Source organism: Xanthomonas arboricola pv. populi, from assembly GCF_002939945.1.
GTDB lineage: Bacteria > Pseudomonadota > Gammaproteobacteria > Xanthomonadales > Xanthomonadaceae > Xanthomonas > Xanthomonas arboricola_A.
Window position 1 is genome coordinate 1 of the sequence record NZ_MDEB01000005.1, and the last position, 115,343, is coordinate 115,343.

The 115,343-nt window shown below is 66.4% G+C and carries 89 protein-coding genes, 2 other RNA genes, 2 pseudogenes and 1 riboswitch (1 of these 94 running past the window's edge); of the genes and pseudogenes, 56 read left to right on the top strand and 37 right to left on the bottom strand.

What is annotated here, in order from left to right; genetic code table 11:
• Positions 1-270 precede the first annotated feature (270 nt).
• The 13 genes from XaplCFBP3123_RS13925 (at position 271) to XaplCFBP3123_RS13985 (ending at position 14,062) form a co-directional block, all read left to right on the top strand.
• Positions 271-2,154: a S8 family peptidase gene (locus XaplCFBP3123_RS13925; protein ID WP_104534801.1), complete on the top strand. Its 1,884-nt coding sequence runs from the start codon at positions 271-273 to the stop codon at positions 2,152-2,154.
• 129 nt (positions 2,155-2,283) lie between these two features.
• A complete protein-coding gene (gene gspE / locus XaplCFBP3123_RS13930; protein ID WP_172453272.1) occupies positions 2,284-4,011 on the top strand; it encodes a type II secretion system ATPase GspE in 1,728 nt (575 codons plus the stop codon).
• 175 nt (positions 4,012-4,186) lie between these two features.
• Entirely contained in the window at positions 4,187-5,404 is a 1,218-nt protein-coding gene (gene xpsF / locus XaplCFBP3123_RS13935) for a type II secretion system protein XpsF (RefSeq protein WP_104534596.1), read from the top strand.
• Positions 5,405-5,527: 123 nt separating this feature from the next.
• Positions 5,528-5,959 (top strand): type II secretion system major pseudopilin GspG, encoded by a 432-nt coding sequence (gspG, locus tag XaplCFBP3123_RS13940; protein WP_104534597.1) that lies wholly within the window; start codon positions 5,528-5,530, stop codon positions 5,957-5,959.
• Positions 5,960-5,969: 10 nt separating this feature from the next.
• Positions 5,970-6,479, top strand: coding sequence for a type II secretion system protein XpsH (gene xpsH, locus XaplCFBP3123_RS13945; RefSeq protein WP_039525438.1), 510 nt, complete (start codon positions 5,970-5,972; stop codon positions 6,477-6,479).
• Positions 6,476-6,889 (top strand): type II secretion system protein XpsI, encoded by a 414-nt coding sequence (gene xpsI, locus XaplCFBP3123_RS13950; protein ID WP_104534598.1) that lies wholly within the window; start codon positions 6,476-6,478, stop codon positions 6,887-6,889. The genes xpsH and xpsI overlap by 4 nt, the downstream gene beginning before the upstream one ends.
• Positions 6,886-7,521: a type II secretion system protein J gene (locus XaplCFBP3123_RS13955; RefSeq protein ID WP_104534599.1), complete on the top strand. Its 636-nt coding sequence runs from the start codon at positions 6,886-6,888 to the stop codon at positions 7,519-7,521. The genes xpsI and XaplCFBP3123_RS13955 overlap by 4 nt, the downstream gene beginning before the upstream one ends.
• Complete coding sequence (locus XaplCFBP3123_RS13960) at positions 7,518-8,369, top strand: general secretion pathway protein GspK (RefSeq protein WP_104534600.1); 852 nt, start codon at positions 7,518-7,520, stop codon at positions 8,367-8,369. Before XaplCFBP3123_RS13955 ends, XaplCFBP3123_RS13960 begins: the two co-directional genes overlap by 4 nt.
• Positions 8,366-9,487: a PilN domain-containing protein gene (locus XaplCFBP3123_RS13965; protein WP_104534601.1), complete on the top strand. Its 1,122-nt coding sequence runs from the start codon at positions 8,366-8,368 to the stop codon at positions 9,485-9,487. The genes XaplCFBP3123_RS13960 and XaplCFBP3123_RS13965 overlap by 4 nt, the downstream gene beginning before the upstream one ends.
• Positions 9,471-10,124: a type II secretion system protein GspM gene (gene gspM / locus XaplCFBP3123_RS13970; RefSeq protein ID WP_104534602.1), complete on the top strand. Its 654-nt coding sequence runs from the start codon at positions 9,471-9,473 to the stop codon at positions 10,122-10,124. The genes XaplCFBP3123_RS13965 and gspM overlap by 17 nt, the downstream gene beginning before the upstream one ends.
• Positions 10,114-10,905, top strand: coding sequence for a type II secretion system protein XpsN (xpsN, locus tag XaplCFBP3123_RS13975; RefSeq protein ID WP_104534603.1), 792 nt, complete (start codon positions 10,114-10,116; stop codon positions 10,903-10,905). The genes gspM and xpsN overlap by 11 nt, the downstream gene beginning before the upstream one ends.
• The gene (gspD, locus tag XaplCFBP3123_RS13980) at positions 10,902-13,226 is read left to right on the top strand and encodes a type II secretion system secretin GspD (RefSeq protein WP_104534604.1); all 2,325 of its coding nucleotides are present in this window, start codon (positions 10,902-10,904) and stop codon (positions 13,224-13,226) included. The genes xpsN and gspD overlap by 4 nt, the downstream gene beginning before the upstream one ends.
• The gene (locus tag XaplCFBP3123_RS13985; protein WP_104534605.1) at positions 13,223-14,062 is read left to right on the top strand and encodes a glycosyltransferase family 2 protein; all 840 of its coding nucleotides are present in this window, start codon (positions 13,223-13,225) and stop codon (positions 14,060-14,062) included. Before gspD ends, XaplCFBP3123_RS13985 begins: the two co-directional genes overlap by 4 nt.
• Before the next feature lie 513 nt (positions 14,063-14,575).
• Here the strand turns inward: XaplCFBP3123_RS13985 and XaplCFBP3123_RS13990 are convergent.
• From XaplCFBP3123_RS13990 to XaplCFBP3123_RS14005, 4 genes are all read right to left on the bottom strand, one after another.
• Positions 14,576-15,304, bottom strand: a complete 729-nt coding sequence (locus XaplCFBP3123_RS13990) for a UTRA domain-containing protein (protein ID WP_104534606.1) — start codon at positions 15,302-15,304, stop codon at positions 14,576-14,578.
• Positions 15,305-15,409: 105 nt separating this feature from the next.
• The gene (pnuC, locus tag XaplCFBP3123_RS13995) at positions 15,410-15,985 is read right to left on the bottom strand and encodes a nicotinamide riboside transporter PnuC (RefSeq protein WP_104534607.1); all 576 of its coding nucleotides are present in this window, start codon (positions 15,983-15,985) and stop codon (positions 15,410-15,412) included.
• A 250-nt stretch (positions 15,986-16,235) separates the two neighbouring features.
• Positions 16,236-18,407 (bottom strand): TonB-dependent receptor, encoded by a 2,172-nt coding sequence (locus XaplCFBP3123_RS14000; RefSeq protein ID WP_104534608.1) that lies wholly within the window; start codon positions 18,405-18,407, stop codon positions 16,236-16,238.
• A 32-nt stretch (positions 18,408-18,439) separates the two neighbouring features.
• Positions 18,440-19,600, bottom strand: a complete 1,161-nt coding sequence (locus XaplCFBP3123_RS14005; protein WP_104534609.1) for a phosphotransferase enzyme family protein — start codon at positions 19,598-19,600, stop codon at positions 18,440-18,442.
• 355 nt (positions 19,601-19,955) lie between these two features.
• On the opposite strand from XaplCFBP3123_RS14005, the gene XaplCFBP3123_RS14010 reads away from it, so the two are divergent.
• The 6 genes from XaplCFBP3123_RS14010 (at position 19,956) to pncB (ending at position 27,527) form a co-directional block, all read left to right on the top strand.
• Complete coding sequence (locus XaplCFBP3123_RS14010) at positions 19,956-20,795, top strand: glycosyltransferase family 2 protein (protein ID WP_104534802.1); 840 nt, start codon at positions 19,956-19,958, stop codon at positions 20,793-20,795.
• A 130-nt stretch (positions 20,796-20,925) separates the two neighbouring features.
• Positions 20,926-21,948, top strand: coding sequence for a hypothetical protein (locus XaplCFBP3123_RS14015; RefSeq protein ID WP_172453273.1), 1,023 nt, complete (start codon positions 20,926-20,928; stop codon positions 21,946-21,948).
• 13 nt (positions 21,949-21,961) lie between these two features.
• A complete protein-coding gene (locus tag XaplCFBP3123_RS14020) occupies positions 21,962-23,869 on the top strand; it encodes a glycosyltransferase family 2 protein (RefSeq protein ID WP_104534610.1) in 1,908 nt (635 codons plus the stop codon).
• A 49-nt stretch (positions 23,870-23,918) separates the two neighbouring features.
• Positions 23,919-25,214, top strand: a complete 1,296-nt coding sequence (locus XaplCFBP3123_RS14025) for a hypothetical protein (RefSeq protein ID WP_172453289.1) — start codon at positions 23,919-23,921, stop codon at positions 25,212-25,214.
• Positions 25,196-26,164: a glycoside hydrolase family 113 gene (locus XaplCFBP3123_RS14030; protein WP_104534612.1), complete on the top strand. Its 969-nt coding sequence runs from the start codon at positions 25,196-25,198 to the stop codon at positions 26,162-26,164. The genes XaplCFBP3123_RS14025 and XaplCFBP3123_RS14030 overlap by 19 nt, the downstream gene beginning before the upstream one ends.
• A gap of 166 nt (positions 26,165-26,330) precedes the next feature.
• Positions 26,331-27,527, top strand: a complete 1,197-nt coding sequence (gene pncB / locus XaplCFBP3123_RS14035) for a nicotinate phosphoribosyltransferase (RefSeq protein ID WP_104534613.1) — start codon at positions 26,331-26,333, stop codon at positions 27,525-27,527.
• A gap of 238 nt (positions 27,528-27,765) precedes the next feature.
• On the opposite strand, the gene XaplCFBP3123_RS14040 is transcribed toward pncB, so the two are convergent.
• Entirely contained in the window at positions 27,766-29,424 is a 1,659-nt protein-coding gene (locus tag XaplCFBP3123_RS14040) for a PA domain-containing protein (RefSeq protein ID WP_104534614.1), read from the bottom strand.
• On the bottom strand, positions 29,417-29,830 hold the full coding sequence (locus XaplCFBP3123_RS14045; protein WP_104534615.1) for a post-PEP-CTERM-1 domain-containing protein: 414 nt from the start codon (positions 29,828-29,830) through the stop codon (positions 29,417-29,419). The genes XaplCFBP3123_RS14040 and XaplCFBP3123_RS14045 overlap by 8 nt, the downstream gene beginning before the upstream one ends.
• Before the next feature lie 948 nt (positions 29,831-30,778).
• Here XaplCFBP3123_RS14045 and def point away from each other — a divergent pair.
• Positions 30,779-31,294 (top strand): peptide deformylase, encoded by a 516-nt coding sequence (def, locus tag XaplCFBP3123_RS14050; RefSeq protein WP_104534616.1) that lies wholly within the window; start codon positions 30,779-30,781, stop codon positions 31,292-31,294.
• 63 nt (positions 31,295-31,357) lie between these two features.
• Here the strand turns inward: def and ettA are convergent, their stop codons facing one another.
• On the bottom strand, positions 31,358-33,019 hold the full coding sequence (gene ettA / locus XaplCFBP3123_RS14055) for an energy-dependent translational throttle protein EttA (RefSeq protein WP_104534617.1): 1,662 nt from the start codon (positions 33,017-33,019) through the stop codon (positions 31,358-31,360).
• Positions 33,020-33,245: 226 nt separating this feature from the next.
• Here ettA and XaplCFBP3123_RS14060 point away from each other — a divergent pair, with 226 nt between their 5' ends.
• The 5 genes from XaplCFBP3123_RS14060 (at position 33,246) to ribD (ending at position 37,397) form a co-directional block, all read left to right on the top strand.
• The gene (locus XaplCFBP3123_RS14060; RefSeq protein ID WP_104534618.1) at positions 33,246-33,764 is read left to right on the top strand and encodes an RcnB family protein; all 519 of its coding nucleotides are present in this window, start codon (positions 33,246-33,248) and stop codon (positions 33,762-33,764) included.
• Between the two features lie 186 nt (positions 33,765-33,950).
• A complete protein-coding gene (glyA, locus tag XaplCFBP3123_RS14065) occupies positions 33,951-35,204 on the top strand; it encodes a serine hydroxymethyltransferase (protein ID WP_104534619.1) in 1,254 nt (417 codons plus the stop codon).
• Positions 35,205-35,305: 101 nt separating this feature from the next.
• Positions 35,306-35,830 (top strand): transcriptional regulator NrdR, encoded by a 525-nt coding sequence (gene nrdR, locus XaplCFBP3123_RS14070; protein WP_006453216.1) that lies wholly within the window; start codon positions 35,306-35,308, stop codon positions 35,828-35,830.
• Positions 35,827-36,306 carry a GNAT family N-acetyltransferase gene (locus XaplCFBP3123_RS14075; protein WP_172453274.1) on the top strand — a complete coding sequence of 160 codons (480 nt, stop codon included), beginning with the start codon at positions 35,827-35,829 and terminating at the stop codon, positions 36,304-36,306. The genes nrdR and XaplCFBP3123_RS14075 overlap by 4 nt, the downstream gene beginning before the upstream one ends.
• Complete coding sequence (ribD, locus tag XaplCFBP3123_RS14080; protein WP_104534620.1) at positions 36,303-37,397, top strand: bifunctional diaminohydroxyphosphoribosylaminopyrimidine deaminase/5-amino-6-(5-phosphoribosylamino)uracil reductase RibD; 1,095 nt, start codon at positions 36,303-36,305, stop codon at positions 37,395-37,397. The genes XaplCFBP3123_RS14075 and ribD overlap by 4 nt, the downstream gene beginning before the upstream one ends.
• A 95-nt stretch (positions 37,398-37,492) precedes the next feature.
• On the opposite strand, the gene XaplCFBP3123_RS14085 is transcribed toward ribD, so the two are convergent.
• The gene (locus XaplCFBP3123_RS14085) at positions 37,493-38,116 is read right to left on the bottom strand and encodes a hypothetical protein (protein WP_104534621.1); all 624 of its coding nucleotides are present in this window, start codon (positions 38,114-38,116) and stop codon (positions 37,493-37,495) included.
• Positions 38,117-38,333: 217 nt separating this feature from the next.
• A riboswitch (FMN riboswitch) is annotated at positions 38,334-38,511 on the top strand.
• 162 nt (positions 38,512-38,673) lie between these two features.
• Here XaplCFBP3123_RS14085 and XaplCFBP3123_RS14090 point away from each other — a divergent pair.
• The 6 genes from XaplCFBP3123_RS14090 (at position 38,674) to XaplCFBP3123_RS14120 (ending at position 44,710) form a co-directional block, all read left to right on the top strand.
• Positions 38,674-39,276 carry a riboflavin synthase gene (locus XaplCFBP3123_RS14090; RefSeq protein WP_104534805.1) on the top strand — a complete coding sequence of 201 codons (603 nt, stop codon included), beginning with the start codon at positions 38,674-38,676 and terminating at the stop codon, positions 39,274-39,276.
• Positions 39,273-40,412, top strand: coding sequence for a 3,4-dihydroxy-2-butanone-4-phosphate synthase (gene ribB / locus XaplCFBP3123_RS14095; protein ID WP_104534622.1), 1,140 nt, complete (start codon positions 39,273-39,275; stop codon positions 40,410-40,412). The genes XaplCFBP3123_RS14090 and ribB overlap by 4 nt, the downstream gene beginning before the upstream one ends.
• Before the next feature lie 247 nt (positions 40,413-40,659).
• Positions 40,660-41,124, top strand: a complete 465-nt coding sequence (gene ribH, locus XaplCFBP3123_RS14100; protein WP_104534623.1) for a 6,7-dimethyl-8-ribityllumazine synthase — start codon at positions 40,660-40,662, stop codon at positions 41,122-41,124.
• Positions 41,121-41,609 carry a transcription antitermination factor NusB gene (gene nusB / locus XaplCFBP3123_RS14105; protein WP_104534624.1) on the top strand — a complete coding sequence of 163 codons (489 nt, stop codon included), beginning with the start codon at positions 41,121-41,123 and terminating at the stop codon, positions 41,607-41,609. Before ribH ends, nusB begins: the two co-directional genes overlap by 4 nt.
• A gap of 110 nt (positions 41,610-41,719) precedes the next feature.
• Positions 41,720-42,694 (top strand): thiamine-phosphate kinase, encoded by a 975-nt coding sequence (gene thiL, locus XaplCFBP3123_RS14110; RefSeq protein WP_104534625.1) that lies wholly within the window; start codon positions 41,720-41,722, stop codon positions 42,692-42,694.
• Positions 42,695-43,129: 435 nt separating this feature from the next.
• Complete coding sequence (locus XaplCFBP3123_RS14120) at positions 43,130-44,710, top strand: CocE/NonD family hydrolase (protein WP_104534626.1); 1,581 nt, start codon at positions 43,130-43,132, stop codon at positions 44,708-44,710.
• 204 nt (positions 44,711-44,914) lie between these two features.
• Here the strand turns inward: XaplCFBP3123_RS14120 and XaplCFBP3123_RS14125 are convergent.
• Positions 44,915-45,524 (bottom strand): annotated as a pseudogene (locus tag XaplCFBP3123_RS14125) (DegV family protein); the annotation flags it as partial.
• Between the two features lie 334 nt (positions 45,525-45,858).
• Here XaplCFBP3123_RS14125 and XaplCFBP3123_RS14130 point away from each other — a divergent pair.
• Positions 45,859-46,674, top strand: coding sequence for a GH12 family glycosyl hydrolase domain-containing protein (locus XaplCFBP3123_RS14130; protein ID WP_104534627.1), 816 nt, complete (start codon positions 45,859-45,861; stop codon positions 46,672-46,674).
• 161 nt (positions 46,675-46,835) lie between these two features.
• A pseudogene (locus tag XaplCFBP3123_RS14135) lies at positions 46,836-47,132 on the top strand (hypothetical protein); the annotation flags it as partial.
• On the opposite strand, the gene XaplCFBP3123_RS14140 reads toward XaplCFBP3123_RS14135, so the two are convergent.
• The 5 genes from XaplCFBP3123_RS14140 to XaplCFBP3123_RS14160 form a co-directional block, all read right to left on the bottom strand.
• Positions 47,086-48,687: a rhamnogalacturonan lyase B N-terminal domain-containing protein gene (locus XaplCFBP3123_RS14140; RefSeq protein ID WP_104534806.1), complete on the bottom strand. Its 1,602-nt coding sequence runs from the start codon at positions 48,685-48,687 to the stop codon at positions 47,086-47,088. The pseudogene XaplCFBP3123_RS14135 and the gene XaplCFBP3123_RS14140 overlap by 47 nt on opposite strands.
• A 247-nt stretch (positions 48,688-48,934) precedes the next feature.
• Entirely contained in the window at positions 48,935-49,261 is a 327-nt protein-coding gene (locus XaplCFBP3123_RS14145) for a hypothetical protein (RefSeq protein ID WP_172453291.1), read from the bottom strand.
• Positions 49,262-49,405: 144 nt separating this feature from the next.
• Complete coding sequence (locus XaplCFBP3123_RS14150) at positions 49,406-49,822, bottom strand: DUF2809 domain-containing protein (protein ID WP_104534629.1); 417 nt, start codon at positions 49,820-49,822, stop codon at positions 49,406-49,408.
• A 32-nt stretch (positions 49,823-49,854) separates the two neighbouring features.
• Positions 49,855-51,135: an amidohydrolase family protein gene (locus tag XaplCFBP3123_RS14155; RefSeq protein WP_104534630.1), complete on the bottom strand. Its 1,281-nt coding sequence runs from the start codon at positions 51,133-51,135 to the stop codon at positions 49,855-49,857.
• Positions 51,132-52,535, bottom strand: coding sequence for an amidohydrolase (locus XaplCFBP3123_RS14160; RefSeq protein ID WP_104534631.1), 1,404 nt, complete (start codon positions 52,533-52,535; stop codon positions 51,132-51,134). The genes XaplCFBP3123_RS14155 and XaplCFBP3123_RS14160 overlap by 4 nt, the downstream gene beginning before the upstream one ends.
• 141 nt (positions 52,536-52,676) lie before the next feature.
• Here XaplCFBP3123_RS14160 and XaplCFBP3123_RS14165 point away from each other — a divergent pair, with 141 nt between their 5' ends.
• Complete coding sequence (locus tag XaplCFBP3123_RS14165) at positions 52,677-53,237, top strand: DUF924 family protein (protein WP_104534632.1); 561 nt, start codon at positions 52,677-52,679, stop codon at positions 53,235-53,237.
• A 571-nt stretch (positions 53,238-53,808) separates the two neighbouring features.
• On the opposite strand, the gene grxD is transcribed toward XaplCFBP3123_RS14165, so the two are convergent.
• On the bottom strand, positions 53,809-54,735 hold the full coding sequence (gene grxD, locus XaplCFBP3123_RS14170) for a Grx4 family monothiol glutaredoxin (protein ID WP_104534633.1): 927 nt from the start codon (positions 54,733-54,735) through the stop codon (positions 53,809-53,811).
• Between the two features lie 45 nt (positions 54,736-54,780).
• Between grxD and XaplCFBP3123_RS14175 the strand changes: the two genes are divergently transcribed.
• From XaplCFBP3123_RS14175 to XaplCFBP3123_RS14190, 4 genes are all read left to right on the top strand, one after another.
• Positions 54,781-55,572: a polysaccharide deacetylase family protein gene (locus XaplCFBP3123_RS14175; protein WP_172453275.1), complete on the top strand. Its 792-nt coding sequence runs from the start codon at positions 54,781-54,783 to the stop codon at positions 55,570-55,572.
• A 621-nt stretch (positions 55,573-56,193) separates the two neighbouring features.
• On the top strand, positions 56,194-57,867 hold the full coding sequence (locus tag XaplCFBP3123_RS14180; protein WP_343125491.1) for a TonB-dependent receptor domain-containing protein: 1,674 nt from the start codon (positions 56,194-56,196) through the stop codon (positions 57,865-57,867).
• Between the two features lie 9 nt (positions 57,868-57,876).
• The gene (locus XaplCFBP3123_RS21850; RefSeq protein ID WP_343125492.1) at positions 57,877-58,044 is read left to right on the top strand and encodes a hypothetical protein; all 168 of its coding nucleotides are present in this window, start codon (positions 57,877-57,879) and stop codon (positions 58,042-58,044) included.
• Between the two features lie 612 nt (positions 58,045-58,656).
• Positions 58,657-58,733: non-coding RNA, sX9 sRNA (locus tag XaplCFBP3123_RS14190), on the top strand.
• A gap of 34 nt (positions 58,734-58,767) precedes the next feature.
• On the opposite strand, the gene XaplCFBP3123_RS14195 is transcribed toward XaplCFBP3123_RS14190, so the two are convergent.
• From XaplCFBP3123_RS14195 to XaplCFBP3123_RS14205, 3 genes are all read right to left on the bottom strand, one after another.
• Positions 58,768-59,439 carry a methyltransferase gene (locus tag XaplCFBP3123_RS14195; RefSeq protein WP_104534635.1) on the bottom strand — a complete coding sequence of 224 codons (672 nt, stop codon included), beginning with the start codon at positions 59,437-59,439 and terminating at the stop codon, positions 58,768-58,770.
• A 62-nt stretch (positions 59,440-59,501) separates the two neighbouring features.
• On the bottom strand, positions 59,502-60,188 hold the full coding sequence (locus XaplCFBP3123_RS14200) for an SGNH/GDSL hydrolase family protein (RefSeq protein WP_104534636.1): 687 nt from the start codon (positions 60,186-60,188) through the stop codon (positions 59,502-59,504).
• Positions 60,188-61,459, bottom strand: coding sequence for a pyridoxal phosphate-dependent aminotransferase (locus XaplCFBP3123_RS14205; protein ID WP_104534637.1), 1,272 nt, complete (start codon positions 61,457-61,459; stop codon positions 60,188-60,190). Before XaplCFBP3123_RS14205 ends, XaplCFBP3123_RS14200 begins: the two co-directional genes overlap by 1 nt.
• Before the next feature lie 153 nt (positions 61,460-61,612).
• Between XaplCFBP3123_RS14205 and rsgA the strand changes: the two genes are divergently transcribed.
• The 3 genes from rsgA to XaplCFBP3123_RS14220 all read left to right on the top strand — a co-directional run bounded on the left by rsgA (position 61,613) and on the right by XaplCFBP3123_RS14220 (position 64,886).
• On the top strand, positions 61,613-62,704 hold the full coding sequence (gene rsgA / locus XaplCFBP3123_RS14210) for a ribosome small subunit-dependent GTPase A (RefSeq protein WP_104534638.1): 1,092 nt from the start codon (positions 61,613-61,615) through the stop codon (positions 62,702-62,704).
• Position 62,705: 1 nt separating this feature from the next.
• Positions 62,706-63,968: a flavohemoglobin expression-modulating QEGLA motif protein gene (locus XaplCFBP3123_RS14215; protein WP_104534639.1), complete on the top strand. Its 1,263-nt coding sequence runs from the start codon at positions 62,706-62,708 to the stop codon at positions 63,966-63,968.
• Between the two features lie 237 nt (positions 63,969-64,205).
• Complete coding sequence (locus XaplCFBP3123_RS14220; protein ID WP_104534640.1) at positions 64,206-64,886, top strand: type 1 glutamine amidotransferase domain-containing protein; 681 nt, start codon at positions 64,206-64,208, stop codon at positions 64,884-64,886.
• Between the two features lie 68 nt (positions 64,887-64,954).
• On the opposite strand, the gene XaplCFBP3123_RS14225 is transcribed toward XaplCFBP3123_RS14220, so the two are convergent.
• The 3 genes from XaplCFBP3123_RS14225 to XaplCFBP3123_RS14235 form a co-directional block, all read right to left on the bottom strand.
• A non-coding RNA gene (locus XaplCFBP3123_RS14225) (sX9 sRNA) lies at positions 64,955-65,030 on the bottom strand.
• A 310-nt stretch (positions 65,031-65,340) separates the two neighbouring features.
• Positions 65,341-67,260: an alpha-amylase family protein gene (locus XaplCFBP3123_RS14230; protein WP_104534641.1), complete on the bottom strand. Its 1,920-nt coding sequence runs from the start codon at positions 67,258-67,260 to the stop codon at positions 65,341-65,343.
• A gap of 34 nt (positions 67,261-67,294) precedes the next feature.
• Positions 67,295-69,751 (bottom strand): TonB-dependent siderophore receptor, encoded by a 2,457-nt coding sequence (locus XaplCFBP3123_RS14235; protein ID WP_172453276.1) that lies wholly within the window; start codon positions 69,749-69,751, stop codon positions 67,295-67,297.
• Between the two features lie 267 nt (positions 69,752-70,018).
• On the opposite strand from XaplCFBP3123_RS14235, the gene XaplCFBP3123_RS14240 reads away from it, so the two are divergent.
• Positions 70,019-71,338, top strand: a complete 1,320-nt coding sequence (locus XaplCFBP3123_RS14240; protein WP_104534643.1) for an MFS transporter — start codon at positions 70,019-70,021, stop codon at positions 71,336-71,338.
• Between the two features lie 137 nt (positions 71,339-71,475).
• On the opposite strand, the gene XaplCFBP3123_RS14245 is transcribed toward XaplCFBP3123_RS14240, so the two are convergent.
• From XaplCFBP3123_RS14245 to XaplCFBP3123_RS14265, 4 genes are all read right to left on the bottom strand, one after another.
• Entirely contained in the window at positions 71,476-72,507 is a 1,032-nt protein-coding gene (locus tag XaplCFBP3123_RS14245; protein WP_104534644.1) for a LacI family DNA-binding transcriptional regulator, read from the bottom strand.
• Positions 72,508-72,895: 388 nt separating this feature from the next.
• The gene (gene phbB, locus XaplCFBP3123_RS14250) at positions 72,896-73,636 is read right to left on the bottom strand and encodes an acetoacetyl-CoA reductase (RefSeq protein ID WP_024938962.1); all 741 of its coding nucleotides are present in this window, start codon (positions 73,634-73,636) and stop codon (positions 72,896-72,898) included.
• 168 nt (positions 73,637-73,804) lie between these two features.
• A complete protein-coding gene (locus XaplCFBP3123_RS14255; protein ID WP_104534645.1) occupies positions 73,805-75,133 on the bottom strand; it encodes a CitMHS family transporter in 1,329 nt (442 codons plus the stop codon).
• Positions 75,134-75,374: 241 nt separating this feature from the next.
• On the bottom strand, positions 75,375-76,568 hold the full coding sequence (locus tag XaplCFBP3123_RS14265; protein WP_104534646.1) for an OprO/OprP family phosphate-selective porin: 1,194 nt from the start codon (positions 76,566-76,568) through the stop codon (positions 75,375-75,377).
• A gap of 241 nt (positions 76,569-76,809) precedes the next feature.
• Between XaplCFBP3123_RS14265 and XaplCFBP3123_RS14270 the strand changes: the two genes are divergently transcribed.
• From XaplCFBP3123_RS14270 to XaplCFBP3123_RS14285, 4 genes are all read left to right on the top strand, one after another.
• Positions 76,810-77,511: a response regulator gene (locus tag XaplCFBP3123_RS14270; RefSeq protein ID WP_104534647.1), complete on the top strand. Its 702-nt coding sequence runs from the start codon at positions 76,810-76,812 to the stop codon at positions 77,509-77,511.
• Positions 77,504-78,889: a sensor histidine kinase gene (locus tag XaplCFBP3123_RS14275; RefSeq protein ID WP_104534648.1), complete on the top strand. Its 1,386-nt coding sequence runs from the start codon at positions 77,504-77,506 to the stop codon at positions 78,887-78,889. Before XaplCFBP3123_RS14270 ends, XaplCFBP3123_RS14275 begins: the two co-directional genes overlap by 8 nt.
• Complete coding sequence (locus XaplCFBP3123_RS14280; protein ID WP_104534649.1) at positions 78,889-79,938, top strand: ABC transporter substrate-binding protein; 1,050 nt, start codon at positions 78,889-78,891, stop codon at positions 79,936-79,938. Before XaplCFBP3123_RS14275 ends, XaplCFBP3123_RS14280 begins: the two co-directional genes overlap by 1 nt.
• A gap of 193 nt (positions 79,939-80,131) precedes the next feature.
• On the top strand, positions 80,132-80,770 hold the full coding sequence (locus XaplCFBP3123_RS14285; protein ID WP_104534650.1) for a response regulator transcription factor: 639 nt from the start codon (positions 80,132-80,134) through the stop codon (positions 80,768-80,770).
• A gap of 91 nt (positions 80,771-80,861) precedes the next feature.
• Here XaplCFBP3123_RS14285 and XaplCFBP3123_RS14290 read toward each other — a convergent pair whose 3' ends face one another.
• The 4 genes from XaplCFBP3123_RS14290 to XaplCFBP3123_RS14310 form a co-directional block, all read right to left on the bottom strand.
• The gene (locus tag XaplCFBP3123_RS14290) at positions 80,862-81,932 is read right to left on the bottom strand and encodes an aldo/keto reductase (RefSeq protein WP_104534651.1); all 1,071 of its coding nucleotides are present in this window, start codon (positions 81,930-81,932) and stop codon (positions 80,862-80,864) included.
• Between the two features lie 687 nt (positions 81,933-82,619).
• Positions 82,620-84,740 (bottom strand): TonB-dependent receptor, encoded by a 2,121-nt coding sequence (locus XaplCFBP3123_RS14300; RefSeq protein ID WP_253254211.1) that lies wholly within the window; start codon positions 84,738-84,740, stop codon positions 82,620-82,622.
• 222 nt (positions 84,741-84,962) lie between these two features.
• Positions 84,963-87,611 (bottom strand): hybrid sensor histidine kinase/response regulator, encoded by a 2,649-nt coding sequence (locus tag XaplCFBP3123_RS14305; protein ID WP_104534653.1) that lies wholly within the window; start codon positions 87,609-87,611, stop codon positions 84,963-84,965.
• 226 nt (positions 87,612-87,837) lie between these two features.
• On the bottom strand, positions 87,838-89,010 hold the full coding sequence (locus tag XaplCFBP3123_RS14310; protein WP_104534654.1) for an OprO/OprP family phosphate-selective porin: 1,173 nt from the start codon (positions 89,008-89,010) through the stop codon (positions 87,838-87,840).
• A 287-nt stretch (positions 89,011-89,297) separates the two neighbouring features.
• Here XaplCFBP3123_RS14310 and XaplCFBP3123_RS14315 point away from each other — a divergent pair, with 287 nt between their 5' ends.
• Together XaplCFBP3123_RS14315 and XaplCFBP3123_RS14320 are read left to right on the top strand one after the other, a co-directional pair.
• Positions 89,298-90,644 carry a dicarboxylate/amino acid:cation symporter gene (locus tag XaplCFBP3123_RS14315; RefSeq protein WP_104534655.1) on the top strand — a complete coding sequence of 449 codons (1,347 nt, stop codon included), beginning with the start codon at positions 89,298-89,300 and terminating at the stop codon, positions 90,642-90,644.
• A gap of 198 nt (positions 90,645-90,842) precedes the next feature.
• Positions 90,843-93,152, top strand: coding sequence for an NADP-dependent malic enzyme (locus tag XaplCFBP3123_RS14320; RefSeq protein ID WP_104534656.1), 2,310 nt, complete (start codon positions 90,843-90,845; stop codon positions 93,150-93,152).
• 251 nt (positions 93,153-93,403) lie between these two features.
• Here the strand turns inward: XaplCFBP3123_RS14320 and XaplCFBP3123_RS14325 are convergent, their stop codons facing one another.
• Positions 93,404-96,766 (bottom strand): GH92 family glycosyl hydrolase, encoded by a 3,363-nt coding sequence (locus XaplCFBP3123_RS14325; RefSeq protein ID WP_104534657.1) that lies wholly within the window; start codon positions 96,764-96,766, stop codon positions 93,404-93,406.
• Between the two features lie 319 nt (positions 96,767-97,085).
• On the opposite strand from XaplCFBP3123_RS14325, the gene XaplCFBP3123_RS14330 reads away from it, so the two are divergent.
• The 3 genes from XaplCFBP3123_RS14330 to XaplCFBP3123_RS14340 are packed head-to-tail and all read left to right on the top strand — an operon-like array spanning position 97,086 to position 99,721.
• Positions 97,086-97,283, top strand: a complete 198-nt coding sequence (locus XaplCFBP3123_RS14330; protein WP_006451050.1) for a zinc-finger domain-containing protein — start codon at positions 97,086-97,088, stop codon at positions 97,281-97,283.
• A gap of 10 nt (positions 97,284-97,293) precedes the next feature.
• Positions 97,294-98,406 (top strand): glycosyltransferase, encoded by a 1,113-nt coding sequence (locus XaplCFBP3123_RS14335; RefSeq protein ID WP_104534658.1) that lies wholly within the window; start codon positions 97,294-97,296, stop codon positions 98,404-98,406.
• On the top strand, positions 98,387-99,721 hold the full coding sequence (locus tag XaplCFBP3123_RS14340) for an O-antigen ligase family protein (RefSeq protein ID WP_104534659.1): 1,335 nt from the start codon (positions 98,387-98,389) through the stop codon (positions 99,719-99,721). The genes XaplCFBP3123_RS14335 and XaplCFBP3123_RS14340 overlap by 20 nt, the downstream gene beginning before the upstream one ends.
• Positions 99,722-99,798: 77 nt before the next feature.
• On the opposite strand, the gene XaplCFBP3123_RS14345 is transcribed toward XaplCFBP3123_RS14340, so the two are convergent.
• Positions 99,799-100,719, bottom strand: a complete 921-nt coding sequence (locus XaplCFBP3123_RS14345) for an LpxL/LpxP family Kdo(2)-lipid IV(A) lauroyl/palmitoleoyl acyltransferase (RefSeq protein WP_104534660.1) — start codon at positions 100,717-100,719, stop codon at positions 99,799-99,801.
• Between the two features lie 76 nt (positions 100,720-100,795).
• Between XaplCFBP3123_RS14345 and waaA the strand changes: the two genes are divergently transcribed.
• The gene (waaA, locus tag XaplCFBP3123_RS14350) at positions 100,796-102,112 is read left to right on the top strand and encodes a lipid IV(A) 3-deoxy-D-manno-octulosonic acid transferase (RefSeq protein WP_104534807.1); all 1,317 of its coding nucleotides are present in this window, start codon (positions 100,796-100,798) and stop codon (positions 102,110-102,112) included.
• A 581-nt stretch (positions 102,113-102,693) separates the two neighbouring features.
• Here waaA and XaplCFBP3123_RS14355 read toward each other — a convergent pair.
• The 3 genes from XaplCFBP3123_RS14355 to XaplCFBP3123_RS14365 form a co-directional block, all read right to left on the bottom strand.
• On the bottom strand, positions 102,694-104,076 hold the full coding sequence (locus XaplCFBP3123_RS14355; RefSeq protein ID WP_104534661.1) for a TolC family outer membrane protein: 1,383 nt from the start codon (positions 104,074-104,076) through the stop codon (positions 102,694-102,696).
• A gap of 20 nt (positions 104,077-104,096) precedes the next feature.
• Positions 104,097-104,753 (bottom strand): protein-L-isoaspartate O-methyltransferase family protein, encoded by a 657-nt coding sequence (locus tag XaplCFBP3123_RS14360; RefSeq protein ID WP_104534662.1) that lies wholly within the window; start codon positions 104,751-104,753, stop codon positions 104,097-104,099.
• Between the two features lie 128 nt (positions 104,754-104,881).
• Positions 104,882-105,535, bottom strand: a complete 654-nt coding sequence (locus tag XaplCFBP3123_RS14365; protein ID WP_104534663.1) for a TetR/AcrR family transcriptional regulator — start codon at positions 105,533-105,535, stop codon at positions 104,882-104,884.
• Positions 105,536-105,802: 267 nt separating this feature from the next.
• Here XaplCFBP3123_RS14365 and XaplCFBP3123_RS14370 point away from each other — a divergent pair, with 267 nt between their 5' ends.
• Complete coding sequence (locus tag XaplCFBP3123_RS14370) at positions 105,803-108,811, top strand: ligand-binding sensor domain-containing diguanylate cyclase (protein ID WP_172453292.1); 3,009 nt, start codon at positions 105,803-105,805, stop codon at positions 108,809-108,811.
• 36 nt (positions 108,812-108,847) lie between these two features.
• Here XaplCFBP3123_RS14370 and XaplCFBP3123_RS14375 read toward each other — a convergent pair whose 3' ends face one another.
• Positions 108,848-109,732, bottom strand: coding sequence for a LysR family transcriptional regulator (locus XaplCFBP3123_RS14375; RefSeq protein WP_104534664.1), 885 nt, complete (start codon positions 109,730-109,732; stop codon positions 108,848-108,850).
• A 120-nt stretch (positions 109,733-109,852) separates the two neighbouring features.
• On the opposite strand from XaplCFBP3123_RS14375, the gene leuC reads away from it, so the two are divergent.
• From leuC to leuB, 3 genes are all read left to right on the top strand, one after another.
• A complete protein-coding gene (gene leuC / locus XaplCFBP3123_RS14380; protein ID WP_104534665.1) occupies positions 109,853-111,292 on the top strand; it encodes a 3-isopropylmalate dehydratase large subunit in 1,440 nt (479 codons plus the stop codon).
• 71 nt (positions 111,293-111,363) lie between these two features.
• Positions 111,364-112,011: a 3-isopropylmalate dehydratase small subunit gene (gene leuD, locus XaplCFBP3123_RS14385; protein ID WP_104534666.1), complete on the top strand. Its 648-nt coding sequence runs from the start codon at positions 111,364-111,366 to the stop codon at positions 112,009-112,011.
• 75 nt (positions 112,012-112,086) lie between these two features.
• Positions 112,087-113,160: a 3-isopropylmalate dehydrogenase gene (leuB, locus tag XaplCFBP3123_RS14390; protein ID WP_104534667.1), complete on the top strand. Its 1,074-nt coding sequence runs from the start codon at positions 112,087-112,089 to the stop codon at positions 113,158-113,160.
• 418 nt (positions 113,161-113,578) lie between these two features.
• Here the strand turns inward: leuB and XaplCFBP3123_RS14395 are convergent, their stop codons facing one another.
• Both XaplCFBP3123_RS14395 and XaplCFBP3123_RS14400 read right to left on the bottom strand, forming a co-directional pair.
• The gene (locus XaplCFBP3123_RS14395; protein ID WP_104534668.1) at positions 113,579-115,141 is read right to left on the bottom strand and encodes a 2-isopropylmalate synthase; all 1,563 of its coding nucleotides are present in this window, start codon (positions 115,139-115,141) and stop codon (positions 113,579-113,581) included.
• Positions 115,138-115,343, bottom strand: the 3' end of a protein-coding gene (locus XaplCFBP3123_RS14400; protein WP_253254217.1) for a threonine dehydratase. The gene runs 865 nt beyond the window's last position; only the last 206 of its 1,071 coding nucleotides appear in the window; its start codon lies beyond the right edge, outside the window; it ends in the stop codon at positions 115,138-115,140. Before XaplCFBP3123_RS14400 ends, XaplCFBP3123_RS14395 begins: the two co-directional genes overlap by 4 nt.

Below are 115,343 nucleotides of genomic sequence, written 5' to 3' on the forward strand. Positions count from 1 at the left end.
GTGGCGACGACAGTTCGATCGGTGTGGGTGCCGGCTTCGGCTGGTAACGCGCTGGGTGCATGACACGCGGCGGCGCCGATGTGCGCCGCCGCGGTAGAGCAAGGCCCGAGGGGGCGGGCAAGGACCGTGGCTGGGCCGGCCAACGGATTCGATGGAGTGATGGCCTTATCAGGAGTGGCTGATCAAACGCAGCGGGCTGCACTGCGGTTGCGCAGCAGTTTCGAGAGCCGCTCCCAGCTGATCGACGAAAAACACGAAGAGGACTTCACCGTGATCGACAAGAATTTCCGTCTCTCCCCGCTGACCGGCGCCATCTTGATGATGGCGCTCGGTGCATCGGGCACGCTCGCTGCTGCCCCGCAACTGCTGGTCAAGGAACCGACCCAGGCAGCATCGGCCGGCGCTGCGTTCAGTAGCCGCCTGATCGTGCACTACAAGGACAACACCGCTGCCGCGACCGACCGCGCCAGCAAGCTGAGCGCGGTGCAGGCCGCGGTCGGCCGTGTCGGTGCGAGCACCGGCGCACGCAGCAGCGCAGCCGCCGCCAAGGCGACGTATGTGCGCAAGCTCGGCATCGGCGCGGACCTGATCAAGCTGTCCAGCACGCTGACCACCGCACAGGTGGACAAGGTGGTGGGCGAGCTCAAGAACGACCCGTCCGTGGCCGACGTGCAGATCGATCGCATGCTGCGCCCGGTCGAGATCAAGAAGAGCGTCGCCGCCACCGACGTGACCCCGCAACTGGTGCCCAACGACCCGCTGTACGCGCAGTACCAGTGGCATCTGAGCAACCCCAACGGCGGCATCAACGCGCCGGCCGCCTGGGATCTGTCGCAGGGCGCGGGCGTGGTGGTGGCAGTGCTGGATACCGGCATCCTGCCGGGCCATCCCGACTTTGCCGGCAATCTGCTGCAGGGTTACGACTTCATCACCGATGCCGAAGTCTCGCGTCGTCCCACCGATGCCCGCGTCCCGGGCGCGCTGGATTACGGCGACTGGGAAGAGGCCGACAACGTCTGCTATGACGGCTCGGTGGCGCAGGAAAGCTCCTGGCACGGCACCCATGTCTCGGGCACCGTGGCCGAAGCGACCAATAACGGCGTCGGCATGGCCGGCGTGGCACCGAAGGCGACCATTCTGCCGGTGCGCGTGCTCGGCCGTTGCGGCGGCTACACCTCCGACATCGCCGATGCGATCGTCTGGGCCTCCGGCGGTACGGTTGCTGGCGTGCCCGCCAACACCAACCCGGCCGAGGTCATCAACATGAGCCTGGGCGGCGGCGAGCCCTGCGATTCGGCCACCCAGCTGGCGATCAACGGCGCGGTCTCGCGTGGCACCACCGTGGTGGTGGCGGCCGGCAACAGCGGCGAAGATGCGGCCAACCATTCGCCGGCCAGCTGCAACAACACCATCACCGTGGGTGCCACGCGCATCACCGGCGGCATCACCTACTACTCCAACTACGGCAGCAAGGTCGACCTGTCCGGCCCGGGCGGTGGTGGCAGCGTGGACGGCAATCCGGGCGGTTACATCTGGCAGGCCGGTTACACCGGTGCGACCACGCCGACCTCGGGAAGCTACACCTATATGGGCTTGGGTGGCACGTCGATGGCGTCCCCCCACGTGGCCGGCGTCGTCGCCCTGGTGCAGAGCGCGTCGATCGGTCTGGGCGATGGCCCGCTGACCCCGGCCGCGGTGGAAGCGCTGCTCAAGCAGACCAGTCGTCGCTTCCCGGTGACGCCGCCGGCCAGTACCCCGATCGGCAGCGGCATCGTCGATGCCAAGGCCGCGCTGGAAGCGGTGCTGGTGGAGCCCTGCGATCCGGCCACCGAGAGCTGCGCGCCGACCGCCATCGCGTTGACCAACAAGGCCCCGCTGACCGGCCTGAGCGGTGCTTACGCCAGCTCCACGCTGTACAGCTTCGAAGCCAAGGCCGGCGCCGTGCTCAGCATCATGACCTATGGCGGCACCGGCGATGTGGCGGTCTATGTCAGCTTCGATGCCGAGCCCAGCGCGACCAGTTATGACGCCAAGTCGACCCGTCCCGGCAACAGCGAGACCGTGCGCTTCACTGCTCCCAAGGCAGGCACTTACTACATCAAACTGGTCGGTGCGGCGGACTACGCGAAGCTGACGCTCGTTGCGCGACAGTAAGTGACGAAATAGTGTGACCGATGCCCTCGGCCAATCGCCGGGGGCATTGTTTTTCAGGGCGATTCAGATGGGTGCGGTTGATCGTCGCGGCAAACTGTTACAGTCGGCGCCGGACCAGTGGAGACGAGTGTGAACGCGGTTGCCGTCGATCCAATTGAGTATCGCAGCGCAGAGACGCGCATCGTCGAAGCGCTGCTTGAACGCCGTCGTCTGAAAGACACCGACCTGCTGCGCGCGCGCCAGTTGCAGGCCGAATCCGGTATGGGGCTGTTGTCCCTGCTGGGGCGTCTGGGCCTGGTGTCCGAGCGCGATCATGCGGAGACCTGCGCCGACGTGCTGGGTCTGCCGTTGGTGGATGCACGCCAGCTCGGCGATACGCCACCGGAAATGCTGCCGGAAGTGCAGGGGCTGTCGCTGCGTTTCCTCAAACAGTTCCATCTGTGCCCGGTCGGCGAACGTGATGGCCGGCTGGATCTATGGATTGCCGATCCCTACGACGATTACGCCATCGATGCGGTGCGCCTTGCCACCGGCTGCCCGTTGTTTCTGCAGGTGGGTCTGCGTTCGGAAATCGACGATCTGATCGAGCGCTGGTATGGGCAGGGCCGCAGTGCGATGGGCACCATCGTGGAAACCGCCGATGGCGATGCCAACAGCAGCGACGACATCGAAGCGCTGCGCGATCTGGCCTCCGAAGCGCCGGTGATCCGGCTGGTGAATCTGGTGATCCAGCACGCGGTGGAACTACGCGCCTCGGACATCCATATCGAACCGTTCGAAAGCCGGCTCAAGGTGCGTTACCGCGTGGACGGCGTGCTGGTGGAAGGCGAAAGCCCGCCGGCCAAGCTCACCGCGGCGGTGATCAGCCGCATCAAGATCATGGCCAAGCTCAACATCGCCGAACGCCGGCTGCCGCAGGACGGCCGCATCATGTTGCGCGTGCAGGGCAAGGAGCTGGACCTGCGCGTCAGCACCGTGCCCACCGCGCACGGCGAGAGCGTGGTGATGCGTCTGCTCGATCGCGAGACGGTGGTGTTCGACTTCTACAAGCTCGGCTTCACCGAAGAGTTTCTCCCGCAGTTCCGCAAGGTGCTGGAGCAACCGCACGGCATCATGCTGGTGACCGGCCCGACCGGTTCGGGCAAGACCACCACGCTGTACACCGCGTTGAGCCAGCTCAATACCTCCGACGTGAAGATCATCACCGTCGAAGACCCGGTGGAATACCAGATCGAAGGCATCAACCAGATCCAGGCCAAACCGCAGATCGGGCTGGATTTCGCCAACGCACTGCGCAGCATCGTGCGTCAGGATCCGGACATCATCATGATCGGCGAAATGCGCGATCTGGAAACCGCACGCATCGCGATCCAGTCCGCGCTCACCGGCCATCTGGTGCTGTCCACGCTGCACACCAACAACGCGGCCGGCGGCATCACCCGTCTGCTTGATATGGGCGTGGAGGACTATCTGCTCACCTCCACCATCAACGGCATTCTGGCGCAGCGCCTGGTGCGCAAACTCGACCTGGCCAACGCCGAGCGCTACCCGGCATCGCCGGAAGAAATCGAGCGTTTCAACCTGCGCCGGCTGCAGCCGGACGGCGAGATCCACCTGTATCGCCCGCGCGCCTCGGCCGCCGCACCGACCGGTTATCTGGGCCGCACCACCATCGTCGAATTCCTGGTGATGAACGACGAATTGCGGCGCGCGGTGATGCGCCGCGCCGGCATGGGCGAGATCGAACAACTGGCCCGCAAGGCCGGGATGCGCACCATGTACGAAGACGGCCTGTCCAAGGCCTTGCGCGGCGAAACCACCATCGAAGAAGTGCTGCGCGTGACGGAGGATGCGTGAGAGTCAACGGAGCCACAGCGAGCAGCGGATGCTCGGGATCGGAAGATAGGCAGGGCAAGGTCCCGGCAACGCATCGCGCACGCGCACAGCTGCGCCCGGTGGCGCCAACGCAGCGCAGGATCCTGCTTTTCCCGATTCCCGATTCCCGATTCTCCACTCCCGGCCTTCCAGCCTGATGCCCCTGTACCGCTACAAGGCGCTCGACGCCCACGGCGAAATGCTCGATGGCCAGATGGAAGCGGCCAGCGACGCGGACGTTGCCCTGCGCCTGCAGGAGCAGGGCCACCTGCCGGTGGAGACGCGCCTGGCCACCGGCGAAAACGACTCGCCGTCGCTGCGTATGCTGTTGCGCAAGAAACCGTTCGATAACGCCGCGCTGGTGCAGTTCACCCAGCAGTTGTCCACGCTGATCGGTGCCGGCCAGCCGCTGGATCGTGCCTTGTCGATCCTGATGGATCTGCCCGAAGACGAAAAAAGCCGGCGCGTGATCGGCGATGTGCGCGACACCGTGCGTGGCGGCGCGCCGCTGTCCTCGGCACTGGAACGCCAGCACGGGCTGTTTTCCAAGCTCTACATCAACATGGTGCGCGCCGGTGAAGCCGGCGGCAGCATGCAGGACACGCTGCAACGCCTGGCCGATTACCTGGAGCGCAGCCGTGCGCTGCGCGGCAAGGTGATCAATGCATTGATCTATCCGGCGATCCTGCTGGCGGTGGTCGGTTGCGCGCTGCTGTTTCTGCTCGGCTATGTGGTGCCGCAGTTCGCGCAGATGTACGAAAGCCTGGATGTGGCCTTGCCGTGGTTCACCCAGGCCGTCTTGAGCGTGGGCCTGCTGGTGCGCGACTGGTGGCTGGTGTTGATTGTGGTGCCGGGCGTACTCGGGCTATGGCTTGATCGCAAACGGCGCAATGCCGCGTTTCGCGCCGCGCTGGACGAATGGTTGCTGCGGCAGAAAGTGGTCGGCAGCCTGATCGCGCGCCTGGAAACCGCGCGGCTGACGCGTACCCTGGGCACCTTGTTGCGCAACGGCGTGCCGCTGCTGGCGGCGATCGGTATTGCGCGCAATGTGATGTCCAATCTGGCGTTGGTCGAAGATGTCGACGCTGCGGCCGACGACGTCAAGAACGGCCATGGGCTGGCGATGTCGCTGGCACGCGGCAAGCGCTTCCCGCGGCTGGCCCTGCAGATGATTCAGGTCGGCGAAGAATCGGGCGCGCTGGACACGATGCTGCTCAAGACCGCCGACACCTTCGAGCTGGAAACCGCGCAGGCCATCGACCGCGCGCTGGCCGCCCTGGTGCCGTTGATCACCCTGGTGCTGGCCTCGGTGGTGGGGCTTGTCATCATTTCGGTGCTGGTACCGCTGTATGACCTGACCAATGCCATCGGATAACGTGGCAGTGGATTCACAACAACTTTCCGGTGACCGCGCGACACCCATGCGGGAACCATTGCAACGCCCGCCGTGTCAGCTTCTGGCGGCAGCATCTTTCATCGACGTGCAAGGAAATCGTTCATGATCAAGCGCTCCATCACCCGTAGTCCATCGCGTGCAGGCCAGGCCGGCATGAGCCTGCTGGAAATCATCATCGTCATCGTCCTGATCGGCGCGGTGCTGACCCTGGTCGGCAGCCGTGTGCTCGGTGGTGCCGATCGCGGCAAGGCCAATCTGGCCAAGTCGCAGATCCAGACCCTGGCCGGCAAGATCGAGAATTTTCAGCTCGACACCGGCAAGTTGCCGAGCAAGCTCGATGATCTGGTGACCCAGCCGGGCGGCAGCAGCGGCTGGCTCGGCCCGTACGCCAAGCCGGTCGAACTCAACGACCCATGGGGCCACACCATCGAATACCGCGCCCCCGGCGATGGCCAGCCGTTCGATCTGATCAGTCTGGGCAAGGACGGCCGCCCCGGTGGCAGCAGTTACGATTCGGACATCAAGTACCAATAAGCCGTTCGCCATGCGCGTTGCGTGTCAGCCGTTGCGTCATCCGCATGGAGTGGTCGGCCCTGGTCGTCCCCGCACGCGTGGCAGTTCGTTGCTGGAGATGTTGCTGGTCATCGCCTTGATCGCCATGGCCGGCGTGCTGGCCGCCGCGGCGCTCAACGGCGGGATCGACGGCATGCGCCTGCGCACCGCCGGCAAGGCGATCGCCTCGCAGCTGCGCTATACGCGCACGCAGGCGATTGCCACCGGCACGCCGCAGCGCTTTCTGATCGATCCGCAGCAGCGGCGCTGGGAAGCGCCCGGCGGCCATCACGGCGACCTGCCGTCGTCGCTGGAAGTGCGTTTCACCGGCGCGCGGCAGGTGCAGTCGCGGCAGGATCAGGGCGCCATCCAGTTCTTCCCCGATGGCGCCTCCACCGGCGGGCGCATCGATCTGCGCGTCAAGGACGCCACCTGGCGCGTGGACGTGGGCTGGATCACCGGCGAAGTACGTTCCGGGCAGTTGCGGACGCCAGCGCCATGAAGCGTCAGCGCGGTTACACGCTGATCGAGGTGATCGTCGCCTTTGCATTGCTGGCGCTGGCGTTGAGCCTGTTGCTGGGATCGCTGTCCGGCGCCGCACGTCAGGTGCGCGCGGCCGACGACAGCACGCGCGCCACCTTGCATGCGCAATCGTTGCTGGCGGCGCAGGGCATGGACAAACCGCTGCTGCCCGAACAGCAACAAGGCACGTTCGAAGACGGGCATTTCCGCTGGTCGATGGATGTGCGCCCATACGAGGAGCCGCGACGCAATCCGCAGGCGCCGGTGTCCCCCGGCGCGCACACGCTGCTGCAGCTGACCCTGGTGGTGCGCTGGGGCGAGCAGCCCAATCAGGTCCTGCAGTGGCGCACCTTGCGGCTGGTCGCTGCAACGCAGGGTGGCGTCCCATGAGTCGGTCGCGCAGCGCCGGTTTCACCTTGATCGAAGTGTTGCTGGCGACGATGTTGTTGGTCGGCGGGCTGGTATTGGCGTTTGCCACCTTGCGCTCGGCCAGTGCGGTGAGCCAGCGCGGCGAGGCGATCGCCCAGCGCAGCGAGCGGGTGCGTGCGGTGGAAGAATTTCTGCGCCGGCGTCTATCGGCCGCATTGCCGATCGCCATGGGTATCGACCCGCAAAGCCAGCAACCGATGTTGTTCATCGGCGAGCCGCAGCGCATGCGTTTTGCCGCCGATGTGCCGGATTATCTGGGCCGTGGCGGGCCATACCTGCATGATCTGTCGGTGGCCGGCGATGGCGAGCAGCGCAACCTGCTGATCGCATTGACCATGCTGCAATCGGGCAAGCCGATCGAAGAGCGCGCCGCGCTGCCGCCGGAGATACTCGCCGAAGGCGTGCAACAGGTGAGCTTTCGGTATCGCGGCATGGATCCGCAGAACGGACGCCTGGGCGCGTGGCTGCCGCAGTGGGAATGGCACGACCGCCTGCCGCTGCTGGTGCGGATCGATATTCGCAGCGGCGGCGCTCCGTGGCCGCCGCTGGTGGTGGCGCTGCCGCAATCGAGCAACCCCGGAGCAGGGCAATGAGCCGGATGCGTGGCGCGGCGCTGGTGCTGGTGTTGTGGTTGATCGCCCTGCTCACCGCGATGATCGGTGCATTCGCGCTGACCGCGCGGGTGGAAGCCCTGCAGGGCAACATGCTGCGCAATGGCGCGCAGGCGCAGGAATATGCGCGTGCTGGCCTGGAATACGCACTCTCGCGCTTGCAAAGCACCGATACGCAGGCACGCTGGCGCGCAGACGGCCGGCGCTATCGTTGGCAGATGGACGATGCCACGGTGGAGATCCGCATTACCGACGAAAGCGGCAAGGTGGACTTGAACATGGCCGAGCCCGCGCTGCTGGCCGGCCTGGTGCGCGCGGTCGGTGCCGAACAGGGCCGCGATACGCGCATTGCCGGCGCGATCGTCGACTGGCGCGATGGCGACTCGCTGAGCCAGCCCGGCGGCGGCGCAGAAGATCGCGATTATGCCGATGCCGGATTGCCGTACGGCGCCAAGGATGGTCCGTTCGAAACGCTGGGCGAGTTGCGCCTGGTGCTGGGCATGGATGGCGAGCTGTATCGCAAGCTGTTGCCCAACCTCACCCTGTACAGCGGACGCTCGCGCCCCGAAGCGCGCTTTGCGCCGGGCCCGGTGCTGACCGCGATGGGTCTGGATGCGCGGCAACTGCTGGCCCAGCGTGACGCGCCGCCGGGTTTGCCGGGCAGCGAGGCGACGGTCGGTGGGTCGGACACTTATAGTATCGAGAGCCGGGCGCGACTGAGTCAGGGACGCGAGGCTGTGTTGCGGGCGGTCGTCTCCACCAGTGCGTCCGCATTACCTGGGTCGGCGTATACCGTGTTGCGTTGGGAAGAGGGAGCAGCAGTGCAATGACCGCATGGCGGGACACCTTGGGTCGTATCGGCGTACGCGCCATGCCGGGAGCCGGAGGCTTCTGGCGTTGGTGGCAACAATCGCTGCTGGCCTGGCTGCCGCAGCGCTGGCAATGGCAGTTGGGCCTGTCGCCGTCGCGGCTGTTGTTGCAGCCCGATGGGTCTGCGCTGCAGTTGCTGCGTCAGCGCGATCACAGCAGCGAGGCCATCGCCAGCCTGCCGTGGCCGGTGCAGCCGCAGGAAGTGCAGGCCTTGCTGCCCACCGTGCTGGAGGGCCTGCCGCGGCATTGGCTGTTGCCGGCCGCGCATGCCTTGCGTCGCCCGTTGCGCCTGCCTGCTGCGGCAGCCGCGCGCTTGCAGGATGTGGCGCGCTTCGAGATCGATCGGCAAACCCCGTTCACCGCCGACCAGGTGTACTTCGATGCGCGCGTGCTGGACGTGCGCGAAGACGGCCAGCTCGATGCCGAACTGGTGGTCGTGCCGCGGCGCATGATCGATGGCCCCGACGGCGTGCCCGACGCATGGGCCAGCGCCTTGTCCGGCATCGATGTCGCCGACGCGCAGGGCCTGCCATTGGGCGTGAACCTGCTGCCACCGGCGCGCCGGCTGCGGCGCAGCGACCCGATGCAGCGCTGGAATCTGTTGCTCGCTGCCGCCGCACTGGTGTTGTTGGCCGTGGCCGGTTGGCTGCTGCTGGACAACCGCCGCCAGGCCGCCGACGACTTGCGTGCCAAGGTGCAGGCCAACGCCGCGCGTGCGCGCCAGGTCGCCGCCGAACGCCAGCAATTGCTGGATCTGGTCGAAGGTGCAAACTTCTTCCAGCAGCAGCGCGCCACCCGCCCCACCTCGGTGGAAATCTGGGACGAACTGAGCCGGCGTCTGCCGGGCGGCACCTATCTCGAAAAATTCTCGGTCGAGGGCGGGCAATTGCAGTTGATCGGTCTGAGCAACGAAGCCTCCTCGCTGGTGCGGCGTCTGGAAGGCTCGCCGCTGTGGCGCACGCCCTCGCTGACCGGCGTGCTGCAGAGCGATGCCGGTCGTAATGTGGACCGCTTCACCATCACCGCCGAACTGGCCGGCCCCGATGCCAAGGAGGCGGCCGATGCCACGCAGCGTTAAGCGCGATCGCTGGATCGCTTTGGGCCTGCTGTTGCTGGTGATCAGCGTGGCCTATCTGGTGCTGGTGCACCCCTGGTTCACCCAGCCGATGATCGCCGTGCAGGACGACCTGCAGGCGCTGCGCGAGCGCGAGTTGCGCGTGCGCGTGCAGCTGCAGCAGGCCCCGGAAGTCAGCAAACGGCTACGGCAGGCGCGCCAGACCCTGGAAAGCCGCCCGGGCTTCCTGCCGGAAACCTCGGCCGAGCTGGCATCGGCCGGCCTGGTGCAGCGGCTGGAACGTGCCGTGGTGGAAGCCAGCCCCGGCAACCGCAGCTGCGCGATCAGCAACCGCTCGCCGCTGCAGCCGGAAAGCAAGGACCGCTTCACCCGCGTCGCGGTGCAGGTGCGCCTGCGCTGCGGCACCCCGGAGCTGGCCTCGGTGCTGTACAGCCTGGAAAACGGCACGCCGCGCCTGTTCGTGGACAACCTCAACGTGATGGCGCAGCGCTACCAACTCTCGCCCAACGAAAGCGGCAACGGCCTGGACATCGCCTTCGAACTGGCCGGCTACTTGCGCCCGGGCGCCAGCGCCGCGCCGCTGAACACCGACGCGGCGCCCGCCGCCCCCAGCGCCGCGGAGGCCAGCAATGCGCCTTGACATGATCGGTCTGCGCACCTGGCTGCTGGCCACCGTGGTCGGCTGGGCGCTGCTGGTATGCATACTGGCCGTGGCCGGGCTGGGCAAGCGCGTGGAGTTGCTGCCGGACGACCCCGCACTGGTGCAGCGCCTGCCCACGCTGCCGGCACCGGCACCGGAACGGCTGGGCGCGTTCGAAAAATATTCGGAGATCGCCGCGCATCCGGCCTTCGCCGAAGACCGCCTGCCGCACCCGTTTTTCCTGTCCGGCAACGACGGCAGCAGCGCCGCCTCGACCGTACGCCTGACCGGCGTGCTGCTGACGGACAACTTCAAGATGGCCACGCTGACGCTGGACCCGCAGGATTCGGTGCGTGTGCAGCTGGGCGGCGAAGCGGTCAAGGGCTGGCGCCTGCTCGCCCTGCAGCCGCGCAGCGCAACCATCGAAGGCCCCGGCGGCACCCAGACACTGGAGTTGCACGTGTTCAACGGCCTGGGCGGGCAACCGCCCACCGCCAATGCGGGCGCGCGCGGCGCGGCCGGCGCCATCCCGCCGTTACCGTCGCCCGATGCCGCCGCGGCCGCGCCGGCGCAGCCGCCGCAGACCCAGCCCGCCGCGCCGCCACAGCAGCCCGGTGGGCAGACACCGCCGACGGCGCCGCCGCAGCGCAGCGATGGCGCCCAGGAAGCCCCACGCCCCTCCGACGATCAGATGCGCGCCATCCGAGAACGTATCGAAGCCCGACGCCGCCAGCTGCAACAGCAGCGCCAGAGCGGCTCTACCCCCGGTCAGACCCAATGAGTAAACGCATGACGCAGCGCCTGTTTCCCGTGTCCCTGCTGATCGGCCTGCTGGCCGGTTGCGCCTCCACTCCGCCGCCGGACGTGCGCCGCGACGCGCGCCTGGACCCGCAAGTCGGCGCTGCCGGCGCCACCCAGACCAGCGCCGAGCAACGCGCCGACGGCAATGCCAGCGCCAAGCCCACCCCGGTGATCCGGCGTGGCAGCGGCACCATGATCAACCAGAGCGCGGCGGGCGCGCCGGCACCGACGCTGGGCATGGTCAGCAGCGGCAGCGCCACCTTCAATTTCGAGGGCGAATCGGTGCAGGCGGTGGTCAAGGCGATCCTGGGCGACATGCTCGGGCAGAACTACGTCATCGCCCCCGGCGTGCAGGGCACCGTGACCCTGGCCACGCCCAATCCGGTCTCGCCCGCGCAGGCCTTGAACCTGCTGGAAATGGTGCTGGGCTGGAACAACGCGCGCATGGTGTTCAGCGGCGGCCGCTACAACATCGTGCCCGCCGACCAGGCGCTGGCCGGCACCGTCGCGCCCAGCACCGCATCGCCGTCGGCCGCGCGCGGTTTCGAAGTGCGCGTGGTGCCGTTGAAGTTCATCTCCGCCAGCGAAATGAAGAAGGTGCTGGAGCCGTACGCACGCCCGAACGCCATCGTCGGCACCGATCCCTCGCGCAACGTGATCACCCTGGGCGGTACCCGCGCCGAGCTGGAGAACTACCTGCGCACCGTGCAGATCTTCGACGTGGACTGGCTGTCGGGCATGTCGGTGGGCGTGTTCCCGATCCAGTCCGGCAAGGCCGAAAAGGTCTCCGCCGATCTGGAGAAGGTGTTCGGCGAACAGAGCAAGACGCCCAGCGCCGGCATGTTCCGTTTCATGCCGCTGGAAAACGCCAACGCGGTGCTGGTGATCACCCCGCAGCCGCGCTACCTGGACCAGATCCAGCAGTGGCTGGACCGCATCGACAGCGCCGGTGGCGGCGTGCGGCTGTTCTCGTATGAGTTGAAGTACATCAAGGCCAAGGACCTGGCCGACCGCCTGTCGGAAGTGTTCGGTGGGCGCGGCAACAACAACGACTCCAACGCGTCGCTGGCCCCGGGCTCGGAAACCAGCGTGCTCGGCGGCGCCCTGGGCAACCGCGACAGCAGCATGGGCGGCAGCTCGGGCACCACCGGCGGCAGCATCGGCGAGAGCAGCGATGGCAGCTCCTCCGGCAGCAGCTTCGGGGGCAGCAGTGGCAGTGGCAGCAGCAGCGGTGGACTGGGCAACGGCAGCCTGCAGCTGTCGCCGCGCAGCAACGGCAATGGCGCGGTGACGCTGGAAGTGGAAGGCGACAAGGTCGGCGTGTCGGCGGTGGCCGAAACCAATACCTTGCTGGTGCGCTCCACCCCGCAGGCATGGACCTCCATCCGCGACGTCATCGAGAAGCTCGACGTCATGCCGATGCAGGTGCATATCGAAGCGCAGGTGGCCGAGGTGAATTTGACCGGTGCGCTGAGTTACGGCGTTAACTGGTATTTTGAAAATGCAGTAAATGCACCGGCAACCGCGACCGATGGCGGTCTGACCAATGGAACGGGCATCGGTCTCGGTGCTGGTCTTGCGAATGCAGCGGGACGTAACATCTGGGGTGACATCGCCGGGAAAGTTGGTAGTGGAGGAGTTGCTTGGAGTTTTCTAGGGAAGAATGCTGCTGCGATTATCACTGCGCTCGATAAAGTGACTAATGTTCGCCTGCTGCAGACGCCTTCTGTTTTTGTGCGCAACAATGCCGAGGCAACGCTCAATGTCGGCTCGCGTATTGCCATCAATTCGACGTCCATCAATACCGGGCTTGGCAGTGACAGTACGCTTTCATCGGTGCAATACATCGACACCGGCGTGATCCTGAAAGTGCGTCCACGCGTAACGAAGGACGGCATGGTGTTCTTGGATATCGTGCAAGAAGTCAGTAGTCCCGATAACCGTCCGGCCGCTTGCCTTTCAGCAACAGCCACGGTCAATGCGGCTGCATGTAACGTTGATATCAATACACGCCGGGTCAAGACCGAAGCTGCAGTGCAAAGCGGCGACACCATCATGTTGGCTGGCTTGATTGACGACAGGACGACCGATGGTAGCGAGGGTGTGCCATTTCTCAGCAAACTGCCGGTAGTTGGTGCCCTGTTCGGTCAGAAGACCAAGGACAGCAACCGCCGTGAAGTCATCGTGCTGATCACCCCGTCGATCGTGCGCAACCCGCAGGAAGCGCGCAATCTCACCGACGAGTACGGCCAGAAGTTCAAGGCCATGGAGCCGCTGAAACCCAGCCAGAAGCCGCAATGAGTGCGGCACTGCCCGTCGTGCTGGTGCCGGTCGGCACCGACGACGAGGCGCTGGACGCCTGTCTGGGCGCACTAGATGCCGCCACGCCCGCCGGCACGCGGGTGTGGCTGGCCGACGATGCGCAGGCCGGCCCGCGCGGCCGCGCGGTGATCGCGCACTGGCTGGCGCGCACGCATCTGCAGGCGCATCACACCCGTCGCCAGCGCATGCTCGGCGAAGTGGCGCATCTGGACGAAATGCTCAGCGCCTGCGGCGATGCCGATGTGGTGGTGCTGGGGGTGGACGCCTGCCCGCTGCCGGGCTGGTTGAATCAGCTCGACGCCTGCTTTGCGCGCGATGCGGCGATCGCCACTGCTACCCCGTGGAGCAATGTGGGCGAAGCCTGCAGCTGGCCACGCCTGGGCGAACTCAATCCGATGCCTGCCGCGCCGGAGCGGCTTGCCGCTGCGTGTGCGGCGATGCCGCCGCTGCATCCGGAACTGCCATCGGCGATCGGCCATGCGGTGCTGCTGCGCGGCAGCGCACGGCGCAAGGCCGGCGGCCTGGATGCCAGCAGCTATGGCTCCTGGTATGCCGCCTTGGTGGACCTGAGCCTGCGCATGGCTGGCCTGGGCTGGCGCAACGTGCTGTGCGACACTGCTTTCGTCGCCTCGCCGCACGAAGGTCGCCCCGCCGATGGCGACATGGATGCACTGGCCACACGCTGGCCGGCCTGGCACACACGCCTGGCCAACTTCCTGATGCACGACCCGCTACGTGCGCAACGCGATCAACTCTCGCAGTTGCTAGCCGATTTACCGCCGCCGGATCCACAACGCAGGCTGTTTGACGCGTAGAACAGCTGCCAAAGCGGCCTGCTCACCGTCAGGCGGGCGCAGCCGCTGTTCGGTGGACTCGTACAGTGCAGTTCTTGAGCGCCGTCCTATGCAACCTGGCGACTGCTCGCCGTGCGGTGAGTGCAGTGGCTTTGTCGGCCGTATGTTGGTGGATGCCATCGGAAGTCCAGGTCAAACGCCGAGTGGGTCGAGGGCGCGGTGCCCGCACCGCTCGCGGGACACGCCGTGGACCCGTCCCCGGGGCGCGGTGGCGGCATCCATGCCGCCACACGGTCCCGCAATCGGCGAGGCCACCGCACCAGACAGGTTGCCAGCTGTCTTATTGAAAGCCATGCGCACCGACCCTCTCCACTGGCCCTTGCCCGCCCACCGTCGCGGGACCTTACGCGGCATGGATGCCGCGTAAGAGCTTACAAGGACGTACTTGCAGCGTGTCCCGCGATGGTGGGCGGGCAAGGGCCCTGCAGCCAGGCCGCAGTGCGGTGACTGACGTGATGTAGTCTTCTTAGCCGCTCAAGAAGCCGACCGCATCGGTGCCTCGGTCCGTACCACCACATCTAGTGCATCGTGGCGCCAGGATTCGATGTCCAGTTCCACCGCGCGGCCGTCTTCGGCGAAGCTGATCCGCTGCAGCCGGAAGCAGGGTGTGCCGGTGGTGGACTGCAGCAACAGGGCTTGCGCGGCGTCCAGCCCGGCCGGATGCATCGACAATTGCGCGCGGCTCAGGAACAGCCCGAGTTTCTGGTTGAACACGCTCGACAGCGAGCCGGCCAGGTCATGCTCCAGCAGGCCCGGCGCCCAGGCGGCCAGCACCACGTTGGTTTCCAGCAGTACCGCGCGGCGGTCGATCCAGCGCCGGCGCTGCAGCACGAAGACCTCCTCGTACGGCGTCTCCAGCCGTAGCGCCGCGGCGTAGGCAGCGCCCGCCGCCTGGCGGGTGGCACGCAACAGCTCGGTGCGCGGTTTGCGCCCTTGCGCCGCCACGTACTGCATGAAACCGGCGATGCTGGTGGGGTCGTAGCGCACGCGCGGTGCGCTGACGAACCAGCCGCGCCGGTTCTCGCGGTAGATGCGTCCCTGCGCTTCCAGTTGCTGCAAGGCCTCACGCAAGGTGATGCGGGTGCAGCCGAACCGTTCGGCAAGTGCGCGCTCCACTGGCAGGCGCTGATCCGGGCCCCATTCGCCGGCGGCGATCTGCGCGGAGACGATTTCGGTGATGGCGTGCTGGCGCGGTGCGCTCATGCGGCGATTCGCCGATGGTGGCTGCGGTGCCTGTGCGAGGCAGTCGGGTGTGAGAGGTACATGCGGCGATGGTAAAGAAGAACGCGCCCGCAAACCGCAGGTGGCTCAGGCAACGCCTGCCGGGTTCTGCTGCTGTTGGGCTTTCCAGCTACGCCATCCATACACCGCAAGCCCCACGAAACCGGCATAGAGCAGGGCGGTGGGATACAGCCCCTTGCTGACGAACACGCTCACGTAGATGCAATCGAGCACGATCCACAGGACCCAGTGGGCGATGCGTTTGCGCGCGGCCCACACGCTGGCGACCAGGCTGAAGCTGGCCAACGCTGCGTCCAGCCACGGCAGCGTGGCATCGGTGCGGTGATGCATGTAGGCGCCGAGCGCGGCAGCGAACAGGGCACCAACGCATAGTGAGAACCACAGCTCCGCCCGCGGCATCGGCAGCGGGCGAATCCGCGTTTCTGCAGCGGCACCGCGTTGCCAGTGCCACCATCCGTAGAGCTGGGTCAGCACGTAGACCCCTTGCAGCAGCATGTCCGAATACAGCTTCCACTGATAGAACAGCCATGCATACAGCGCCACCGCCACGATGCCGACCGGCCAGCACCAGCGAATGCGCCGCGCGGTCAGCCAGACGCCGAGCAGGTTGATGACGACGGCGATGGATTCGAGCAACGACATGCAATGCCTGATGGAAAGTTGACAGCGGTGGGAGAGGTGCAGTCCGTGCAAAACAGCGGTGCGGTCGAAGTGGATGCTGCGCGGTGCCCCGAATCTGCGCGCAATGCAGGCGCGGCAGCGCCCTCAGCGCTGACCCCTGCTTCCCTTCAGCCAGTGCCTGAAACACGCACAGGCACAGGGGCCTTCGCCTCGCTATCCTTCCCCCGCCTGCGGGGGAAGCTGCCCGAAGGGCGGATGGGGGCAGCAGACCTCAAAAATCCACCTGCACCGTCAGGCGCGCCGTCCGCGGCGCGCCCGGGAACAGATACGCATCGCCCTGATATTCGCCCGCATCGCGCCAGTAGCGTTTGTCGAACACGTTGTCCACGTTCAAGCGCCAGGTGGTCGCCACCCCACCCAGCGCAGTGGCATAACGCGCGCCCAGGTTGGCCACGGTGTAGGCCGGGACGCTGGCATTGCCGAGCCGGTCGGCGAACTTGCGCCCGCTGTATTGCACGCCTGCCAGCAGCGCCAGGCCATCGATGCCGGGCACGCTGTAGTCGGCCTGCAGGCTGGCGCGCAGCTTGGGCACGTTGATGGCCTGGTGGCCTTCGTACTCGGCGATCCCGGTGTCTTCGGCGCGCGCGCGGATCGCCGCGACGCTGGCGAAGATGCGCAGCTGCGCGGTGGCCGCGCCATCGGCCGACACCTCCAGGCCGCGGTTGTGCAGACGGCCCTGTTGCACATAGCGCAGGCCACCATCGGCCTGCGGCTGGGTGAACTGGTAGGCCTGGCGGATGTCGAACAGCGCCGCACCCAGGCGCAGGCCGTCGAGATCGAATTTTGCGCCGGTCTCCAGCTGGTACGCATTGGTCGGCGGCAGGATCTCATCGGCGTTGTCGGCAAACCACGGGGCGGTGCCGCCGGCGGCCAGGCTCTTGGCGTAGCTGGCGTACAGCGACACCTGCTGCTGCGGCTTGAACAGCAGCGCGGCCTGCGGCAGCAGCGTGTCCTTGCGCGTGCGGCGCTCCAGGACGCCATCGCGATCGAAGCTGCGCTCGTCCAGGCGCACATACCGCGCGCCCAGCGACAGCTCCCATTGCGAACCCAGCCCGATCCGGTCGGCGACCACCAGGGCGCGTTGGCGGCTATCCAGACGGCGTTGCTTCGGGTCCAGGGCGACGTCGGTTTGTGTAAACACCTCCGGGTCGCGGTCGATGCTACCGCTGCCGACGAATTCGTTGACCGAACCGAAACGATCGATGGTGCGGCGTAGCCAGTCGCCGCCGATGCTCAGGCGGTGATCCAGCGCGCCGGTAAGTACATGGCCCTCCAGCGTGGCGCGCAGTTGATCGTGTACACGTGTGTCGTCGGGGTTGCGGTAGTCGTAGACGTCGTACTCGCCTTGCGCGCTGAAAAAGTTCGGTGTGGCGATATCGGCGCAACTGGCCGCGCCGTAACAGCCCCAGGCGAACGCGGAGAAATCGTTGATCACCGAGCGGCTGCGCGCCGCCTCGACAGTGGCGCGCCAGTCGTCGTTGAACTGGTAGGCATACCGCAGCTGCGCATTGAGCGCATCCATCTCCACCGGCCGCGACCACGGCTGGTAGCCGAGCAGGCGATGCACATCGATGGCGCGCGGCACCTGGGTGCCACCGAGCAATTGGTAGCCGGGCACCGAGCGTTGCTGCCGATGCTGATACTCCACATCCAGCTGCAGCAGCGACTGCGGGGTGAGCTTCCAGTCGCCGGCTAGCGAGAGGAAATTGCGGTAGCCGTCGGCGTGGTCGACATAGCTGTCGATGTCTTCGCGTGCGGCATTGACGCGCAGGCCCAGGCTGCGCTCGGCGCCGAACCAGTCGCCCAGGTCGGCGGCGACATAGCGCGAGCCTTGTTCGTCGGTGCCCAGGGTCACGCTGCGCACGTGTTCGGGCCGCTTGGTGCGGTAGTCGATCAGCCCGGCCGGTTCGTTGACACCCGATTGCAGGCCGGCCAGACCCTTGAGGAGTTGCACCTGCTGCTTGTTTTCCAGCGCGATGGATTGCTCGCCCACCGCGCTCAGGCCGTTGATGCGGTAGCTGTTGGCGGCGTTGAGCGAATAGCCGCGCACGACGAAATTTTCGTAATAGCCGATCGGTGCATAAGCCTCGCCGGTAGAGGCATCGGCGCGCAATACCTCGCTGAGCACGCGTGCCTGACGGTCGAGCAATTGCTGGCGATCGATCACCGCGATCGAGGCCGGCGCATCCAGCAGCCGCGTGGCGCCGAAGCCGGTCAATGCCGTGCTGGCGTCGGCGCGTTCGCCACGCACGTTGACCGCATCCAGCTCGACTGCCTCGGCACCGGGTTGTTGCTGTGCGAGTGCAGGCGTGGCGACGCATAGCGCAAGTGCAAGTGCAAGCGCAAGCGGGCGGCGGTGGGGCAGGGGGGCGGACACGTGCATGCGCAGGGCTCGAAAAGAAGAAGGAAAACCGCTCATGGCAACCGGCGCGCACGCGCGTGCAGGTGGTCGAGCAGACGCTGGCCATCGGCGCTGGCAAACCAGTCCGCATGACCGAGCAGATAACGGTGATAGGCGATATCGGCGTTGTCGGCCGAGCGGGTGATGCCGGCGAAGTAGTCGATCTCGCTCAGGGCGAAGTCGGCATGCACGATCGGCAGCAGGGCGGCCAGCTGCCGCAGCTGCGCGGCGTCCAGCGCGCAGTGCCGGGTGTAGCCGTCCAGCAAGGCGTCGAGTTGCTCCAGCTGCGGCTGCGCACGCTGCCCCGCATCCAGGTTCAACCATGGAATCAGATTGCGTTCGATCGCCGTGGCCAGGTCGAACATCGCAAAGCTGCGGTCGCACAGGCCGAAGTCGAATACCGCGCTGACCTCGATGTCGCCATCGTCGTGCGTGCGCCACAGCAGGTTGGAGGCATGCCAGTCGCCGTGCGTCCACAGCGGCGGCAGGGCGCCGGGCGCCGACAACACCGGCCATGCCCGTGCGTGCCAGGGCAGCAGGTGGTCGGTCAGGTCGCGGCGCCAGGGCCGCTCCTGAAAGTCGGCGGCCAGGCCGGGACGCGACAGCAATGCCTGTTCCACCGCCCGGATCGGGTCGGCCTGCGCGAACAGGGCGAAGTTGGCCACCAGGACGCTGCTTCGGCGCGGCGGCGCATCGAATCCCTTAGCTGCCAGATGCAGGCGTGCCAGCGCGGCGCCTGCGGCCAACGCATGCGCGGTGCTGGTAAAGGGCGTCCACGACAAGGCGTCCCGATACAGGTCCTGGCCGAGGCCTGCGCGCTGTACTTCATAGACCCAGTGCGCATCGGCCAGGGCGGTGTGGCCCGCGGCATCGTGCAGCACCTCGACCACCGGTGCGCCAGCCCAGCGCAGATGCGCCATGAAGCCGTGTTCTTCGCGCACCGCAGCGACACTGCGCACGCTGCGGTGATGCCGCTTGACGATGAGCGCGCCGCTGGCGGTGTCCACGCCGGCGGCGGCGGAAAACGGGCGAGCGCTATGCCAGCGAATCAGTTCGCCACCGACAGGAGCGGAGAAGTGCTGCAGCACGCGACGGATTTCGTCGGCGGTCAACACCGGCCAGTCCGGCAACGTCAATTCCAGGCTCATGCCGTGCACCTGATGCGAGGTGCTCATGCGCCCGGCTCCGCCAATGGTGAGCGGGTCAGTGGTATAGACCAGCCAATCGATGCCGAAGGAGCGGACCCGGCGCGTGCGCCAGCAACGACACAGACGGCGCTGCCAGGCCGTCGTTGCGGCGCGCGCGCCATCAGGCGGTTGCGCTGCAGGGAAATGAAAAGGCAGCGCAACACCGAAAGGTCGCTGGCCGTCATCTCGATACTGAATGTGGGAATGCGCCGTGGGCGGCGCCTGCGCAAAACCGCTGGGCGGCTCCGGGCGCGCAGTATGCCTGCTGCTGCTGCCAGCCGCCATGTCGGCGCTGGCGGACGCACGATGGCGTTGCGCTGCCCCGGCACCGGATAATGGCCGGATGAGTCCTGTCCAGATCGCCGCCGTCGTCGTCACCTATCAGAGCAGCAGCACCATCGATGCATGCCTGTCGCGGCTGCGCATGGCCGAGGGCATCAGCGAGATCCGGGTGGTCGACAACGCCTCCAGCGACGACACCCTGGAGGTCGTGCAGCGGCATGCGTTGGCCGATGCGCGGCTGCACTTCATCGCCAATCCGGACAATCCGGGCTTTGCGACCGCCTGCAATCAGGGCGCGCGCGACTCGCAGGCGCCCTGGCTGGTCTTCATCAACCCGGACCTGATGGTCGAACGCGACACATTGGCGCAGCTGTGCGCACGCGCGGCCGGGCTCGCGGCGGTGCTGTTGGGCGTGGAGCAAGTGGACGAGCACGGGCAGCCGGATGCCGCCGTGCGCCGTCGCGATCCGGATTTTGCCGCGATGCTGCGCGCACCGCGTGCTGCCGCCCAGCTGGCGGTGCCGGCCGATCCGTCTGCGCCCCTGCAGGTGGTGGACGCCATCTCCGGTGCCTTGATGCTGATGCAACGCAGCCTGTTCGACCGGATCGACGGCTGGGATGGCGCCTACCGCCTGCATGCCGAAGACCTGGACCTGTGCCGGCGTGCGCGTCAGGCCGGCGCGCTGGTGGCGGTGGCCAACGATCTGCAGGTCGTACATGTGCGCGGCGTGTCCAGTCGGTCGCGGCCGTTCTTTGTCGAATGGCATAAACACCGTGGCCTGTGGCGCTATTTCCGCAAGTTCGAGGCCGGCCAGCGCGGGCTGGTCATCCGGCTTGGCGTCTGGTTGGCGATCTGGACCCATGCCGCCGCCCAGGTGCCGAGATTGATGCGGAAGAGATGAGTCCTCCTGCGTTAAATTTGTGATAAAGCGGTGATGGGTGTCAGAATGTAACTGTGATACGTTTCGCATCGAAGTGTGATCGATCACTAGCTTCCTGTCCCTTCCGGGTCCCCCATCAGGAATCGTGCAAATGTCCTTACAGAACGACCCGCAATTGCGGGCGCGTCAGCCGTGCGCCGTCGCGCTGCAGTCCGGCCCGGTTGTCCCGCCCACTTTTCTTGCTTCCATCACTCGCCGCTTGCCGGTGGCCGCGCTGTCGGCGCTCGCGCTGGGCTGCCTGATGGCTGCGTTGCCGGACACGGCCGTGGCAGGCGCCTGGACCCAGCCGCAGGGCGACACCCTGGTGATCGTCAAGGCGCTGCATAGCGATGGCACCGGCTGGTTCGACGATGCCCATCACCGTGGCGATTTCGGCAACAACGGACGCAGCCGCCAAGACCAGCTCAACGTGTATGTCGAGCATGGTCTGAGCGATGCGCTGAGCGTGATCGGCAATTTCTATTTCACCGAAGTCGGTTTCAACAACGACGAACCGGTGAACGGTATGCCCGGGCGGGCACGCCGCAGCACGACCGGCTTTGCCGATCAGGAAATCGGCCTGCGCTACGCACTGCCAAGCGCCGCCGACGACGTCTGGCGCAGTTCGGTGCAGGCCCTGGTCAGCATCCCGGCCTATGGTCGTAGCAAGACCTATCACCCGAACAATCCTGGACGCGACCCGGCGCTCGGTCTCGGCGACTATGGCCTGGAGCTGCGTTACAGCCGCGGACGTGGTTACACGCTTGGCGGGCGCAACGGCTATGTCGATCTGGGTGGCGCGGTGCGCCTGCGCGGCAGTGCGGCCTCCGACGAACTGCGGGTGGATGCGTCCAGCGGTCTGAGCCTGACCCCGAGCTGGTTGCTGCTCGGCGAAGTCAACGTGATCCAGGGGCTGGGTAACGGGCGTAACGACGCGTTTGTCGTCGGCTCGACACCTGGCGATTCCGGCTTCGTCGCCACCGGCACCAATTACGACCTCACCAAGCTGCAGCTGTCCACGCTGTACACCGCGCCGGGTGGCAGCCAGTGGCAGGTGGGGTATCAGCAGCCAGTGATGGGCCGTAACACCGGCGCCGCAGGCGGGCCATTCGTGGCTGCCTGGTGGCGGTTCTAAGGACGCCACGACAATGACGGTCACCTGCGAAATGGAAGCGCTGGGACGGGCACCGGACATCGGCCGCGAACGCGGTCTGTTGGGTCGGGCGCTGGTCACGGCAGGCGTCATCACCGACGAACAGCTGCGCTCGGCGCTGGCGTTGCAGCAACGCTGGAACTCGCGTCTGGGCGATGTGATCCTGGCCCAGCGCGGCGTACCGGCACAGCGGTTCTACGCCATCGTCGCCGCGCACTTCGGCCTTGAGTTCATCGATCTGGTGCAGCAGCCGCCGGATCCGGAACTGCTCACCCCCGGCGATCTGGAAAGTTACGCGCAGCGTCTGTTGCTGCCGTGGCGTCGCGAAGACGGCGTGCTGGTGCTGGCCGTGGCCGATCCCGACCCGGCGGTGTTCGCCTGGGCGCGTGCGCACTACGGCGAAGACGTGCGGTTTGTCGGCACCGCCAAGTTCGACATCATCTGGAGCCTGCAGCGCTACGCCGACGAGCAGCTCACCGACAACGCGCTGAACCTGCTCGCCTCGCATACGCCGACCTATTCGGCACGCCAGGTGGTGACGCGCGGACAGAAGTTCACGCTGTGGGCGATCGCCGCGGTGCTGGTGATCGCGATGGTGCTGTTCCCGGTGCCGGCCTTGATCACCGTCAACGTGCTGGTGGCGCTGGGCTTTCTGGCGACCTTCGGACTGAAGCTGTTGCTGGTGTGGTTCGGCTCGCGCCACCGCATCGACATCAAGGTCACCGAGGACGAAGTGGCCGCGCTGCGCGATGACGACCTGCCGGTCTATACCGTACTGGTGCCGATGTACAAGGAGCCGGAAGTCCTGCCGATCCTGGCCAACGCGCTGCGCAAGCTGGATTACCCGATCAGCAAGCTCGACGTGAAGCTGGTGCTGGAAGCGGACGATTTCGACACCATCGAGGCCGCCAAGAAGCTCGGCCTGGAAGCGTTCTTCGAAATCATCCGGGTGCCGCCGTCGCAGCCCAAGACCAAGCCCAAGGCCTGCAACTACGCGCTGCATTTTGCACGCGGCGAATTGCTCACCATCTACGACGCCGAAGACAAGCCCGAGCCGGATCAGCTCAAGCGCGTGGTGGCGGCGTTCCGCAAGGCCGAAAAGGATGTGGTGTGCATCCAGGCGCGGTTGAACTACTACAACGCCGACGAAAACTGGCTGACGCGGATGTTCACGCTGGAGTACACGCTCTGGTTCGACTTCTACCTGCCGGCGCTGGAATACCTGCGCATCCCGATTCCGTTGGGCGGCACCTCCAACCATTTCCGTCTGGATGTGTTGCGCCAGGTGCGCGCGTGGGACCCGTACAACGTCACCGAAGACGCCGACCTGGGCGTGCGGCTGATCCAGAACGGCTACCGCGTCAACGTGGTCAATTCCACCACGTTCGAAGAAGCCAACGTCAGCATTCCCAACTGGATCCGGCAGCGCTCGCGCTGGCTCAAGGGCTATATGCAGACCTGGCTGGTGCACATGCGCGATCCGGTGCATCTGTATCGCAGCACCGGGTTCAAGGGCTTCTGGGGCTTTCAGTTCTTCATCGGCGGCGGTTTCTTCACCGCGTTGGGCGTGCCGGTGCTGTGGGCGCTGTATGTGGTCTGGGCAGTGACAGGGACAAGCGCGTTCGAGCGTTTCTTCCCGCCGTGGCTGGCCACCATTTCGCTGGTCAATCTGTTGTTGGCCAATGCGTTCTTCATCTACATCACGCTGGTGGCTGCGTTCAAACGCGACTACTTCAAGCTGGCGCCCTACGCGCTGACGGTGCCGTTCTATTGGGCGCTGCAGTCGATCGCCGCTTACAAGGGCCTCTGGCAGCTGATCCACAATCCGTTCTATTGGGAGAAGACCACTCATGGCATCAGCAAGCATTCGGAAAACGAGCGCCGCGCCGCACTCGAAGAGTGAGTCGGCGGTTTCGCGTCGTCACAGCGGGCTGCCGGCGTTTCTGGTTGCCGTGGTGGCCCTGTCGCTGCTGAGCCAGCCGTTGCTGCTGCAGTCGGTCGGCTTCGCCGTACCGGCAATCGCACCAGCAGCCGGCTTGCCGGCAACCGGCCTATTGTCGTGGGCGATCAATCTGGGGCTGGACAGCTGGAATCTGCCATTCCAGGTCTGGCCGTTCCTGGCGGTCGCCGCCAACGCGCTGTTCCTGTCGCTGCTGTGGCGCGATCTGGCCGGCGTGTTCGGACGCGGCTGGGCCAGTGGATTGACGGTGCTGGTGGGCTGCAACCCGCTGTTCCTGCTGCCGATCGCCGCAGGCGGAAGCCAGGCGGTGGGCCTGTTGGCGTTCTACGGCTTGTGCCGTACCTTGCGCCGCCTGCAGACGCCGGTGGAAGCCTTCACCTATCTGCGCATCGCAGGCTGGTTGTGCATCCTGTTGTGCCTGGATCTGCAGACCCTGGCGCTGTCGACGATGGTGGCGCCGTGGCTGCTGCTGGTGATGCCGCCGCAGATGCTGCGCAAGGCGCCGGGCTCGTTCTACCTGGTGTGCTATCTGCCATTCGCGTTTCTGGTCGGCATGTGGGCCTACGTCAATCTGACCGTGTTCAACGCACCGTGGCCGACGCTGTCCAGCATCGGGCAGGGAGCGCATCCGTTGCCGTTGCCGCTGGCCGAGCATGCGCAAGGCTGGTCGTCGGCCGTGCGTTGGGGCGTGGCGGCGGTGGTCTGCTTCCCGGTCCTGGCGTTGCTGGCCCGCAGCCGCAGCAGCGCGCTCACGCGCGGCGTGGTGGCCAGTGCCGGCACCGTGATCTGCGCGGCGGCGTTGTCGTTCGCCTTCGGCTGGGCGGGGTTCGACGCCCTGCTGCTGCTGTGGGTGCCGGCAGCGTTGCTGCTGCGCGCACTGCATGCCGATCAGCGCAGTCAGGCCGCCGGCCTGCTGCTGCTGGGCCTGATTGGTGCGGCCTGGGTACAGCCGCAGGGTTGGGGCAGCTGGATGCGTGCGGCGCCTGCCGATGCGCAATCCCTGCTGCAGGGCGATGCGGTGGTCATGACCGCGCCGGTGTCGTTGCCGACCAGTGGCACGGCGACGCCGGCAGCGGACGCTGTGCAGTTACAGCCCACCGCAGCGACTGCCGCGGACGTGGCCGCGCCAACGCAGGGCGCTGCCGGTGCCACCACGCCCGCTGAGGCTGCCACTGCTGCAATGGTGCAGCCGGGCAAGAACACTGCTGCCATCGGTGCAATGGACTGCGCGCGCACCACGACGGCGTCCACCAGCGAGGCATCCGCCGCATGTTCAAACGCGTTCTGAGCACCGCGTTGCTGGTCGGGGCGTGCATGCTGGCCAACGGCTGCAACGCGGATGCATCGACGTGGATGGGCGCCAACGTCAAGGTCTCGGCCAATGCGCCGTGGCAAAGCGAGGCGGCGGGGCAGTCGCTGGACGCGCTGGCCAAGACCGGTGCCAGCAAGGCGCTGCTGGTGGCGTTTGTGTGGCAGGACAACCCGCAGTCGAACGACCCGGTATTGGGCAGCGACAGCAGCGTGGAGGCCATGCGCGCCGCGTTGCGGCAGAGCCACCACGCCGGCCTGCAGGCCACGCTCAAGGTGCACGTGTGGATTCCCGGCCATTGGGCCGGCGACACCGCGCCCACCGACCAGGCAGCCTGGTTTGCCGCCTATCAGAACGCGTTGCTGCCGTTGGCCAGACTGGCCGAAGACGAGCACGCCGAAGCGCTGGTGATCGGCACCGAACTGCGCAAGCTGCAGGACGCGCCGCAGTGGCCCGGCCTGGTGGCGGAAGTGCGCAAGGTCTATCGCGGCAAGCTGCTGTACGTGGCCGACGGCATGGAGCACGCCGAGAGCTTCCGCTACTGGTCGTTGTTCGATGCGGTGGGCACCAGCCTGTATCCGCGTCTGTCCGAAGCGGCCGCAATGCGCACGGCCGAGATGAACGCCGCTGCGCAGCGCCTGCAGCAACTGGGCCAGCGCGTGGGCAAGCCGGTGTGGGTGGCGGAGCTGGGCCTGCGTTCTGCGCGCGGCAGTCTTGCCGCGCCTTGGGAGAGCCCGGAGCAACGCGCTGCCGCCGTCGACACCCGCCTGCAACTGCAGGTGTTGCAGCAGTGGCGCAAGGTGTTGCAGGCACACGGCGTGGAAGGCATCGCGCTGTGGTGCTGGTACACCGACCCCAAGGCCGGTGGCCCGGGCGACAGCGACTTCACCGTGCAGGGCAAACCGGCGCAGCAGGTGCTGGCGCGCTGAGCGATCGCGCTTGGCAAACTCCAAGAGCAACTGCCGAGCGCAATTGCTGGGGTGAATCGCCAAGGGAAATCGCCAAGCGCACTGTCGTTGTGCAGCGCGCCGCCTCCCGGGGCGTCGGAACGGTTTGCACGCAGCGCGACCGCCGCTGCGGGCATAATCCGGCAGCATGATCATCCATTCGCTGCTCGACACCGACCTGTACAAATTCACCATGATGCAGGCGGTGCTGCATCAGCATCCGGCCGCGCAGGTCGAGTACCGCTTCAAATGCCGCACGCCCGGCGTGGATCTGGCCCAGTTCATCGACGAGATCTCGCGCGAGATCGATGCGCTGTGCCGGCTGCGGCTGCACGAGGACGAGGTGGCCTATCTGCGTGGCCTGCGCTTCATCAAGCCGGATTTCGCCGACTTCCTGGCGCTGTTCCATATGGACCGCAAATACCTGCAGCTGTCGGCATCGACCACCCACCCGGGTGAGATCGAGCTGACCATCCGCGGCCCGTGGCTGCATACCATCCTGTTCGAAGTGCCGTTGCTGGCGATCGTCAACGAGGTGTGGTTCCGCAACACCTCCAAGCCGGATTACGAAGAAGGCCGCAGCCGCCTGCGCGAGAAGGTGAGCAGCCTGCGCAGCATGCCGGCCGGCTGCAAGATCGCCGACTACGGCACCCGGCGGCGCTATTCGCGGCACTGGCAGGGCGAGTTGCTGCCGTTGCTGCGCGATGGCCTGGGCGCGCAGTTCGTCGGCACCAGCAATGTGTACTTCGCCAAGCATTACGGCCTGACCCCGCTGGGCACGATGGCGCACGAGTACCTGCAGGCGTTCCAGGCACTGGGGCCGCGGTTGCGCGATTCGCAGGTGGCCGCGCTGGAGTCGTGGGCGCGCGAGTACCGCGGCGATCTGGGCATCGCCCTGTCCGATGTGGTCGGGCTGGACGCGTTCCTGCGCGACTTCGACCTGTATTTCTGCAAGCTGTTCGACGGCATGCGCCATGATTCGGGCGACCCGTTCGAATGGGGCGAGCGTGTCATCGCCCACCTGCAGGCACACCGCATCGACCCCGCGACCAAGGTGCTTGTGTTCAGCGATGGCCTCAACATCGACAAGGTGATGCGGCTGTACGCGCACTTCCACACGCGCTGCCGGCTGGCGTTCGGCGTAGGCACCAGCCTCACCAACGACCTGGGGCCGACACCGCTGCAGATCGTGATCAAGATGGTCCGCTGCAATGGGCAGCCGGTGGCCAAGCTCAGCGACTCGCCGGGCAAGAGCATGTGCGAGGACGCCGGTTACCTGCGCTATTTGCGCGATGTGTTCGGCCTGCCGCCGGTGCCGGAAGCGGTGGATCTCGCGCGGCAGTGACTGACGCGGCGCGGCGCATCGAGAAATCGTTGCCGCTCTCAGCAGACAGCAGCAACAGTGCGGTGCATCGCTCAATCGCAGGTGGAGCGGGCTCCGTGCGGGAATGGCAGACGCTGAAGCGCAATCGCGACGCCTGCATTGGCAGGCAGCCGCTCCGTTTGCGTTGAACAGGGTGATTGCAGATAAACGAACGGCGCCTGTCGGCGCCGCTCGCATCACACGCAGTGAATCTAGCGGCCTACGGGCGCACCTTGGTGGCGCAGACGAACACCGCTGCCTGTTGAATGCGGCTGATCGCTCCCTGGTTCTGCAACTCGCGCGCGTGCTCGTCCATGCAGGTCAGGTAGCCCAGACGGTTACCGGCGTTCTGCGTCTTGCACAGGCTGTTTTCGGCCGAGATGTTCGCGCCGGGAATCAGACCGCCGGTCTCCAGCGTCGGCACCAGCGTATTGCAGTTGCCCAACTTGGCCAGCCCGCGATTGAGCGTCCAGCCGATATCGGCAAACAGCGCCGGGGTCAGGTCGACGTTCAGATGCGCCTGCACTTCGGGCGTATCGAACGGTTCCATCAACGCGTTGGGCTGCAGGTCGGTATCGAAGTGCGAGAACGTCGAACCGCCGGCCACCACGCTTGGCGCGTACAGCCGCGTACGGCCCGCGGTGTCGGTGCCCTGCAACAGATCGGGGTCTTCGTACAACGCCGCGACCACTCCGGTGCCGCCCTTCAGTCGCGCGCCATCGGTCTGCGACACCATGATCGCCGGGATGGTGATGTCGGTGATCGGCGGTGCGGCATTGCCCATCGTCTGCACGCCGGCCGCGTTATTGGCCACGATCACGCCCACCGCACCATTGAGCTGCGCGTTCTTGACCTTGATCGCGAACGCGCAGGTGCCGCGGTCGATCAGCGCCACCTTGCCGGCCACCTCGGCCGCATTGACGAATGGCGTTTCGCAGCCATCGCTGGCCGATGCGGCCGCCACCCCGTCATCGACCGTCACGACCGCGCGCGCCGGGAAATTGGCCGCCGTGGCCAGCGGTCCGAAGCTGGCAAAGCCCACCTCGAACTTGCCCGCCGCGCTGGCCGGTGCGCTTACCTGCAACAAGGTGCGCGGATCCAGGATCAGCGCCGCCTCGCGGTTGACGCGCGTGCCGGCCCACACCGTACGGCCCGGCGTGCGCATCGCTTCGGCACGCAGCGCGTTGGTCATGGCCGGATCGTCGAAGCGCTTGTTCTGCACGTTGTCGAAGGCCTGCGCGGTGTAGACGTCGGTCAGGCCGCTGCCCGAGCCGAGCACGCCGGTGGTCTTGTTGAGGAAGCCCGCCGCGCCCAGGCCGTGGCCGATCTCATGCATCACCACGTTGAGGAAATTGATCTGGCCTTCGGGCGTCTTGCCGTCCAGACCCAGGTACCAGCCCGAGCCGGCCAGGCAGTCGGCCTTGCCCAGATCGCCGTTGAATTGCGAGAACACGTCGGCCGGATCGCTGGGATCGGGGACCAGATCCTGCCCGGCGATCGCATCGCCCAGCGCGGACGGATACAGCGTATTGGGCTTGGAACCGGGAAAGTCGTTGACGATCCAGTTCGGGCCGGCCTGGCCCAGCGTGCCGCCGGTGGCGGTACAGGTCAGCCGCGCGAACGAGGCATACACCTTGATCTCGACGTTGCTCTGCAGCACCGCGCCCCACAGGTCCATTGCGTACTGGTAGGCGATGCGACGCTGCTCGCCGACCGAGCGCCCCGGGTTGCCGCCCAATGGCGCAGCAGTGGTGGGGTCGTTCAAGCCGACGCTGGTGCCGGCATCGCCATTGATCAGCGTAACGTTGGCGGCGCTGGCATGCAGCGGCGCGATGGCGGCAGCCACGGCCAGGGACAACAGCAACAAGGGCTTATTCATGCGGCAGCGCTCCCTGCTCGGCGTGGGCGGGTTGTGTAGCGGCGTCGTCGGTGTGCTCGATGACGATGCGGCCATCGGCCTGGCGGGTCGCCATCAGCGAGCTCATCTGCGTGGCCGGCAACTTGCGCGCCACGGTGCCGTTGGGCAGGCGTCGCTCGGTCGCGCGTGCGGCAGATTCGGTCTGCGGCACCGCGGTGCCGGCAGCGCTGCTGCGGGCGGCCGACGCCGCCTGCTGATCCAGCGCTGCGCTCTCGGCGTCGGTCAGCGGGCGCAGCTTGCCGGTAACGGGATCGATACCGACCTTGGAACTGCTGCTTGCAGTCTCCTGCGCCACGGCCAAGGCCGGCAGGCAGACGACACACAACACACCGGACAGCATCCATCCGGGCTTCAGAAAGCTCATCATCGTTGGGGTTTCCTTGAGTCCAGCAGGGAAAAGGGACGCCGTGCAGACATCGGCATCGGGGGAATCCTTCCGTTTCGGTCTGTTTATGACTGAATCATGAATCCGTAACGTGTGTCAATCTTCTGACGGATAGGCCGCCGAGTGCGAAGCGAGGGCCTGAAGCAGTTGCCGGTGAACTTGCGTCGGGTAGTTTCGGGGAAGTACAGCGGCGGTCGGCACCGGGGTCGGCCAGTTTTTCAGCGCGAGCCAGCTGGGCCGGAAGCCTCCCTTCTCCCTGCGGGAGAAGGGGCCCGCAGGGGCGGATGAGGGTACGTGCGAAGTCTGGTGGGGTTTGAGCGCAGGGTTCGGGTACACCTGGCTTCGCTCCGTACCCTCACCCCAACCCCTCTCCCGAGGGGAGAGGGGCCTCATCCCGCGTCGGCCAAGGTGCGTACGGACATTTCCCCTCTCCCCTCGGGAGAAGTTGCCTGCAGGGGCGGATGAGGGTACGTGCGAAGTCTGGTGGGGTTTGAGCGCAGGGTTCGGGTACACCTGGCTTCGCTCCGTACCCTCACTCCAACCCCTCTCCCGAGGGGAGAGGGGCTTCATCCCGCGTCGGCCAAGGTGCGTACGGACATTTCCCTTCTCCCTTCGGGAGAAGGTGCCCCGCAGGGGCGGATGAGGGTCCGTGCGAAGTCTGGTGGAGGTTGAGTGCAGGACTCGGGTAGACCTACTGATAGACAGATACCCGAAACACGCAGTCAACCCACATCAAGCGCAGTCATCTCAGATCAAGATGCGAAACGCCAAGCAGCGCCACCTGACGCCCCAGCTACCAATCCCTGATCCCTAATCCTCGTTCCCGACTCCCAATTCCCAATTCCCAATTCCCAATTCCCAATCCCGAACCTCACCTACACCTACCGCACAGGTCCTAAAATCGCCGCAACGTTTCCCGGGAGCAGCTAGATGATTCGCGAGATTATCCGCATGGGCGACAAGCGTCTGCTGCGCGTGGCGCCACCGGTGAGCAACCTGGGCAGCGCCGAGCTGCGCGCGCTGGTGGCCGACATGTTCGAGACGATGGACGATGCGCACGGCGTCGGTCTGGCCGCACCGCAGATCGCGGTGGATCTGCAGCTGATGGTGTTCGGCTTCGAAGCCAGCGAACGCTATCCCGACGCGCCGGCGGTGCCGCGCACCGCGTTGGCGAATGCACAGATCGAACCGCTGTCGGAGGAGATGGAAAACGGCTGGGAAGGGTGTCTGTCCATTCCCGGCCTGCGCGCCGTCATTCCGCGCTATCGCTTCATTCGCTACCGCGGCGTTGCGCCGGACGGCAGCCCCATCGAGCGCGAGGCCGAAGGCTTCCACGCACGCGTGGTGCAGCACGAATACGACCATCTGGTCGGCCGTCTGTATCCCTCGCGGATCGAGAACTTCGACACCTTCGGCTTCGAAGACGTGCTGTCCTACGACCTGTAATCCATCGGGTGCCGCAGCTGCACCCGCATGTCACAAGGGCGCCTTGCGGCGCCCTTGTCGTGCTTACTTCAGCGCCTTGAAGCGCAGACGTTTGGGACCTGCGTCATCGCCCATGCGGCGGCGCTTGTCTTCTTCGTACTCGCGGTAGTTGCCCTGAAAGAACTCCACGTGCGAGTCGCCTTCGAACGACAGGATGTGCGTGGCGATGCGATCCAGGAACCAGCGATCATGCGAGATCACGAAGGTGTTGCCCGGGAATTCCAGCAACGCATCTTCCAGCGCACGCAGGGTCTCGATGTCCAGGTCGTTGGACGGTTCGTCGAGCAGCAGCACGTTGCCGCCCTGCAGCAGGGTCTTGGCCATGTGCAGACGGCCACGCTCACCACCGGACAGCGAGCCGACCATCTTCTGCTGGTCCTGGCCCTTGAAGTTGAAGCGGCCGATGTAGGCGCGCGACTGGATCTCCACGCCGTTGATGTTGAGGATGTCCAGGCCGCCCGCGATTTCCTGGAACACGTTGTGGTTGCCTTCCAGCTTGTCGCGGCTCTGGTCCACGTACGACAGCTGCACGGTCGGGCCGACCACGATCTCGCCGGAATCGGGCTTCTCCGCGCCGGTGATCATCTTGAACAGGGTCGACTTGCCGGCACCGTTGGGGCCGATGATGCCGACGATGGCGCCGGGCGGCACGATCATCGACAGATTGTCGATCAGCAGGCGGTCGCCGAACTTCTTGGAGACGTTCTTGAACTCCATCACCGCATTGCCCAGGCGCTCGCCCGGCGGGATGAAGATTTCATTGGTCTCGTTGCGGCGCTGGTAGTCCACCGACTGCAGTTCTTCCAGACGGGCCAGACGCGCCTTGCCCTTGGTACGGCCGCCCTTGGCATTCTGGCGCGACCATTCCAGTTCCTTCTGGATCGCCTTCTGACGCGACTTTTCCTGGTTGTCTTCCTGCTTGAGGCGCTCGTCCTTCTGGGTCAGCCAGTCGGTGTAGTTGCCCTTCCACGGAATGCCGCGGCCGCGATCCAGTTCCAGGATCCACTCGGCGGCGTTGTCGAGGAAGTAGCGATCATGCGTGACCGCCACCACGGTGCCGGTGTAGCGCGCCAGGAACTGCTCCAGCCATTCCACCGACTCGGCGTCCAGATGGTTGGTCGGTTCGTCGAGCAGCAGCATGTCCGGCTTCTGCAGCAGCAGGCGGCATAGCGCCACGCGGCGCTTTTCGCCACCGGACAGCTTGCCGACCACCGCGTCCCACGGCGGCAGACGCAGCGCATCGGCGGCCACGTCCAGCTGGTTTTCCAGGGTGTGCGCATCGCCGGCGGCCAGGATCGCTTCCAGGCGTTCCTGTTCCTTGGCCAGGGCGTCGAAATCGGCGCCTTCCTCGGCATAGGCCAGGTAGACCGCATCCAGCGCGGCCTGCGCCTGCAGCACGTCGCCCACGCCCTCCTCGACCGCCTCACGCACGCTGTGCTCGGGGTTGAGCTGCGGTTCCTGCGCCAGGTAGCCGACCTTGATGCCGGCCTGCGGACGGGCTTCGCCCTCGAAATCGGTATCCACGCCGGCCATGATCTTCAGCACCGTGGACTTGCCGGCGCCGTTCAGGCCCAGCAGGCCGATCTTGGCGCCCGGGAAAAAGCTCAGCGAGATGTCCTTGATGATCTGCCGCTTGGGCGGGACCACCTTGCTGACGCGGTTCATGGTGTAGATGTATTGCGACATGGGTGCTCCGTGGACGCAGGCAGCCCGCCGGCCGAGGCCGGAGGCAGCGGAAAAGGGATTGCGCCGATTATACGGGCAACCGGCTTGACCCGCGGCGGCGCGGCAGTAGCTAAACGGCAGCCTACCTTCCACCTGAATGGGCGTTTTCGTAATCGATTCCAGCAAGAATGCGTTAAGGCGGCCAGCGCCTTAATGAAATTGCGACATCGCAGACAGGAGCAATCCCATGAACCGCAAACGCATCGTGACTGTTGTGCTCTCCTCCATCTTGGCGCTGGGCTTCGCCGCACCGGCCGCATTTGCCGGGGACTGGGACCGCGACGACCGCCGTGGGCATGACCGCGATCATCGCGATCATCGCGACCATCACAACAACTGGCGCAACGATCGCCACGATGATCGCCGCGACTGGCGTGACGACCGCCGGGCCGACCGCCACGACTGGCGACAGGACCGCCGCTACTACGGCAATGGCTACCGGGAGGGCTATCGCGACGCGCGCTACCGGGATCGCGATTACGACCGTCGCGGCTACACCTACGTCCCGGCCCCGGCGTATTACGGCCGTCCGGCCTATGTGCGCGGTCACCGCTATCAGGGCCCGGTCTACGTGGTCAACGATTATGACCGCTACAACCTGCGCTATCCGCCGCGCGGCTATCGCTGGCAGCGCGACAACACCGGCAACTTCCTGCTGGTGGCTATTGCGACCGGTGTGATCGCCGATCTGGTGCTCAACAACTAGGCCTCAGCATTGGCCGGGCCCGGGTCGGCAAGCGGGTAGGGCATCCCACAAAGGCGCACTCCGGTGCGCCTTTGTCGTTCAAGGGCCGAGCGCGCCATGGCGCGCGCCAGCGTCGCAATTGGTCACCTGTCCACGTGGGGCTTACAATCTGCGCCCCTACTGGCAACAGCTGCCCCGGAGCTCTGCATGTTCTCGCGCGACGTCCGACTGGAAACCTACGACCCCGAACTGGCCAAGGCCATCGCTGCCGAAGCAGGCCGCCAGGAGGATCACGTCGAGCTGATCGCCAGCGAAAACTACTGCAGCCCGCTGGTGATGGAAGCCCAGGGCAGCCAGCTGACCAACAAGTACGCCGAAGGCTATCCGGGCAAGCGCTACTACGGTGGTTGCGAGTTCGTCGACATTGCCGAGCAGCTGGCGATCGAGCGCATCAAGCAGGTGTTCGGCGCCGATTATGCGAACGTGCAGCCGCATAGCGGCTCGCAGGCCAACCAGGCGGTGTATCTGGCGCTGCTGCAGCCGGGCGACACCATCCTGGGCATGAGCCTGGCCCACGGCGGTCACCTGACCCACGGCGCCAAGGTCAACGTCTCCGGCAAACTGTTCAACGCCGTGCAGTACGGCGTCGACGAGCAAGGCCTGATCGATTACGACGAGGTCCAGCGTCTGGCCACCGAGCACACGCCGAAGATGGTCGTGGCCGGGTTCTCGGCGTATTCGCAAAAGATCGACTGGGCGCGTTTCCGCGCCATCGCCGACAGCGTCGGTGCGTATCTGTTCGTGGACATGGCGCACGTGGCCGGCCTGGTCGCCGCCGGTGTGTATCCGAGCCCGCTGGAGCATGCGCACGTGGTCACCTCGACCACCCACAAGACCCTGCGCGGCCCGCGTGGTGGCATCATCGTGGCCAAGGGCGCGAGCGAAGAGCTGCAGAAGAAGCTGCAGTCGATCGTGTTCCCCGGCATCCAGGGCGGCCCGCTGATGCATGTCATCGCGGCCAAGGCGGTGGCCTTCAAGGAAGCGCTGGAACCGGCGTTCAAGGCCTACCAGCAGCAAGTGGTCAAGAACGCGCAGGCGATGGCCAACACGTTGATCGCGCGTGGCTACAAGATCGTGTCCGGCGGCACCGAAAATCATCTGATGCTGGTAGACATGATCGGCCGCGACGTCTCCGGCAAGGACGCCGAAGCTGCGCTCGGCAAGGCGCATATCACCGTCAACAAGAATGCAGTGCCCAACGACCCACGCTCGCCGTTCGTCACCTCCGGCCTGCGCCTGGGCACCCCGGCGATCACCACCCGCGGTTACCTGGAGCAGGACAGCATCGACCTGGCCAACTGGATCGCCGACGTGCTCGACGCCCCCAGCGACGAAGCGGTGCTGGCGAAGGTCCGCGACGCGGTGACTGCGCAGTGCAAGAAGTATCCGGTGTATGGCTGATACGGGAATGGGGAATAGGGAGACGAGAATGGTAAAAGCAACGCTGCGATAGTTCTGCTGTTCCGATTCCCTATTCCCCTCTCCCTATTCCCGGACGCCTGATGCACTGCCCCTTCTGCCAGCACAACGACACCCGCGTGATCGATTCGCGCGTGTCCGAAGACGGCACGACGATTCGTCGGCGTCGCGAGTGCGAGGCGTGCGGCGAGCGTTTCAGCACCCTGGAAACGATCGAACTCAAGCTGCCGACCGTGGTCAAGAGCGATGGCGGGCGCGAGGCGTTCGACGCGCGCAAGCTGCGCACCAGTTTCGACCGCGCGTTGCAGAAACGCCCGGTGTCCGAAGAACAGATCGAAGCGGCGGTGCGCGCGGTGGTGCATCAATTGCGCATGTCCGGCGAGCGCGAGGTCGGCTCGCTGCGGGTGGGCGAATACGTCATGGTCGAGCTGCGCAAGCTCGATCATGTGGGCTATGTGCGCTTCGCTTCGGTGTACCGCAGTTTTCAGGACGTTGCCGATTTCCGCGAGGAAATCGAAAAGCTCGAACGCGAGCTCCCGGTCGGCATCGAGCAATTGCCGTTGCTGGAAGCGGCCTTGGAACGTGCCGGCAAGCCCGGCAAGCGGTGAGCGCGATGCGCATCGCTTGCGTGGCCGACACGCCGGAGCTGTTGCCGGCCATCGCGCGGGCGCATCTGCAGGCTTTTGGCAGTCTGTTGCCGGACTGGAATTTCGATGAGGCATTGAGCGAGTTGCGCAGCCACACCCGCGACGGGGTGATCCCGACGACGTGGGTGGCGCTCGACCAGGCGCAGTGGCTCGGGTCGGTCAGCCTGCTGGAAAACGACGATGCGCGCATTTGGCAATGGTCGCCATGGCTGGCGTCGCTGTACGTGCATCGTCAGGCGCGCGGGCAGGGCATCGGCGGGGCGCTGGTGACGCACTGCGTCCAGGCCGCCGCGCGCATGGGCGTGCCGGCGTTGTATCTGTATTGCCAGCCCGCACTGGCGCCGTACTACCAGCGCCTGGGCTGGCACCCGCATGCCGACTTGTTGTTGGGGCCGATGCAGATTGTGGTGATGCAGATCGAACCGGTAGCGCAGTGAGCGCGACAGCCGACGACCACCGCTGGATGGCGCAGGCATTGCGTCTGGCCGAGCGCGGCGCCTACACCACCCGCCCCAATCCGATGGTTGGCTGCGTGATCGTGCGCGATGGCGTGTGCGTGGGCGAAGGCTTTCATCAACGTGCCGGCGGCCCGCATGCGGAAGTGTTCGCCCTGCGCGCGGCCGGCGCGCTGGCGCGCGGGTCCACCGCTTACGTCACGCTGGAGCCGTGTGCGCACTACGGACGCACGCCGCCCTGTGCCCTGGCCTTGATCGATGCCGGCGTGGCGCGTGTGGTCGCGGCGATGGCCGACCCGTTTCCGCAGGTCAACGGCGGCGGGTTTGCGTTGCTGCGCGAGGCCGGGATCGAGGTGCTCAGCGGCGTCCTGCAGGCACAGGCGCGCGCGCTCAACCAGGGGTTTCTGTCGCGGGTGGAGCGTGGGCGTCCGCGGGTGCGGGTCAAGCTCGGCGCCAGCCTGGATGGACGTACTGCGCTCGCCAGCGGTGAGTCCAAGTGGATCACCGGCGCCGATGCGCGCGCGGATGTGCAGCGCTGGCGTGCGCGTGCGGGTGCGATCCTGACCGGTGCAGGCACGGTCATGGCCGACGACCCATCCATGACGGTACGGCTGGGCGACGACACGCCGTTCGTGCCGCCGCTGCGCGTAGTGCTCGATGCCGGGTTGCGGACGTTGGCGTGCAGCAACATGCGTCAGGGCGATGCGCCGACGCTGTATCTGCATGGCGAGGATGTGGCAGCGCCGTCGCTGGACGATGCGCAATTCACTGCGATGCCGTTGCACGCCGGCCGTTTCGATCTGGCTGCGGTGTTGGCGTTGCTTGCCGAGCGCGGCATCAACGAGGTGCATGTGGAAGCCGGCGCAACGCTGAGCGGTGCGTTGCTGCAAGCCGGGCTGGTCGACGAATTGCTGGTCTACATGGCGCCGGTGCTGCTGGGCGATACCGCCAGGCCTCTGCTGGCCGGGCTAGGCATCGAGACGATGGCGCAGCAGTCTGCGTTGCAGCTGCTGGATGTGCGCCAGCTGGGGCAGGATCTGCGTCTGCGGTATGCGCCGGTCGTTGCCGGGTGAGCACTGCATGGCTCGCCCGATGCCGCGCGGCTGTGCTGTTGCGCGTATAAAAAAGGCCCCGCATGCGGGGCCTTTGTGCATCTGCGCCGCGCCGATCAGAAGCTCGCGCGCACGCCGACCTTGTACTGGTTGGCGTTGTCGACGAACTGCGCTTCGGCAACCAGGCCCCAGGTGCGGGTGAAGTTGACCTGACCACCCAGGGTGCCGACAAACTCGCCTTCGTCCACGTCGCTACCGTCGATGTAGCCGGCCTTGAGCCAGGCTTCGGTCCGCGGCGAGGGCTTGCCGCGCAGGCCCAGGTTGGCGAAGCCCAGGTTGCTCGAGTCGGACGCGTTGTCAATCGAACGGCCGCGCAGGCGCAGATCGGATTCGACCTTGGTGCGCAGCACGCTGATGTCGGCGGTGAACTCGACGCGCTCGGTCATTTCCTGGCGGTAGCCGATACCCGCCGTGGCCTGCTGCAGGGTGCCGTCGATCACGAAGCCGCTGCCGAGGTTGTAATCCTTGGTGGCACGCTCGTAGCTGGCCAGCAGGTAGACCGGCTGGGCAATCTGCCAGGAGCCGCGGATGTAGCCGCCGTCGATATCGTCCGACGCGTCGTTGACGTTGATTTCGGTACGGTTCCAGCCGCCTTCGACGTAGGAATAGCTCAGGCCTTCGGCCGATGCGGCAAACGGCGCGGCGGCCAGCAGGGCAGCCAGAATCAGGGTGTTACGCATTGGATGTCTCTCTCCGAATTGATGTCCGTGTCTCCGTCCCGTTGCGGGATGGAAAAGCGACGTCTCCCGTCGCGGCGCGTAAATTAACAGATCCTTCACAGCCCTGGCTATGGGGGATTTCCCGACGTGACGCAGTGTCCTGCCAGCCTCAGCCCGCACTCAGCCATCGCGCCGATGTGCCCTGTTAGACTTTGCGCACCGGTTCGCCGGTACTCACGAACGTCTTCAGGGCGGGGTGCGATTCCCCACCGGCGGTAGGCATGCGCAAGCGTGCGAGCCCGCGAGCGCTTGCGCATCAGGGTCGAGCGGAATCACGCGAAACTCTGAAGTGCAAGGTCAGCAGATCCGGTGCGATGCCGGGGCCGACGGTATAGTCCGGATGAAAGAAGACGGCCAACGCGCAGCCTTGCGGTTGTGCGTGCGCCTGTTTGCCTTGTGGCGTTTTTCGCTCAACTCCTGCGAGAAACGACTATGTCCATGCGTCATCCGTCGCGCTGCGTCGCGATCTTCCACCGCACCCGGTCTGCTCCGTTGTCGTCAAAGATGGGGGCGTGCTGATGTTTACCGGAATCATCGAAGGCGTCGGCCATCTGGCGGCGCGCCAGCCGCAAGGCGGCGATGTGCGTTTCACCTTCGCCACCGGCAGCCTGCCGTTCGAAGCGGTGCAACTGGGCGAGAGCATCGCGGTCAACGGCGTGTGCCTGACCGTGATCGCCTTCGATGCCGGCAGCTTCCAGGCCGATGCCTCGACCGAAACCTTGTCGCTGACCACACTGGGCGCCTTGCCGGAAGGCGCGCTGCTGAATCTGGAGCGTGCGATGCGCCCGACCGACCGGCTCGGCGGGCATCTGGTCAGCGGACATGTCGATGGCCTGGGCCAGGTGCAGTCGGTGCATGGCGATGCGCGTGCGCAGCGCTGGCGGTTCGCCGCCCCGCCGGCGGTGTTGCGCTATGTCGCCAAGAAGGGCTCGATCTGCGTGGACGGGGTCAGCCTCACCGTCAACGACGTGGACGAGGACGGCTTCGAAGTCGCATTGATTCCGCACACGGTGGCCAATACCGCGTTTGCGCAGACGGCGGTCGGTGCGGCGGTGAATCTGGAAATCGATCTGGTGGCACGTTATGTCGAACGCCTGCTCGGCACGCGGGGTGCAGCATGAATTTCGCACCTGTTCCGGAATTGATCGAGGAACTGCGCGCCGGCCGCATGGTGGTGATCGTCGATGACGAAGACCGCGAGAACGAAGGCGACCTGATCATGGCCGCCGAGCTGGTCAAGCCGTCGGACATCAATTTCATGGTGACCCACGCGCGCGGGCTGGTGTGTCTGTCGCTGACCCGCGAGCGCTGCGCGCAGCTGGGCCTGGCGCCGATGGTGCGCAACAACACCGCGCAGTTCCAGACCAACTTCACCGTCAGCATCGAGGCGGCCGAAGGCGTGACCACCGGCATCTCCGCCTACGACCGTGCGCACACGGTACGCACCGCGGTGCGGCCGGATGCCAAGCCGCAGGATCTGAGCCAGCCGGGGCATATCTTCCCGTTGATCTCGCAGCCCGGCGGCGTGCTCACCCGCGCCGGTCATACCGAGGCGGCCAGCGACCTGCCGATGCTGGCCGGGCTGGAACCGGCCGGCGTGCTGGTGGAGGTACTCAACCCGGATGGCAGCATGGCGCGGCGCCCGCAGCTGGAAGTGTTCGCGCGCGAGCACGGGCTGAAGATGGGCTCGATCGCCGATCTGATCGCCTATCGCCTGGCCAACGAGCACACCGTCGAACGTGTGGACGAGCGCGAGATCAGCACCGAGTTCGGCCCGTTCATGCTGGTGACCTATCGCGACCGCATCGCGCACGACCTGCACTTTGCGCTGGTGCGCGGCAGCGCCGATCCGGCCACGCCGACGCTGGTGCGCGTGCAGGTGGAAAACCCGCTGGCCGATCTGCTGCACTGGCAGCGCGATGACTTCGGCGTGGCCGCCACCGATGCCTTGCGTGCGATCGCCGCCGAAGGGCAGGGCGTGATGGTGGTGCTGTCGGCACCGCGCGACAGCGAATCCTTGCTGGCGCGGCTGCGCCAGCAACCGGAAGCGGCCACCAACGCCAAGGACGTCAGCCAGTGGCGGCGCAATGGCGCCGGCGCGCAGATCCTGGCCGAGCTGGGCCTGGGCAAGCTGCGCGTGCTGGGCACGCCGCGGCGTCAGGTGGGCCTGGCCGGATTCGGGCTGGAGGTGGTGGAATATCTGGAATGCCACGCCGGCGAAGGCATGCGCTCGGTGCCGGCTACCGCGCTGCCCTGACGGCATGGCGTCGCCGCTGTCCGGTGGTTGAGGGTGCCCTGCAGGAACCGCGTGGGCCGAGCGGTTCCTGCTGTTGTTGCGCATCGACCACGCCAGTCGCCCGCTGCGCCAGCCTGTGCTGCGTGCTCCCAAATCGTTTCCTACCTACATGGCCGGGTCTGCTTTGGCGCCCCCCGGCCGGCACGCATCGGCCGGGCCAGGCCCCGTCAGCTGTTAAACTTGCCGCCCCCTCGAGTTGCCGACCCGCATGACCCACTACGAAGGCGATCTCCGCCCCACCAACGCGCGCTTTGCGATCATCGCCAGCCGCTGGAATGCCCGCATCACCGACGCACTGGTCACCGGTGCGCGTCAGAGCCTGGCCGGCAACGGCATCGGTGAGGACGCCATCGACGTGGTCCGCGTGCCGGGCGCCTGGGAAATTCCGATCGCCGCCAACCGTCTGGGTCAATCCGGACAGCATGCGGCGATCATCGCGCTGGGTTGCGTGATCCGCGGCGATACCCGCCACTACGAACACGTCGCCGACCTGTGTGCCGAAGGCCTGATGAGCGTGCAGTTGCAGACCGGCGTGCCGGTCCTCAACGGCGTGCTGGCGGTCGAGCGCGTGGAAGATGCCGAGGCGCGTGCCGGTGGCAGCCATGGCAACAAGGGCGAAGAATGTGCGCTTGCGGCGCTGGAACTGGTCAATTTGATGGAGTTGTTGCCATGAGCAAGTCCGGTGGACATGCCCGCCACGTCCGTCGCGACGGCATCGACCCGGTGCTGCGTTCGCGCGCGCGTCGGCGTGCCCTGCAGGCGGTGTATGCCTGGCAGATTTCCGGCGGGTTCGCCAAGCAGGTGATCTCCCAGTTTGCGCACGAGCAGGCGCACGAAGTGGCCGATCTGGCCTATTTCGAAAATCTGGTCGAAGGCGTGCTGACCAACCGCGCCGAGCTCGACACCGCGCTGACCCCGTATCTGGATCGTGGCGTGGAAGAGGTCGACGCGATCGAACGCGCGGTGCTGCGCCTGGCTGCCTATGAACTGCTGTATCGCCAGGACGTGCCGTACCGCGTGGTGATCAACGAAGCGATCGAAACCGTCAAACGGTTCGGCTCCGAACACGGCCACACCTACATCAACGGCGTGCTGGATCGCGCCTCGGTGGAGTGGCGCAAGGTGGAGTCGGGCGCCAGCGGCGCCAGCGGCGCCTGAGGCGCCGCGGGATTGGGGAGTCGGGAATGGGGAATCGTAAGAGCACCATCTCCGATATCTCCTGACGCGCTTTTGCGATTCCCGATTCCCTTCTCCCGATTCCCGCCCACATGCCCGAATTCGATCTAATTGCCCGTTTGCGCGCGCGCATCGCGGCGCGTGCGGATGTGCCGTTGGGGATTGGCGACGATGCGGCATTGCTGCAGCCGCCGCCGGGCGAGCAGCTGGCGATCACCGCCGATACGCTCAATGCGGGCGTGCATTTTCCGCATGAGACGCGCGCCGAGGATCTGGGCTGGAAGACGCTGGCGGTCAATCTGTCGGATCTGGCTGCGATGGGCGCGCAACCGCGCTGGTGCACCTTGTCGCTGTCGTTGCCGCACGACGATGTCGACTGGGTCGACGCGTTCGCCGATGGCTTCTTTGCACTGGCCGATGCGCATGACATTGCACTGGTCGGTGGCGACACCACGCGCGGGCCGTTGTCGTGTGCGGTGACGGCGATCGGCAGCCTGCCGCCGGGTGCGGCGCTGCGTCGCGATGGCGCGCGTGTGGGCGACGACGTCTGGGTGACCGGCGCGCCGGGCGAGGCGGCCGCGGCGTTGTCGCTATGGCAAGCCGGCCGTCTGGACGTGACCTGCGCGGCGGCCGATCCGTTGCACGAACAGTGGCGCGGCCGCCTGCTGCGCCCGCAGCCACGCGTGCAGGCCGGGCTGCGCTTGCGTGGGCTTGCGCATGCCTGTGTGGACATCTCCGACGGCCTGCTGGCCGATCTGGGGCATCTGTGCGAACGCAGCGGCGTGGGCGCGCAGCTTGCGCTTGCGGCACTGCCGGCGATGCCACGCAGCACCGGGATCAGCGCGCTGCAATGCATCGGCTGGCAACTCGGTGGCGGCGACGACTACGAGCTGTGCTTCACCGCCGCCGTGCCACACCGCGACGCGGTGGTGCAGGCGATGGACTTCGCCGGCGTCGCGGTGACGCGCATCGGGCAGATCGTCGCCACGCCGGGGGTGGCGGTCCACGACGCCCACGGCAACCCGTGGCAGCCGCCGCAACGCGGATATCAGCACTTCGTGGGCTGAGCTGAGCGCGCGGGAGGTGTTGCGCGGGCGTGCTGCGTTGCAGCCAACGTCTGCGGGTCGGGATCGGCCATGTGGTGGCGCCGGCCGGATGCACTCCAGGACGGGCCCGCGATTGCGGCGCGCACGCACCACGAGTAGGGGAGGCGGCACAACAATCACGCAGCGATGCCGACACTGCTTCTCGTCCAATTTTTCGCCGCCGCCGCCGCCTGCCGACCCCCGACCCCCGACCCCCGACCCCCGACCCCCGAATCCCGAATCCCGAATCCCGAATCCCGAATCCCGATTCCCGATTCCCGATTCCCGATTCCCGATTCCCGGCCCTTGAGCCATACCGTACCGTCTGGTACGTTCGCGACGGTCTCCCCCGAACCACGGATGCATGGCAGTTGCCGCTGGGCCATCCCGGCCCGGCCTTGCGTGGGAGAGATCCGGATGAACAAGCGTTGGCTCGGAGGCATCGCCGCACTGGCGTTGCTGGTGGCATCGGCGTCGGCGGTGGCGGGCGCTTTCAGCAAGACCTACGAACGGATTCCCGGCTGGGATGGTGCGCCGATGGGCGCGCTGGTCGTGGTGCCGCAGGGGCAGGGCAGCGGGCCGTTTCCGCTGATCGTGATGCCGGCCAGCTGGTCGCTGCCGAATCTGGAATACCTCGGCCGCGCGACCCAACTGGCCAGCGATGGCTACGTGGTCGTCAGCTACACCTCGCGTGGGTTCTGGGATTCGGCCGGGCAGATCGACATCGCCGGCGCCGACACGGTGGAAGACGTCAGCGCGGTGATCGATTGGGCGCTGGCGCATACGCCGGCCAACCCGGATGCGGTCGGTGCATCGGGCATCTCCTACGGGGCGGGCATCAGCCTGTTGGCGGCAGCGCGCGATCCGCGCATCAAGGCCGTGGCTGCGCTCAGCGGCTGGGCGGATCTGGAAGCGTCGCTGTATTCCAATCGCACCGTCAGCCAGCAAGGGGTTGGGCTACTGGTCGGTGCCGGTGCGTTGACCGGACGTCCCGGCCCGGATCTGGCGCAGATCAGCGCAAAGGTTGCCGTTGGCGATTACGACGGCGCAGTGCAGGGCTTCCTGCCGCAGGCCGCGTCGCGCAGCCCGGCAAGCGATGTGGCCGCGCTCAATGCGCGTGGCACAGCAGTCCTACTGGGCAATGCCTTCAACGACGGCCTGTTTCCGCCGAACCAGACCATCGCGTTCTTCAACCAGCTGCGCGGACCCAAGCAGTTGCTGCTCAGCCAGGGCGATCACGCCACGGCAGAACTGCCGGGCGCGCTAGGCCTGCCCAACGAGGTCTACACGGCGACCACGCGCTGGTTCGATCGTCATCTCAAGCAAGTGCGTAACGGCGTGGACAGCGAAGCGCCGGTGCGGTTGTCGCCCCGCGCGGGGCAATGGCTGGAATACACGGACTGGGCGTCGGTGCAGCAGGGCAGTACGCGCCTGGGGCTATCCGCACCGGCGGGGTTGCTCAGCCCCACCGGCGGCTTGATCGGCGGCACCGCCAGCGGATGGCAATCGCGCATCGCCACCGATGTGCCGACGTTGGCCGACTCGGGCGTGTTACTGGTCAGTGGTGTGTTGCAAGGCATCGGTGTGCCGGTCACCACGTCGATTCCGTTGGTCAATCGCATCGGCGCGGCAGTGTGGGTGGGTGCGCCGTCGGGCACGGTACGGCGGCTGGCCGGCAGTCCATCGCTACGCGTGACCGTGGTGCCCAGTCAACCGAAAGTGAGCCTGTTCGCGTATCTGTATCGCATGGACGCATTGGGCGTGGCACAGTTGATCACGCATGCGCCGTATTCGCTGCGCGGGGCCACGCCGGGCCGCGCAGTAACGCTGGATTGGCCGCTGCAAGCGGCCGCTGCGGAGATTCCGGCAGGGCAGCGCCTGGTGCTGGTGATCGACACGCAAGATGTGCGCTACACCGATGCCGGCGATGGCGGCGGCACAGTGACCTTTACGTCGCCGGTCGCAACGCCATCGGTATTGAACGTGCCGCTGCGGTAACGCTGCGCTGGTCTAACTCGGACAGCGCAGCGTTCGGTCATCTTCCCAATGCAAGACGAGCAACGCGCAAGCTTTGGAAAGGATCGATTAACTCTCTGGTGCGGTGTCCTCGCCGGTTGCGGGACCCTTGGCGGCATGGATGCCACCGAGGAGCCTCCAGGGACGGATTCGCGGCGTGTCACGCAAGTGGTGAGGGCACCGCGCGAGGGCGGCGCCGATCCGGCCCACGCTGCGATCGCCCTTGCTGCGTGCACGCGCACGCAGGTCGTAGAGACCGCGCGGAATCATGTAGCCGTAGGGGTGTTCGGCCAGTTGTTCGAGCCGGCTGCGGATCGCCGCCACGCCCTGACCCTGCGCGCGCAGGCGTAGCGCTTTCACTGCAATGATGCCCTGGCCGGCGAACCGGTTGAGTGTATCGATCACGCGCAGCGCGACCGGCGAGAGGAGTGGCCGGCGGCTTGCCGGATCGGTTTGTAATCGTTGAGGATCGCGCACTGACCTGCATCGCGTCGTCGAAGATCTGGCTGCGCAGCTTGGAGATGGTCAGACAGAACACATGGTCGTGGTCGATGAGCAGCCGTTGCAGGAAAGGATCGCGGATCTGATTGACCGACAACGGCGTGCTCTCCGCTTCGTGTCCGCGCTCGGCCACATGCGCCTGCAGAAAGCTCAGCGTCGCTTCCTCATTGCGGTGATCTGCCAGCACCGCTTCGCCGATGCGCAGGCTGATCGGCAATACGATGACGTTGTTGCGTTGTGGGTACCCATACGCAAAGGCCGCGCGATGAGCGCCTGGCGCCCGGCGATCAGGCAAGCTCGACACGTGCGAATGCGCCTGGAACAAGCAGCCGCAGGCGCGGCCGAAACGCACACCACACCGATGTGGCTCTGCACCATTCGTGTGCACCGCGCCTTCATGCAGATGACCGATACATCCTGTCACGCCGCGATTTGCGTGACGAACTGAGGATCGGCGCACGCTTCGGCTGCCGGGTAGCGCCCGCTATCGCAGATGACGGGCGAGGCCTGCTGCAATTGCTATAGCTCCCGGAACAAAGCCGCTGCTAGGGTCCGACGCGACCGCTGCAAGGCGGCTCTCGACGCTGCCGCACCGGCATCGCCGCGCTGAACCCACACGGAGAGTCAACATGCAAAACAGCCAATCCAGCATCCCCACTCAGACCGGCGCACAGGCGCCGACCACACGGCGACGCGCATCTCACTGGTGGAAGGCTGCACTGGCCGTGGGTCTGGTGGCCCTGGCGCCGGCAGCGCTGGCCGGTCCCTACAAGATCTTCGGCAACCACTATGCGTGGGTCAATAATTTCAACGACCCCAACAACGTCATCCAGGGCACGTTCGGCACCGGCAGCACGCCCGAACTGACCGTCACCTTCAACTTCGCCGACTACAACCTCTATGGCTACCCGGCGATCGTGCGCGGCTGGCATTACGACTGGAATCCGACCAGCGACACGCTGTTTCCGCGGCAGATTTCTTCGTTGAGCAAGATCCCGCTCAAGTTCACCTACAGCGCGGGCGGCAGCAATCTTGCGGGCGACTTTGCCTACGACATCTTCTTCCGTTGGGATACCGCCAAGGGCAACCCGCAGCTGGAAGTGATGATCTGGGGCGACCACAACTCCTGGCCGATCGGCACACTGACTGCCAGCAATGTGATCACCGCAGGCGGGCGTACCTTCGACCTGTGGGAGGGCTTCAACTCCGGTGCCGGCTATTACGTCTACACCTTCATCCCGACCGGCACCGCCGGGCAGGCCACGCTCAAGACCAGCGGCAGCCTCAACGTGGACGCCAAGCCCTTCCTCAACTGGCTGCAGACCAACCGGTCCAAGGATGGGCGCTACAACAACAGCATGTATCTGCACGCCGCCGAAGCCGGTTTCGAAGTGGTCCGCGGCAATGGCTGGGCCAAGGTGAGCGCGACGATGGATGCGCAGTAGGCACTGCGCCAATCCGTGGCATGGCGAAGGTCGCACAGTGAGCGTTGGAGACCGGCGTGCAGCACAACGCACACGCCGGTTCCCGCATCGCTTGCGACGGTCCGCAACTTTCGAAGGTTGCCGACCGCTTGAGAGTCAATGAGGTGGCGTGTGGGCGGCGTCACGCCCTGTGGGAAGGCAACAATGATGCCGCCGGCTATTACGTCTGCACCTTCATTCCACATGGCACGGCCGGCAACAGCAATGCCTTGCCGGACAAAGGCGATGTCAATGTCGACGTCAAGGCATTCCTGACCAGGTTGCAGGATTTGCGTGCCGGCGATGGCCGCTACAGCAATGCGCTGTATCTGCAGGTGGTGGAGGGCGGCTTCGATGTCACCGGCCACCCGGTCACCGGATTCGCAGGGCTGCTTACAGCGCCACCAGCTGAAGACTATCGAACACCACGGCCGGGCTGAGAAAGCCGTTGTCCGGCGATCCCGAGGCGATGCCGATTTCGATCCGGTTGCTGCCGGATTGCAGCGCGGATGCCGGGATATCCACCTCGTACAGCGTATTGTTGCCGCGCCATGTGCCGCGGGTGATGCCGCGGGTCTTGGGTTGCGTGGGCGCGGCGGGTACCGGGCCATTCCAACGCGCATTGACGCTGATCTGCGGACGCGCGCTGACCTGGGTCAGCGGCACGAAGATGCGCAGACGGTAGCCGCGCACTTCGCTGGAGCCCAGGGTGAAGTCGATGCGGGTCGGGGTGTTGATGCCGCGCCATTGCACCGCCGGAAAGCTGCCCGCACTACTCGATCCAACCGTGTAGGTCACCGGTGTCCAGCGCATGCGCGTGTCGGACGGATGCGCGCGTGGCAGTAACTCCGCATGGCGGAAACCGGCCGGTGTGCCATCGGCCGTGCCGATCTGCCACTTGACCGTTCCCGGCAGGACAGTGGCTTGCAGTGCCGCCTGCGCGGTCGCGTTGGCGTGGATTTCCACATCGCGTTGCGCGACCTCCAGTTCGTTCTGGTAGAGCGTCATGCGGTAGCGTCCCGGGCGCACGCCGGCCATCTGGTAATCGCCGCTGCCATTGGCAGTGGCCCAGTATTCGGCCTGGTCGTTGCGCAGGCCGATCACCGCAGGCTGGCCGGACAGCACGCCACTCACCCGGCCGGCCAGCGCGCCGCGCCCGTCGCTGGCGAGATAACCACTCAAGCCCAGCGTTGTATCGACGAAAGCGGTGTCGAGCTGTGCGCTGGAGGGCGTTGCTCCATCGGTGAACAGCAGCCCGTAAACCCCATGCAGGCCACTGCGGAATGCTTCGGTCTGGGTATGATCGGAATACATGTAGTTGTAGAGCTCATGCGTCACACGGGTTTTCTGTGTGGCGATGTCCTTGAAGAACGGCCCGCCGGAACTGCGCTCGCGGTTGCCCATCAGCATGAACACCGCCATGCCCGAGCCGCTGACGCCATGCACCTGATCGTCCATCATGCGGCGCGCCGAATAGAACTTGGAGCTGGTGCGTCCGTCCGGCAGCAGGAACACGTCCTCGCCTTCCACCGGGCTGCCGACATTGGAATCGGGTTCCTGCTGCGCATTGGGCAGCTTGGCAACGTTCAAGCGGGTGACAAAGCGCAGCTCGCCGATCGGCAGCAACGTCGGTGCATAGGTGGCCATGTAGATCGCGTTGCGGCCCTTGCGCGCGATGTAGTACTGGGTCAGGTCGCCGGCCTTGGCCGAAACCACGATCGCCCCGCCCACCACGCGCGCCTCCACGCTGGCGCTGCCCAGGCCGGAGGCGATATGCGAGCCCTTCGACTCGGTGGTCTGCAGCTCGTTGTCGCGGTAGCGCATCGACACGATGTCGCCGTTGTTGACGTTGACCGAAAACACCAGCTCGGCGCCGGTATCGACTACGACGCTGTCGCCGCTGCGGGTGACGCCAAATGCGGCGATGGCCGGCGCGCTGACGCCGCCGTACAGGAACAATGCGCACGCCAGGATGCGCAGTACATTGCGGGTCATATCGATCTCCATGCCGAGCTAGGGGCGTCGCTACGGTGCCGACGCGCGATGCTAGGCGGGCTGAGCGACGGCGGTGATGGTCGGACCTGCAGAGCGTGCGCCGCGTACAGGATTCAGTGCTGAAACGCAGCGCAGGTCACGCTCCGTCTGCGATACGGATGCATGCGGGAAGATGCCAGGGCATTGCGATGCGCCAGTCGGGCACTGCGCTCTTGTGGATCAGCGCGACGCGATTGTCGGAGCAGCGTCAGCGCAGGGCATCGCGCGCCGAGGCGATGGCGGCCATCCACTGGTCGCGTTTGCCGATCACGAAACGGTGCTCGCCGCCCTGATGCAGCTGCACCGCCAGCGATGTCGGCGCCACCGGCAGCAGGCCGAACAAGCGCGTCCAGCGGAGTTGCATTGTTGCGATCTGGGTCAGGTGCACGCTCAGCGACCGGGTCTGTATGTTGTAGGGATGCGGCTGGAAGTGCAGTGCATCGGCGGTCAGGATCAGCTGCCCGCCGACCGCTTCCAGGCCGCGTTGCAGATTGGCCGGCGCCTGGCGCAACACGACGCGATCGATCGGGCGCAGGTCGCTTCCTTGAAACAGCGGGGTCACTGGAACGCGGCGGCGGCGCAGGCATGCCGTTGCCGCCGCTGCCGAGACAGGACGCCAACGCTGTCGATCAGTGCCGGTGATGAGATGGAAAACATGCGGTAGGTCCGAAGAAGTGCATCAATGCGGTGGTTGCCGCCGGGAAAACGCAGCGACGCGGCACCATGCCACATCGCCGATGTACGCCATGCCGCCGCCGACCAGATACATCAGCAGATCGTGCAGGCTGGCGGTATTGCCGAGCGCGATGTAGCCCGCGCTGCCTGGGCGCAGCCCGAGCCGGTCGGCCAGATGCATCGCCTGCAGACCTTCGATCAGGCATCCGATCGCGACCGCCAGCACGCACGCCCAGCGTGGCGATGACGCAAACGCACCGCGCACCCCGCAATACACCAGGATCACCGCCAGCACATCGCCCAGGCTGCCGCGCACCCAGGACCCGCCAAGTGTGCCGGCGCCGATCGCCACTTCGATGACAAACACGGCCAGCGCGATCAGCAGGTAGACGCAGCGCACGCCCAACGCCATGCGTGTCATTGCGCTGGCACACGTGCGCTCGCCGCTCCCGATCACTTCAGATAGGCGCGCGGCAACGCGCCGGCCGGTTGCATGTAACGCTCGCGCAGCTCGGTCTGGCGCGAGCGCATCGGCATGTCGCGACCGCCCAGCCACACCTGCTCGGCGTAGTGGGCGACATCCAGCGGGTCGCCTTCCCACAGCACCAGGTCGGCCTGCTTGCCGACCGCGATGCTGCCGATGCGATCTGCCACGCCGAAGATCTCTGCCGGCACCCGGGTCAGGCCGGCCAGGCCGGCTTCCCACGGCAAGCCGTTGGCCACCGCATTGCCGGCCAGCTGGCGCTGTTTGCGCGCGTTGTGCGAGGCATCGCCGCTCTGGGCAAAGCTGACCTCCACGCCGGCCGCGCGCAGGCGTGCGGCGTTTTCCAGCGTCGCACCGATCTGGTCGAAGGTGGACGGCAGGTCCGCCAGCGCGTCCACCAGCACCGGCACCCTGGCCTGCGCCAGTTGCGGCGCGAGCTTCCAGGCCTCGGTGCCGCCGGCAATGGCGATGCGTACCTTTTCGCGCTGTGCCCAACGCAGCAGCTGGCGGATGTCTGCGGCGCGCTCCACCTGCACCACGATGCGGCCTTGCCCGGCCAGGTATTTGGCCAGCACGCTGCGGCCGACCGGGGTCAGCAGCGCGTGCGGCGAGTCGGCCGGCACGCGTCCGCGCGCCTCGGCCACCAGTTGGTCGAGCAGCATCCATTGCGCGGCACGCGAGCTGCCGGTGAGGTCGGACGCCGCCGCACCGATGCGGATGAACAAGGCCTGCGGGCCGAGCGGGTCCGGGCTGCCGTCCAGCCGCACCACGCCGCCTTGCCCGGCGATGAAGGCACCGCTGGTGGTCGCGCCCAACGCGGTGAAGCCGATGCCTTCCACGCGCGCCACCGGCACCAGTACCGACTCGGGGTTGTAGGCCAGGGTGACGTCGAATTCCGGGCGCATCGGCTGGTCGCTGAGTTTGACGCCGCTGTCCACGGTGCTGTCTTCGCCGGAGACTTCTTCGATGCCGATCTCGGTGATGCCGCCGAACAAGGCCGGCGTCAGCGGGCGGCCCTTGGCCTCGACCACGCGGCCATCGGTGGGCACGGCCAGATTGCTGCCGATCGCGCGGATCACGCCGCCCTGCACCAGCACATCGGTATTGCGCAGCGTGCCTTGCGCGGTGGCGGTATGCACGGTCGCGCCACGGATCAGCACCTGCTGGCCGAATGCGGGCAATGCGAGCAGCGCCATGATCACTGCAGAGATCGCGCGTAGACGCGGGCGAACGAAGGTTGCGCGGCTCATCGCGCCACCTCCTGGCCGAGCATGAAGTCCGACACCGGCTGCAAGCGGCGATCGTGGCGGTCGTAAACCTGTGCGCCGTCGATGTAGACCTGCTCGGCCAGCGCGTAGGAGCTGAAGGGATTGCCGTTCCACACCACCATATCGCCCATCTTGCCCGGCTCCAGTGCGCCGGTCTGCTGCTCGATGCCGAGCGCCTTGGCTGCATTGCTGGTGAGCCAGCGGATCGCGCGCTCGGGCGGAATCTCCATCCCGCTGCGGCGCGCGTTGGCGAGCACCTTGGCCGCTTCCTGATTCAGGCGCTGGATGCCTTCTTCCGAATCCGAATGCACGATGGCGCAGCTGTTGGCCGGGCGATCGACCAGCGCGATGTTTTCCTGGATGCCATCGAAGGCTTCCATCTTGAAGCCCCACCAGTCCGCCCACAGCGCGCCGCAGACGTTGTCCTGCGCCAGCCGGTCGGCCAGCTTGTAGGCTTCCACGCCGTGGTGGAAGGCGGCGATGTGGAAGCCGAATTCCTTAGACAGGTCCAGCATGGTCGCCATCTCGTCGGCGCGGTAGCAGTGGATATGCACGCGGATGTCGCCGTTGATCGCGCCGGCCAGCGTATCGAGCTTGAGATCGCGCTTGCCGCCGGCATCGCCGCTGCTGTCGTTGTCGCCGCCGCGGCTCCACCAATGGCGCTTCTTTTCGGCCTTCTTCTTCTTCGGTGCGTTCTTCTGCAGATACTCGGCCGCATCGATGAAGGCGGCGCGGTAGCCGGCCACGTTGCCCATGCGGGTGGCGGGGCCACCTTTTTCGCCGTACACGCGCTTGGGGTTCTCGCCGCAGGCCATTTTCAGGCCCCAGGGCGCCCCGGGGAATTTCATGCCCTGGTAGGTCGTGGAGGCCACGTTCTTGAGGGTGACGCCGCGCCCGCCGATCAGATTGGCCGAGCCCGGCAGGATCTGCAGCGAGGTGACGCCGCCGGCCAGGGCGGTGCCGAAGCCGGGATCCTGCGGCCAGATCGAATGCTCGGCCCACACGTTCGGCGTTACCGGGGCGGTCATCTCGTTGCCATCGCTATGGGCGCTGACGCCGGGGCTGGGATACACGCCCAGATGCGAGTGCACGTCGATGATGCCGGGGGTGACCCACTTGCCGGTGCCGTCGATGCGGCGCACATCGGCCGGCGCCTCCAGCCCGCGCCCGACCGCAGCCACCTTGCCGTCGCGCAGCAGTACGTCGGCGTCGTCCAGCCGCTGGCCGGTGCCGGTGAGCACGGTGGCGTGCTGGATCAGCACCGGACCGGACGCAAGCGCGTGGTAGGTGCTGGGATAGGGGTCTTGCACAAAACGCGATGCCGCAGACGCAGGCCCGCACAGCAGCGCCGCGCCAAGGGCGGCGAACAGGATGGAACGCATGGATTTCCCCGGTGCAACGAAAACGTCAGCCGCAAACCTAACGGGCGGCGGCATGCTTGCCAAGTGCTGCACCGCCGGCGGCGGCGGGCTCATCACATGCGCCCGTGCATGCTGTGCGGTATTCGTCAGGGAAATACGTCGATGATCGTCAAATCAGAACGCAACAAACAGGCCGATGTGGTGCTGGCTTTCTGGGAGCTGGCCGGCTCGGCACGCTGGTTCACCCACAACGATGCGTTCGATGCCAACTTCCGCCAGCATTTCAGCGAGCAGCACTTTGCAGCGGCGCGTGGCGAGTATGCGCACTGGATGGAACGTGCCGAAGATGCCCTGGCCTTGCTGATCCTGCTCGACCAGTTTCCGCGCAACGCGTTCCGCGGCAGCGCGCATGCCTATGCCACCGACGGCCTGGCGCTGTCGAGCGCCAGGCAGGCGCTCGCAAGCGGTTTCGATCAACAGGTGTCCGCGCAGTTGCGGCTGTTTTTTTATCTGCCGTTCGAGCATGCCGAAGATCTGCAGGAGCAGGCGCGTTCGGTGCAGCTGATCGCCGCATTGGACGATGCAGAAACCACGCGTTGGGCAGTGGAGCATCAGCAGATCATCCAGCGCTTCGGTCGCTTCCCGCATCGCAATGCGGTGCTGGGGCGTGAAACCACCGCCGAAGAGCAGCAGTTTCTCGATGACGGCGGATTTGCCGGCTGAGGGATGGCGGCGGTTGTGGCCCGTCGCGATTGCACGCCGCTACGGCTTTTCCGCACTGCGCACTTGCGTCCGGGCACGCGGAGCGGGTGGGCAATCGATGCGATCGGTTGATGGCGCACATACGCGCGATGTCGAGCGTTGATCGACATAGTGCAGGTGTGCAACTACATCAATGGCTTCGCACCGACGATGTGCAACTGACTTGCGCGGCGACGAGCCGCGCTCATCTGGGTCCAGCGGGTCATGCAACGCGGGCGCCGATACCGATGCGGGCATCGGCCATCGCGCTGCGATCGATCAACAGCCGCCCATCAAGCCTTCCGAACGCCAGTGCGCGCCTTCGCCGAGCAGCAGATAGAAGCCGTAGCTCGCGTAGCCGCTTTCCGACAGACGTCCCGGGAGCGTCCGTTTCGGGTGTGCACCGTAGCAAACGCGGCTTAAGAACCTGGCGGGCGATTTCGGCGGGCCACCATCGGGTGTGGATGGCGCGCTGGAACTGCGGTGTCTGCGCGCTGCATGCAGATGACGGACACCGGTTGCACCCTCCTGGCGGTCACGCCGTCTGTCCTGCTCAGTACTTGGCCACGCCGTTGTCCACTTCGTCCGACCAGGCGTCGATGCCGCCGGTGACGTTGTAGACGTTGCTGAAACCCAGGCCGCGGAAGTGCTCTGCCGCCTGCAGGCTGCGCCCGCCGCGGTGGCACAGGAACGCCAGCGGGGTGTCCTTGGGCAACTGCTCGATGGCGGCGCGCTCGTGCGCGTCCAGCGTGCGGAACGGCGCGGCAACGCTGGCCAGGGCACGCTCGTCGGCCGGGCGCACGTCCACCAGGGTCAACGTACCGGCCTTGAGGCGGTCGTCGGCATCGCGCACCGACAGCTCCTGCACCGGCTTGGGCGCATTGGGGTTGTCGATGGCCAGGCCGCGGCCGCGGATGTCGTCCACCCAGTCGATGGTGATGCCGTCGGCGCGGCGGGCGCTGGCCAGGTCGAACTGCACGCGCAGGCCGTTGGAGTCGGCGGCGATGGCGTTCGGGTTGGTCGGCGCCAGCTGGAAGTTGGGCTGGAAGTTGGCATCGATGGCCAGCGTCAGCGAGGCATCCGGCGCATCGGCCAGCGCGCCCTTGAGCATCTCGACCGCGGCCGGGGTGATGGTGATCCTGGGCGGAGTCCGGTCTGGCGCCTGCAAGCCGAGCATGCTGCTCAACTCGCCGCTGTCGGCCATCTGCAGAATGATGTCGCTGCCGCCGATCAACTCGCCGTCCACATACAGCTGCGGAATGGTCGGCCAGTCGCCGTAGGCCTTGATGCCTTCGCGGATCTCCTGGTCGGCCAGCACGTTGACATGGGCATAGTCGATGCCCAGACCGTCCAGCACGCCGACCGCCTTGGCCGAAAAACCGCACTGCGGCATGCCGGGCTGGCCTTTCATGAAGAGCACCACGCGGCTGGATTGCAGCAGCGTATCGATGCGGGAACGCAGGGCGGGATCGAGGGACATGGCAGCACTTCGGTCAGATCGTGGAGTCCGGGCATTCTACGCCGCATGGCATCATGCGGCATGACCACGCTTCAAACGCTGTATCGCATCCCTTCGCACCCGTACCGCTGGGTGGGCCTGCTGGTTCTGTCGCAGGCAGCGGTGGCGCTGCTGTGGTGGCATCTGGGCTGGGCCTGGGGCGTGCCGGCGCTGCTGGTGTCGCACGCCTTGTTCGTGGTGCCGGTGTTCCTGCCGCGCGCGCGCCTGTACGCGCCGGTGCTGGCGCGCCTGCCGGGCTGCGCTCCGCAGGTGTGGCTGACCATCGACGATGGCCCCTCCGACGACACCCCGGCGATGCTGGAACTGCTGGACGCCTTCGATGCCAAGGCCACGTTCTTCGTGGTCGGCGCACGCGCCGAGCAGCGGCCTGAACTGGTGCGCGAGATCGTGCGCCGCGGGCATGGCATCGGCAATCACAGCCATACCCATCCGCAGGCCTGGTTCTGGGCGCTGGGCCCGCACCGCATGGCGCAGGAAATCGGCCAGGCACAGCGCGTGCTGGCCGCCATCACTGGGCAGGCGCCGCGGCTGTACCGCTCGGTGGTAGGCATGACCAATCCCTTCGTCGCCTCGCCGCTGCGTGCGCACGGGCTGACCCGCGTGGCCTGGAGCGCGCGCGGTTTCGACGGGGTGCGTTGCGAGCCGGAGGCCACCGTGGCCCGCATCGTGCGCGACCTGCGCCCCGGCGCCATCGTGCTGCTGCACGAAGGCGCCGCGCACGGCCACAACCTCACCATCCTGCGCGGCGTGCTGGAGGCGATGCGCGCGCGCGGCCTGGCGGGCCGGCGTCCGCTCTGAGGTCCTGCGCACAGCGTGGTCGATGGCGCGGAACCAGATCGTGCGTTGCTGGATCCATCGTCCTTGTCGGCAGGCATGCTGCGGTGCGACGCATCTTTTTTGTTCGCCGGACTGCCCGGAGCTAGCGGCCCTGAGCCGCAGCATCGATCCGCACCTGTATTGACAGCGATTTAACGCGGATCGAACCTGCGCCCCCAGCCAGCAAACGGTGCGCGCTTTCCGATGGCGTTGCCGACGCCAGCCTCAATAGCCGTCATCGACGGCCATACGCGCTCTTGAGGCTGACCCCATGTCCCATCGCATCGTCACTGCGCGCGTGCCCATGCGTGCGGATCTCCATTCGCCGCAGCTACCGCTGGCGTACTCCCTGCAGGCGCTGGCCTGTGCATGGCCATTGGCGGCTGCGGCGCAATCGAGCACGCGCGATCCGGTCGATCTGGACCGCCTGCAGATCGAGGCACACCGCGGCGCCGCGACAGAAGACACCGACTCCTACACCGCCGATGTCGCGCGCAGTTCGACCAAGCCGGAGCTGTCGCTGCGCGAGACGCCGCAGTCGGTGGTGGTGGTGACCCGCCAGCAGATCGTCGACCGCAATCGCTGCAGGACGTCACAGATACCGTGGCCGGCTTCAACTCGCCGACCTGGGACACCGAGCGCACCTACATCAATACGCGCGGCTTCGAAGTGGACTACTACCGTATCGACGGCATCCCCATCGACTACAGCGGCGATGTGCAGCAGAACATGGCGATCTACGACCGGGTGGAAATCATCTGCGGCGCCAACGGCCTGACCACCGGCGCGGGCAGCCCGGCGGCGTCGATCGATCTGGTGCGCAAGCATGCCGACAGCGATGTGGCTACCGGTCGTATCGATCTGTCGGCAGGGCGTTGGGATCGCTATCGCGGCACCGCCGACCTGCAATCGCCCTTGAACGCCGCCGGCAACGTGCGCGGACGGGTGGTTGCCAGCTATGAAAACAAGCAGTCGTTCCGCGATTACTACAGCAAGCAATCGTCGCTGTTCTACGGCATCGTCGATGCCGATTTCAGCGATGCCACCCGCGGCTACATCGGCGTCAACAAGCAGCGCGACGACGGCCGCGGCACCACCTGGGGCGGGGTGCCGGCGTACTTCAGCGACGGCAGCCGCACCGATTTTGCACGCTCGGATTCGTTCACGCCGCGCTGGGCGCGCGGCGCGGCCGACACCACCAATGCGTTTGCCGGCCTGACCCATCGTTTCGACAACGGTGCGCAGCTGCACGTGGAATACTCGCATCAGCGTTTCGAAACCGATCGGAAGTCGGTGCTGCTCGGCTACTTCGATTACCCGGACCGCGAGAGCGGCCTGGGCCTTGCCGGCAATTTCGGTGGGCGCTATCCCGCACTCACTGCGCAAAACAGCCTGGATGCCTACCTCAGCGTGCCGTTGACCTGGTGGGGCCGCAACCACGAGCTGGTCGCCGGCGCCACCTGGATGAACCGCAACATGCGCAGCTGGTCCAACGGGCTGCAGCCGCTGCAGCTGCTGACGGCCGAAAGCGCCTATGCCTGGACCGGCACCATGGCGCAGCCGCAATGGACGCCGCTGGTGAAGGGCGCCGACCATGACGTGCGCCAGGTGGCCGCCTACGCTGCCGGCCGTTTCAGCCTGACCGACGCGCTCACGGCCATCGTCGGTGCACGCGTCACCGACTGGAAGAACACCGATCAGCTGGTCCCGGACAATACCTACGAGCGCCGTGGCCGCACCATGCCGTACGCCGGCCTGATCCTGGACGTGGACGACCACCATTCGCTCTACGCCAGCTACACCGGCATCTTCAAACCGCAAAACAACCGCGATCGCGGCGGGCGCTATCTCGCCCCGCTGGAAGGCAACAGCTACGAGGTCGGTGCCAAGGGCGAATACCTCGGCGGCCAGCTCAATGCGGCGCTGGCGTTGTTCCGGATCGAGCAGGACAACCTGGCGGTGAACGATCCCGGGCAACTGGTGCCGGGCACCACCACTCAGGCCTTCCTCGCGGCGAAGGGCACGGTCAGCCAGGGCGTGGAGTTCCAGCTCGATGGTCAGCTGTCCGAGCAATGGCGGATCGCGTTCGGCTTTGCCCAGTTCGATGCCAACGATGCCAGCGGTGTCGACGTCAACCCGACCAGCCCGCGTCGCGAGGCCACCCTGTTCACCAGCTGGCAGACCGGCCCGTGGCGCGTGGGCGGTGGCCTGAGCTGGCAGTCGGCCATCCACGACTTGATGTCCGGGCCACAGGGCAGCACGCAGCGGCTGACCTAGGGCAGCGTGGTGCTGGCCAACGCAATGGCGCGCTACGACATCAACCAGGCATGGTCGGCGCAGCTCAACGTGCGCAATCTGTTCGACCGCACGTACTACGCCAACATCGTCTACCAGAGCCAGTTGATCTACGGCGACCCGCGCGATGTGGAGCTGACGCTGTCCTGGAAGTTCTGACTTTGCTCAAGACGACAAGCTTTGGCGGCATCCATGCCGCCAAAGGCCCCGCGACGGTGGGCGGGCAGAGGGTCGAGATGGTCGTTGGGTGCATGGCCTTCAACAAAGCGACCTACAAATTCTCTGGCGCGGTGCCCTTACCGCTTGCGGGACCGTGTGGTGGCAAGGATGCCGCCACCGACGGATGTACGGTATGCCACGCGAGCGGTGAGGGCGCCGCGCACTCGGCGAACCAAGCCTTTGCCTGCGTCTAAACTGCGCGGCGACTCAATGACTTGGTTGTCCCGAAGTGACTGGTCGGCGCGGATAGATCAGGTGTAGAGCGGCTGCTCTGCGACTTCGCTGCAGGGCCCTTGCCCGCCCACCATCACGGGACACGCCGTACATCCGTCCATGGAGGCTCTTACGCGGCATCCATGCCGCGTAAGGTCCCGTGACGGTGGGCGGGCAAGGACCTGTCGGGATGGTCGGTGTGCATGGTTTTTCAACAAGGCAACCAGCGGATTCTCTGGTGCGGTGAGGATACTGCCCTGGGACAACGTGGCCTGGGATCATCCGCATGACGTCAACAGCGGCTGTCAAAACGACTGCGCGGCCGGTGCTCGGTGCGGCATGTGCTACGCGTCCAACACGGTCTCTGCGTGCTGTCCACATCCGTCCGGCGGACCGCGCGCTACGTTTTGTCAGCCGTTTTAAAGCGAGCCAGGCACGTTGTGCACGGCCTCAGCGCGGCTCGGCCACGATCAACCAGTTGTTGAATGGCGTGTTGCCGTACAACGGCGCAAACGTCGCACGCAGACCGGCGGCATCCAGCTGCACCTGCAGGCTGCCGCGGGTGGGATAGCTGCGCGGCATGCGCTGCATCCAGCCGCTCAGATGCGCCAGCACGTCGGTCACGCGGCTGGTGCGGCCACGGCTGCTGGCATCGCCCAACGCGCTGCGGATCACCAGCTTCGCACCGGGTGTGAGCATCTGCGCCACGCTGCGCAGCAGGCTGGCCTGCATGTCGGCCTGCAGATACTGCAGCACATCCAGAATGGTCACGCTGCCGCGGTGTTGCGGCCAGGCCACGCTCAGATCGACCACCGCGAACTGCGTATTGCCCAATGCCGAGCGCTGCGCGATGTGTTGCGCGCGGCGGATCTTGGACGCATCCACATCCACCCCGTGATAGACCAGTGTTTGGCCATCGGCGCGCAATGCGTGCGCGAGCAGCCCCAGCCCGCAGCCCAGATCCAGCACAGGCGCGGTGGTGCTGCGCAGTTCGGCCAGCACGCCCGGATACAGCGGGTCGGTGCGCAGCTTGGTCTGGGTGTAGTAATAGTCGTAGCGATTGCCCAGCGGATGCGGCGGCAAAAACGCGCGCGCGATCGCCAGCGCCTGCGCGCGGCTCATGGGTTGGGGGGCGGTGCTGTGCAATGTCGTTCCTTGGCAATGAGGCTTGGTGCGCGGCTAGCTTAGGGCCTGCTAGCGCGATTGGGGTGCCCACGCGTGGCGTGGTCCATCCCGATCGCATTGGCAGCCGCTATCGCATCGCGCGCCGCTGGCAGTGCCAATGCGGTCCAGCGCGCATACATGGCGCCGGAGGGATGCAGGCCATCGTCGACCAGCATGTCGGCAGCGTCGCCGCCATCGCGGCTGGTGGCGGTGATGTCGACAAAGCGCACCGCGCGTGCGGCGCAGCGTTCGGCGGCCACGCTGTTGAAGGCGTCGATCTGTGCGCCGATCAGCGCCGCATCGCCGCCTTGCGCATGCGCAAACGCGGTCAACCCCCAATCGGGAATCGACAGCACGACCACGCGTGCCGCAAGGCCACCGGCGAACCCGATTGCACGCTGCAACAACGCATCGAACTGGCTGCGGTACTCGTCCAGCGGGCGCCCGCGGTATTGATTGTTGACACCGATCAGCAGGCTCACCAGCCCGAACGGCCCCTGCGGCGCAGCGGCATCGAGACCGGCCTGCAGCTCGTCGGTGGTCCAGCCGGTGGTGGCGATGATCTGCGGCGGCGCGACGTTCCAGCCGTAGGCACGTAAACCGTCGACCAGTTGCACCGGCCAGCGCTGCGCAACCGCAACGCCTTCGCCGATGGTGTAGGAATCGCCGAGCGCCAGATAGCGCAGCGGCGTGCCGGCCGCCGCCATCACGCCACGCTGCGCGACTTGAGCGGCACGACCTTGGTCAGCGCCTCGGCGCGGCGTGCCAGGGCACGGTCGATGCGTGCGAACACATCGCGCATCACCGCCGCTTCCGGCAGCAAGGTCACGCGGAAGTGGTGGCGGTACGGCACGTTGAAACTGGAACCCGGCACCACCAGCACGCCTTCCTCGTTCATCAGGTCGAGCGCGAAGTCGTGATCGTCGAAGTTGCGCGCGGCCGGGCCGACCACCGCCGGGAAGGCGTACAGCGCACCGGCCGGCGCCACCAGCGACAGGTGCTCGCTGGCCGCACAGGCCTCGATCACCGCGCGGCGGGTTTCGTACAGGCGGCCGCCCGGCGCGCACAGCGCCGAGATGGTGTCCGGCCCGTTGACTGCCGCATCGATGGCGTACTGGCCCGGCACGTTGGCACACAGGCGCAAGGCGCCGAGCAGGTCCATTGCATTGCGCAGGTCGTTGATGCGCGACTGCTCGCCCGACAGCAACGCCCAGCCCACGCGCCAGCCGCAGGCGCGGTGCACCTTGCTCAGCCCGCCGAAGGTGATGCACGGATGCGCACCGGCCAGCGGCGCCACCGGCACGAAGGCGGCGTCGTCGTAAAGCACCTGGTCGTAGATCTCATCGACCATCAGCAGCAGATTGTGCTTGCTGGCGATGGCCACGATGCGCTCCAGCAACTCGCGCGAATAACTGGCGCCGCTGGGATTGTTCGGATTGATCAGCACGATGGCGCGGGTACGCGAGGACACCAGCGTCTCGATCTCCACCGGGTCCGGCTGGAAGCCGTTTTCCGGCGCGCAGCGGTAGTACACCGGCCGGCCGTCGTTGAGGATGGTGGCCGCCGACCACAGCGGATAGTCGGGCGAGGGCACCAGTACTTCGTCGCCGGGATTGAGCAGCGCACGCAGCGACAGGTCGATCAGCTCGCTTACGCCGTTGCCGACGAAGATGCGGTCCGGATGCGCATCCGGATGCTGGCGCCGCGCATACGCGGTGGCGATTGCCTCGCGCGCCTCCGGCAGGCCTTGCTGATGGGTGTACGGATCGGTGCGGCCCATGTCGTCGGCGATCGCGCGCTGCAGATGCTCCGGCGCACGGAACCCGAACGCCCCCGGGTTACCGATATTGAGCTTGATCAGCTTGCGGCCCTGCGCCTCCAGCTCCCGCGCTCGTCGCGCCAGCTCGCCCCGGATTTCGTAGCGGACTTCGGACAGACGCTCGCGGATGGCGAGCGGCTTTTGCGGGGCAGTGGACATGCGACGGGCCGGTTGTAGGCGTGAGGCTTGGCATGGTAGCGGAAATAAGACAGGTGGACATGCTTGCATCGGCAACGATGTCAAGGGGCGCTTCAGCCCAGGCGCAGGGCCCGATTGCACAGGCCGCTGCGGCCAGCCAGCTAGAATCGCCCCATGAGCAACGCACCCCCCAATTACCCCACCCTCCAATCCATTGGCTGGCCCTGGCCCGGCCCTGCCGAGGATCCGGCCTGGCAGGCGCTCTTCGCCGCGCATCCGCAGGCGTTGCCGGCGCGGGTGGTGGAGCAGCACCGCACCGGTTATGTGGTGGCCGATACGCCGGAGGCCGGTCTCAAGGCCGAGTCGTTGCCGGAGTGGCAGCGGCCGCGGTTTCCCAGCCATGAGCGGGCGTCGGTGGGCGATTGGGTGCTGATGGAGGGCAAGCGCATCGTGGCGCTGCTGCCGCGGCGCACCTCGATCAAGCGCGGTGCGGCCGGCGAGCATTACCATCAGCAGGTGATCGCGGCCAACATCGATACGGTGTTCATCGTCTGCGGGCTGGATGCGGACTTCAATCCGCGCCGCATCGAGCGCTATCTGCTGCTGGTCGGCGGCGGCGGTGCCGAGCCGGTGGTGGTGCTGACCAAGGCCGATCAGACCGAATACGCCGAGGACGCATTGGCGGTGCTGGAGGAACTGGAAGCGCAGAACATCCCGTTGCGCGCGGTCAATGCCAAGGACCCGGACAGCGTGGCGGCGCTGCGGCCGTGGCTGGGCGATGGCCGTACCGCTGTGCTGGTGGGCTCGTCCGGTGCGGGCAAGTCGACGCTGACCAACACCTTGCTCGGCACACAGAAGATGAAGACCAATGCGGTACGCGAGAACGACTCGCGCGGCCGGCATACCACCACCCATCGCGCGTTGATTCCGCTGCCGTCCGGTGCGTGCCTGATCGATACGCCCGGCATGCGCGAGCTCAAGCCCACCGGCGAAGAGGATCTTGCCGAGGGCGGCTTCTCCGATGTGGAAGCGCTGGCGGCGCAGTGCCGCTTCAACGACTGCGCGCATATCGCCGAGCCCGGCTGCGCGGTGCGTGCGGCGATCGAGGCCGATACGCTGGATCCGGAGCGGGTGGCCAACTACATGAAGCTGCGTGTGGAAGTGGCCGCGGCGGCCGAAAAACTCGCCACGCGCCTGGCGCAGAACAACCGGGGTAAGGGCTCGGGTAGGCGGCCCGCCAGCGTCGACCGCACCGGACGGCGCTGATATGCCGCTGCGCAAGGCGCCGCCGGACATCGTCCATCACGCGGCGCTGGATGTGCGCCTGGTCAAGGCGGTGCGCGGCGTGCGCCTGCTGGCACTGGCGAGCTGGCCGCGCTCGCTGCAGGAGCCATTCCTGCAGGGTGTGGCGCGCGGGCAGCCGGAGCTGCCGCAGGTGGAGTATCCGGCGCTGGATTTCGGCGATACCCGGCGCGAACTGGCGGCCATCGCCAAGGCGGCCGATCCGCATCATCCGCTGGGCGCGTATCTGATCGATTCGGCGCATAGCTGGGGCCTGGCTGCCGGCCTGCTGGAGTCACTGGGCACCTCCGCAGTCAGCGACTACTCGGCGCAGCTGTTCGGCGTGCCCGACGACCCGATGCCGGGCAACGGCCCGAGCACGCGCGAGGCGGCGCGGCACTTCATCCAGATCGCGCGGGAGCTGGACCGCGAATTGCTGGCGCCGGAAGAGCAGGTGCCGGTGTCGGCGACGGCATTACGCATGCAATTGCAGAACGATCTGGATGCGTTCTTCGAAGGCCGCGTCATCACGGTCACGCTGGATCCGGATCTGCTGGCCAAGGCGGCGGCCGGCGCGCATCGCATCCGCCTGCGTAGCGGCGCCACCTTCAGCGATTACGACCGCGCGCAGTTGTTCCATCACGAAGCGCTGGTGCATTCGCTGACCGCGCTCAACGGGCGCGCGCAAGTGCACCTGCCCAGTCTCGGCATTTCCTCGCCGCGTACCACCGCAACGCAGGAAGGCCTGGCGACCTTTGCCGAGCAGATCACCGGCAGCATCGATATCGAACGCATGAAGCGTATCAGCCTGCGCATCGAGGCAATTGCGATGGCGCGCTCGGGCGCGGATTTCATCGAGGTGTTCCGCTATTTCACCGCAGGCGGGCAGAGCGCGGCGGAAAGTTTTTCCTTGGCGCAGCGTGTGTTCCGCGGCGTGCCGACCTCCGGCGGCGGCGCCTTCACCAAGGACACGGTGTATCTGCGCGGGCTGGTGGCTGTGCACACCTTCTTCCGGCATGCCTTGCAGCGCGACCAGCTGCAGCTGTGCCGGTATCTGTTCGCGGGCAAGATGGCGTTGGGCGATGTGGCGCGCTTTGCGCCGTTGTTCGACAGCGGCGTGCTGGTCGCACCGCGCTGGTTGCCGCCGTGGGTGAGCCGAGTCAGCGGGCTGGCCGGCATGCTGGCGTTTTCGTTGTTCGCCAATCGCATCCGCATGGATCAGCTGCAGCCGCCGGCAATGAACGTCTGACGCTTGCTGAGCGGCCTGTGTGCAGTTGCCGCGTCAGCGCGGTGGCGCAGCGAACCTGCCGCAGGCGCGGGTCGGGCCACACCGTGCGATGCATGACGCATGCCTGGCATTACGTTGCCGCCAGTGCAAGGCGCTGAACCGTAAGCATCGTGCCGACGCGTTCTACACGATGTTGCAACGGGCTGAACTGGACACTGGTCGCCTCGCCCGAGATGGGCAATGACACGAGGCAATGCAATGAAAATCCTGATGGTGCTCACTTCCCACGACCAACTTGGCGATACCGGCAAGAAAACCGGCTTCTGGCTGGAGGAATTCGCCGCGCCGTACTACGTGTTCAAGGATGCCGGCGCAGACATCACCCTGGTCTCGCCCAAGGGCGGCCAGCCGCCGCTGGATCCCAAGAGCGACGAGCCCGACGCACAGACCGACGCCACCAAGCGCTTCAAGCAGGACGCCGACGCGCAGAAGGCGTTGGCCAGCACGCAGCGCCTGGCGGACGTCAAGGCCGACGACTTCGACGCGGTGTTCTATCCGGGTGGCCATGGTCCGTTGTGGGACCTGGCCGAAGACGCGGATTCGATCGCGCTGATCGAAGCGTTCGCCGCAGCCAACAAGCCGCACGCCCTGGTGTGTCACGCCCCGGGCGCCCTGCGCCGTGTCAAGGGTAGCGATGGCAAGCCGCTGGTCAACGGCCGTCGCGTCACCGGCTTTACCAACGGCGAAGAAGAGGGCGTGGGTCTGACCAAGATCGTGCCGTTCCTGGTCGAAGATGTGTTGACCGAACTTGGTGGCCGTTACGAGAAGGGCGCCGACTGGGGCGTGCACGTGGTCACCGACGGCACGCTGATCACCGGCCAGAATCCGGCCTCGTCCGAAAAGGCGGCCGAGGCGTTGCTCGAGTTGTCGAAGCGCTGATTCTGCGGTTGTCCCATGGTGATGCAAGGACGGCCATCGGAAAGACAGCGCGGCGTTTGATCTGGAGCGGCGAACAGAGCGTAGCGATCATTCGTCAGCGGGGTGCGAATGGTGCGGAGCAACCGGAGTGTACGCGTGGTACATCCCAGTGCCGACCGGCGGCCGCATCCATCCGACAGTGAGCGCAGCAGTTTTAGCGACTTTCGTGGTGCACTTTCGGAATACCGCAGCATTCGACACCCCGACGCAATCAAGTGCTTGCAACCAAGCACACCGACCATCCAGATTGGCTCTTGCCCGCCTACCGTCGCGGGACCTTATGCGGCATGGATGCCGCGTAAGAGCCTACAAGGACGTACTTGCGGCGTGTCCCGCGATGGTGGGCGGGCAAGGGCCCTGCAGCGAGGTCAAAGATCGTCCGCTCTGCACGCACTGCAGAACTGCACGTCCTGTTTCAGGCAATACGCTCCAGCCAGCGCACCGCATAAGCCGGCAGCACCAGCCGCATGGCATCGCTCAGCGATTCGGTAGCCGCCTCGCTGCCATCCGCAAACATCTTCCACCGGCCGTCCCCAAGTGCGGCAAGCTCCACCGTCAGCGGTTGCTCGCCGAAGTTGTGCACGGCCAGAAAGTCATCGCCACGGGTCAACGCAAACAGACGTGAATCGCCCAGCGCAACGCTGCCCAGCGCCTGAGTGGCAGCCAGTGCGGGAAGCGCGGCACGTTGCCGGATCAATCCACGCAACCGGCGATACACCGTGCCGCTCAGGCCGCCGGAATCTTCGCGCTGTGCTGCGAGCTGCCAATCCATTGCCGGGCGATGCAACCAGCGACCTTCGTGCCGACGCTGCGGATCGTCGCGGTAGTCGATATCGTTGGGCAAGGCGAGTTCGTCGCCCATATAGATCAACGGCACGCCCGGCATCGCCAGTGCGATGGCATAGAGCAGCACCAATCGATCCACCGCCAGGGTCAGCGCCACTGCATCGCCCGACTCTTGCGCGGCTTGAATCCCAGCAAGCGCGGCGGCCATGCCGTTGGTGCCGTGCACGCCGTCGCCACTGCTCTGGAAGCTCTCGCCGCGCGCGTAACTGCCTGGCACCTGGTTGGCATAGAAGCGCGCGACATCGCGCAACGCGAACGGCGGCTGCGCGGCGTTGCCTGCGGCTTCGTGCTGCAGCACATTCCAGCCGATGTCGTCGTGGCAGCGCACATAGCTCAGCCACGCGCAGTTGGCAGGCAATGGTGGACTATGCGCGATGACGTTGTGCAGGATGTCGCCGCGTTGCAGCGCCAATGCCGACCAACCGGCCGCCATCAGCGTGCTGTGATAGGCCAGATGGCATTCGTGACCCTGGTCCTCGCCACTGCCGAAGTAGGGCGGCAACTGCGTCATCGGCACGATGGCTTCGGCCTTCATCACCACCGACGGCGCAACGATGTCGGCGACCGCGCGCAGCGCCACCAGCAAGGTGTGCGCCTCGGGTTGATTCATGCAGTCGGTGCCGGTGCGCTTCCACAGATACGCGGTGGAATCCAGACGGAAGGCCTCCACACCCAGATTGGCCAGCTGCAGCATCGCCAGCGCCATCTCGCCGAACACCGCCGGGTTGCTCCAGTTCAGATCCCACTGATAGGGATAGAACGTGGTCCACATCCACTGGCCGGTGTCGTCCACCCAGGTGAAGTTGCCGGGTGCGGTGTGCGGGAACACTTGCCCCAGCGTGGTTTCGTACTGGTCGGGCAGGGTGCGGTCGGCAAAGTGATGGTAGTAATCGAGATAACGCGCATCGCCGGCACGCGCCGCCTGCGCCCAGGCGTGGTCGTCGGCGGTATGGTTGAGCACGAAATCCGCGCACAGGCTGATGCCGGCCTCGCGCAGGCGTGTGGTCAGCGCGACGAGATCGTCGTTGCTGCCCAGGCTCGGCTCCACCTGGCCGTAATCGCTGACCGCAAAGCCGCCATCGTTATCGCCGGCGCGTGCACGCAGGAACGGCAGCAGGTGCAGATAGCGTACGCCCAGCTCCTGCAGATACGGCACGCGTGCGGCCACGCCCTGCAGCGTGCCGGCGAAGCGGTCCACGTACGCGCTGTAGCCCAGCATGTGTTGCTCGCCGAACCAGCCGGGCTGGCGCGCGACGTCCAGTTGTTGCAGCGGCTGCGGGCGCTGCTGCGCCTGGGTGCCCAACGCAGCCAGCCACTGCGTCAACCAGGACGCAGTGTCGGGGCGTGCGCCGTACAGGGCGTGCAGCGCATCCAGTAGACGCGGCGCATGCCGATCGAAACGCGGCAGCAGCGCGCTCGCACGCTGCGCATCCAGTGGCGCGGCAAAGGCCGCGCGCAATGCAGTGAAATCGGTGGGGGAGGTGCTCATTGGCAAGCGCCGGGACGAACCCGGCGAGGGGTCCTTAGAAGTCGTAACGCAGGCTGATGCTGGTGGTGCGGCCGGCAATCGAGCGCGCGCGGATGATGCCGTTGGCCGGGATGCTGGCGTCCTCGGCCTCGGTCAGGCCGAAGGTGTTGAACAGGTTGTTGACGTTGAGCGCGACGGTGAGTGCGTCGGTCACGCGGTAGTCGCCGAACAGGTTCACCTGCGTATAGCCCGGCATCTTCAGCTGATTGGAGTCCTGGGTGTAGGCATCGGTGGTGCCGATCAGGTTGACGCCGAACTGGTAGCCGTCGCCGCGATAGCTGGGCGTCAACTGCCACACCACATCGGCCTGGCGACGCGGCACGTTGCCGGTGTTTTCCGGAGTGATCTGGTCCTTGGAAATCTCCGCATCGGTCCAGGTCAGGCCGCCGTTGACGGTGAAGCCTTCGTGGCGGTAGCTGGCTTCCAGCTCCACGCCGTTCGCCTGGTAGCTGCGGTTAAAGAAGCGCTGGCTGGTGACTTCGAAGTTCTGTTCCTCGGTGCGCGCCGAGAACGCGGTGGCGAACAGGCTCAGGCCGTCGCGGCGCCACTTCAGGCCGGCTTCGGCCTGGCGGACCACGTTGACGCCTTCATCGGAGGAGACCGAGCCGTCGTCGCGGATCACGCCGAACAACAGGCGGTCGGCATTGGCGCGTGCGCCGCGGCTGATGCGCGCGAACGCGCCCAGGTCGTCGTTGATCAGGTAATTGCTGCCCAGCGAATACGACAGGTAATTCCAGTCGTAATCCACCGGCCGTGCATTGGCGGTATCGACCGTGGCCACGCGCTGTTCCACCGGCTGGATCACGCCATCGCCGTTGACGTCCAGGTTCTGCGCGATCGCGGTGCCGTTGTAGTTGCCGCGTGCATCGCCCATGTCGTAACGCAGGCTGCCGTCGATGCTGAACTTGCCGCTGTCGAAGGTCAGTGCGACGTACGGCGCGTTGACGTCGTAGCGCACGTCGTAGCTGCGGGTGATGCAGCAATCGCCCCAGAACGGGGTGCCGTACGCGTACAGGCCGTTTTGCGAGCGCGACACGCCGCTGGCATCGACCACGTTGAGCAGGCGCGAATCGCGGCCCAGGCTCTGCACGTAGGAGTTCCAGGTCCAGTCCATGTCGATGGTCTGGCGCGAGCTGTAGTAGCCCATGCGCAGGGTGAGCGTGCGGCCGTCGCCGTCGAACGCGCGCGAGACGCTGAGGTCGTTGGTGACGTTGCCCAGGTCGTTGATCGCCACGTTGAACAGATGCGTGCGGATCGCGTTGCCGGTGTAGGCCTGGCCGGCGTCCGGGCCGCTGGCCTGCACCAGTTGCGCGCCGGCGCCACCGATGGACGCGGCGAGCGTGGCGGCATCGGTGACCTCGGCCGGGAACGGGCTGACGAAGCGGCCGCTGTTGTCGGCGATGCGGAACTTCTCGCTCAGGTTCCAGCCGCTGCCCAGGTCGAACCAGGCCTCCGCGCCGATGGTGCGCGAGATCGGGTGCATGCCGTCGCCCAGATCGGTGCGGCGCGGCTGGTTGTTGCCGTCCAGGCCCACATCGGTGCGGAAATTGCGGCTGTACAAGGTGTCGTTGCCCGGATCGAAACCGGCAAAGCCACCCAGGTCCGGCGAGCCGTCGCGGCCACGCACGGAGGTCGGCACCGGCAGATAACCGGCGGCGCGATCGTTGAGGTATTTGCCGTAGACGCGCACGTAGCCGTTCTCGAACAGCCGGGTCAGGTTGGCCTTGAGCTGGCCGCCCTTGTCGGTGGTGTAACCGGCATCGCGCACGCCATCGCCCTGGCGGAAGAAGCCGCCGATGTTGAACTGCCAGTTTTCCGCGAACGGCGCGCCGTAGTCGAAGTCCACGCGGGTGTTGTCGTAATCCAGGCCGCGGCTCACGCCGACGCTGCCGCCTGCGGTGTCGCCGGTCTTGCTGATGAAGTTGATGATGCCGCCGGGCGCATTGCTGGTGAACGTCGATGCCGAGCCGCCGCGGATGGCTTCGATGCGGTCCAGGGTGAAATCCGAGCGCAGGAAGATGTCCGAGTTGCCGAAGGCGATATCGCCGAATTCCATCACCGGCAGGCCGTCCTCCTGCAGCTGCAGGAACTTGGCGCCGCCGGAGGCGACCGGCAGACCGCGCACGGCGATGTTGGCGTTGCCTTCGCCACCGCTGGATTCGGAACGGATGCCGGGGATGTTGCGGAAGATTTCGGCGGTGCTGCGTGGCGCCGACTGTTCGATCGCCTCGGCGCCGACGGTGCTGACCGAGACGCTGGACTTCAGCTTGGTGGTGGCGGTGGAGGTGCCGGTGACGAACACCGAATCCAGATTGACCGCGGCGCTGTCGGCGGCCGGCGGCGTGACGGGTGCGGCCGTGGTCGCGTCCTGCGCCAGCGCGGCGGGCGCGCACAGGCAGGAGGCGACCGCGCAGGCCAGGGCATGCAGGCGCAGGGTGTGCAAGGTGGACATTGCGGTTCTCTCTCTCACGGATGGTGGTGTGCCGACGCCTGCATCGTCCCCTCCCAGGGAGCGGCCGTGTGGCCTGCAGTGCGAGCGCAGTAATACGCCCGAGTACAATCGATTGCAATCGTGCGCTGCAGCATTGTTCCTGGTCACGCGCGCTCATGTATCGACAAGCGAAAACGTGTTGCGGCGCAGCGTTACAATCGATTGCAACGACGGCAGGGTACAGTGCGCTGCGGCCACTGGGAGCCGCACCGATGCCCAGGGCTCTGCATGTCGTCGACCGCTACTCCGTTCTCCTTCGCGCGCATCCTGGCGCTCAACGCCGGCTTCTTCGGCGTGCAATACAGCTTCGGCCTGCAGCAGAGCAACATGAGCCCGATCTACAACTATCTGGGCGCCGATCACGCGAGCCTGCCGTACCTGTGGCTGGCCGGGCCGATCACCGGGCTGGTGCTGCAGCCGTTCGTCGGTGCGTGGAGCGACCGCTCGGTGACCCGCTGGGGCCGGCGCATGCCGTACATGGTGCTGGGCGCGCTGGTGTGCAGCCTGTGCCTGCTGGCGATGCCGTTCAGCACTGCGCTGTGGATGGCGGTGTGCCTGCTGTGGATCCTGGATGCGGCCAACAACGTGGCGATGGAGCCATACCGTGCGCTGGTCAGCGATGTGCTGGCGCCACCGCAGCGGCCGCTGGGCTATCTCACCCAAAGCGCGTTCACCGGGCTTGCGCAGACGCTGGCCTATCTCACCCCGCCGTTGCTGGTGTGGATGGGCATGAACCAGGACGCCGCCAATGCGCACCACATTCCCTACGTCACCATCGCCGCCTTCGTGATCGGAGCGGGGTTTTCCGCGGCCTCGATCCTGCTCACCGCGCGCAGCGTGCGCGAGCCGGTGCTTGCACCGGCAGAGATCGCGCGGATGCGCCAGACCGGTGCCGGCCTGGGCGCCACCGTGCGCGAAATCTACGGCGCCCTGCGCGCGATGCCGTCGACCATGCGCCAGCTAGCGCCGGTGATGCTGTTCCAGTGGTACGCGATCTTCTGCTACTGGCAGTACATCGTGCTGTCGCTATCGACCAGCTTGTTCGGCACCACCGAAGCCGACTCGCATGGCTTCCGCCAGGCCGGCCTGGTCAATGGGCAGATCGGCGGGTTCTACAATTTCGTCGCGTTTCTGGCCGCGTTTGCGATGGTGCCGGTGGTGCGCCGCATCGGCCCCAAGTACACGCATGCGGCCTGTCTGGTCGCGGCCGGTGTGGGCATGTGGGTATTGCCGGGCATCCAGGACCGCTGGCTGATGCTGCTGCCGATGATCGGCATCGGGCTCGCCTGGGCCAGCATGATGGGCAACCCGTATCTGATGCTGGCCGACAGCATTCCGCCCGAACGCACCGGCGTGTACATGGGCCTGTTCAACCTGTTCATCGTGCTGCCGATGCTGATCCAGATCGTCACCTTGCCGCTGTACTACGCGTGGCTGCTGCACGGCGACCCGCGCAACGTGATCCGCCTGGCCGGCGCGCTGATGCTGGCCGCCGCAGTGGCGATGCTGTGCGTACGCGTCCGCAAGCCCAGGGCCGTGGCGGCCTAGCCGCGACGCTTTACGTCTGTGTTGCTGAGTACTGAAGCAGCCGACTGCGATCGCGCCGGCAGCAACGCGTAGTTGCGCACCGCACGCCAGCACGCACGCTCTTACGATTCCCGATTCCCGATTCCCGATTCCCGGCCTCAAGCCGACTCACGCACCACCAGCTTCACCGGCATCTCCACCGACTCCACCGCTTCGCCGCCGATCAGCGCAAGCAGCCGGTCCACCAGCAGGCGCGCGGCCAGCCCCAGATCCTGCCGTACCGTGGTCAACGGCGGTTGGCTGTAAGCGGCCATCGGAATATCGTCGAAGCCCACCAGCGAGATGTCCTGCGGCACGCGATGCCCGGCTTCGACCAGCGCGCGGATCGCACCGACCGCGATCACGTCGGAGGCGGCGAACAGCCCGTCCGGCGGATCGGTCTTCTTGAGCATGGCGCGGGTGAGGCGGTAGGCGTCTTCGCTGAGGAAGTGGCTGCGCGCATGCAGCCGCGTATCGAATTCCAGCCCGTGCCGCTGCAGCGCATGGCGATAGCCGGCAAAGCGCGGTGCAACCTCCGGCAACTGGTCGTCGCCGAGAAAGGCGATGCGGCGACGGCCGCTGGCGATCAGATGGTCGGTGGCCAGCGCGCCACCCTGGAAATTGTCGCTGCCCACGCTGATGTACGACTGCCCGTCGATGCGGCTGCCCCACACCGCCATCGGCAGGCCATCGCGGGCGGCTTCGTCCAGCGCGGCATGTTCGGAACTTTGTCCCAGCACGATCACGCCATCGGAGCGGCTGCCGCGTGCGAGTTGTTCCACCCATCCGTCCTGATGCCGGTCGAGCTTGGACAGCAGCATGCTGTAGCCGCGCCCGGTCAGTTCTTCGGCCAGCAGCGCCAGCATCGTCATCATGAAAGGATCCGACAGCGGCTGATCCAGCGCGTGCATCATCGGCACCGCCACGCTGACCGTGTTGGAGCGTTTGGCGCGCAGGCTGCGCGCGATCGGATCGACCTGGTAGCCGGCATCGGCGGCAATCTGCTTGATGTAGGCACGCGTCCGCTCGGCCACCACCGGGCTGCCGGCCAGGGCGCGCGACACGGTGGATTCGGACACCCCCGCCATGCGGGCGATGTCGGCCATCTGCGGGCGGACACCCGGCGTGGCGCGTTCTGAAGGTTTGGCCATGTCAGCGCAGTGCGGAAAAACCCGAGTGTAATCAGTTCGCGCTGGAGGCGGGTTGATCGATGCAGTGGCGGTCGCTTGCGCGTGCTGGTCAGGCGCCATCACGCACCTGCATGCACGCGCAGGGTAGGCGCGGCGTGCCTGATAGCGGCAACGACTATCGTGAGGTTGTAGAGCAGTTGAGGCTTCGGAGTGGCGAAGCTTCAGAACGGTGAGGCTTAAAAACAATGAGGCTTCATAGCGGTGAAGCTTCACCGCTATGATCAAAGTCTGCGCTTACTGCCCGGCTAGCGCAGTCGGTGTTCGGAACCGGCATGTCGCGTTCGCACAGTCCGGCTCGGATGCGTCGTCCATACTCACATGACGACCGCGCTACGTTGCGTAGCGGCTCTCAGCCCATGTACAGACCGCCATTGACTGCATAGTCGGCGCCGGTCACGTAGGCCGCTTCATCGGAGGCGAGCCAGGCGCAAAGACCGGCGACTTCGGCCGGCTTGCCGAGCCGGCGGATCGGTACCGAGGTGGCCAGGCGGTCGAGCACGTCGGGCGGGAAACTGCTGATCGAGGCACTGGCGATGTAGCCCGGCGAAATGGTGTTGACGGTGACCCCGCGCGAGGCGACCTCCTGCGCCAGGGCGCGGCTAAAACCATGCATCGCCGCCTTGGCGGTGGCGAAATTGATCTGCCCGATCTGGCCCTTGTGCGCACTGACCGAGCCGATGTTGACGATGCGTCCCCAACCGCGCGCGGTCATGCCGTCGACCACCTGCTTGGTGATGTTGAACAGCGAATGCAGATTGCTGGCGATCACCGCGTTCCAGTCGTCGCGGCTCATCTGCCGGAACAGGGTGTCGCGGCTGCCGCCGGCATTGTTGACCAGCACATCGATCTCGCCGACCTCGGCCTTGACCTTGGCGAAGGCGGCCACGGTGGAATCCCAATCGGCGGCATTGCCTTCGGAGGCGACGAACTCGAAGCCCTGCTCGCGCTGCTCGCGCAACCAGGAGGTCTTGCGCGGCGAATTGGGCCCGCAACCGGCGACCACGGTATGCCCGCTGCGTGCCAGCTTCTGGCAGATCGCGGTACCCACGCTGCCCATGCCGCTGGTGACGTATGCGATGCGAAGTGTCATTGCTTGAACTCCTTCGGAGTTGGGAATGGGGAATCGGGAGTGGGGAATCGATCGAGCAGGAGCCGCCTTTGCGGTGTCTGGTCTTCCATGTGGAAGTCAGTAATCGACACGACAGCACAGCGCCGCCCTTACGATTCCCCACTCCCGATTCCCCATTCCCGGCGGGCGTCAGCGCGCCAACGGAAACAGGCCAAACACCAACCCGCCCGCCAGCATCAGCAGCGAAATCAGCACCGCCCACTTCAGCGTGAAGCGTTGATGGTCGGCGAAGTCGACCTTGGCCAGGCCGACCAGCAGATAGGTCGATGGCACCAGCGGGCTGAGCAGATGCACCGGTTGCCCGGCCAGCGAGGCGCGGGCCATTTCCACCGGGGTGATGCCGTAGTGGCCGGCGGCTTCGGACAGGATCGGCAACACGCCGAAGTAGAACGCGTCGTTGGACATGAAGAACGTAAACGGCATGCTGACGATCGCGGTGATCACCGCCAGATACGGGCCCCAGCTGTCCGGGATCACCGCCAGGAAGCTGCGCGACATCGCTTCGACCATGCCGGTGTCGGACAGGATGCCGGTGAAGATGCCGGCGGCGAAGATCAGCGACACCACCGACAGCACGTTGCCGGCGTGATTGACCAGACGACGGCGCTGCTCGGCCAGGTTGGGGTAGTTGATCATCAGCGCCAGCGCGAAGCCGATCATGAACAGCACCGGCATCGGCAGCACGCCGACCACCAGGGCGGCCATCAGCGCCAGGGTCAGGGTCAGGTTCACCCACAGCAGCTTGGGCCGCTTCATGTCCTCGGTGTCTTCCACGCGCGGCAGCGCATCGCTTTCTTCGGGGATGCCGTTGTCCAGCCAGTTGCCGTCGGCGGGCAGGCGCACCACGCCCAGGCGGCGCCGTTCGCGCATGCCCAGATACCAGGCCAGCGTGAGGATGCCGGCGATCGCCAACGCCATCGCCGGCACCAGCGGCACGAACACATCGGCCGGATCCACATGCAGGGCGGTGGCGGCGCGCGCCGTGGGGCCGCCCCACGGGGTCAGGTTCATCACGCCGCTGGCCAGGATGGTCACGCAGGTGAGGTTGAGCGCGTTCATGCCCAGGCGCTGATACAGCGGCAGCATCGCCGACACGGTGATCATGTAGGTGGTGGAGCCATCGCCGTCGAGCGAGATCAGCATCGCCAGGATCGCCGTGCCCATGACGATCTTCAGCGGATCGCTCTTGACCAGGCGCAGGATACGGCCGACCAACGGATCGAACAGGCCGGCATCGATCATCACCCCGAAGTAGAGGATGGCGAACATCAGCATCACGCCGGTGGGCGCGATCTTCTTGATGCCGTCGAGCATCATCTCGTTGATGCCGGTGCCGAAGCCGCCCAGCAGCGCGAACACGATCGGTACCGTGATCAGAGCCACCAGCGGCGACAGCCGCTTGCTCATGATCAGGTACATGAAGGTGATCACCATTCCGAAACCGAGCGCGGTCAGCATGCGGGCACATCCTTTGAGGCGTACAGCAGGGGGAGAGTGGAGCGCGCCGCTGCGCAGGGCATGCAACGGCGATGACGTGGGCGCAGATCGTGCGCGGCGGCTGCGCGCATCGTCGTGTCTCGAACAGGCCGCTGGTCCCGCGGCGCCGGATCAGCAGCGACGACAACAGCGCCACGCTTGCGCAGCGCAGCGCGCCCGGTGCTTGCAATCGCCTTGACTCCTGGTGCGCGCATGCACGTCATCAGAAGTCGTACTGGAACCGGCCGGTCACCGCCAGCGTGTGATCGACCACCGCATCGGCCATGCGGTCGCGGTTGCGGCTATCGATCACATTGAGCATCACGCGCAGATTCGGCTTGAAATACCAGTTGCCGCCCAGCGTCCACGATTGCGTGCTGGCATCGATGAAATCGGGTTGGCCATCCAGATGCTGATCGCCGCGCATGTAGTCGTAGCGCAAGGCCAGCTCGAACGCGCCGGAGGGACGATTGGGCGTCTTGATCCGGCTGAAACGTCCGGTCTTGCGGTCGTAGCCGCGCGACTCGCCGGTGACGAACCAGCTGACCAGGCCATAGCTGGCCAACACCTTGGCATGCTGGGAGCCGTCGTCGAGCAGGCCGCCGCTGAATTCGCTCTGCCACGACCATGGGCCCAGCACTTCGGCGTATTCCAGCGACCATTTGTCGAAATCGGTATCGCGGCCATCGGCAAAGCGCGCCAGGGTGATGCGGCTGTTGTTGGCCAGATCGTTTTCCGGGCGTGGACGGATCAGCAGGGGCGCCGCACCGCCGCTGCCCGGATGCGAATAGCGCTCGTGCGCCAGCGACACGCCCAGGTGGCGCAGCCGCGCCTCGCCCATCTCCGGTGCGAAGGTCAGCCGGGTGCCGAGCGCGCCGCCCTTGGTGGACGAGTTGTCGATGCTTTCCAGGCTGTAGGCCGCGGTGGACCAGGTTGCATCGGGACGATTGGCCTGCCAGGAGATCGCCTTGCGGTAGATCGGCGCCAGCGTGGTGGCTGCATAGCCGCGTTCCAGGAACGGGCCGTAGTTGGAGCCGGTGCGATCGTCCAGCGAGAAGTACTGCTTGAACTGGCCCACGGTCAGCGTACCGGCGGAAAACTTCCTGGCGATATACACATCGCGTGCCAGGATGCCGCGGCTGCCGGACTCGTATTGCAGGCCGGCAAATTCCGCTTCGGCCTTGTAGGTGAAGCCGTAGAACGTGCCCGCCACGTCCAGCCACACGCGGCGGAACTGGGTGTCGTTGCGCTCGGGCGTGCCGCGTTCGTCGTTGTCGAACATGGTGAAGTCCCAATGCACGCGCCCACCCACCTCGGCGGTGACCGGGCCGTCGCCCTCGGCCGCCTGCGCCGCCGGGGCCAGGCACAGCGCAGCGCAGGCGGTGAAGACGCGCAGACGCAAGGTGTCGTTGCTCACAGACCCTCCCAGGTACATGTGTGAATCAGGTTCAGCGATGCACCGCACAGGCACACTGCGGCGCGTTGGCAGCAGCCTAGTCCGGCGAAGCTGTCATGGACCTGTCGTTGGCGCGGGAATGGGGAGTCGGGAATGGGGAATCGCAAGAGCGTTAAGAGCTTTTGTCCGCGAGGGCTGTTACCTTCCGGCCGCGGCCAACCGCCGTTCCGATTCCCCATTCCCCACTCTCGATTCCCGCCCAATGCGCCTGCTGCTAGTCGAAGACAACGCCGACCTCGCCGATGCCATCGTGCGGCGCATGCGCCGTAGCGGGCATGCGGTGGATTGGCAGTCCGATGGGTTGGCGGCGGCGAGTGTGCTGCGCTATCAGAGCTTCGATCTGGTGGTGCTGGATATCGGCCTGCCCAAGCTGGATGGGTTGCGTGTGCTGGCCGGGATGCGCGAGCGTGGCGATACCACGCCGGTGCTGATGCTGACCGCGCGCGACGGCATCGAGGACCGCGTGCAGGCGCTGGATGTCGGGGCCGACGACTACCTGGGCAAGCCGTTCGATTTCCGCGAGTTCGAGGCGCGTTGCCGCGTGCTGCTGCGGCGCAATCGCGGGCAGGCCAGCGAGGTGGTGCAGATCGGCGGGTTCGTGTTCGACAACGCCGCGCACACGCTACTGCTGGACGGCGTGCCGATCGAGTTGCCCAATCGCGAATACCGCTTGTTCGAGATCCTGATCGGACGCCTGGGCCAGGTGGTGGGCAAGGACGAGATCGGCAACGGCTTGTTCGGCTTCGACGACGATGCCGGGCCGAACGCGATCGAGCTGTATGTCGGCCGCCTGCGTCGCAAGCTGGCGGGCGCGCCGCTGCGCATCGTCACCGTGCGCGGCGCCGGCTACAAGCTCGAAGACGCCGATCCGCATGCGCCGGTGGAGCCGGGCGTCGATGGCTGAGCCGCGGATGGTGGCACCGTCGATCCGGCGCACCTTGCTGCTGTATCTGGGCAGCCTGTCGTTGCTGGGCGCGGTGGTGCTGTTCTTTGCCGCACGCGATTACGGTGAGCGGGCGGCCAACCGCTCCTACGATCATCTGCTGGTGTCCTCGGCCCTGTCCATCGTCGACAGCGTGGCGCTGGTCGGCGGCGACTGGCAGGTGGATCTGCCGTACGCCTCGCTGGACCTGCTCGGCATGGCACCGGAAGACCGCGTGTTCTATCGCGTGTTCGATGCGCAAGGCCGCACCATCACCGGCGAAGAACGTTTGCCGTTGCCAGCGCGCGCGCCCGGCGACGAGCGCCCGGTCCTGTTCGATGCCGACTACAGCGGCGAGCCGGTGCGCTTTGCGGTGGTGATGCATCGGGTGGCATCGGCCTCCGGGCAGGGCGAGGTGCGCGTGCAGGTCGGTCAGACCCGGCGGGCGCGCGATGCGGTGGCGCGCGATGTGGTGCTCAACGCGCTGGTGGCGATCGGCGTACTGTCGCTGCTCGCCCTGGGCCTGGTGTGGCTGGGTGTGTATCGCGCCCTGCGCCCGTTGCAGCGTATCGAGCGCGACCTGTCGCGGCGCGAGCCCTCCGATCTGAAACCGCTGAGCGTGCCGGCACCGCAGGAGATGCAGTTGATGGTGACCGCGCTCAATCGCTTCATGGCGCGGCTGTCGTCCAGCAACGAAACCCTGCGCGCCTTCATGGCCGAAGCCGCGCACCAGATGCGCACGCCCCTGGCCGCCTTGCGCGCGCAGGCGCAACTGGCGATGGACGACGACGACCCGCGCGAGATGCAACGCAGCCTGGTAGCGATCGAGCGCAATGCCAGCCATATGAGCCGGCTGCTCAACCAATTGCTCAGCGACGCCAGCGTGATCCACCGCGCCAACCTGCAGCGCTTTGCCACCGTGGATCTGGCCGAGGTGCTGCATCAGGCCTTGCACGAGGCCTTGCCGCGCAGCGACGGCGCCCCGCGTGTGCACCTGGCGATCGACCCGCAACCGGCACTGCTGCGCGGCGATGCATTGCTGCTGCGCGAGGCGCTCAAGAACCTGATCGACAACGCCTGCAAATACGGTGCCGGGGCGCCATTGCAGGTGGCGCTCACCAGCGACGGCAGCCACCACGTGCTGACCATCGCCGACCACGGCCCCGGCATTCCCGCCGCCGAGGCCGAGCGCGTGTTCGAGCGTTTCGTCCGTGGGCCGGATGCACCGTCCGGCGGCGCGGGGCTGGGGCTGGCCATCGTCAAGCGCGTGGTCGAAGCGCACGGCGGGCGCATCGATCTGAGCAACCGCGTCGGCGGCGGGCTGATCGCCTCGTTGCATTTTCCTGGAGGGACGCGGTGATGCGCATGTTGTTGCTGATGGTGGTGTTGCTGGCACATGGCATCGCATGCGCGGCGCCCGGCGATGTACGGGTGTTTCCCGCGCACGGCCCGATGCAGGCGCAATTGCGCGTGCAAGGCTCCACCGATCTGGAGGTGTTCGGTGCGGTCATCCAGGACTACCAGCGCCTGCATCCGGGTACCGAGGTGATCTACGAAGACGTGATCGCCTGGAACATCTACGAGCGCTATCTGCATCCAGGCAAGGCCACGGCTGCCGCCGACATGCTGATCAGCGCCAGCATGGATCTGCAGACCAAGCTGGTGAACGACGGTCACGCGCTCGCGCATCGCTCCGCGCAGACCGAAGCGTTGCCGGCGTGGGCGCAGTGGCGGCACGAAGTGTTCGGCATCAGCTACGAGCCGGTGGCGATCGTCTACAACACGCGCAAGCTGGCGGCCGCGCGGGTGCCGCGCACGCGCCGGCAGCTGCTGGCTTTGTTGCGCGCGCCCGACGCGCCGCTGCGCGGCCGGGTCGGCACCTACGATGTCGAGCGCAGCGGCGTGGGCTATCTGTTCGCCACCCAGGACGGGCAGGTCGGCAGCATCGCCGGCGCGTTGCTGGCCGCGCTGGGGGCAAACCAGGTCAGGCTGGAAGAACGCACCGGCAGCTTGCTCGACCGCGTCAGCCGGGGCGAGCTGCTGCTGGCCTACAACGTGCTGGGTTCCTACGCGCAGACGCGCATCGACGCCGGCGCGCCGCTGGGCATCGTGCAGCCGCAGGACTACACGCTGGTAGCCTTGCGCACGGCGGTGATCCCCAGGACCGCACAGCATGCGCCGGAGGCGCGCAGGTTCCTCGACTACCTGCTCTCGCCACGCGGCCAGCAGGTGCTCTCGCGCGAGGCGCGGTTGATGCCGATCCTGCCGGCCGCAGGCGGGCGTGGCGGCTCGGCGCAACCGCCATTCCGTCCGATCCCGCTGGGCCCGGGCCTGCTGGTGTATCTGGACAAGCTCAAGCGCCGGCAGTTTCTGGACGCCTGGCGGGCCAGCACCCAGCCCCCGCGCTAGGGCGAGCGCTGAGGACCTTTGCGAACGGCTGCGCGCCAGCGCGGCGTGCGCTGCGGGCCTTGCGTGTGCGGGCGTGGAGGCGGCAGCCTCCACGCACGTGCTGGCTGCCCGACGGGCCTGACGCCGGCGCAGCGGGTTGGAGGTGGACGCCCGGGCGCGGGAAACCGGCGCAGCCATGTGCCAGACTTGGCGCATGGCCGATCTCACCATCCTCGTCGCCGACGACCACCCGCTGTTCCGTGCCGCCGTGATCCATGTGCTGCAGCAGACCCTGCCGCAGGCCGATGTGGTGGAGGCCTCCAGCGCCGCCACGCTGAGCGCGATGCTGCGCTCGCATCCACAGGCCGAGCTGGTGCTGCTGGACCTGGCGATGCCGGGCGCACACGGCTTCTCGGCGCTGTTGCACGTGCGTGGCGAGCATCCGGACATCCCGGTGGTGGTGATCTCCTCCAACGGTCACCCGCGCGTGATCCGGCGCGCGCAGCAGTTCGGCGCGGCCGGCTTCATTCCCAAATCCACCCCGGCCGAATCGATCGGCACTGCGGTGGCCAGCGTGCTGGAGGGCGGCACCTGGTTCCCGCCGATGACCGCCGAGCGCTCGGAGGCCGACGCGCAACTGGCCTCCAAACTGGCCCAACTCACCCCGCAACAATTCCGTGTGCTGCTGAGCCTGGCCGACGGCCTGCTCAACAAGCAGATCGCACACGAACTGGGGCTGGCCGAAAATACCGTCAAGGTGCACGTCACCGCGATCCTGAAGAAGCTGGACTGCTACAGCCGCACGCAGGCGGCAGTGCTGGTCAAGGCGCTGGAGCCGGAAGGCGAGGGCTGATCGCTGCGGGCCAGCGGCGCCGCGGATCGCAGTCGGCGCGGGTTTTCAGCGACCAGACGCATTGGAGCGTTGACTGTGCGCATGCGCTTGCTCAGTTGCGCAACTGCAGCTTATGCGCCCCGTAGATGAGCTGCTGCGCCATGGGCCGGCCGATGAAACGCTCCGGGAAGATCGGCGCCAGCGCGCTGATCTGGTTCAGCCGCTCCAGTTGGTCGTCGCTCAGGTCGATGGCGAGCGCACCGAAGTTGTCCTCGGCCTGCTGCAGCGTGCGCGCGCCCATCACCGGCGAGACCACGGCCGGATTGCGCAAGGTCCAGGCCAGCGCCACCTGCGCGCGCGAGGCGCCCAGTTCGTCGGCGACTGCACCGACCACATCGGCGATGTCCAGCGAGCGTGCATTGAGATGCCCGGTCGAGGCGATCACGCCCTTGCGGCTGTTCGAGACCTCTGCCGCGTTGTCGTCGGAGAGATCGGCGCGGCTGTATTTGCCGGTCAGGATGCCACCGCCCAGCGGCGACCACGGCAACACGCCCAGGCCCAGCTCGCGTGCCATCGGCAGCAACTCGTGTTCGACGCTGCGCTCGACCAGGCTGTATTCGATCTGCAGCGCCACCAGCGGCGACCAGCCACGCAGATCGGCCAGTGTCTGCAACTGCGCCACCCGCCAGGCCGGGGTGTTGCAGATGCCGAGGTAGAGCACCTTGCCCGACTGCACCAGATGCTCCAGCCCGCGCATCACTTCCTCCGGCGAGGTGGTGAAATCCCAGGCGTGCAGATACAGCAGGTCGATGCGGTCGGTGTCGAGCTGGCGCAGGCTGGTCTCGACCGAGCGGATCAGGTTGAGGCGATGATTGCCGCCGGAATTGATGTTGTCCGCATCGCGCGCCATGGTGAACTTGGTGGCCAGCACGAAGCGCTCGCGGCGGTCCTTGAGCAGCGTGCCGAGGATGCGCTCGGCGCCGCCGTTGGTGTAGTTGACCGAGGTGTCGATGAAGTTGCCGCCGCGGTCTGCATACGCATCGAAGATGCGCCTGGCTTCGCCCGCATCCGCGCCCCAGCCCCAGGCTTCGCCGAAGGTCATGGTGCCCAGCGACAGCGGCGAGACGCGCAGCCCTGAGCGGCCGAGCAGGCGATAGTGGTCCAGCGACAGTGTCTGACTCATGCGGTGTGTCTCCCGATAGTGGCGTGATGCGTCTTGCGATGCACTGTGCCGCGGGCCGTCGGGTCGGCGTGAGCCCGGTGATCCGGCATCCTTGCCCGATCCTCCGGATCGTCAACGCAGCATCGTCACGCAGCCGCAGCCGCAGCCGCAGGCATGCATTGCAGCGTTCGATTCGATGTGCGTGGGGCGCTGCGGCGTCGATTGCAGGGCGCCAACGAACACGCACGTAGCGGGCGCAGATGCGCCCTTCTGGGGTGGCGATTGAGCGACCAAGATGCTGATATCCGCGACTGCGCTGGAGGGCCCTTGCCCGCCCACCATCGCGTGACACGCTGCAAGTACGTCCTTGTAAGCCCTTACGCGGCATCCATGCCGCGTAAGGTCCCGCGACGGTGGGCGGGCAAGGACCAGTCGAGATGGTCGGTGCGTATGGTTTTCAGCAAAGCAACCGACTAGCTCTCTGGTGCGGTGTCCTTGCCGCTTGCGGGACCGTGTGGCGGCATGGATGCCGCCACTGAGCCTCCACAGATGGATTCACGGCGTGTCCCGTGAGCGGCGAGGGCGCCGCGCATTCGACCGACTTGGCAGTTGACTGCCTCTAAACGACGCGACGAATCGGCATCCATGCGCAGCAGCACGCGTGCGCGGGCGTATCGTGCGCGCGCTGCCGACAATCACGCCACGCCATCAGAAATCCAGCGAATACCCCAGCGTAATGGTGCGGCCACGCCCGGCAAAGTAGCGCAGCGGTTCGACCAGGGCCGATTGCGAGTAGTAGGTGATGTACTGCTTGTCGAACAGGTTGGACACGCCCATGCGCACCGCACCACGCGGCAACGCATAGTTGAACGTCGCATCCACCAGCGTGTAGCCGCTGAAGCGCTTGTCGGCCTCGTCGAAGGATTGGCTGAAGGCGTGCTGGGCCTGCACGAACGAGGAGAACGTCGGCGTCCACTGCGCCGACCACGAGGCGATCACCCGATTGGGCGCCACGTTGAGCCCATCCAGGCGTGCGTCCAGCTGTCCATCGTTGTCGCTGTCGTAGCGGCCACGGGTGTAGGCGTAGGACAGGCGCAGGCGATGTGTGGCATCCAGGCGATAGCCCAGGCTGGCATCCACGCCCTGCACGCGGGTCTTTTCGCGGCTCATCATGAAGGCGCCGTTGATCGGTATCACGCGCGTGCCCAGGTCCGAGTTGGACTGGAAGTAGCTCAGGTCCGCATCGAAGGCGCCGCGCGTGAGGCGGGTGCCCGCTTCCACGCTCTTGGTCAGGATCGGCTCCAGCGTGCTCAGGTTGGCCACACGCGTGCCTGGCGTGTTGATCGCGCGCAGCACGCGGCCCACGTCCGGCATGCCGAAGCCTTCGGAATAGCTGGTGAAAAAGCTCACACCCTCGAACGGCGTGTAGACCAGGCCGGTGTTGTAGAGGGTCTGGTTGAAGTCGAGCGTGCCGCCTTCGACAGCGACGCGGTTGTAGCGCCACAGCGTCTGGTAGCTGTCGATCTTCAACTCGGCTTCTTCGCGGCGCACGCCGGCGTGCAAGGTCAGCTCGGGCAGCAGCTTGTATTCGCCCTGCACGAACAGCGACAGGTTGCGGTAGTCCGACTCGGGCACATAGGTGCGCCCGGTGCCGTAGAGATCCTGCTTGCCGGTGTCGGCCAGCAGGTCGACGCCGCCGGTGAGCTTGAGCCGGCTGTCGAGCAGGTCGTCCCTGGTCAGGCTGATCTTGCTGCCCCACTTGGAGGCGACCGAACGCGATTGGTCGTACAAGCTGCCGACCGGTGCGATGCGCGGATCCTGGAACGTGGACGAGTTGTCGGCACCGAACAGCCCTTCGAATTCCTGGTTGAACACCATCGCGCTCAGCTGCATGCCGGCCAGATCGTCATGGGTGTACGACAGGCTGGAAGTCAGCACATCGTTCCAGGGCGCGGTGCCTTGCGGGGTGCCGCGCACCGAGGTGGTGGGCAGGCCTTGCGCACGGTTGCCGGGGATGCCGATGTAGTCGTTGTCGTTCCTGATGCGGTAGCGGTTGACGCTCACGCTCAGGCGCTGCGCGTCGGTGAGCGCGTAGCCGAGCTTGGCCAGCACGTCGTAGCTCTTGGACGTCATCAGGTCGCCCTGGGTGTTGTCGGCGCCGATCGGCCGGCCTTGTCCATCCACAGACAGGCCTTGGTCGCTATAGCTGGCCGAGAACAGGTAATCGAGCTTGTCCGAGCGGCCGTCCACGCGGTAGCGGGTCTCGACGCTGGTGGTTTCCGCACGCGTTTCGGACGTGGGCGCGGTGGCCTGCACGTCGATGTGCTGGTTCAGCGAGCCGTCCTGCGGGCGCCGAGTGATGATGTTGATGGTGCCGCCGGTGGCGCCCAGCCCGTTGATGGCATTGGCGCCCTGGATGACTTCGATGCGCTCGACCATCGCATAGTCGATGGTGTGCGCTTCGCGCCCGGTGGGGCGGATCGGATTGGACTGCGGCACGCCGTCGATCAGGATTAACGGCGTGCGCCCGCGCAGGGTCTCGCCGCTGCCGTTCATCTTGCCGCGGCTGGGCGTGTACGAGGGAATCAGGTTGGCGAGCACGTCGGAGGAGTTGCTGGAAATCGTCAACTGCTGCCGGATCTGCGCCTTGTCGATGATCAGCACCGTCTGCGGCGACTCGGCCACGGTCATGTTGGAGCGCGAGGCGGCGACCACCACGGTGTCCAGTGTGTCGGTGACGTCCGATTGGGCGGAAGCGGTGGCAGAGGCGAACAGGCAGAGGGTGGCAACGAACGGCATGCCGGCCGATCCGGACACAGGAGATTTCATCGGGCAAGGAACTCCAAGGCGCAGCCGGCAGAGAGGCGAGACATGCACGGCACCGCGAAAGCAACGGTTAAATGGGAATCATTATCGCTATTCTAGCAGGCGCGAGCGCCCGACGTTGGGCGTGCCGCTCCGTGCCGAGTTGCGAATGCGCAGGTCGGTCCTGAGCGGCGCGCGCGTTACCGCTCTCGATCAATTGCCATGCAGCGCTGGCAGCCGGGCAAACTACCCGCGCCGCAACAACATCTGGGTGACCAGCGCGCGCAGCGCGGGCGGGCGCACCGGCTTGGTCAGGAATCCCCAGCCCAGGTCGAGCGCATGTTCGCGCAGCGCCGGGTCGGGTTCGGCGGTGACCAGGATGACGCGCGGTTCGCGTTGCCAGCGTTGCACCAACTGCGGCAGCAACATGGGGCCGTAGTGCTCGCCCATGCGCACGTCCAGCAACAGCAGCTCCGGCACCTCGTCGGCGTTGGCGGCGGCCAATGCCGCGTCGGGGCCGCCGGCAAAGTCCACGCGGCATTCCCAGCGTTCCAGCAGGGCGCGGCTGGCTTCGCACACGCGCGGGTCGTCGTCCACGCACCACACGCGGCAGCCGTGCAGGATCGGGTCGTTGGCGTTTTCTGCGGTGGTGGTGGTGGGCGGCGGCAATTGCCTGGCGATGGCCGCGCGCTCGCCCAGCGGCACGGTCACCGAAAACACGCTGCCGTTGCCCAGTGTGGAACGCAGGCCGATGCGGTGGCCAAGCAGCCGGCCGATGCGCTCGACGATGGCCAGGCCCAGACCGGCGCCACGATCGTTGGCCACGCCGTCGTCCAGGCGCCGGAATTCCTCGAAGATCTCTTCCTGCAAGGCCTCGGGAATGCCGGGCCCCTGGTCGTGCACTTCGATGCGCAGCCAGCCGCCGCGACGACGGCAGCCGATCAGCACGCGCCCACGCGGGGTGTAGCGGATGGCGTTGGATAAAAAGTTCTGCAGGATGCGCCGTAACAGGTTCTCGTCGCTCAACACCACCGCGGAAGTTGGCACCGAATCCAGCAGCAGGCCGCGGTCTTCGGCAAGGATGCCGAACTCGCGGGCCAGGGTTTCCAGCAGCGGGGCGATGGCGAAATCGCGCACCTGGGTCTTCAGGCTGCCGGCCTCCAGCCGCGAGATGTCCAGCAGGCTGTTGAGAATGGCGTCCTGCGCGGCGAGCGCGCCTTCGATGTTGTCGACCACGCGCGCGCTGCCGGCCTCGCGCACCTGCCCGCGCAGGACCGAGACGAACATGCGCGCGGCGTTGAGCGGTTGCAGCAGGTCGTGCACGGCCGAGGCGACGAAGCGGGTCTTGTAACGGTTGGCGCTCTCGGCCTCGCGCTTGGCGGCGGCCAGGTCGCGGGTGCGTTCGGCCACGCGGTGTTCCAGCGCATCGGCCAGCGAACGCAGTTCGCGCGCGGCGTTCTTGTAGCTGGTGATGTCGGCATAGCTGGTGACGAACCCGCCATCGGGCAGCGGATTGCCGCGGATTTCCAGCACGGTGCCGTCTTCCTTCTCGCTCTCGCGCATATGCGGTTTGCCGCTGCGCAAATGGTTCAAGCGGCGTTCGATCGCCGCCTCGATCGGCCCCGGTCCGAGCAGGCCACGGCGTGCGTTGAAGCGGAACAGGTCTTCGATCGGGCGGCCGATCTTGAGCAGTTCGGGCGGGAAGCGGAACAGTTCCACATAGCGCGAATTCCACGCCACCAGCTTGAGCGCCTCGTCGATCACCACCACGCCTTGCGGCAGATGTTCCAGGCTGCGGCTCAAGCCGGCATTGGCCTGTTGCGCGGCGGTGACCACCCCATCCTGCGCGGTGCGCAGTTCTTCGGCATGTTGTTGCAGCAGCGTTTCCAGTTCGTGCCGGCTGCGCTGACGCAGGGCGGACAGGCGCCGCCGCTGCTGCACGAACAACCACAGCAAGGCCAGCGCCAACCACGCACCGGCCGCGGCGATCGCAGCGGCGCGGCCGGCCGCCGCGCTGGCGCGGGTGTCGTGCAGCAGGTGCAGGCGCCAGCCGCTTTCGGGCACCTCCAGGGTCTGCCACAGCACCGGGCCGGCGAGCGGTGGATCGCTGACCTCGGCCAGCACGCCACCGTTGCCGGTCTGCTCGATCAACCGGCGCCGCAGCGGCAGCAAGCCCTGGTCGGCGTATTGGCGGGTGCTGCGCAATTCGCTGCGGTCGCGCAGGCTCAGCGGTACCAGCATGCGGTAGCGCCACTGCGGGCGGCTGGCCAGAAAGACCACCGCGTGCGCGTCGGAGGCCAGCACGATGTCCGGGGTCTGCAGCCACTCGCGTTCCAGCGCGGCCAGTGCGATCTTGATCACCACCACGCCCTGCACCTGGCCGCCGGCATCGACGATGGCCTGCGACAGGAAATAGCCCGGCTCGCTGGTGGTCATGCCGATGCCGTAGAAACTGCCGCTGCCGTTGGACAATGCCTGCTGGTAATACGGGCGGAAGGCGTAGTCCACGCCCACGTTGCTGCGCGCCCCGCGCCAGTTGCTGGCAGCCAGTGCAATGCCGTCGCGGTTGATGAGCGTCAGCGTGGAGGACTGGGTGACGTTGTTGGCGCGCTCGAGTTTGCGATTGAGCTGCTCCACCTGCACGGCCGACAACGGGCCGGACACGGCCGCGCGCAGTTCCGGGTCCAGCGCCAGAATCTGCGGCAGCGTGCGATAGCGATCGATGCGTTGCTGCAGGGCCTGCGCGTACAGGCGCAGCTGGCGCCGCACGGTGGCGCTTTCTTCGTGCAGGGCGTTCTGTTCGACAAAGTGGCCGGCCGCCACCATGGCCACCAGCATGCCGCCCAACACGATGGTCAGGGTGAGCAGCAGACGGCGGCGTTGCGAGGCGTACATGCCGACAAGTATGGCGGTGCGCCGCTGCATCGTGCAGTTATCGGCACAGGGCCTGCGTCAGGCGCCGACACGGCAGCGCCCGCAAACGACTGCGGCCGCATCCCCAAAAGGATGCGGCCGCAGGGGCGCTTGCGCTGGTTTGGGTTACCGCCTTTACCGCGTTGAAGCGGTCAAGCGAAAGCAACCTGCGGCCGACAAGGCCCGCGTCACCTCTGCGCGATAACGCTTAGAACTGCACCTGCGCGCGCAGTTCCATCACGTGCGGGGTTTCATGCACGCCGTTGCGCGAGGAATCCACCCAGCTGTAGTTGGCCTGGAACTTGAAGTGGCTGGTGAGGTACCAGTTGGCGCCGATGGTGGTGTCGTGCTGACGGCCGCCGCTGACGCGGTTGTCTTCCAGGTCCAGGCGGCTGTAGCGGGCGGTCAGCTCGACCGCGCCGTAGTCGTGCGCCGGCTTGATGTTGCCCGGTACGCCGCCGGCATAGCTGCGCGACTCGCCGGTCAGCGTCCAGGTGCCGTAGAGGTATTGGCCCTGCGCGATGTAATGCGGCAGGTTGTCGTTACGCGCCACCTCGGCGCGCAGCGCTTCGCTCTGCAGCGAGAACGGGCCGTGGATCCACACCGCTTCCACGCCGGCGCGGATCACGTGGTCCACATCGAGAATGGTGCCGGTGTCGATCAGGCGCACGTCGGTCAGACCGGCTTCCGGGCGGGCACGCAGGCGCACGCGCGGGCTGAACGACACGCCGCGGCCGTCGCTGAAGCCGCGCGGGTTTTCCACCGAACCGGCCACGCCCAGGTGCAGCACGTTGCCTTCGGCCTTGAACGGGGTCCAGGCCGCATGCACGGCCTGGGTGGTGCCCGGGTTGTCGCCCTGCAGATCCTTGCCGCCGTAGGCGCCGGCCTGCAGCAGGTACTGCTGGCGCTCCAGCGTCCATTCCACGCCGGTGCGACGGCCCTGGAACACCGCCTGGATCGGCAGGCCCAGTTCCATGAAGCTGCCCGCACGCGAGCTCTGCACCGCTTCCAGACCCACCGGCACCTTCATGTAGCCCAGCCGCACGCGACCGTAGTCCTGGCCGAACAGGGCCTTGGTCTCGACACGGAAGAACACGTCCAGCCACAGCTTGGATTCGAAGTCGAAATACACCATGGCGTCGTAGACGCCCTTCTTCTTGAGGGTGGCGCCGAATTCCTTGCGGCGGAAGTCGGTGCGGTCTTCCAGGCGGTCGTCGCCGGAGAAGTTGTTGTCGTCGTAGGCGTAGTTGCCGGTCAGGCCGAGCTCGGTGCCATCACCGAAGGTGTACTTGGTGGGCCAGTTTTCCAGCGAGGTGGCCGCATTGGCGGCAACGGGCGCGGCGGCGATGGCCAGCGCGAGAACGAACGGATTGAGGCGCATAGGTGTGGTCTTCGGCAATGAAAAGGGGCCGGGCGTCCTGCCATGGCGGTCGCACTGAACAGCTTCAGCAAGCGCGCAGGTTCCGGACGGCCAACAACACAGGAATCGGTGTCTGCGTTAAACGGAATTAACGGCCGGTGGTGGCGCGGCTGAAGTGTAAGGCGACGTTCAGCCCGGGGACAGTGCGTAGTACCAATGGGCTATCGGCTCGGGCTGTGACGTACGGCCAGAATGCCCGCACCGGGTGCCTGCCTCAGGCACCCTCTATGTTCCCTCGGAGTGGCGTCATGCACATCAGCAAGCCTGCCGGCCCCTTGCCGGCGCCCGTCCCGTTTTACCGTCAGCTGTATTTCCAGGTGGTGGTGGCGATCGTCCTGGGTGCCCTGCTGGGCCACTTCGAGCCGGCTTTTGCCGAAAGTCTCAAGCCGCTGGGCGATGCCTTCATCAAGCTGGTGAAGATGATCATCGCCCCGGTGATCTTCCTGACCATCGTCACTGGCATCGCCGGCATGACCCACCTCAAGACGGTGGGCCGGGTCTTTGCCAAGTCGATGGCCTACTTCCTGTTCTTCTCCACGCTGGCGTTGATCGTGGGCATGATCGTGGCGCACGTGGTGCAGCCCGGCGCCGGCATGAACATCAACCCGGCCGAGCTGGATCAGGCCGCGGTGCACAGCTACGTGGAGAAGTCGCACGAGCTGACGCTGACCGGCTTCCTGATGGACATCATCCCGGCCACGCTGGTCAGCGCCTTCGTCGATGGCAACATCCTGCAGGTGCTGTTCGTGGCGGTGCTGTTCGGAATCGCGCTGGCGCTGGTCGGCGAGCGTGGCCGCCCGGTGCTGAGCTTCCTGGAAGCGCTGACCGCGCCGGTGTTCCGCCTGGTGCACATGCTGATGAAGGCCGCGCCGATCGGCGCGTTCGGTGCGATCGCCTTCACCATCGGCAAGTACGGGGTGGAATCGCTGGTCAATCTGGCCTGGCTGGTGGGCTCGTTTTACCTGACCTCGCTGTTCTTCGTGCTGGTGATCCTGGGCATTGTCTGCCGTCTGTGCGGCTTTTCGGTGCTCAAGCTGATCCGCTATCTCAAGGCCGAACTGCTGCTGGTGCTGGGTACTTCCTCGTCGGAATCGGCGCTGCCCTCGCTGATGGAGAAGCTGGAAAAGGCCGGCTGCGAGAAGTCGGTGGTGGGCCTGGTGGTGCCGACCGGCTATTCGTTCAATCTGGATGGCACCAACATCTACATGACCCTGGCCGCGTTGTTCATCGCCCAGGCCACCAACGTGGACCTGAGCCTGGGCCAGCAGATCACCCTGCTGGCGGTGGCGATGCTCAGCTCCAAGGGCGCGGCCGGCGTGACCGGCGCCGGTTTCATCACCCTGGCCGCCACGCTGTCGGTGGTGCCGGACGTGCCGGTGGCCGGCATGGCGCTGATCCTGGGCGTGGACCGCTTCATGAGCGAGTGCCGCTCGCTGACCAACTTCATCGGCAACGCGGTCGCCACGGTGGTGGTGTCGCGCTGGGAAAATGCGCTGGACCGCGATCAGCTCAAGCTGGTGCTGGATGGCGGCTCGCCGCCGCTGCAGGCACCGGTGGCCTCGACCGACGCCGTCGCCCCGATCAGCGCGCGCTGATGCTTCCTACGGCCCTGTATTCCGTCGGCGCTGCCGGCGGGATGCAGGGCCGTTTCCGCTTCCAGCCAACACCGGCCGCAACGCACGACGCGTTGCAGCATGCGATCTTCCTGCTGCGGCGACAGCTGCGCGACAGGCCCTTGTTCAGGCAGGAGGGTAGAATTCAGCCCTCCTGCGCCTTCGAGACCCACACAGCCGATGTCCAACGACGACTTCAAACAGGCCGCCCTCGACTACCACCGCCAGCAGCCGGCCGGCAAGATCAAGGTCACCGCGACCAAGCCGATGCTGACCCAGCGCGATCTGTCGCTGGCGTATTCGCCGGGCGTGGCCTTCGCCTGCGAGGCGATCGTCGAGGAACCCACCCAGGCCAGCGAGCTCACCGCACGCGGCAATCTGGTGGCGGTGATCACCAACGGCACCGCGGTGCTGGGCCTGGGCAACATCGGCCCGCTGGCGTCCAAGCCGGTGATGGAAGGCAAGGGCGTGCTGTTCCAGAAGTTCGCCGGCATCGACGTGTTCGACATCGAGATCAACGAGAACGACCCGGACAAGCTGGTCGACATCATCGCCAGCCTGGAGCCGACCTTCGGCGGCATCAATCTGGAAGACATCAAGGCGCCGGAGTGCTTCATCGTCGAGCGCAAGCTGCGCGAGCGCATGAACATCCCGGTGTTCCATGACGACCAGCACGGCACCGCAATCATCGTCGGCGCCGCCGTGCTCAACGCGCTGGTGGTCACCGGCAAGAAGATCGAAGAGGTCAAGCTGGCCACCACCGGCATGGGCGCGGCCGGCATCTCCTGCGTCAACATGCTGGTCTCGCTGGGCCTGAAGCCGGAGAACATCCTGGCGCTGGACCGCGACGGCGTGATCCATACCGGCCGCACCGACCTGGACCCGGACAAGCAGCGCTACGCGCGCGACACCGACAAGCGCACCCTGGCCGAGATCGTCGAGGGTGCGGACATCTTCCTGGGTCTGTCGGCGGCTGGCATCCTCAAGCCGGAAATGGTCGCCAGCATGGCGCGCCAGCCGGTGATCTTCGCGCTGGCCAATCCCAACCCGGAAATCACCCCGGAAGTGGCCAAGGCGGTGCGTCCGGACTGCATCATCGGCACCGGCCGTTCGGACTACCCGAACCAGATCAACAACGTGCTGTGCTTCCCGTATCTGTTCCGCGGCGCGCTGGACGTGGGCGCCACCGGCATCAACGAGGAAATGAAGATCGCCTGCGTCAAGGCGATCGCGGCGATGGCGCGGCGCGAGGCCTCCGACCTGGGCGCGGCCTACGGCGGCGAGACCCCGAGTTTCGGCCCGGAATACCTGATTCCGCGTCCGCTGGACCCGCGTCTGCTGGTGGAGCTGTCGTCCGCCGTTGCGCAGGCGGCGATGGATTCGGGCGTGGCCACACGCCCGATCACCGACATGGAGGCCTATCGCGACAAGCTCGGCCAGTTCGTCTACCGCACCAGCCTGATGATGAAGCCGGTCTACGACCGCGCGCGCGCCGACAAGCAGCGCGTGGTGTATGCCGAAGGCGAAGAGGAAGTGGTGCTGCGCGCGGTGCAGAGCGTGGTCGACGAAGGCCTGGCGTTGCCGATCCTGATCGGCCGCCCGGACGTGATCGAGGCGCGCATCGAGCGCATGGGGCTGCGCCTGACCGCCGGGGTGGATTTCGAGATCACCAATATCCTCGACGATCCGCGCTTCAACGAATACTGGCAGTACTACCACGCGCTCACCGAGCGTCGCGGCGTGACCGTCACCGCCGCCAAGGAACTGATGCGCTCGCGTCCGACCCTGATCGCGGCGGTCATGGTGGCGCGTGGCGAAGCCGATGCGATGCTGTCGGGTGTGGTCGGCCGCTTCCACAAGAAGCTGGGCTACGCCCGCAGCGTGATTCCGCTGGAGCCGCGGGTGAGTTCCACCTCGGCGATGACCGGCGTGATCAATCAGCTGGGCGTGTTCTTCTTCCTGGACACGCATGTGCAGGAAGACCCGACCGTGGAGCAGGTGGTCGAAGCGACGCTGCAGGCCGCGTACCGCCTCAAGCTGTTCGGCATCGAGCCCAACATCGCGCTGCTGTCGCACTCCAACTTCGGCAGCCACGACTCGCGCGATGCGCTGAAGATGCGCCAGGTGCGCGAGGCACTGCTCAAGCGCAAGCCCGAGCTCAACATCGACGGCGAAATGCAGGGCGACACCGCCTGGGACGAGGCGCTGCGCAAGCAGATCATGCCCAACAGCACGCTCAAGGGCCGCGCCAACCTGTTCGTGCTGCCGAACCTGGAGGCGGCCAACATCGCCTACAACCTGGTGCGCGTGTTCACCGACGGCGTGGCGATCGGCCCGATCCTGATGGGCATCTCCAAGCCGGTGCACATCCTCACCACCAGCGCGACCTCGCGCCGGGTGATGAACATGACCGCGATCGCGGCGGTGGATGCGCAGATCCGCCGGCAGCGCGATGCCGAGAAGAGCGCTGCCGAAAAGAGCGGTAGCTGAGATCCACTCCCGCCCCCGGGAAAACACCGAAAACCTGCCCGCTAGCGGCACCAGACGCACCGCTTCAAAGCCCCTCTCCCGTCGGGAGAGGGGTTGGGGTGAGGGTACGGTTCACCAGAGTTGCTGACGTTGCAGCGGAGCCTTGCTCCCGCAGCACGCGTGCGAATCCGCCGATTGCGTGAGCGAGTGCCTGCGTCCTGCAGCAACCTGTCTGCAAGAAGCAGCGCAACCAGCGATGCGAGACCTGCGCCTCAACGCGCCGCAGGTTCAGCCCCCAACAACTCGATCTCCGCCAACTGCACGCTCGCGGGCGCGCTGAATCGCAGCCGATATTCGGCATATGCGCCAGGCGTGGCAATACGAAACGGCCGCGTCTGCAACCGCCATTCGAACGTCTCGTCACGGCGCTGATCGACGACCTTCCACGCACCATCTGCCGTACGCGCTTCCAACGTCCATCCACTCGCCGCAATCGCCGCGTTGCCGCTGGTCAAGGTGTAGAGCGTCGGCGTGCCGCGCGCCATGCCGCTGAACGTCAGCGTCGATGTCGATGCAACTGCGGCGACCGTCCCCGCATCGTCGTCATGCAGTGCCGCGACATCGTCACCATCGGCCAGCGCGATGCGCGCCGTGTCTCCGAGCACATCCCGCAACGGGGCAGGGCGCTTTCCCGCCGGGGTCAGCGACGGCGGCGCATCGTCCGGCCCGGTGCCCCAGCGCGAGGGCATCGGCCCCATGACGAAGTCCAGCGTCGCGCCCTTGGCGATGTCCGCATGCGGCAACCAGGTCTTGCGCCAGGGCGTGCCGTTGACCTTGAGCGATTGTACGTACACGTTTTGCGGCGAATTCTGCGGTGCATTCACGGTCAGCGTCCGGCCATTGGGCAGACGCACGCTGGCCTGCGTGAATAGCGGTGAGCCGATCGCATAGTCCGGTGCGCCCATGCGCAACGGATACAGGCCCAGCGCCGCGAACAGATACCACGCCGACATTTCGCCGTTGTCCTCATCGCCGGGATAGCCCTGGCCGATCTCGCTGCCCAGGTACAGGCGCGCCAGGATCTCGCGGGTGATGCGTTGCGTCTTCCATGGCTGCCCGGCGTACAGATACATCCACGGGATATGGTGCGCGGTCTGGTTGCTGTGCGCATACATGCCCATACGCACATCGCGCGCTTCGGTCATCTCGTGAATGGTGCTGCCGTAAGAGCCGGCGAACCTGGCCTCGGCGGTCTCGGGGGTGGCGAAGAACGTATCCAGCTTCGCTGCCAGGCCTGCGCGTCCTCCATACAACGCGGCCAGGCCTTGCCCATCGTGCGGTGCGGTGAACGCAAACGTCCAGCCGCTGGACTCGGTGTAATCGTGGCCCCAGACGCGCGGGTCGTACTGCGCCGCGTCCACGCGCCAGTTGCCGTCCGGTGTACGGCCCTGGAAGAACCCGATCGCCGGATCGAACAATGCCGAATAGCCCGCCGCGCGGTGACGAAAATACACTGCCTCGGTCGCGTAACGCTCGCGCGCCGTGGCCGTTTTCGCCTGCCTGGCCAGCGCCTCGGCCATGTTGGCGATACCGAAGTCATTGAGCGCGCCTTCCATCGACCACGACATGCCTTCGTGCGTGTCGGTATCGGCGTAACCGCGAAAGGTCGAACGCGCCATGCCCTTGCGGCCGACGTGTCTGTCGGGAGCCACCACGGTCGCGTTCTTGCGTGCGGCAACGTATGCCTCGGCCGGGTCGAAGCCCTGCACGCCCTTGAGCCAGGCATCGGCAAACGCGACATCGGAACTGGTGCCGACCATCAGATCGGCATAGCCGGGCGACGACCAGCGCGCCACCCAGCCGCCCGCGCGCGACTGCTCCAGAAAGCCTTGCACCAGCGCACCGGCATCGTCGGGTGCGAACAACGCGTACGCCGGCCACGCGGTGCGAAAGGTGTCCCATAACCCGTTGTTGACATAGACCCGGCCGTCGCGGATCGGCGCAAAGCTGCGCACCGCACTGCCATCGATGTTGTCGTCCGACCAGCTGCTCTGGCTGGCGTAACGCCAGTCCGGTGCGCTGGCGCTGCCGACATTCTCATGGCCGGAGTTGGGATACAGGTGCAGTCGGTACAGATTGGAATACAGCGTGGTCTTCTGGTCGGCGGTGGCGTCGGGCACGTCCAGGCGTCCCAGCAACGCATCCCAGGCCTGCTGCGCACGACCGGCGACCTGCTCGAGCGTTGCCTGCGGTGCGATCTCCAGGGCCAGGTTGTGCCTGGCCTGATCGAGCGAGATCAGCGAGGTGGCAATGCGCATCTGCACCTGCCGCGCGCTGCCCGCATCGAACTTGATCCAGCCGGTGGGCCGGCCGGTGTCGCTCAGGCCGCTGGTCTTCCACGGCGTGTCGAAGCTGGCATGGACATACATCCGCGTGGCGCCGGTCGACAGTCCGCTGCGCACATCGGTGTAGCCGGAGAGCGTCTGTGTCGCCGCATCCAGGCGCAGCGCGCCACGCGCGTCCACATTGTCGAACAGCAGATTGGCATCGCCCTGCGCCGGGAAGCGAAAGCGGAACAACGCGGCATGATCGGTCGGCGCGATCTCGGCGTGGATCCCGTTGTCCAACTGCACCGCGTAGCGATAGGGACGCGCAGTTTCATTGGCATGCGAAAACGCCAGTGCACGTTGTTTGCGATCGGCTGGTGGCACGCCGGTCGCCAGCGACGGCATCACCTGAAAGGTCTGGCGGTCGCCCATCCACGGGCTGGGCTGATGGCTGAGCGACAACGCCTGCAGGCGAGGGCGATTGTCAGTGTCGTTATGTTCGTTCCAGCGATACAGCCAGGTCAGCGTGCCCGCATCGGTCACCGGCGTCCAGAAGTTGAAGCCATGTGGCACTGCGGTTGCCGGAAAATTATTGCCGCGCGAGAACGTGCCATTGGACTGCGTGCCGCGGGTGGTCAGCACCCAATCCGAAGGATGCGTTGCCTGCGTCAGCGGCACCTCGGCAAGGGCGATATCGTCGATCCAACCCATACTGGTCGCGCCTGCGGGCGGCGCAACGTCCAGCTCGATCGCACGCACACGTCGCCCACGCAGGCCGGGCACCTCGCCCAGCCGCACCGCCTTGCGCGCCCATTGCTGCGGATACAGCGTCTTCGACTCGCCTTGCGCCTGCGCACCGAGCGCGATGCCATGTTGATCCCGCGCGGCGCTGGCAGACACGCGCGTGCCGTCGTCCAGCAGCAGATCCAGGGACACATAGGTCGATGCCGCATGCTCGTTGCCCACACTCTCCGGCAATACCAGCCACGACAGCGTCGTATCGGCGCCGATCGGGGCATCGCCGGTAAACAGGGTGCGCCGCCCACCTGCAGCATGACTTCGATACCGCACCGCATGTGCACCGCTGTAGCCGGCGTTGGACTTGGCCGCATACGGCGCGGCCGGGCCGGTGCCGATGGCAATCTGTACATCGCCAGCCGCCGCGCTCACCGGCAACGGTTGCCCGGGCTCGAACGAACTCGACAACCCGGTCGCCGCACTCACCGACAGCGGCGCAGCGCAGCCCAGGGCAACAGCCAGCCGGAGCCACAGGTCACGTGGATGCAGCAGCACAGCAGACGAGGTCACGTGGCGATATCTCCTTGGGTGCGATGCCGCAGGGCAGGTCCGGCCGAGTGCTGCGGGCGATCCGGACACGGGGCGCAGGCGCGGGGTGGTGCGCCATGGTCAGGCGATGATAAGCGCGATGTCCGGGTGTGGTGGTCTGGCGCTGCCGGACCGGCAAGGTCGCAGCCCTGCCGGACCTGCCGCATCTCTCAAGGTTGCCGGCGCCCGCGCTGGCGCCGAGACCATCCCCACCCGAAACGGCGTCGCCCGCTCAATGGGCCGATCACCACGCAGGCTGCTAGAATCCGCGCTCTGCCTTTGCCTCTACGATCGTGCCGCCATGAGCCAGACCGCCACCGCGCCCGCCAATGCCGAATCGCGCTACACCGTGCATCGCGGCGATCTGCCGCTGAGCTGCCCGACGCCGCAGATGGCGTTGTGGAACTCGCATCCGCGCGTGTACCTGCCGATCGAAGACGAGCCCAACTGCGAAGCCAAGTGCCCGTACTGCGGCGCGCTGTTCGTGCTCGCCGACTGATCCTGGCCGGATGCACCGCCTGACCGTGGTGCAACTGCTGCCGGCGCTGCAGTCCGGCGGCGTCGAGCGCTCCACCCTGGAAATCGCCGCTGCGCTGGTGCGCGCCGGCCACCGCGCGGTGGTGGTGTCGGCCGGCGGTCGCCTGGTCCAGCCGCTGCTGGAGGCGGGCGGCGAACATCTCACCCTGGAGATCGGGCGCAAGTCGCTGCTGACCTTGCGCCATGTGGTCGGCCTGCGCCGGCTGTTCGCCGAACTGGGCGCCGACATCGTGCATGCGCGTTCGCGGCTGCCGGCCTGGCTGGGCTGGTACGCGTTGCGCGGCATGCCGCAGGCCACACGGCCGCGCTTTGTCACCACCGTGCACGGGCTCAATTCGCCCAGCCGCTACAGCGCGGTCATGACCTACGGCGAGCGGGTGATCTGCGTTTCGCAGACGGTGCGCGAGTACGTCTGCACGCACTATCCGCAGACCGACACCGCGCGCTTGCGCACGATACCGCGCGGTGTCGATATCGCGCAGTTTCCGCGTCGCCCGCATCCGGATCGCCGCGCGCGCACCTGGGCACAGAGCATGCTGCCCGGTTTGCCGGCCGATGCGCCGCTGCTGCTGCTGCCCGGGCGCGGCACGCGCCTGAAGGGGCACGCCGACGGTCTGCAACTGCTCGCCGACGTGCGCGCTGCCGGTGTGCCGGCGTGGTTGTGGCTGCCCGGCGCGCGCGAGCCGGGCCGCGAAGCCTATCTGCGCGAGCTGGAAGCCGAGGCCGCCAGACTGGGCGTGGCCGAGGCGGTCGCCTTCACCGAACCCACCGCACGCATCGCCGAGGCCTATGCCGCCAGCGATCTGGTGCTGCAGCTGTCGCGCAAACCCGAGGCCTTCGGCCGCACCGTGGTGGAGGCCTTGTCGGTGGGCCGGCCGGTGCTGGGTTGGGCGCATGGCGGCGTCGGCGAGCTGCTGGCCGAGTTGCAACCCGGCGGCGCGGTGCCGGCCTTCGACACCAAGGCCTTGCGCACCCAGGCGCTGCAGTTGCTGCAGCAGGCGCCGACACCGCCCGCCGTGCTTCCCTATACGTTGCAGGCCATGCAAGCGGCCACCCTGAAGGTCTATGACGAACTCCGCCGCTGAGGCCATCCCTCCCGCGTCCGTGCTGACGCCCGATGCAGGTCGCTGGGCGCCGCTGTGGGTGATCCTGTTCGTGGCGCTATGGCCCACGCCCGGGCTGGCCGAGACGGTGTTGTCGCTGGGCGCGCTGTTCGCCGCGTATCGCCTGTTGCATGCGCGGTTCCGAGGCGGCACCCGGCTGCTCAGCGGTGCGGCCTGGGCGCTGACCAGTGTGTTGTTCTTCGCGTACTGGTTGCCGCAGATGCTGTCGGCGTTCGATGCGGTGGACGTGGGCCGCGCGCTGCGCAAGTCGGCCACCGATCTGCGCTACCTGCCTTTCATGTGGTTGTGCGCGATCGCGGTGGCCAATGCGCAGCGGCGTCGGCGCACCTTCACCGGCCTGGCGGTGATCGGCGGGGTGTGGACGCTGGATGCGCTGTTGCAGGCCGCGTTCGGCAACAGTCCGTTGTTCTTCGGCCTGGATCAGATCAAGCAGCTGATCAGCGGGCACGGCCTGTGCACGCCGCAGGAGCTGGCCCTGGTCGACCGCCTCAGCGGCGTGCTGGGGCCATGCAACCTCAAGTTCGGTCAGACCCTGGCCAGCCTGTCGCCCTTCCTGTTGCTGGCGTTGGGCCGGCGCCACGCCTGGGCCTGGGCAGGCGCTGCGGCGGCGGTCGGCGTGGTGCTGGTGCTGGCGGGGTCGCGGGCGTCGTGGATCACCTACGGCGTGATCGTGCTGCTGTCCGGCTGGCAGTTGCTGGGTGGCCGCCGCCTGCTTGCGGTGGCGGTGGTCGGCGCGCTGCTGGCAGCCGGCGTGGTGGCGGTGGCGCCGCAGGCGCGCGAGCGGATCCAGCGCACCGCGCTGGCCTTCAGCGATGACCAGCAGGGCGTCGACCAGGCCTTGTCCGGGCGTGCGCAGATCTGGGGCGCAGCGCTGTGCATGATCCACGCGCATCCACTCAATGGGGTGGGCGCCCGCGGCTTCCGGCAGGCGTATCCGGCCTGCAATCCGGCACCCGCGCAGGCGCCGGCCTGGGGCGATGGGCCGGCCTTCCATGCGCACCAGATCGTGCTGGAAATCCTGGCCGAAACCGGGGTGATCGGGTTGCTGCTGTGGCTGGCCGGTGCGGCGCAGGCCTGGCGCGCGTGGCGCTATTCCAGCCTGGCGGCGCGCGCGCAGGCGCGCCCGGCGATGATCGCGCTGGTGGCAACCGTGTTCCCGCTCAATACGCATCTGGCGTTCTATTCCAGCTTCTGGGGCGGGCTGAGCCTGATGCTGGCCGGCCTGTATGCCGGTGCCTTGCTCAACGACGACGCAGATCAGTCGCCGCCGCGCTGACTCTTGTTGCAACGTTGCGGTTTACATCTCTGCGGGTGCTGCGGATGCACACACCGCATGCATCCAAACACGCGACATCATCGGTAGAAATCGCTGCGCCCACCCGGCTGGCGTTTGAAGCGCCGATGGATCCACAGGTACTGGTCCGGCGCCTCGCGCACCATGTCCTCGATCGCCGCATTGACCTGCGCGGTATCGGCGATCACATCGTCGGAGGGGATGTCTGCCAGCGGCGGTGCGATCTTGAGGATGTAGCGGCCACCTTCGCGCCGATGGAAATACGGCACCACCGCGCAACCGGTCAGCCGCGCCAACTGATGGGTGGCGGTGATGGTGGAAGCCGGATGCCCGAAAAACGGCACGAATACGGTGTCCTTGCCGCGCATGTCCTGATCCGGCGCGTACCACAGGAAACCGCCGCGCTTGAGGTGCTTGATGGTGGCGCGCAGGTCCTCGTTGGCGAACATGTGCGTGGCATAGCGCAACCGCCCGCGCTTGACCGCCCACTCGAACACCGGGTTGCGATGCCTGCGGTACATGCCGGCCAGCGGCACGTAATCGCATAGCAGCCGCCCGCACATCTCCAGCGTCATGAAGTGGCCGGACACCAGCAACACGCCGCGTTGTTGTTCCTGCAGGCGCTGCAGATGTTCCAGGCCTTCGACCTGCACGCCAGGCCGGATCGCATCGATGCTGCCCAACCAGGCGCGCGCGAATTCGAACAGGCCCACGCCCAGCGCATCGAAACTGTCGCGCAACAGCCGCGCCCGCCAGGCATCGTCCTGTTCGGGAAAACACAGCTTGAGGTTGACCTCGGCAGCGCGCCGACGCGTGCCGGCCAGGCGCATCGCGATCCAGCCCACGCCACGCCCCAGCGCACGCTGCAGCATCCAGGGCAGGCGTCCGGCGATCACCATGACGGCAAGGGCCAGATACATCGGCCAGTGCCTGGGGTTGCGCAGGGAAGGGCGGACAGCGACGTTGGCGGGCTCGGACATGCGCCAATTCTAAGGGATCATGCGCGCGCGGCAGCGTGCACATGCGCACGCCGCAACGCTCCCGTATCCTGCACCGATGCGGAAAGACCCGATCGAATGGCTGTTGCGCGCACTGTACTCAGCGCTGCTGTACCTGTTGCTGCCGGTGACGGTGTACCACCTGGTGTGGCGCGGTTTTCGCGTGCGCGAATACTTCAACCGCTGGAACGAGCGCTATGCCTCCTACACGCATGCCTGCGGGCGCCCGCGCGTGTGGGTGCATGCGGTGTCGGTGGGCGAGGTCAATGCCGCTGCGCCGCTGGTCAACGCCTTGCGTGCGCAGCGTCCGGATATCCGTTGGGTCATCACCACCATCACCCCAACCGGCTCCGAGCGCGTGCGCGCGGTCTGGGGCGATGCGGTGGACCACGTGTATCTGCCCTACGACGTGCCCGGCAGCGTCGGCCGATTCCTGGAGCATTTCCGCCCGCGCCTGGCGTTGATCCTGGAAACCGAACTGTGGCCGAACATGTTGTTCGGCTGCCGCGACCGCAGGATTCCGGTGTACATCCTCAATGCGCGGCTGTCGGCACGCTCGCTGCGTGGCTATCGCCTGCTGGCGCCGTTGATCAGCCGCGCGCTGCGCAGCGTCACCTGCGTGGCGGCGCAGTCGCACGACGATGCCGAACGTTTCATCACGCTGGGTGCGCGGCCCGACCAGGTGATCGCACTGGGCAATCTCAAATTCGATATCGCCGCGCCAGCGCAGTTGCAGGCGCTGGTCGCGCAGTTCCATACGCATGTGCCGGCAACGCGGCCGGTGTGGATCGCCGCCAGCACGCACGAAGGCGAGGAAGCGGCCGTGGCCGACATCCATGCGCGCCTGCTGCTGCAGTTTCCTGATCTGCTGATGTTATGGGCGCCGCGCCATCCGGAGCGCTTTCCCAAGGTCGAGGCCGTGGCGCGCGAGCGTGGCTGGGCCGTGTCCACGCGCAAGACCCAGCAATGGCCGCAGGCGCGCGACAAGGTGTTTGTGATCGATACCCTGGGCGAGCTGATGAGTTTCTACGCCTGCGCGCAGGTCGCCTTCGTCGGCGGCAGTCTGCAACCGATCGGCGGGCACAATCTGCTCGAACCGGCAGCGGTCGGCACGCCGGCAGTCACCGGCCCGCATCTGCACAATTTCTCGGAGATTTCGCGGCGCATGCGCGAGGCCGATGCGGTGGCCATCTGCGACGATGCCGACAGCGTGTATCACGATCTTGCGCGCCTGCTCGGCGACCCGGCCCAGCGTGAAGCAATGGCCGCCGCAGGGCTGGCCTTGGTCGCCAATGGCAAGGGCGCGGTGGCGAGGACGCTGGTGCAGATCGCACCGGACCTGCCGCCTGTGGTCAGCGACGGTGTGGCGTCTTGAAAGATATAACTAAGTGCATGCTGCATCGTTGCAGTGAATCTGTTGCAGTCATGCCAAGTCACGTCATCAAGCGGTCTTGGAGCGACCAACAAAACGTGGCGATCGCGACGTGGTTTCGTTAGCCGCTGTTTGGCGTCATCTGGAAAGTCTCAAGCCGCATTGGTTGAGCGTGCGGTGCCCTCACCGCTCGCGGGACACGCCGTGAATCCGTCCATGGAGGCTCGGTGGCGGCATCCATGCCGCCACACGGTCCCGCAAGCGGCGAGGACACCGCACCAAAGAGTTAGCCGGTTGCTTTGTAGAAATTGCTTGCAAACCTGCACATCGACCATCTCCACTGGTCCTTGCCCGCCCACCGTCGCGGGACCTTACGCGGCATGGATGCCGCGTAAGCGCTTACAAGGACGTACTTGCAGTGTGTCCCGCGATGGTGGGCGGGCAAGAGGGCCCTGCAGCCAAGTCGCAGATCAGCTGCTAATGCCGCAGTCATCGCAGGTATCGCACGCAGCCAGGTACGCGCGTGCATCGGACATAAAAAAGGCGGGCCTGCGCCCGCCTTTTTAGTTACCTATCCGCCCGCATTACTGCAGCGAGCCACTACCCTGCAGCTTGGACTCGGCATCCTGCGACAGCAGGCGGTTCACGTCCTGCAGGTCGGTGATGTCGAGCTTGCCGATCGCCTGGCCCAGCAGCAGACGGTTCTGCAGGAAGTTGTAGCGCGACTGCGCATAGTTCAACTGTGCCTGGAACAAGGTGCGCTGGTTCTGCACCACGTCCAGCACGGTGCGCGTACCGACTTCCAGACCCACCTGCGAGGCATCGTATGCGGCCTGTGCGGAGACCACGGCCAGGCGGCGTGCTTCAACTTCGCTGATGCCGGCGACCACGGTCTGGTAGGCATTGCGCGTGTTGCGATCCAGCGCGCGCTTCTGCTGCTCGTAGGTGTCCTGCTGGATATCGCGCTGCGACAGCGCCTGACGTACTGCGGACTGCGTTGCGCCGCCGGCGAAGATCGGAATCGACAGCGTGATGCCGATCGAATCGGTATCGATGTCGCGGCCGCTGGTGGTGAAGTTGCCGGCCGCCTGATCGACGGTGCCTGCGCCTCCCCAGCTATTGGTGCGGCCGATGTTGGCGCCAAGGTTCAAGGTGGGGTAGTGGCCCGCACGCGCGGCATTGACCTGCGCCTCGGCAGCGCTGACCTGCAACTGCTGCGCCTTCAACGCCGGATTGTCGGCGATGGCGGTGGCCACCAGTTGATCGACGTTGGCATAGGCGGCCGGCACTTCCGGACGGAACTCTTCCGGCAGTGCACGCAGGCTGACCACCGGCTGGCCGGTGAGCTCGGTCAATGCCTGGTAGTAATCCTTCAGCGTGTTGCGTGCGTTGATCGTATCGGCACGCGCCTGGTCGTACTGGGCACGCGCTTCGTGCACGTCGGTGATCGGTGCCAGGCCCACTTCCAGGCGTTTGTCGGCGTAGTCGAACTGTTTCTTGGCAGCCGCTTCGTTGGTCTCTGCCGCCGCCAGCGATTCGATGCCGACCAGTACCTGGAAATACGCCGCCGAGGTGCGGGTGATCAGGTCGTTGTTGGCCGATTCCAGCGTAAAGTCCGCCGCCTTGGCCACTTCGCGCTGTGCACGCAGATTGGCGAACTGCGCCCAGTTGAAGATGGTCTGGTTGCCCTGGATCGCGTACTGACGCTGCTTGGTGGTCGAGCGGCCATCCACGCCTTCCAGCTCGCGGTGCGACTGGGTGTACCCGGCGGTGCCGTCCAACTGCGGCAACAACGCCGCACGCGCCTGCACCTGACCTTCCCGGTTGACCAGGCGGGTGGACTCGGCCACTGCCAGCTGCGGATCGCCGTTGCGGGCCATTTCGTAGACCTGCAGCAGATCGGTGGCGTTCGCAGCCATCGGAGACAGGGCGGCGGCCAGCGCCAGGACGAGGGATCGGCGGATCATCGGGGAAGCTTCCTTGGGAATCAGAATTGGAATCGGGGCGTCGGTGCGGCGCCCTGCAGATAGGCGAGGTCGGTTTCGAACAACGATTCGATGCGCGGCGCGTTGACGTCGCCACGGACCAGGACCGCTTCCATCACCGGTTCGTGACCGCGCACCACGAACAGCCGGCCGTTCGGGCGCAGCCACTGCAGCCATTGCGTCGGCAGCGACTCAACCGCGCCGGTCACACAGATGGCGTCGAAGCGGCGCTCGCTCTGCCAGCCGAACACGTCCGCGGTTTCGATACGCACGTTGCTGCCCAGGCCGCTGCTGTCCAGATTGGCGCGTGCAGCGGCGGCCAGTGCCGGGTCGATCTCCAGGCTCAGCACTTCGCGGGCCAGCGCGGCCAGGCAGGCGGTGGAAAACCCGCTGCCGGTGCCGATTTCCAGAACGTCTTCGCCCGGCTGCAGATCCAGCGCCTGCAGCATGCGGCCTTCCACCACCGGCTTCATCATCTTGTGGCCGGCCGACAGCGGGATTTCCACATCGACATAGGCCAGGGTCTTGTAGGCCTCGGGCACGAAGGCTTCGCGCGGCAGGCGCGCCAGCACCTCGAGCACGCGCAGGTCCAGCACGTCCCACGGCCGGATCTGCTGTTCGACCATCTTTTCGCGGGCCTGGGAGAAATCGATCGTCATGGTGCGGTTATCCAACGCGGTGGGGCAGGCATTTTACCGGTGCACGGGGCAACTGGCGCATCTAGCATCGCTGCGCGCCGCCAAACGGCGCAGTGCCGGAAGTCATCGCCACCAAAGGCCGGGGGCGGTCAGCGCGGCGCATACGCCCTCAAAAAGAAATCCACGCTGGCCTGCAGGTGCTCGTCCACCTGCGCGCGGGTGGGTTGCCCATGCAGGCCGCACATCATCAACGCATACAGCTCGCCCTTGAGCAGGCAGAAGAATTGCGAGGCGGCACGTGCCACATCGTCGATCTTCAGCTGGCCATCGGCCACGCGCGCGGACAGGAAGTCCGCCAGCGCCTGCTGGGTCCGCTTGGGGCCGGCGTCCCAGAACATCTCGCGCACATGCACATCGCCCGTGCCGGGCGCCATCATCATGCGGTGGGTGGCGATGGCCGAGTCGGTGCTGACCATGGCGAAGAAGGCGTCGGCGATTTCGATCAGCTGATCGCGCAGCGCGCCCTGGGGGGCGTGATCGAACAGGTCGTCCGGCATCATGTGCTGGCATTGCGCACGGATCGCCTCGGAAAACAGGCTTTCCTTGTCGCCAAAATGACTGTAGACGGTGAGCTTGGATACGCCCGCCTGCGCGGCGATGCCATCCATGCTGACCCCGGCGTACCCCTGCTCCATGAACATGGTGCGGGCAGCGCCAAGAATGGCGGCGCGTTTCCCAAGATCCTTGGGCCGTCCGGGGCCGTTGCTCCTGGCCTTGGACTTGAGGGGGGGCGAGCTGGACATGCCGTCAATACTAGACCATCGGGTTCTATATTTATACTCGCCGCTCGCGCAGCGCCTTGAAGCGCTCAGGAGCGGTCGCACCCAGGCGTTAGCTGCGCACCGGCTTGGTTATGGCCTGTAATTGTTTCAGTTGAATGCCTCCCGGTGTCATGGTGCGTCCCATCCTTGTGGGGAATCCACCTAGGGCGTTGAAAAACCCCCGGTGATAGATTGACTAACGGTCTGCAGACGCACGTCGGCAGCACCTTTCGCCAGCACAACGAGGGGATGGAGAGCGTGGACAGGGTCGGGGCGCATGCGCATACAGGCTGCGTCCGCAGCACATGCGTGCGGCGGGCCGGGCTGCTGTGGCGATGGGTATTGCTGGCCTGCGTGCTGCTCGGCGTGCGGCCGGCCGGCGCCCAGCCGCCGACCCATCCCGCGTATCACACCGTCACGCGCTGGAGCATGGACGACGGCCTGCCGCACAATCTGGTGCATGCGGTGGCGCAGGGCGCCGATGGCCTGATCTGGCTGGGCACCTGGGAAGGCGTGGCGCGCTTCAACGGCCGCGACTTCACCGTGTATGACCGTCAGAACACGCCGGGCGTCGAGCTGGGGGGCGTGTTCGTGGTGGTGCGCGACAGCACCGGCGGGATGCTGTTCGGCACCGCATTCGATGGCGTCTATCACTACCAGGACGGCCACTGGCAGCAACTGGGCGACGCTTCGGCGCGTCACCTGGCGGTCAGTGCATTGCTGCGCCGCGCCGACGGCGCGTTATGGGTCGGCACGCCGCAGACGCTGTACCGTATCGAACCGGACGGGCGGGTGGTGGACGTCGGCCGCCAGGCCGGCCTGCCGCGCGCGCGCATCACCGCACTGGCGGCCGAGGGCGACGGCGCTTTGTGGGTGGGTACCGAAGTCGGGCTCTATCGTCTGCCCCGCGATGGCAGTGCGGCCGAGGCCTGGGGCAAGGCACATGGCATGCGCGGCGCACCGGTGCGGCGGCTGGCCAGCGATCGTCGGGGCGGCCTGCTGGTCGCTGGCGACGACGGCGTGTGGTGGTGGAGCCGCGGTGGCCTGCAGCGTTTCCGCCAAGGCCAGCGGGTGGATGCATTGCTGCTGGATCGGCGCGGGCATCTATGGATGAGCCTGCCGTCGGGCACGCTGGTGGTCCACAGCGGAGCGGATGCGCCAGACGAACAGATCGCCATTTCCGGAGTGGCCAGCCCGGCGCTGCTGGAAGACGCCGAGGGCCTGATCTGGGTCGGCAGCACGCACGGCCTGTTCCGCATTGCCGAAGGCGCCGCGCACGGCGTCACCCACGAAGACGGCCTGGCCTCGGACTACGTGCGCACGGTGTTGCAGACCGGCGACGGCACCGTGTGGGTGGGCAGCGCGGTGGGCCTGGACCGCTGGCGCAACAATCAGATCAGCCGCGTGTCGGTGGTGCCTAACGAGGGCGGACGCGTGCTGGGGCAATCGGTGCTGGCTCTGGCCGATGCCGGCGATGGCGGCGTCTGGGCCGGCACGTACAGCCAGGGCGTGCTGCGCCTGGACGCGCGAGGTCGCGTGCTGGCGCGCATCGGTGCGGCCGAGGGCCTGCCGTCGCTGTCGGTGCGCGCGGTGTTGCCAGATGGCGGGACGCTATGGATCGGCACCACGGCCGGGCTGGTGCGCTGGCGCGATGGCAAGGCACGCCGCTACACCGCCGCCGACGGCGTACCCGATGGCTCGGTGCAGGTGCTGTATCGCGACACGCTGGGCACTGTGTGGATCGGCACCGACCGCGGCATGACCGCACTGTCGGCAAATGGCAGCACGCGCACATGGCTGGGCGAGCAGGATTTTCCCGGGCAGAACGCGTTCGACTTCCTGCGCGACGCCAAAGGCGATCTGTGGATCGCCAGCGATCGCGGCCTGCTGCGCCTGAGTGGAGAGACCTTCCGCGTCTACGACCATCGGGTCGGGCTGCCACGCGACAAGGTGTTCCGGGTGATCGACGACGGCCGCGGTTATTTCTGGTTGTCGAGCAACCATGGCGTGTTCCGCATCGCCCGCAGCGACTTCGACCAGCTCGATGCCGGTACGCGCGAGCAGTTGAGTGTGGAGGTGGTGGATCGCAGCGACGGCATGCCCGGCAATCAGGGCAACGGCAGCAGCGCACCGGCCGGCTGGATGACGCAGTCCGGGCAGCTGCTGTTTCCCACCGCTGCGGGCCTGGGCGTGATCGATCCGGCACGCGTGGGCACCTTGCAAGGCCATCGCGTGCCGATCGTGTTCGAGCGCCTGCTGGTCGACGGCATGGTGCAGCCGCTCAATGGCCTGCATCGCTTCGGTGCGGAGACCCGGCGCATCGCCATCGGCTATGCCGGGTTGAATTTTCGTGGCCCGGACAAGGTGCGCTACCGCTACCGGCTGGAAGGCTTCGACCCGGACTGGGTGGACGCCGACAGTGCCAGCGAGGCGGTCTACACCAATCTGCCGCCGGGCCGTTTCCGTTTCCGCGTCCAGGCGATGTCGCTGCCGGTGGACTGGCGGCAGACCGCGTTGTTGGGCGAATCCAGCCTGGTGATCGCACTGGCGCCGCCGTGGTGGCGGCGTGGCGAAGTGATCGCCCTGGGCATCCTCGGGCTGGGCAGCCTGATCTACGGGTTTTATCTGTGGCGTACCGCCAGCTACCGCCGCCGTCAGCGCCAGCTCAATACGGTGATCGACGCACGTACACGCGAGCTGAGCGACAAGAACCTCGCGTTGCAGCAGGCCAGCCAGGAGCGCGAAGCCTTGATGGACCAGCTCGAATATCGCGCCAGCCACGACGTGCTGACCGCCTTGCCGAATCGGCGCGAGGCCGAGCGCGTCCTGCAGCAATGGTTCGACGACGCGCGCGCCGGTGGCCCCCCATTGGCGTTGGTGCTGATGGATATCGATCACTTCAAGCGCATCAACGACGAGTACGGCCATGAGGTCGGCGATGCGGTGCTGTGCGCGATCGGCGAAGCACTCAGCGAGCAGGATCGGGCGCAGTGCTTTGCCGCGCGCCACGGTGGCGAAGAGTTTCTGCTCGCGGCAGTGGGTGTGGACGCGGCACAGGCGCGCGCGCTGTTCGAGCGCATGCGCCAACGGCTCGCCGCGATCGGTGTCCAGACGCAGGGCACGACGGTGCGCTGCACCGCCAGCATGGGCATGGCGATGAGCGATGAAGCTCCGAGCCGGCGCGAATTGCTGGCACTGGCAGACCGCCGTCTGTACCAGGCCAAGCGGCTGGGGCGCGATCGTTTGGTGGATCAGTAAGGCTGTCGCGTTGCCGGGTGCGTGCAGCTGCCGCGCTCACTTCGGCAGCTGGTCCGCCTGTGCATGCAACAACGCAACGAACGCCTGCGCGGCGCGCGACAAGGTACGCCCGCCATGGGTCACGCAGCCCAGCTCGCGCGACAGCGTCACATCGGGCAACGGCAGCGCCACGATCTGATGATCGATCATGCGTTCCGGCAACACGCTCCACGCAAGGCCGACCGACACCAGCATCTTGATCGTCTCCAGATAGTTGGTGGTCATGCGCAGGCTCGGCACCAGTGCGTGCCCGGCGAACAGACCGGCGACGATGCGGTGGGTGAACGTGCCCGGATCCGGCAGCACCGCCGGATGCGCCACCACATCCTCCAGCGACACCGCGCGCAATGCGGCCAGCGGGTGATCGGGCGCCACCACGAACTGCAGGCGGTCATGCCAGATCGGTTGCGCGCGCAGCGGCGCACGCGTGTCCGGCGCCAGCGTGGTGACCGCCAGCTCCACCTCGCCGCGCAGCACCGCGGCATAGGCCAGCTCCGAATCCAGGAACTGGATGTCCAGTGCCGCCTGCGGGTGTTGTGCAGCGAAGCCGCGCAGCAGGGCGGGCAGGCGATGCAGGCCGACATGATGGCTGGTGGCCAGGCTCAGGCGCCCGCCGACCGCCGCGCCAAGATGCTCCAGCACGCGGCGGGTGTCCTGCAGATCGGCCAGGATGCGTTGCGCACGCGGCAGCAAGGCCTGGCCGGCCTCGGTCAGCACCACCCGGCGGCCAAGGCGGTCGAACAGCCGCGCCGACAGTTGCCCTTCCAGCAGGGCGATCCGTTTGCTCACCGCCGGCTGGGTGAGGTGCAGTGCCTCGCCGGCTGCCGAAAAGCTGCCGCTCTCGGCGATCGCCACGAAGGCGCTGAGGCTTGCCAGGTCCATTGCCATTCCCAAATTTCATTTGTTGAATAAACAATATGAATTTGCGTTATCCAAGGCAAGCTCCTAGCATCGAACGCAGCCAGGTGGGCGCTCCCACCACCCGCCAACCGGATCGCCGCAATGACTGCCAAGACGCTGTACGACAAGCTGTGGGACCTGCACGAGGTCACGCGCCGCGACGATGGTTCGTCGCTGATCTACATCGACCGCCACATCCTGCATGAAGTGACCTCGCCGCAAGCGTTCGAAGGCCTGCGTCTGGCCGGGCGCAAGCCGTGGCGCATCGACGCCAACATCGCCACGCCCGATCACAACGTGCCGACCACGCGTGCCGAGCGCCAGGGCGGGCTGGAGTCGATCTCCGACGAAGTCTCGCGCCTGCAGGTGCAGACATTGGACGAGAATTGCGACGATTTCGGCATCCTCGAGTTCAAGATGAACGATGCGCGCCAGGGCATCGTGCATGTGGTCGGCCCCGAGCAGGGCGCCACCCTGCCGGGCATGACCGTGGTCTGCGGCGATTCGCACACCTCCACGCATGGCGCGTTCGGCGCGCTGGCGCACGGCATCGGCACCTCCGAGGTCGAGCATGTGCTTGCCACGCAATGCCTGATCGCCAAGAAGATGAAGAACATGCAGGTGCGCGTGGAAGGGACGCTGCCGTTCGGCGTGACCGCCAAGGACATCGTGCTGGCGGTGATCGGCAGGATCGGCACCGCTGGCGGCAACGGCCATGCGCTGGAATTTGCCGGCAGCGCGATCCGCGAGCTGTCGATGGAAGGCCGCATGACCATCTGCAACATGTCCATCGAAGCCGGTGCGCGCGTGGGCATGGTGGCGGTGGACGAAAAGACCATTGCCTACGTGCAGGGCCGCCCGTTCGCGCCCAAGGGCGCCGACTGGGCGGCGGCGGTGGCGCTGTGGCGCACGCTGGTCTCCGATGCGGACGCGCACTTCGACACCGTGGTGGAGCTGCGCGCCGAAGACATCAAGCCGCAGGTCAGCTGGGGCACCTCGCCGGAAATGGTGCTGGCGGTGGATCAGCAGGTGCCGGACCCGGCAACCGAACAGGATCCGACCCGGCGCGATTCGATCGAGCGCGCGCTGAAGTACATGGGCTTGCGCGCGAATCAGCCGATCACCGAGATCCGCCTGGATCGCGTGTTCATCGGCTCATGCACCAACTCGCGCATCGAGGATCTGCGCGCGGCCGCTGCGGTGGCCGGGGGCCGCAAGGTCGCTTCCACCATCAAGCAGGCGCTGGTGGTCCCGGGCTCGGGTCTGGTCAAGGCGCAGGCCGAAGCCGAAGGTCTGGACAAGGTGTTTCTGGACGCCGGTTTTGAATGGCGCGAGCCGGGGTGCTCGATGTGCCTGGCCATGAACCCGGACAAGCTGGGCAGCGGCGAACATTGCGCTTCCACCTCCAATCGCAACTTCGAAGGCCGCCAGGGCGCCGGCGGCCGCACCCATCTGGTCAGCCCGGCAATGGCGGCGGCGGCGGCGGTGAGCGGACATTTTGTCGATGTGCGTGCGTTGCAGGGAATCGAGAATCGGGAATAGAGAATCGCAACGTCCGTCCCGTCTCCGCTCCGCCAATTCCCCATTCTCCACTCCCAATTCCCGGCATCCCAATGACTCCTTTCACCCAACACACCGGACTGGTGGCGCCGCTGGATCGCGCCAATGTCGATACCGACCAGATCATTCCCAAGCAATTCCTCAAGTCGATCAAGCGCACCGGCTTCGGTCCGAACCTGTTCGACGAATGGCGCTATCTGGACGTCGGCGAGCCTGGCCGCGACAACAGCCAGCGCCCGCTCAACCCGGAGTTCGTACTCAATTTCCCGCGCTATCAGGGCGCCAGCGTGTTGCTGGCACGCGAGAACTTCGGCTGCGGTTCCTCGCGCGAGCACGCACCGTGGGCGCTGGACGAATACGGCTTCCGCGCGGTGATCGCGCCCAGCTTTGCCGACATCTTCTTCAACAACAGTTTCAAGAACGGCCTGCTGCCGATCGTGCTGGCCGAAGCGGAAGTGGACGCCCTGTTCGCGCAATGCCTGGCCACCGAGGGCTACCAACTCACCGTGGATCTGGCCGCACAGCGCGTGCGCCGCCCCGATGGCGTGGAATACAGCTTCGACATCGACGCATTCCGCAAGCACTGCCTGCTCAACGGGTTGGACGACATCGGCCTGACCCTGCAGGACGCCGATACGATCGGTCGCTTCGAGCAAGGCCATCGCGCGCGTCAACCGTGGCTGTTCGGCGCGCTGCAGTAATTCCGCCGGCACGTACCAACGACCCGGTTGCGTCAGTACGTGCTGCGCTGTGTTGATTTCACTGACGAGGATTGCATGAGCAAGCAGATTCTGATTCTTCCCGGGGACGGCATTGGCCCGGAGATCATGGCCGAAGCGGTCAAGGTGTTGACGCGCATCGATGCGCAGCATGGACTGGGCTTCAGCCTGGTGTATGACGAACTGGGTGGCGCGGCCTACGACAAGTACGGCAGCCCTCTTGCCGACGAAACCCTGGAGCGTGCGCGCGCTGCCGACGCGGTGCTGCTGGGTGCGGTCGGTGGGCCGCAATGGGACACCATCGATCCATCGCTGCGCCCGGAGCGTGGCCTGCTCAAGATCCGCTCGCAGCTCGGTTTGTTCGCCAACCTGCGCCCGGCGCTGCTGTATCCGCAGCTGGCCGACGCTTCCACGCTCAAGCCTGAAGTGGTGTCCGGGCTGGATCTGTTGATCCTGCGTGAGCTCACCGGCGGTATCTATTTCGGTCAGCCGCGTGGCACGCGCACGCTGGAAAATGGCGAGCGTCAGGCCTACGACACACTGCCATACAGCGAAAGCGAGATCCGCCGCATCGCCAAGGCAGGCTTTGAGATGGCACGTCTGCGCGGCAAGAAGCTGTGCTCGGTCGACAAGGCCAATGTGTTGGCATCGAGCCAGTTGTGGCGCGCAGTCGTCGAAGAAGTGGCAAAGGATTATCCGGACATCGCGCTGTCGCATATGTACGTGGACAACGCGGCGATGCAGTTGGTGCGCGCGCCCAAGCAGTTCGATGTGATCGTGACCGACAACATGTTCGGCGACATCCTGTCCGACCAGGCATCGATGCTCACCGGTTCGATCGGCATGCTGCCTTCGGCTTCGCTGGATGCCAACAACAAGGGCATGTACGAGCCATGTCATGGCTCGGCGCCGGACATCGCAGGCAAGGGGATCGCAAATCCGTTGGCCACCATTCTGTCGGTGGCAATGATGTTGCGCTATACGTTTGCACAATCTGCAGCAGCAGATGCGATCGAGCAAGCGGTCGGCAAGGTGCTCGACCAAGGCTTGCGCACCGCCGACATCTGGTCGGAAGGCACGACCAAGGTTGGCACCGTGGCGATGGGTGATGCAGTGGTGGCCGCGCTGTAACAGCGCTCGCATACCTGAAGCGTTATGGCGCGCAGGATTGGTCAGCATGCGGGTGTTGGGCGGTAGCGCGATGCCGCATCCGTGTCCTCAGCTGCCGACAGCAACCGGTGGTGCTTGCGCGCGTGCCGGCGTGGGACCTTGAGCGGCATGGATGCCGCGCCAGAGCCTACAAGGATGTACTTGCGGCGTGTCCCATGCCGGTACGCGTGCAAGCGCCCGCAGCAGGCCGGAGCATTCGCACAAAGCCGGCAGACCTCGTGTGCGAGGCTGTTCTGTGTCGGTACGAGTGCAAGCGCCTGCAGCAACCCGACGCACTTGCAAGAAAGTTGGAACACCAAACACCAGCACCAAACACCAAAACGGCCAGCAGATCACTCTGCCGGCCGTCAGGTTTGCATCTTTTAGAGAATGAGCAGAGTTACGCCACCGCCGCCGTCTTGCCGGCGACCACGCCGCGCTCGCGCTGACGCAACAGGCGATTGGCCACATCCAGCCAGGCCAGCGCGCTGGCTTCGATGATGTCCTTGCTGGTGCCGGTGCCTTCGTATTCCACGCCGTCGTGGCGCACGCTCAGGCTGGCTTCGCCACGTGCGTCCGCGCCGATGCCCACGCTGTGCACCTGGTAGCTGTCCAGCTCCAGCTTCACGCCTGTGGCCGAGGCCAACGCGCCGAAGAGCGCGTCCACCGGACCATTGCCCTGCGCGGTTTCGGCCACGCGGTTGCCTTCCGGATCGGACAATTCCACCAGCGCATTGGCACGGCTGCCGACATCGCTGATGGTCATCGACGCCAGCCGGTAGCCTTCCTGCACGGTGGCGTCCTGCATCAACGCCTGCAGGTCCGCGTCGGTGACCACGCGCTGCTTTTCGCACAGTGCCTTGAACTGCTCGAACACCAGTTTGACCTCTTCTTCCTCCAGCAGATATCCCAGGGCACGCAGGCGCTGCTCCACTGCCGCGCGGCCGCTGTGGCGGCCCAGCACCATCTGCGAAGACTCCCAGCCCACGTCTTCCGGACGCATGATTTCGTAGGTGCCGCGATGGCGCAGCATGCCGTGCTGGTGGATGCCCGACTCGTGCGCGAACGCATTGCCGCCCACCACCGCCTTGTTGCGCTGCACCGGCATGCCCACCAGGCGCTGCAGCAACTGCGAGGTGGAGACGATGCGTGGGGTGTTGACGTCGGTATCGATGTTGTAGAACGCACCGCGCACCTTCAGTGCCATGGTGATTTCTTCGAGTGCGCAATTGCCTGCGCGCTCGCCGATGCCGTTGATGGTGCATTCGACCTGGCGTGCGCCGCCTTCGATCGCCGCCAGCGAATTGGCCACCGCCAGGCCCAGATCGTTGTGGCAGTGCGCACTGAAGATGACGCTGTCGGCACCTTCCACGCTGGCGATCAGGCGCGAGAACATGCCGCGGATTTCTTCCGGCGTGGTGAAGCCTACCGTGTCCGGCAGGTTGATCGTGGTGGCACCGGCGGCGATCGCCACCCGCGCCACCTCGGCCAGGAAATCCTCTTCGGTGCGGGTGGCGTCTTCGGCAGAGAACTCGACGTCGTCGATATAGCCACGCGCCAGCGTCACATGTTTATGCACCGATTCCAGTACCTGCTCGCGGCTCATGCGCAGCTTGTGCTCGCGATGCAGCGGGCTGGTGGACAGGAAGACATGCAGGCGCGGGTTGGCGGCCGCTTCCAGTGCGCGTGCGGAGGTTTCGATATCGGCCTGCAGGCAGCGCGACAGCACCGCCAGCGTGGGGCGGCGCAACTCGCGGCCGATCATCGCCACCGCCTCGCGGTCGGAATGCGAACTGGCCGGGAAACCGGTTTCGATGATGTCCACGCCGAGCTCGTCCAGCGCGCGCGCCATCACCAGCTTCTGCTGGGGCGTCATGCTGCAGCCGGGAGATTGCTCGCCGTCGCGCAGTGTGGTGTCGAAAACTCGGATACGCGGGGTCTGGTTGGATACGGTCGTGTTCACCAGGAAGACTCCTCTACGGCGATGGCGGTGACAGGCGTTGAAGCGACTGCGGATGGGCGGGAAAGAACGGGTGTTTCGGGAAGTGACTTGGCGCTGCGCTCGTTGCGAAGTCGCTCGGTATTGCGACGACGCGGCTTGCGTGGCGGCCGCGGCCGCACCTCGGACAAGAGTGTGGCAAGAACAGTTGCGTCGATATTACCGC

Bases quoted from the DNA above. Each gene is read 5' to 3' on its own strand.
- XaplCFBP3123_RS14005 (WP_104534609.1), bottom strand. From the start codon at position 19,600: ATGAGCACCTCGCATCAGGTGCACGGCATGAGCCTGGAATTGACGTTG.
- nusB (WP_104534624.1), top strand. From the start codon at position 41,121: ATGAGCAAGTCCGGTGGACATGCCCGCCACGTCCGTCGCGACGGCATC.
- XaplCFBP3123_RS14235 (WP_172453276.1), bottom strand. From the start codon at position 69,751: ATGTCCACCTTGCACACCCTGCGCCTGCATGCCCTGGCCTGCGCGGTC.
- XaplCFBP3123_RS13990 (WP_104534606.1), bottom strand. From the start codon at position 15,304: ATGAGCGCACCGCGCCAGCACGCCATCACCGAAATCGTCTCCGCGCAG.
- XaplCFBP3123_RS14365 (WP_104534663.1), bottom strand. From the start codon at position 105,535: ATGTCCAGCTCGCCCCCCCTCAAGTCCAAGGCCAGGAGCAACGGCCCC.
- XaplCFBP3123_RS14085 (WP_104534621.1), bottom strand. From the start codon at position 38,116: ATGCGTAACACCCTGATTCTGGCTGCCCTGCTGGCCGCCGCGCCGTTT.
- XaplCFBP3123_RS14160 (WP_104534631.1), bottom strand. From the start codon at position 52,535: ATGCGTTCCATCCTGTTCGCCGCCCTTGGCGCGGCGCTGCTGTGCGGG.
- XaplCFBP3123_RS13960 (WP_104534600.1), top strand. From the start codon at position 7,518: ATGAGCCGGATGCGTGGCGCGGCGCTGGTGCTGGTGTTGTGGTTGATC.
- XaplCFBP3123_RS14200 (WP_104534636.1), bottom strand. From the start codon at position 60,188: ATGGCGGCGGCCGGCACGCCGCTGCGCTATCTGGCGCTCGGCGATTCC.
- XaplCFBP3123_RS14015 (WP_172453273.1), top strand. From the start codon at position 20,926: ATGTCCTTACAGAACGACCCGCAATTGCGGGCGCGTCAGCCGTGCGCC.
- XaplCFBP3123_RS14320 (WP_104534656.1), top strand. From the start codon at position 90,843: ATGTCCAACGACGACTTCAAACAGGCCGCCCTCGACTACCACCGCCAG.
- xpsH (WP_039525438.1), top strand. From the start codon at position 5,970: ATGCGCGTTGCGTGTCAGCCGTTGCGTCATCCGCATGGAGTGGTCGGC.
- ettA (WP_104534617.1), bottom strand. From the start codon at position 33,019: ATGTCGCAATACATCTACACCATGAACCGCGTCAGCAAGGTGGTCCCG.
- pnuC (WP_104534607.1), bottom strand. From the start codon at position 15,985: ATGTCGTTGCTCGAATCCATCGCCGTCGTCATCAACCTGCTCGGCGTC.
- XaplCFBP3123_RS14305 (WP_104534653.1), bottom strand. From the start codon at position 87,611: ATGTACGCCTCGCAACGCCGCCGTCTGCTGCTCACCCTGACCATCGTG.
- XaplCFBP3123_RS14300 (WP_253254211.1), bottom strand. From the start codon at position 84,740: ATGAAATCTCCTGTGTCCGGATCGGCCGGCATGCCGTTCGTTGCCACC.
- xpsI (WP_104534598.1), top strand. From the start codon at position 6,476: ATGAAGCGTCAGCGCGGTTACACGCTGATCGAGGTGATCGTCGCCTTT.
- XaplCFBP3123_RS14150 (WP_104534629.1), bottom strand. From the start codon at position 49,822: ATGACACGCATGGCGTTGGGCGTGCGCTGCGTCTACCTGCTGATCGCG.
- XaplCFBP3123_RS14285 (WP_104534650.1), top strand. From the start codon at position 80,132: ATGGCCGATCTCACCATCCTCGTCGCCGACGACCACCCGCTGTTCCGT.
- XaplCFBP3123_RS14355 (WP_104534661.1), bottom strand. From the start codon at position 104,076: ATGATCCGCCGATCCCTCGTCCTGGCGCTGGCCGCCGCCCTGTCTCCG.
- leuD (WP_104534666.1), top strand. From the start codon at position 111,364: ATGACTCCTTTCACCCAACACACCGGACTGGTGGCGCCGCTGGATCGC.
- XaplCFBP3123_RS14020 (WP_104534610.1), top strand. From the start codon at position 21,962: ATGACGGTCACCTGCGAAATGGAAGCGCTGGGACGGGCACCGGACATC.
- rsgA (WP_104534638.1), top strand. From the start codon at position 61,613: ATGAGCAACGCACCCCCCAATTACCCCACCCTCCAATCCATTGGCTGG.
- XaplCFBP3123_RS14335 (WP_104534658.1), top strand. From the start codon at position 97,294: ATGCACCGCCTGACCGTGGTGCAACTGCTGCCGGCGCTGCAGTCCGGC.
- XaplCFBP3123_RS13955 (WP_104534599.1), top strand. From the start codon at position 6,886: ATGAGTCGGTCGCGCAGCGCCGGTTTCACCTTGATCGAAGTGTTGCTG.
- XaplCFBP3123_RS13985 (WP_104534605.1), top strand. From the start codon at position 13,223: ATGAGTGCGGCACTGCCCGTCGTGCTGGTGCCGGTCGGCACCGACGAC.
- XaplCFBP3123_RS14220 (WP_104534640.1), top strand. From the start codon at position 64,206: ATGAAAATCCTGATGGTGCTCACTTCCCACGACCAACTTGGCGATACC.
- XaplCFBP3123_RS14195 (WP_104534635.1), bottom strand. From the start codon at position 59,439: ATGAGCCGCGCGCAGGCGCTGGCGATCGCGCGCGCGTTTTTGCCGCCG.
- XaplCFBP3123_RS14130 (WP_104534627.1), top strand. From the start codon at position 45,859: ATGCAAAACAGCCAATCCAGCATCCCCACTCAGACCGGCGCACAGGCG.
- XaplCFBP3123_RS14270 (WP_104534647.1), top strand. From the start codon at position 76,810: ATGCGCCTGCTGCTAGTCGAAGACAACGCCGACCTCGCCGATGCCATC.
- ribB (WP_104534622.1), top strand. From the start codon at position 39,273: ATGAATTTCGCACCTGTTCCGGAATTGATCGAGGAACTGCGCGCCGGC.
- XaplCFBP3123_RS14310 (WP_104534654.1), bottom strand. From the start codon at position 89,010: ATGCGCCTCAATCCGTTCGTTCTCGCGCTGGCCATCGCCGCCGCGCCC.
- gspD (WP_104534604.1), top strand. From the start codon at position 10,902: ATGAGTAAACGCATGACGCAGCGCCTGTTTCCCGTGTCCCTGCTGATC.
- XaplCFBP3123_RS14000 (WP_104534608.1), bottom strand. From the start codon at position 18,407: ATGCACGTGTCCGCCCCCCTGCCCCACCGCCGCCCGCTTGCGCTTGCA.
- nrdR (WP_006453216.1), top strand. From the start codon at position 35,306: ATGCACTGCCCCTTCTGCCAGCACAACGACACCCGCGTGATCGATTCG.
- XaplCFBP3123_RS14345 (WP_104534660.1), bottom strand. From the start codon at position 100,719: ATGTCCGAGCCCGCCAACGTCGCTGTCCGCCCTTCCCTGCGCAACCCC.
- XaplCFBP3123_RS14120 (WP_104534626.1), top strand. From the start codon at position 43,130: ATGAACAAGCGTTGGCTCGGAGGCATCGCCGCACTGGCGTTGCTGGTG.
- leuC (WP_104534665.1), top strand. From the start codon at position 109,853: ATGACTGCCAAGACGCTGTACGACAAGCTGTGGGACCTGCACGAGGTC.
- XaplCFBP3123_RS14205 (WP_104534637.1), bottom strand. From the start codon at position 61,459: ATGTCCACTGCCCCGCAAAAGCCGCTCGCCATCCGCGAGCGTCTGTCC.
- XaplCFBP3123_RS14330 (WP_006451050.1), top strand. From the start codon at position 97,086: ATGAGCCAGACCGCCACCGCGCCCGCCAATGCCGAATCGCGCTACACC.
- XaplCFBP3123_RS14090 (WP_104534805.1), top strand. From the start codon at position 38,674: ATGTTTACCGGAATCATCGAAGGCGTCGGCCATCTGGCGGCGCGCCAG.
- XaplCFBP3123_RS14140 (WP_104534806.1), bottom strand. From the start codon at position 48,687: ATGACCCGCAATGTACTGCGCATCCTGGCGTGCGCATTGTTCCTGTAC.
- XaplCFBP3123_RS14245 (WP_104534644.1), bottom strand. From the start codon at position 72,507: ATGGCCAAACCTTCAGAACGCGCCACGCCGGGTGTCCGCCCGCAGATG.
- XaplCFBP3123_RS14375 (WP_104534664.1), bottom strand. From the start codon at position 109,732: ATGGACCTGGCAAGCCTCAGCGCCTTCGTGGCGATCGCCGAGAGCGGC.
- XaplCFBP3123_RS14030 (WP_104534612.1), top strand. From the start codon at position 25,196: ATGTTCAAACGCGTTCTGAGCACCGCGTTGCTGGTCGGGGCGTGCATG.
- XaplCFBP3123_RS14060 (WP_104534618.1), top strand. From the start codon at position 33,246: ATGAACCGCAAACGCATCGTGACTGTTGTGCTCTCCTCCATCTTGGCG.
- XaplCFBP3123_RS13965 (WP_104534601.1), top strand. From the start codon at position 8,366: ATGACCGCATGGCGGGACACCTTGGGTCGTATCGGCGTACGCGCCATG.
- XaplCFBP3123_RS14240 (WP_104534643.1), top strand. From the start codon at position 70,019: ATGTCGTCGACCGCTACTCCGTTCTCCTTCGCGCGCATCCTGGCGCTC.
- XaplCFBP3123_RS14315 (WP_104534655.1), top strand. From the start codon at position 89,298: ATGCACATCAGCAAGCCTGCCGGCCCCTTGCCGGCGCCCGTCCCGTTT.
- gspM (WP_104534602.1), top strand. From the start codon at position 9,471: ATGCCACGCAGCGTTAAGCGCGATCGCTGGATCGCTTTGGGCCTGCTG.
- XaplCFBP3123_RS14370 (WP_172453292.1), top strand. From the start codon at position 105,803: ATGGAGAGCGTGGACAGGGTCGGGGCGCATGCGCATACAGGCTGCGTC.
- XaplCFBP3123_RS14040 (WP_104534614.1), bottom strand. From the start codon at position 29,424: ATGAATAAGCCCTTGTTGCTGTTGTCCCTGGCCGTGGCTGCCGCCATC.
- XaplCFBP3123_RS14155 (WP_104534630.1), bottom strand. From the start codon at position 51,135: ATGAGCCGCGCAACCTTCGTTCGCCCGCGTCTACGCGCGATCTCTGCA.
- XaplCFBP3123_RS14010 (WP_104534802.1), top strand. From the start codon at position 19,956: ATGAGTCCTGTCCAGATCGCCGCCGTCGTCGTCACCTATCAGAGCAGC.
- XaplCFBP3123_RS14280 (WP_104534649.1), top strand. From the start codon at position 78,889: ATGCGCATGTTGTTGCTGATGGTGGTGTTGCTGGCACATGGCATCGCA.
- pncB (WP_104534613.1), top strand. From the start codon at position 26,331: ATGATCATCCATTCGCTGCTCGACACCGACCTGTACAAATTCACCATG.
- XaplCFBP3123_RS14255 (WP_104534645.1), bottom strand. From the start codon at position 75,133: ATGCTGACCGCGCTCGGTTTCGGAATGGTGATCACCTTCATGTACCTG.
- ribH (WP_104534623.1), top strand. From the start codon at position 40,660: ATGACCCACTACGAAGGCGATCTCCGCCCCACCAACGCGCGCTTTGCG.
- grxD (WP_104534633.1), bottom strand. From the start codon at position 54,735: ATGTCCCTCGATCCCGCCCTGCGTTCCCGCATCGATACGCTGCTGCAA.
- thiL (WP_104534625.1), top strand. From the start codon at position 41,720: ATGCCCGAATTCGATCTAATTGCCCGTTTGCGCGCGCGCATCGCGGCG.
- XaplCFBP3123_RS14360 (WP_104534662.1), bottom strand. From the start codon at position 104,753: ATGACGATCGATTTCTCCCAGGCCCGCGAAAAGATGGTCGAACAGCAG.
- XaplCFBP3123_RS14215 (WP_104534639.1), top strand. From the start codon at position 62,706: ATGCCGCTGCGCAAGGCGCCGCCGGACATCGTCCATCACGCGGCGCTG.
- XaplCFBP3123_RS14275 (WP_104534648.1), top strand. From the start codon at position 77,504: ATGGCTGAGCCGCGGATGGTGGCACCGTCGATCCGGCGCACCTTGCTG.
- phbB (WP_024938962.1), bottom strand. From the start codon at position 73,636: ATGACACTTCGCATCGCATACGTCACCAGCGGCATGGGCAGCGTGGGT.
- xpsF (WP_104534596.1), top strand. From the start codon at position 4,187: ATGCCCCTGTACCGCTACAAGGCGCTCGACGCCCACGGCGAAATGCTC.
- waaA (WP_104534807.1), top strand. From the start codon at position 100,796: ATGCGGAAAGACCCGATCGAATGGCTGTTGCGCGCACTGTACTCAGCG.
- gspG (WP_104534597.1), top strand. From the start codon at position 5,528: ATGATCAAGCGCTCCATCACCCGTAGTCCATCGCGTGCAGGCCAGGCC.
- leuB (WP_104534667.1), top strand. From the start codon at position 112,087: ATGAGCAAGCAGATTCTGATTCTTCCCGGGGACGGCATTGGCCCGGAG.
- def (WP_104534616.1), top strand. From the start codon at position 30,779: ATGATTCGCGAGATTATCCGCATGGGCGACAAGCGTCTGCTGCGCGTG.
- XaplCFBP3123_RS14045 (WP_104534615.1), bottom strand. From the start codon at position 29,830: ATGATGAGCTTTCTGAAGCCCGGATGGATGCTGTCCGGTGTGTTGTGT.
- XaplCFBP3123_RS14290 (WP_104534651.1), bottom strand. From the start codon at position 81,932: ATGAGTCAGACACTGTCGCTGGACCACTATCGCCTGCTCGGCCGCTCA.
- XaplCFBP3123_RS14230 (WP_104534641.1), bottom strand. From the start codon at position 67,260: ATGAGCACCTCCCCCACCGATTTCACTGCATTGCGCGCGGCCTTTGCC.
- XaplCFBP3123_RS14165 (WP_104534632.1), top strand. From the start codon at position 52,677: ATGATCGTCAAATCAGAACGCAACAAACAGGCCGATGTGGTGCTGGCT.
- XaplCFBP3123_RS14340 (WP_104534659.1), top strand. From the start codon at position 98,387: ATGACGAACTCCGCCGCTGAGGCCATCCCTCCCGCGTCCGTGCTGACG.
- glyA (WP_104534619.1), top strand. From the start codon at position 33,951: ATGTTCTCGCGCGACGTCCGACTGGAAACCTACGACCCCGAACTGGCC.
- xpsN (WP_104534603.1), top strand. From the start codon at position 10,114: ATGCGCCTTGACATGATCGGTCTGCGCACCTGGCTGCTGGCCACCGTG.
- XaplCFBP3123_RS14175 (WP_172453275.1), top strand. From the start codon at position 54,781: ATGGCATCATGCGGCATGACCACGCTTCAAACGCTGTATCGCATCCCT.